The 115,343-nt window shown below is 64.5% G+C and carries 75 protein-coding genes and 1 pseudogene (2 of these 76 running past the window's edge); 38 read left to right on the forward strand and 38 right to left on the reverse strand.

What is annotated here, in order from left to right:
- The 4 genes from FIV42_RS07740 to gshB form a co-directional block, all read left to right on the forward strand.
- On the forward strand, positions 1–155 hold the 3' end of the coding sequence (locus FIV42_RS07740) for an ABC transporter permease (protein ID WP_141197118.1). The gene continues 556 nt to the left of window position 1, outside the view; the window shows 155 of its 711 coding nt (coding positions 557–711); the start codon falls outside the window, past its left edge; the stop codon is at positions 153–155.
- 1 nt (position 156) lies between these two features.
- Entirely contained in the window at positions 157–1,884 is a 1,728-nt protein-coding gene (locus FIV42_RS07745; RefSeq protein ID WP_141197119.1) for a GldG family protein, read from the forward strand.
- Positions 1,885–2,261: 377 nt separating this feature from the next.
- Positions 2,262–2,828, forward strand: coding sequence for a hypothetical protein (locus FIV42_RS07750; protein ID WP_141197120.1), 567 nt, complete (start codon positions 2,262–2,264; stop codon positions 2,826–2,828).
- Positions 2,829–3,048: 220 nt separating this feature from the next.
- Positions 3,049–3,990, forward strand: coding sequence for a glutathione synthase (gene gshB / locus FIV42_RS07755; RefSeq protein ID WP_168210490.1), 942 nt, complete (start codon positions 3,049–3,051; stop codon positions 3,988–3,990).
- A 245-nt stretch (positions 3,991–4,235) separates the two neighbouring features.
- Here the strand turns inward: gshB and FIV42_RS07760 are convergent, their stop codons facing one another.
- Positions 4,236–5,306, reverse strand: coding sequence for a phosphatase domain-containing protein (locus FIV42_RS07760; RefSeq protein WP_141197122.1), 1,071 nt, complete (start codon positions 5,304–5,306; stop codon positions 4,236–4,238).
- A 314-nt stretch (positions 5,307–5,620) separates the two neighbouring features.
- On the opposite strand from FIV42_RS07760, the gene FIV42_RS07765 reads away from it, so the two are divergent.
- Positions 5,621–7,651, forward strand: coding sequence for a PAS domain-containing sensor histidine kinase (locus FIV42_RS07765; RefSeq protein WP_141197123.1), 2,031 nt, complete (start codon positions 5,621–5,623; stop codon positions 7,649–7,651).
- Here the strand turns inward: FIV42_RS07765 and plsX are convergent.
- A complete protein-coding gene (plsX, locus tag FIV42_RS07770; RefSeq protein WP_141197124.1) occupies positions 7,620–8,696 on the reverse strand; it encodes a phosphate acyltransferase PlsX in 1,077 nt (358 codons plus the stop codon). The genes FIV42_RS07765 and plsX overlap by 32 nt on opposite strands.
- 98 nt (positions 8,697–8,794) lie before the next feature.
- Here plsX and FIV42_RS07775 point away from each other — a divergent pair, with 98 nt between their 5' ends.
- Together FIV42_RS07775 and FIV42_RS07780 are read left to right on the forward strand one after the other, a co-directional pair.
- Positions 8,795–10,327: a M57 family metalloprotease gene (locus FIV42_RS07775; protein WP_141197125.1), complete on the forward strand. Its 1,533-nt coding sequence runs from the start codon at positions 8,795–8,797 to the stop codon at positions 10,325–10,327.
- A gap of 326 nt (positions 10,328–10,653) precedes the next feature.
- Positions 10,654–12,885, forward strand: coding sequence for a sulfatase-like hydrolase/transferase (locus tag FIV42_RS07780; protein WP_141197126.1), 2,232 nt, complete (start codon positions 10,654–10,656; stop codon positions 12,883–12,885).
- A 91-nt stretch (positions 12,886–12,976) separates the two neighbouring features.
- Here FIV42_RS07780 and FIV42_RS07785 read toward each other — a convergent pair whose 3' ends face one another.
- Positions 12,977–14,995 (reverse strand): hypothetical protein, encoded by a 2,019-nt coding sequence (locus tag FIV42_RS07785; RefSeq protein WP_141197127.1) that lies wholly within the window; start codon positions 14,993–14,995, stop codon positions 12,977–12,979.
- Between the two features lie 345 nt (positions 14,996–15,340).
- On the opposite strand from FIV42_RS07785, the gene FIV42_RS07790 reads away from it, so the two are divergent.
- Positions 15,341–15,649: a DUF4286 family protein gene (locus FIV42_RS07790; RefSeq protein WP_141197128.1), complete on the forward strand. Its 309-nt coding sequence runs from the start codon at positions 15,341–15,343 to the stop codon at positions 15,647–15,649.
- A gap of 140 nt (positions 15,650–15,789) precedes the next feature.
- Here the strand turns inward: FIV42_RS07790 and FIV42_RS07795 are convergent, their stop codons facing one another.
- Positions 15,790–17,541: a vWA domain-containing protein gene (locus tag FIV42_RS07795; protein WP_222615410.1), complete on the reverse strand. Its 1,752-nt coding sequence runs from the start codon at positions 17,539–17,541 to the stop codon at positions 15,790–15,792.
- A gap of 176 nt (positions 17,542–17,717) precedes the next feature.
- On the opposite strand from FIV42_RS07795, the gene FIV42_RS07800 reads away from it, so the two are divergent.
- Genes FIV42_RS07800 through purN form a run of 3 tightly spaced genes read left to right on the forward strand, consistent with a single transcriptional unit; the run spans position 17,718 to position 19,823 of the window.
- Positions 17,718–18,392, forward strand: coding sequence for an ABC transporter ATP-binding protein (locus tag FIV42_RS07800; protein WP_141197129.1), 675 nt, complete (start codon positions 17,718–17,720; stop codon positions 18,390–18,392).
- Positions 18,389–19,186, forward strand: a complete 798-nt coding sequence (locus FIV42_RS07805; RefSeq protein WP_141197130.1) for an ABC transporter permease — start codon at positions 18,389–18,391, stop codon at positions 19,184–19,186. The genes FIV42_RS07800 and FIV42_RS07805 overlap by 4 nt, the downstream gene beginning before the upstream one ends.
- Positions 19,179–19,823, forward strand: coding sequence for a phosphoribosylglycinamide formyltransferase (gene purN / locus FIV42_RS07810; RefSeq protein ID WP_141197131.1), 645 nt, complete (start codon positions 19,179–19,181; stop codon positions 19,821–19,823). The genes FIV42_RS07805 and purN overlap by 8 nt, the downstream gene beginning before the upstream one ends.
- A gap of 1,076 nt (positions 19,824–20,899) precedes the next feature.
- Here the strand turns inward: purN and FIV42_RS07815 are convergent.
- Positions 20,900–21,487 (reverse strand): hypothetical protein, encoded by a 588-nt coding sequence (locus FIV42_RS07815; RefSeq protein ID WP_141197132.1) that lies wholly within the window; start codon positions 21,485–21,487, stop codon positions 20,900–20,902.
- 419 nt (positions 21,488–21,906) lie between these two features.
- Between FIV42_RS07815 and FIV42_RS07820 the strand changes: the two genes are divergently transcribed.
- From FIV42_RS07820 to FIV42_RS07835, 4 genes are all read left to right on the forward strand, one after another.
- Positions 21,907–27,423, forward strand: a complete 5,517-nt coding sequence (locus FIV42_RS07820; RefSeq protein ID WP_141197133.1) for an AAA family ATPase — start codon at positions 21,907–21,909, stop codon at positions 27,421–27,423.
- Between the two features lie 239 nt (positions 27,424–27,662).
- Positions 27,663–28,682, forward strand: coding sequence for a thiamine pyrophosphate-dependent dehydrogenase E1 component subunit alpha (locus tag FIV42_RS07825; protein WP_141197134.1), 1,020 nt, complete (start codon positions 27,663–27,665; stop codon positions 28,680–28,682).
- Positions 28,679–29,701 (forward strand): alpha-ketoacid dehydrogenase subunit beta, encoded by a 1,023-nt coding sequence (locus FIV42_RS07830; protein WP_141197135.1) that lies wholly within the window; start codon positions 28,679–28,681, stop codon positions 29,699–29,701. Before FIV42_RS07825 ends, FIV42_RS07830 begins: the two co-directional genes overlap by 4 nt.
- Positions 29,702–29,745: 44 nt before the next feature.
- On the forward strand, positions 29,746–35,286 hold the full coding sequence (locus FIV42_RS07835) for a protein kinase domain-containing protein (protein ID WP_141197136.1): 5,541 nt from the start codon (positions 29,746–29,748) through the stop codon (positions 35,284–35,286).
- A gap of 402 nt (positions 35,287–35,688) precedes the next feature.
- On the opposite strand, the gene FIV42_RS07840 is transcribed toward FIV42_RS07835, so the two are convergent.
- Both FIV42_RS07840 and metH read right to left on the reverse strand, forming a co-directional pair.
- On the reverse strand, positions 35,689–36,015 hold the full coding sequence (locus tag FIV42_RS07840; protein WP_141197137.1) for a type II toxin-antitoxin system RelE/ParE family toxin: 327 nt from the start codon (positions 36,013–36,015) through the stop codon (positions 35,689–35,691).
- A gap of 587 nt (positions 36,016–36,602) precedes the next feature.
- A complete protein-coding gene (metH, locus tag FIV42_RS07845; protein WP_141197138.1) occupies positions 36,603–40,289 on the reverse strand; it encodes a methionine synthase in 3,687 nt (1,228 codons plus the stop codon).
- A 282-nt stretch (positions 40,290–40,571) separates the two neighbouring features.
- Here metH and FIV42_RS07850 point away from each other — a divergent pair, with 282 nt between their 5' ends.
- The 3 genes from FIV42_RS07850 (at position 40,572) to FIV42_RS07860 (ending at position 43,453) form a co-directional block, all read left to right on the forward strand.
- Positions 40,572–40,802 carry a hypothetical protein gene (locus FIV42_RS07850; RefSeq protein ID WP_141197139.1) on the forward strand — a complete coding sequence of 77 codons (231 nt, stop codon included), beginning with the start codon at positions 40,572–40,574 and terminating at the stop codon, positions 40,800–40,802.
- A gap of 86 nt (positions 40,803–40,888) precedes the next feature.
- Positions 40,889–42,079, forward strand: a complete 1,191-nt coding sequence (locus FIV42_RS07855) for a YfaP family protein (protein ID WP_141197140.1) — start codon at positions 40,889–40,891, stop codon at positions 42,077–42,079.
- Between the two features lie 129 nt (positions 42,080–42,208).
- Positions 42,209–43,453 (forward strand): PKD domain-containing protein, encoded by a 1,245-nt coding sequence (locus FIV42_RS07860; protein WP_141197141.1) that lies wholly within the window; start codon positions 42,209–42,211, stop codon positions 43,451–43,453.
- Between the two features lie 57 nt (positions 43,454–43,510).
- Here FIV42_RS07860 and FIV42_RS07865 read toward each other — a convergent pair whose 3' ends face one another.
- Positions 43,511–43,795: a NifU family protein gene (locus tag FIV42_RS07865; RefSeq protein WP_141197142.1), complete on the reverse strand. Its 285-nt coding sequence runs from the start codon at positions 43,793–43,795 to the stop codon at positions 43,511–43,513.
- 177 nt (positions 43,796–43,972) lie between these two features.
- Between FIV42_RS07865 and FIV42_RS07870 the strand changes: the two genes are divergently transcribed.
- A complete protein-coding gene (locus tag FIV42_RS07870; protein WP_141197143.1) occupies positions 43,973–44,251 on the forward strand; it encodes a hypothetical protein in 279 nt (92 codons plus the stop codon).
- 177 nt (positions 44,252–44,428) lie between these two features.
- On the opposite strand, the gene FIV42_RS07875 is transcribed toward FIV42_RS07870, so the two are convergent.
- Positions 44,429–47,122, reverse strand: coding sequence for a M1 family metallopeptidase (locus FIV42_RS07875; protein ID WP_168210491.1), 2,694 nt, complete (start codon positions 47,120–47,122; stop codon positions 44,429–44,431).
- A 267-nt stretch (positions 47,123–47,389) separates the two neighbouring features.
- Here FIV42_RS07875 and dusA point away from each other — a divergent pair, with 267 nt between their 5' ends.
- A complete protein-coding gene (gene dusA / locus FIV42_RS07880) occupies positions 47,390–48,406 on the forward strand; it encodes a tRNA dihydrouridine(20/20a) synthase DusA (RefSeq protein WP_141197145.1) in 1,017 nt (338 codons plus the stop codon).
- Entirely contained in the window at positions 48,403–48,885 is a 483-nt protein-coding gene (locus tag FIV42_RS07885; protein WP_141197146.1) for a hypothetical protein, read from the forward strand. Before dusA ends, FIV42_RS07885 begins: the two co-directional genes overlap by 4 nt.
- Positions 48,886–48,974: 89 nt before the next feature.
- Here FIV42_RS07885 and pckA read toward each other — a convergent pair whose 3' ends face one another.
- The 3 genes from pckA to FIV42_RS07900 all read right to left on the reverse strand — a co-directional run bounded on the left by pckA (position 48,975) and on the right by FIV42_RS07900 (position 54,048).
- Positions 48,975–50,570 (reverse strand): phosphoenolpyruvate carboxykinase (ATP), encoded by a 1,596-nt coding sequence (pckA, locus tag FIV42_RS07890; protein ID WP_141197147.1) that lies wholly within the window; start codon positions 50,568–50,570, stop codon positions 48,975–48,977.
- Between the two features lie 359 nt (positions 50,571–50,929).
- On the reverse strand, positions 50,930–52,312 hold the full coding sequence (locus FIV42_RS07895; protein ID WP_141197148.1) for a sigma-54-dependent transcriptional regulator: 1,383 nt from the start codon (positions 52,310–52,312) through the stop codon (positions 50,930–50,932).
- A gap of 209 nt (positions 52,313–52,521) precedes the next feature.
- Complete coding sequence (locus FIV42_RS07900) at positions 52,522–54,048, reverse strand: sensor histidine kinase (protein WP_141197149.1); 1,527 nt, start codon at positions 54,046–54,048, stop codon at positions 52,522–52,524.
- A gap of 142 nt (positions 54,049–54,190) precedes the next feature.
- Here FIV42_RS07900 and FIV42_RS07905 point away from each other — a divergent pair, with 142 nt between their 5' ends.
- Entirely contained in the window at positions 54,191–57,010 is a 2,820-nt protein-coding gene (locus FIV42_RS07905) for an FHA domain-containing protein (protein ID WP_141197150.1), read from the forward strand.
- A 154-nt stretch (positions 57,011–57,164) separates the two neighbouring features.
- On the opposite strand, the gene FIV42_RS07910 is transcribed toward FIV42_RS07905, so the two are convergent.
- Positions 57,165–57,632 carry a response regulator transcription factor gene (locus tag FIV42_RS07910; RefSeq protein ID WP_141197151.1) on the reverse strand — a complete coding sequence of 156 codons (468 nt, stop codon included), beginning with the start codon at positions 57,630–57,632 and terminating at the stop codon, positions 57,165–57,167.
- Between the two features lie 175 nt (positions 57,633–57,807).
- On the opposite strand from FIV42_RS07910, the gene FIV42_RS07915 reads away from it, so the two are divergent.
- A complete protein-coding gene (locus tag FIV42_RS07915) occupies positions 57,808–58,677 on the forward strand; it encodes a lamin tail domain-containing protein (protein WP_141197152.1) in 870 nt (289 codons plus the stop codon).
- 227 nt (positions 58,678–58,904) lie between these two features.
- Here FIV42_RS07915 and FIV42_RS07925 read toward each other — a convergent pair whose 3' ends face one another.
- On the reverse strand, positions 58,905–59,510 hold the full coding sequence (locus tag FIV42_RS07925) for an alpha-isopropylmalate synthase regulatory domain-containing protein (protein WP_141197153.1): 606 nt from the start codon (positions 59,508–59,510) through the stop codon (positions 58,905–58,907).
- Positions 59,511–59,777: 267 nt separating this feature from the next.
- On the opposite strand from FIV42_RS07925, the gene FIV42_RS07930 reads away from it, so the two are divergent.
- Complete coding sequence (locus FIV42_RS07930; RefSeq protein WP_168210492.1) at positions 59,778–60,761, forward strand: type II secretion system F family protein; 984 nt, start codon at positions 59,778–59,780, stop codon at positions 60,759–60,761.
- An 88-nt stretch (positions 60,762–60,849) separates the two neighbouring features.
- On the opposite strand, the gene FIV42_RS07935 is transcribed toward FIV42_RS07930, so the two are convergent.
- The 6 genes from FIV42_RS07935 to FIV42_RS07960 form a co-directional block, all read right to left on the reverse strand.
- Complete coding sequence (locus FIV42_RS07935; RefSeq protein ID WP_141197155.1) at positions 60,850–62,196, reverse strand: NAD(P)-dependent oxidoreductase; 1,347 nt, start codon at positions 62,194–62,196, stop codon at positions 60,850–60,852.
- Between the two features lie 294 nt (positions 62,197–62,490).
- On the reverse strand, positions 62,491–64,188 hold the full coding sequence (locus FIV42_RS07940) for an acyl-CoA mutase large subunit family protein (RefSeq protein WP_141197156.1): 1,698 nt from the start codon (positions 64,186–64,188) through the stop codon (positions 62,491–62,493).
- A 103-nt stretch (positions 64,189–64,291) separates the two neighbouring features.
- Positions 64,292–64,813, reverse strand: coding sequence for an acetyl-CoA carboxylase biotin carboxyl carrier protein subunit (locus FIV42_RS07945; protein WP_141197157.1), 522 nt, complete (start codon positions 64,811–64,813; stop codon positions 64,292–64,294).
- Between the two features lie 3 nt (positions 64,814–64,816).
- Positions 64,817–66,337 carry an acetyl-CoA carboxylase biotin carboxylase subunit gene (accC, locus tag FIV42_RS07950; RefSeq protein ID WP_141197158.1) on the reverse strand — a complete coding sequence of 507 codons (1,521 nt, stop codon included), beginning with the start codon at positions 66,335–66,337 and terminating at the stop codon, positions 64,817–64,819.
- Positions 66,338–66,506: 169 nt separating this feature from the next.
- Complete coding sequence (locus tag FIV42_RS07955; protein WP_141197159.1) at positions 66,507–66,836, reverse strand: hypothetical protein; 330 nt, start codon at positions 66,834–66,836, stop codon at positions 66,507–66,509.
- Between the two features lie 161 nt (positions 66,837–66,997).
- Entirely contained in the window at positions 66,998–67,636 is a 639-nt protein-coding gene (locus FIV42_RS07960) for a DedA family protein (RefSeq protein ID WP_141197160.1), read from the reverse strand.
- Between the two features lie 271 nt (positions 67,637–67,907).
- Here FIV42_RS07960 and FIV42_RS07965 point away from each other — a divergent pair, with 271 nt between their 5' ends.
- Positions 67,908–69,245 carry an iron-containing alcohol dehydrogenase gene (locus tag FIV42_RS07965; RefSeq protein WP_141197161.1) on the forward strand — a complete coding sequence of 446 codons (1,338 nt, stop codon included), beginning with the start codon at positions 67,908–67,910 and terminating at the stop codon, positions 69,243–69,245.
- Between the two features lie 68 nt (positions 69,246–69,313).
- Here FIV42_RS07965 and FIV42_RS07970 read toward each other — a convergent pair whose 3' ends face one another.
- From FIV42_RS07970 to FIV42_RS31405, 10 genes and pseudogenes are all read right to left on the reverse strand, one after another.
- Positions 69,314–70,264, reverse strand: a complete 951-nt coding sequence (locus tag FIV42_RS07970; RefSeq protein WP_141197162.1) for a zinc ribbon domain-containing protein — start codon at positions 70,262–70,264, stop codon at positions 69,314–69,316.
- Positions 70,265–70,340: 76 nt separating this feature from the next.
- Complete coding sequence (locus FIV42_RS07975) at positions 70,341–72,692, reverse strand: N-acetylmuramoyl-L-alanine amidase (RefSeq protein WP_168210493.1); 2,352 nt, start codon at positions 72,690–72,692, stop codon at positions 70,341–70,343.
- A gap of 516 nt (positions 72,693–73,208) precedes the next feature.
- Positions 73,209–73,631, reverse strand: coding sequence for a cytidine deaminase (locus tag FIV42_RS07980; protein WP_141197164.1), 423 nt, complete (start codon positions 73,629–73,631; stop codon positions 73,209–73,211).
- A 159-nt stretch (positions 73,632–73,790) separates the two neighbouring features.
- Positions 73,791–74,615 (reverse strand): purine-nucleoside phosphorylase, encoded by an 825-nt coding sequence (locus FIV42_RS07985; RefSeq protein ID WP_141197165.1) that lies wholly within the window; start codon positions 74,613–74,615, stop codon positions 73,791–73,793.
- A gap of 337 nt (positions 74,616–74,952) precedes the next feature.
- Positions 74,953–76,752: a NupC/NupG family nucleoside CNT transporter gene (locus FIV42_RS07990; protein WP_222615412.1), complete on the reverse strand. Its 1,800-nt coding sequence runs from the start codon at positions 76,750–76,752 to the stop codon at positions 74,953–74,955.
- A 280-nt stretch (positions 76,753–77,032) separates the two neighbouring features.
- Positions 77,033–78,817: an FG-GAP repeat domain-containing protein gene (locus FIV42_RS30885; protein ID WP_246099084.1), complete on the reverse strand. Its 1,785-nt coding sequence runs from the start codon at positions 78,815–78,817 to the stop codon at positions 77,033–77,035.
- A 437-nt stretch (positions 78,818–79,254) separates the two neighbouring features.
- Positions 79,255–79,422: pseudogene (locus FIV42_RS31115) on the reverse strand (thrombospondin type 3 repeat-containing protein); the annotation flags it as partial.
- Positions 79,400–79,501 carry a thrombospondin type 3 repeat-containing protein gene (locus tag FIV42_RS30675; protein ID WP_222615414.1) on the reverse strand — a complete coding sequence of 34 codons (102 nt, stop codon included), beginning with the start codon at positions 79,499–79,501 and terminating at the stop codon, positions 79,400–79,402. The gene FIV42_RS30675 and the pseudogene FIV42_RS31115, both read right to left, overlap by 23 nt.
- Positions 79,498–79,839, reverse strand: a complete 342-nt coding sequence (locus FIV42_RS31400) for a thrombospondin type 3 repeat-containing protein (RefSeq protein WP_390619652.1) — start codon at positions 79,837–79,839, stop codon at positions 79,498–79,500. The genes FIV42_RS30675 and FIV42_RS31400 overlap by 4 nt, the downstream gene beginning before the upstream one ends.
- Positions 79,769–79,963, reverse strand: a complete 195-nt coding sequence (locus FIV42_RS31405; RefSeq protein WP_222615415.1) for a thrombospondin type 3 repeat-containing protein — start codon at positions 79,961–79,963, stop codon at positions 79,769–79,771. The genes FIV42_RS31400 and FIV42_RS31405 overlap by 71 nt, the downstream gene beginning before the upstream one ends.
- Before the next feature lie 972 nt (positions 79,964–80,935).
- On the opposite strand from FIV42_RS31405, the gene FIV42_RS31130 reads away from it, so the two are divergent.
- Positions 80,936–82,384 carry a hypothetical protein gene (locus FIV42_RS31130; protein WP_141197166.1) on the forward strand — a complete coding sequence of 483 codons (1,449 nt, stop codon included), beginning with the start codon at positions 80,936–80,938 and terminating at the stop codon, positions 82,382–82,384.
- A gap of 484 nt (positions 82,385–82,868) precedes the next feature.
- Here the strand turns inward: FIV42_RS31130 and FIV42_RS08015 are convergent, their stop codons facing one another.
- A complete protein-coding gene (locus tag FIV42_RS08015; protein ID WP_141197167.1) occupies positions 82,869–84,173 on the reverse strand; it encodes a hypothetical protein in 1,305 nt (434 codons plus the stop codon).
- Positions 84,170–85,012, reverse strand: a complete 843-nt coding sequence (locus tag FIV42_RS08020) for a fatty acid desaturase (protein WP_141197168.1) — start codon at positions 85,010–85,012, stop codon at positions 84,170–84,172. Before FIV42_RS08020 ends, FIV42_RS08015 begins: the two co-directional genes overlap by 4 nt.
- Positions 85,013–85,245: 233 nt before the next feature.
- On the opposite strand from FIV42_RS08020, the gene FIV42_RS08025 reads away from it, so the two are divergent.
- Positions 85,246–87,348 carry a D-alanine--D-alanine ligase family protein gene (locus FIV42_RS08025; RefSeq protein ID WP_141197169.1) on the forward strand — a complete coding sequence of 701 codons (2,103 nt, stop codon included), beginning with the start codon at positions 85,246–85,248 and terminating at the stop codon, positions 87,346–87,348.
- Positions 87,315–88,439: a DmpA family aminopeptidase gene (locus tag FIV42_RS08030; RefSeq protein ID WP_141197170.1), complete on the forward strand. Its 1,125-nt coding sequence runs from the start codon at positions 87,315–87,317 to the stop codon at positions 88,437–88,439. Before FIV42_RS08025 ends, FIV42_RS08030 begins: the two co-directional genes overlap by 34 nt.
- Here the strand turns inward: FIV42_RS08030 and FIV42_RS08035 are convergent.
- Together FIV42_RS08035 and FIV42_RS08040 are read right to left on the reverse strand one after the other, a co-directional pair.
- Positions 88,436–89,791, reverse strand: a complete 1,356-nt coding sequence (locus FIV42_RS08035) for a hypothetical protein (protein ID WP_141197171.1) — start codon at positions 89,789–89,791, stop codon at positions 88,436–88,438. The two genes, FIV42_RS08030 and FIV42_RS08035, sit on opposite strands and share 4 nt — an antisense overlap.
- Complete coding sequence (locus tag FIV42_RS08040) at positions 89,788–90,528, reverse strand: hypothetical protein (RefSeq protein ID WP_141197172.1); 741 nt, start codon at positions 90,526–90,528, stop codon at positions 89,788–89,790. Before FIV42_RS08040 ends, FIV42_RS08035 begins: the two co-directional genes overlap by 4 nt.
- Positions 90,529–90,881: 353 nt before the next feature.
- Here FIV42_RS08040 and FIV42_RS08045 point away from each other — a divergent pair, with 353 nt between their 5' ends.
- The 7 genes from FIV42_RS08045 to FIV42_RS08075 are packed head-to-tail and all read left to right on the forward strand — an operon-like array spanning position 90,882 to position 101,223.
- Complete coding sequence (locus FIV42_RS08045) at positions 90,882–91,784, forward strand: TadE/TadG family type IV pilus assembly protein (protein WP_141197173.1); 903 nt, start codon at positions 90,882–90,884, stop codon at positions 91,782–91,784.
- Positions 91,785–91,807: 23 nt separating this feature from the next.
- On the forward strand, positions 91,808–93,565 hold the full coding sequence (locus FIV42_RS08050; RefSeq protein WP_141197174.1) for a TadE/TadG family type IV pilus assembly protein: 1,758 nt from the start codon (positions 91,808–91,810) through the stop codon (positions 93,563–93,565).
- Complete coding sequence (locus FIV42_RS08055) at positions 93,562–94,554, forward strand: hypothetical protein (protein ID WP_141197175.1); 993 nt, start codon at positions 93,562–93,564, stop codon at positions 94,552–94,554. Before FIV42_RS08050 ends, FIV42_RS08055 begins: the two co-directional genes overlap by 4 nt.
- 4 nt (positions 94,555–94,558) lie before the next feature.
- Entirely contained in the window at positions 94,559–95,590 is a 1,032-nt protein-coding gene (locus FIV42_RS08060; protein ID WP_141197176.1) for a hypothetical protein, read from the forward strand.
- A 1-nt stretch (position 95,591) separates the two neighbouring features.
- Complete coding sequence (locus FIV42_RS08065; RefSeq protein WP_146983768.1) at positions 95,592–98,177, forward strand: hypothetical protein; 2,586 nt, start codon at positions 95,592–95,594, stop codon at positions 98,175–98,177.
- A gap of 15 nt (positions 98,178–98,192) precedes the next feature.
- Entirely contained in the window at positions 98,193–100,361 is a 2,169-nt protein-coding gene (locus FIV42_RS08070; RefSeq protein ID WP_141197178.1) for a hypothetical protein, read from the forward strand.
- Positions 100,362–100,416: 55 nt separating this feature from the next.
- Positions 100,417–101,223, forward strand: a complete 807-nt coding sequence (locus FIV42_RS08075) for a hypothetical protein (RefSeq protein WP_141197179.1) — start codon at positions 100,417–100,419, stop codon at positions 101,221–101,223.
- 93 nt (positions 101,224–101,316) lie between these two features.
- Here FIV42_RS08075 and FIV42_RS08080 read toward each other — a convergent pair whose 3' ends face one another.
- Genes FIV42_RS08080 through acnA form a run of 4 tightly spaced genes read right to left on the reverse strand, consistent with a single transcriptional unit; the run spans position 101,317 to position 108,033 of the window.
- The gene (locus FIV42_RS08080; protein WP_141197180.1) at positions 101,317–103,575 is read right to left on the reverse strand and encodes a hypothetical protein; all 2,259 of its coding nucleotides are present in this window, start codon (positions 103,573–103,575) and stop codon (positions 101,317–101,319) included.
- A 36-nt stretch (positions 103,576–103,611) separates the two neighbouring features.
- On the reverse strand, positions 103,612–104,097 hold the full coding sequence (locus tag FIV42_RS08085) for a hypothetical protein (RefSeq protein ID WP_141197181.1): 486 nt from the start codon (positions 104,095–104,097) through the stop codon (positions 103,612–103,614).
- Between the two features lie 53 nt (positions 104,098–104,150).
- Complete coding sequence (locus tag FIV42_RS08090; protein WP_141197182.1) at positions 104,151–105,293, reverse strand: glycosyltransferase family 87 protein; 1,143 nt, start codon at positions 105,291–105,293, stop codon at positions 104,151–104,153.
- Positions 105,283–108,033 (reverse strand): aconitate hydratase AcnA, encoded by a 2,751-nt coding sequence (acnA, locus tag FIV42_RS08095; protein ID WP_141197183.1) that lies wholly within the window; start codon positions 108,031–108,033, stop codon positions 105,283–105,285. Before acnA ends, FIV42_RS08090 begins: the two co-directional genes overlap by 11 nt.
- Positions 108,034–108,442: 409 nt before the next feature.
- Between acnA and FIV42_RS08100 the strand changes: the two genes are divergently transcribed.
- The 3 genes from FIV42_RS08100 to FIV42_RS08110 form a co-directional block, all read left to right on the forward strand.
- Positions 108,443–109,201, forward strand: a complete 759-nt coding sequence (locus FIV42_RS08100; RefSeq protein ID WP_141197184.1) for a nucleotidyltransferase domain-containing protein — start codon at positions 108,443–108,445, stop codon at positions 109,199–109,201.
- A 94-nt stretch (positions 109,202–109,295) separates the two neighbouring features.
- Positions 109,296–110,180, forward strand: coding sequence for a LysR family transcriptional regulator (locus tag FIV42_RS08105; protein WP_168210494.1), 885 nt, complete (start codon positions 109,296–109,298; stop codon positions 110,178–110,180).
- Between the two features lie 406 nt (positions 110,181–110,586).
- A protein-coding gene (locus tag FIV42_RS08110) for an OmpA family protein (protein ID WP_141197186.1) crosses the window boundary here: on the forward strand, positions 110,587–115,343 show its 5' portion. 511 nt of this gene lie beyond the right edge of the window; only the first 4,757 of its 5,268 coding nucleotides appear in the window; its start codon is at positions 110,587–110,589; its stop codon lies off the right edge, out of view.

Genomic DNA, 115,343 nt, shown 5'->3' on the forward strand with positions numbered 1-115,343 from the left:
CGACCGCTCAGGTCGTCGAGTACCTGTCGACGAGCTATCACTTCGAGAATATGGCCCGCGGGGTCATCGATAGCAGGGACGTGGTCTATTACCTGTCGCTCATCGGGGTGTGCTTGGTGGTCGCGCAGACGTCGATTGCGGCGAGGAGGTGGTAATATGTCGAACGAAACCGACACACAGAAAGTCAGCAAGACGCGAAAGCTCGTCAGCGGCGCCAACGCCATCGTGATCATCGTGGCGACGGTGGGGATTGCGATCGCGCTCAACGCCATCTCGAGCCAGGTCTTCTCGCGCGTCGACCTGACCGAGAACAAGATCTACACGCTCAGCGAGGCGAGCGAGCGGGCCGTCGACGGGCTCGACGAGCCGGTGCACGTCAAGGCGTTCATCTCGCCGGACCTGCCCCCGCCGATGCACAACCTGTCGCAGACGGTGGCCGACACCCTCGACGAGTACGCCGCCGCCAGCGGGGACAAGCTCACCTTTGAAATCATCTCGCCGGAGGACGGCGAAGAGATCGAGGAGGACGCCAAGGGCTTTGGTTGCGAGAAGGTCGCCATCGGCCAGCAGTCCGAAGACGAAGTGTCGCTGCGCGCGGTCTACAAGTGCGTGGCGTTCACCCAGGGCGAAAATCTGGAGGTCGTCGATGACCTGCAGGCCGCCCCCGGAGCGTCCCTGGCCAACTACGAGTACGAGTTCACCAAGGCGCTGCTCAACCTGCAGGAGACCGAGCCGCGCAAGCTCGCCTTCGTGTCGGGCTTCGGCGGCCCGGCCCAGAGCCCGCAGTTCTTGCAGTCGGTCCAGCCGGTCTTCGAGCAGCTGTACGGCGACCTCGTCGAGGTCACCACCGTCGACCTGGCGGGCGAGGCGCCCGAGGTGGGCGAGGATGTCTCCGCCCTGCTCATCCTCAACGCCGAGCAGCCCTTCTCGGACGCGGCGATCTTCGCGCTCGACCAGTACGTCCAGCGCGGCGGAAGCGTGGGCTGGTTCCAGTCGGCAACCGGCCCGGACGCCCAGGCCCAGCAACAACTCATGCGCCAGATGCAAGCCGGCCAGCTTCGCGGCCGCAACCTGCCCGACGTGCGCGCGCCGCTCGAGCCGGGCCTGAGCGAGGTCTTCAAGGAGTACGGCCTCGAGCTTCGCGCCGACCTGGTCGTCGACCCCGAAAACGGCGTCACCGCCCTGGCCGCCACCCGCCAGGGCCTGGCCCAGATCACCCAGCCGGGCGCGTTCATGACCCCGGAGCTCGACCGTACGCTACCGTTCATGCGCGACTTCAGCGCCCTGGCGATGCCCGTCCCCTCGACGATCGTGGTGCAACCGTGGGTCGAAGAAGACGACGACGTCGAAGCCCACCGCGTCATCCAGACCGCCGACACGGCCCTGCGCCGCCCCACCCCGCCGCGCACGTTCAGCTACGAGACGCTGAGCGAACAAGCCGCCGACGAAGAACAGGGCCAATGGACCCTCGCCGCCACGCTGCAGGGCGAGATGCGAAGCTACTACGACAGCAACCCGCTCCCCGAAGGCCGCACCGAAGCCGACCTCGCCGCGGACAAGAAACCCGCACGCCTGCTCGTCGTCGGCAGCGGCGACTTCTTCCGCCCGGTCCCCTCGGTCGGCTACGACCAGCAACTGGCCAGCCTGGGCGGCCAATTCTTCGTCAACAGCGTCGAGTGGCTCATCCAGGACACCGCCCTGACCCAGATCCGCACCAAGGCGATGCCGCGGCTTCTGGGAGAGGTCCCCGAAGAGACCAAACACTCGCTGCAATTCGTCAACATCGCAGCCGTCCCGGCGGTCTTCGCCCTCATCGGCGTGTTCATGATGTCGAGGAGGCGACGCCGGCGTGAGTCGCTCGATCGAACCCAAGGGAGGGATTAACCACGGGGCACACAGGGGGCACGGAGAACTGCTTTTCTTTTTCCTCTCCCCGTGTCTCCGTGCTCTCCGTGGTGAAAACCAACGTTCAATTCACCACGGGGCACACAGGGCGCACGGAGAACTGCTTTTCTTTTTCCTCTCCCCGTGTCCCCGTGCTCTCCGTGGTGAAAACCAACGTTCAATTCACCACGGGGCACACAGGGGGCACGGAGAACTGCTTTTCTTTTTCCTCTCCCCGTGTCCCCGTGCTCTCCGTGGTGAAAACCAACGTTCAATTCACCACGGGGCACACAGGGGGCACGGAGAACTGCTTTTCTTTTTCCTCTCCCCGTGTCCCCGTGCTCTCCGTGGTGAAAACCAAGAGAAGGAGACCAACCATGCAAAAGAGCACATGGATCGCCGTCATCGCTCTTGCCGTACTCGCCGGCGTCTTCTTTGTGATACGCGACGAGCCGAGCAAGACCGTCGAGACGCCCACGAGGATCGAGGCGGTCGAGAAGATGAGTCGGGTCGAGATCATCCAGCCGAAGGCCGCCGGCGGCGAGTTGATCGTGTTCGAGCGAGGAGAGGCGGGCTGGCGGATGACGCGGCCGGTCGAGGGCGCATTGACCAGCTCGGCGCAGAACAAGCTCGAGGGTCTGTTCGCCAAAGAAATTCGAACCGATGACTTGCGCTTGAGCGTCAAAAAAGCCAAAGAATATGGCCTCGACGAGGCGTCGGCGGTCAAGGTGGCCGCTTACTCGGCGGGCTCGGATACGGCGGCCCTGGAACTCGAGGTCGGCCGCGAAATCCGCGTCGAGCAGACCGGCGTCAGGCGCACCTATATTCGCAAACCGGGCAAAGACCGCATCTACCGCGCCCAAGTCGCCCTCGGCGACTTCGTGCGCAACGCCCCCGACAAGTTTCGCCCAAAGGCCAAAGAGGCGGAACAGGACGTAGAGTAAGGCAAAGCTTCTTGGCGCCCCCCATCCGTCTCGCGCTAAACTGCGCGCGAGCCACCTTCCCCGAGGGGAAGGGATGCCGTTGCGAAAAGCTACGTGGTTCAGGCGCGCGAAGGCAGCCCTTACCCCGGGGGAAGGTGCCCGGAGCGGAGCGGAGGGCGGATGGGGGGCGTCGAGAAGCAACCACGCTGCTAAGAGAAATCCAAAGACACGAGAACGTGCAATGCAAATCGGCTTCGTCATGGACCCCATCGCGTCGGTGAACATCAACGCCGACACCACCTTCGCCTTCATGCTCGCCGCCCAAGAGCGCGGCCACGAGGTGTACTTCTTGAAGATGGAGGACCTCGCCGCCGAGGGTGACGAAGCCTGGGGCATCATGCAGCACTGCCAGGTGCGCCGGGTGGCCGGAGACCACTACGAGCTCGACTCGCCGCAGTACGAGCCGCTGCACGCCCTCGACGCGATCTTCATGCGCAAGGACCCGCCCTTCGACGTGCCCTACCTGCACGCCGCGCACATGCTCGAGTTGGCCGAGGAGAAGGGCTGCTTCGTCATCAACAAGCCCAACGGCCTGCGCGCGGCCAACGAGAAGCTGTACGCGCTGCACTTCGCCGAGCTCATCCCCGACACCGTCGTCACCCGCAGCGCCGAGCGCATCCACGGCTTCCTCGACGACCACGAGGGCCGCTGCATCATCAAGCCCATCGACGGCCACGGCGGCGAGGGCATCTTCGTGCTCGAGCGCGACGACAAAAACCTCAACGCCCTCATCGAGGTCGCGACCGACCACGAGCGCAAAAAGATCATCTGCCAGAGCTATATCCCCGAGATCCGCGAGGGCGACAAACGCATCCTCATGCTCGACGGCGAACCCCTGGGCGGCATCCTGCGCGTGCCCGCCGAGACCGAGCACCGCGGCAACATCCACGTGGGCGGCACGGTCAAGAAGGTCGAGCTGACCGAGCGCGACCGTGAGATCTGCGAGAAGGTCGGCGAGCGCCTGCGCCAGGACGGCATCTGGTTCGCCGGCATCGACGTCATCGGGGAGTTTTTGACCGAGGTCAATGTGACGAGCCCGACTGGCATTCAAGAGATGAGCCGGCTGAACGGGGTCGACGGGGCTGGGGATGTGATTGGGTTTATCGAGGGGCGGGTGGCGTAGGTTTTGGGTTGTTGGGGCTGCCCCTCCGGCGGCTCTCGCTTCGCTCCGCCGCCACCTCCCCCGCGCTGAACACGCCGGGGAGGAGCGCCTCGCCCTTTTGTTATGCAATAGCCTCGCGTCGGAAATCCACCACTACTCGATCACGAAGGGGCTTCTCCCCGCGGCCTTCGCCGGGGGGAGGTGCCGAGCACCAGCCGCCAAAGGCGGCGGCGTGTGAGGCGGAGGGGCCCCCGAAAACCCAAACACTACGAAAAGAGTCCCTTCTTAGGCTGCACCGACTCGCGCATCTTCCGATCCGCCCGCAACACCTCGATATAATCCACCGGACCCTCCCACTCTCGCGTGACGTTCTGCACGCGCGGGCTCAGCGCCCTCACACGAGTAATCAGACGCTCTAAGAAGCCGGGCGGCAAGGCCTTTTGGTGCTCGGCGTGCTCCCACTCGTCGGCGAGGCGGTCGAGGACGCTCATGTCGACGTGGCGGCGGCGGGCGAGGTCTTGGAGGCTGTTGGCGAGTTCGACCAGGCCGTAGTCGTCGCGCTCGATCATCTCGGAGGCGACGCGGATGAGGCCGTCGGCGGCGATGACCTCGTCGGCATACAAAACAAGCGCGGCCTGGAAGTAGTTGATGATCGGGATGAGGCGGGGGCCGAAGACCCAGAAGCGCCCCGGCGCCGAGCGGCGGTCGAGGTGGATGAAGATGCGCTGGACGTTGTCGTGAACGCGCGTGTTGGCGAAGTGGCTCAGGATCGACTCGGCGGTGACGTCGTAGACCTCGGCCTCGTCCAAGATGGCGACGAGTTGCTCCTCGTCGACGGTGCCGGCGGCCAGGTCGGCGTACAGCGAGTAGATGAAGGCGTCCTGCTCGGCGTCGTCGCCGAACAGCGTCTCCGGGGCGATCTGGCTCATCGCGCGCAGCCGGAGCAGCGAGTCGAGCTTGTAGCCGACCTGCCCGCGCACGGCGCGGAAGCGTCCGGTCAGGATATTCTTGAGGGTGGGCTTGAGGATGAACGCATCGGGGCGGATGCCGTCGAGTTCGAATTTGCGCTCGAGGGTGTTGCGCATCTGCGAGGGGCTGCCCGAGATGAAGGTGACCAGCGCGCGGGTCTGCTCCTTCTCGCGGGTCAGCTCGCGCAACAGCGCCACCGCCCCAGGCACGTTAACCTTCTCCTCGGGCTTTTGCAGCGCGGTGCGAATCAGGTCGCGCACCGTGTCGAACTCGGTGCGCAGGTAGGTCTTGTCGAGATCCCACCGAAAGATGTGCCGAACGGGTAGCTCGTCGACTTCGACGTCCTGGATGTGCTTACCGTCAGTCACGTCCGTATGCCTGGCCTGGCTGTCAGAATGGGACTCTGCGCGATCACGCAGCAAAGATCGGCACGCGCGGATTGGCGGACCAGCTCGTTGCGGTCGTCTTGGGCCGCGCGCGGATTGCCCGATGGGCGCAATCTATCACCGGGCACTAACAGGGTCAAAGAGGTCGCGTCGAGTCTGCCGCCATCGGGCGGGTCGACGCCGGTTGACTCGCGCTGCGCGTGCGTCGATTGGAATCTCGGGGTTTCCACCTAGTTTTATGGGGGAGTTCGCTGTAGTCGCCGCACACCCACGTCAGCCCCACCCCCTTCGAGTCTATGACACAGCGTCGCGAGACCGAGCCACACATCGTAGCGCGCAAGACGCGTTGGCTGCTCGATGCCGCGCCCACGATCGCCGGAGGACTCATCTTGGCCGTCGCCATCGTGGTGCTGGTCGTCGGCTGGATCTTCGGAGTGCCCGCAGCTCAACGCATCGCCCCCGGCCTGGCAAGTATGAAGGCCAACACGGCAGTCGGCTTCATTCTGTTGTCGGGGGCCCTGCTCACCCTCGTGCACTGGAAGGGAAACGCCGGCCGATGGGTGACACGGCTGGCCGCGCTGGCGGCGGTGGTGCTCGGGGCTGCGACGCTGAGCCAGGACCTGTGGGGCATCAACCTGGGCATCGACACCCTCATCGCCGAAGACCCCCACTCGGTGTTGACGTGGCATCCCGGCCGCATGTCGCCGGGCACGGCCATCGGCTTCATGTTGACCGGCGTGGCGCTCACCGCATACGCCTCGCCGTGGCGCCGTGCCCGCAGGCTCGCCGACGGGTTGACCTTCTGGGTGGGCGTCATCGGTCTGTTGGCGATCATCGGCTATGTATACAACCTGGAGCGCCTCTATGAGGTGGCACCGTTCAATTCGATGGCGGTGCATACGGCGGTCAGCTTCTGCGTGCTGGCGTGCGGACTGGTCAGCTTCGACTGGCGCGAAGGCCCCGCCGAAGTCTTGGCGCGCGACAGCGTCGAAGGTGCCCTCTCCAGACGCCTGGTGCCCACCGGCCTGCTGGTGCCGGCTGTGCTCGGCGTAGTGTTCCTGCTCGGAGAAAACACAGGTCTGTACGGCCCCCACTTCTCCTTGGCGCTGCTGGCGTTGAGCACCGGGATCATCTTCGTTGTGCTCGTCTGGCGCACCGGGGTGGTCATCGAGTCGATCGACGAGCGGCGCCGCGTCAGCGAGCACCGCTTTCGCGAGTTGGCCGACGCGATGCCTCAAATCGTCTGGTCGGCAGGGTCCGACGGCCAGCCTGACTACGTCAACCAGCGCTGGCGTGAAGTGATGAAGCCCCACAACGGCGATGCTCTGGCTCAATGGCGACAAATGCTCCACCCCTGCGACCGAGACGAGTGGAGCGAACGCTGGCAAGCCTCGATCGCGTCGGGCGAGCCTTTCGAGATGGAGTATCGGGTCCGGGTCGCGCCGGATACATGGCAGTGGCACCTGGGGCGAGCCGTGCGCGTCGAGCCCCGAGACGACGAGCCGCGCTGGTACGCCACGAGCACCGACATCGACCACCAAAAGCGCGTCCAAGAGCACCTCGACGAGGCGTCCCGTCAAAAGGACGACTTCATGGCCATTCTGGGCCACGAGCTGCGCAATCCCATCGCCTCGATCATGAGCAGCGTCGAGTTTCTCCTGGCCCACGAGTCGGCGGCGAGCCAACAGAGGTTCCTCGAGATCATCGAGCGGCAAACCGGCCACATGGCCGGACTGATCGAGGACCTGGTCGACCTGGCCAGTATCAGTCGAGGGGAGTATCCGCTGCGCCCGGTGCAGCTCGACGTGGCCGACTTGGTCGAGCAAGTCGTCGAGGATGTGGCCGCGCAGGCCGACGACCACGACCACGAGCTGGTCGTCGAGGTCGACCGACCCACGCCCCTGGTCGCCGACCCGCTTCGCCTGCAGCAAGTCGTGCGCAACCTGGTCGACAACGCCATCAAATACTCACCTGACGGCAGCCGCATCGAGGTGTCGGTGGAGAATGCAGACGAGGACGGAGAAGTCGTCCTGCGGGTGGCCGACAACGGCCAAGGCATCGAGCCGCAAGCGCTCCCGTTTATCTTCGACCTGTTCATGCAGACGGAGCGCAGCCTCGATCGGCCCGGCGGGGGTCTGGGTGTGGGGTTGGCGCTGGTCAAACGCCTGGCCGAGATGCACGGAGGTTGCGTCGAGGCGCATAGCGAAGGCGTGGGCGAGGGAGCCGAGTTCGTCATACGCCTGCCGAAAGGACGCCTGACGCCCCAGGAGCAAGTGGCAGCGCACTCCGCCGAAGCTACTCCTTCTCGGCCAGCGCCCGGGCGATGACGCGCGGAAGCTCGGCGCGCACATTCTTGATGGCCAGCTTGATGGCGTTTTCGATCGCGCGGCTCTCCGAGTGGGGGTGCGCCACGATCATGACCCGGTCGATCCCCAACAGCGGCGCGCCGCCGTACTCCTCGAAGTCGGTCAACTGCTTGATGCGGTTGAGCCCGCCCGAGAGCAGCTTGAGGCCGAGCTTCCAGGCCATCTTCTCGCGGTAGGCCGAGCGCGCCAACTCGAAGGCTGCCTCGCTGACGCCCTCCAAGATCTTGATGGTCACGTCGCCCACAAAGCCCTCGCATACTATCACGTCGACCAAGCCACGGGGGATGTCGTGGCCCTCGATATTGCCGTAGAAGTGGACCCGCTCGTCATCTCGCAGCTTTTCATAGGCCTCGCGCACCGACTCGGTGCCCAAGGTGTTCTCGCGCGAGTTCGACAACAGGGCCACCCGCGGCCGCTCGTTGGCGCTGACAATCTGGGCGTAGGCCGAGCCCATCAGCGCGAACGTCACCAGGTCGCGCGCATCGGCACGCAACGAGGCGCCCACGTCCAGAAGCAGGCTGAACGGGTCTTGCTTCTCGCCGCGCTCACGCGGCGTCGGGTAGACCGAGGCCAGCGCGGCACGATGGACCCCGGGCAGCCGCTGGAAGGTGTGCACGGCGGTGAGCACCGCGGCGCCCGGATTGCCCGCGGTGACCACCGCGTCGGCCAACCCGTCGGCGCATAGCCGGCACGCCTCGGCGATCGACGAGTCGGGCTTGTCGGCCGTGGCCGTCTTGGCCGGCTCGCCCATGCCGATGGAGGTGGGCGCATGACATATATGGATGCGCTCGGGGTTGTGGCTCGTGCTCAGCAAGATCTCGGTGAGCTCGGCTTCGTCGCCGACCAGCGAAAAATACACCGGCCGAGCGGGCGGCTCGTACTTGCTCAACCGCGCCACGGCGCTGACCACTTCCCCGGGGGAGTGGTAGCCGCCCATGGCGTCGACGGCGATCGTAATGGGCGCGTCCGAGCTGTGCGCGGGCTTTCGGTCGTCAGAATGGGCCATAGTGCGCGCAATCTATCACTGGGTCTCCAGAGGGTCAAAGTCGGCCGAGCAGCTCCACGTTTTGCCTGGACGACCGTCCGTAGTAAGATAGCCGGGCCATGCGCCCTTCCCTACACATCTTGTCATTCGCCCTGTTCGTCGCCGCTTGCCTGATAGGTTGCAGCGACGAAGACGACGCGCCCGCGCCCACGATCAAAGGGCGCACCGAGGTGCCCGAAGGCGCCGACGGCAAGCCGTGCATCACCGACGACGACTGCAACAGCGAGTCGTGCTTGATGCAGTCGCACGGGTTTCCCGACGGCCACTGCACCACCTTCAACTGCGATCGCCTCGACTGCAGCGGCGAAGCGTCGGTATGCGCCGCCCTGTGGGACGGCACGCCCGCGTGTTTGCTCCCGTGTGAGGCCGACGAAGAGTGTCGCGACGGCTACACCTGCCAGTCAGTCTCCGGCCAAGCCGAGTCGACCTGCCTGCCGGCGGGCGGCGGAATCGATCCGGCCGAGGCCTTCGAGCCGACGCGCGATCTGCTGGCGTTCGACTGCGCGCCCACCGAGATTGGCCAGGACGATATCTACGGCCCAACATATACCTTCACCTTCGACCTCGGCGCCGAGGCCCAAAGCTTTTTGATGGTCCCCATGGTCGCCGAGGGCGTCGTAGTGCCGCTGTCGATGCAGACACCGAGCACGTCGGTCGACCTGCAGACCGATTACCGCCACCACAACGCACGCCTGGGCGAGCTCGACTTCATCCCCGATTTGGCCGAGACGGGCACCTTCGGCCAAGTCGGCCTCGACTGGCCCATCTTGGTGCCGTATGCCCCCCAATACGCCGATTATGTCGAAGCCGGGGGCACCTACGAGCTGACCGTGGCGGCCGACACAGCCACGCCTTGTCTGTATGTCGTCGAGGGGAAGACGGGCACCACCATCGATCTGAATATCTACTTGGTCGGCGCCGGCGGGCGCACCGCCGAGGACGCCAAGGACGATCCCGATCTGGCCGCGGTCTTCGCCCGCGTCGACGAGATCTATGCCCAGGCGGGCATCGAGTTGGGCGAGGTGCGCTTCTTCGACGTGCCCGCTCACGTGCGCGAGACCTTCCGGGTGCTGCGCTCGCAGGTCGACGTCTACAAGCTCACGGCTTACGGTGAGCCGCCCGACGAGACGCTCGACGGCCACCTGTCGGTCGATCTCTTCCTGGTCGACGACATGCAATTCCACGGCGCGAACGTGCTGGGCATCTCCGCCGGCGTCCCCGGCGCGGCGGGCCTGCACGGCAACCCGCGCAACGGACTGGTCTTCCAGACGGTCGATCTCGGCGCCGACAACGACCACGTCGCCCACATCCTCGCCCACGAGGTGGGCCACTACGTCGGGCTTCGCCACACCACCGAGGTCTACAAGGGCACGAACACCGACGCCGAGCGCCAGATCGACCGCATGATGGGCGTGGTCGACCCGATCGAGGACACGGCGATCTGCGAAGAGATCCAGCAAACGGGCTTCGATTGCCCCGACGCCGATAATTTGATGTTCCCGGCCGCCCCACCCGCGCATCTAAGTATCGACCCGCGCCTGACCCCCGGCCAAAAGGCGGTTTTTCAAGCCAGCCCCTTGGTCAAACGGTGAGCTCTGCGCGTTGTTACCCCGAAACGACAAAAAGTTGCCAAAAAAGTGCCAAACGACTTGACAGCCACGCCAGAGCGACTAAACTTGGACGTGGTTCTCGGAGGACGGTCGACATGCAATCCCCCCAGGCCGTTAGCCAGGTACATGTCCTATGGCTACGCGTTACGTCCTCTGAGAACCATTTTCTTTTTTCAGCGCCCCGTTGAGGGCGCTTTTTTGTTTCTTGCCATCGCGCTCCCAACTTCAACACATCAACGAATAGAATTTCTGCGCCCCATCTGATACTCAAGTAGGTCGGTAAAACTCCAACGCTTTCTCGACCGACCATGAATCATATCCTGACCGGAGTTCGCGCCGGTGTTATCTCCGCCCTGGCGCTGACCCTGTGGAGCTTCTTGGCCACCAGCGCTGCGATGGGTGACGCCAGCGAAGCGACCGGCTTCTACTATATTCTGACTGCGTTCGGGCTGCTCGGGCTGCCCCAGGTGATCTTCGGGGCCGTCTTGGGCGTGCTCGCCGCCGGATGGGCGGCGTTCTTGGGCGAGGACTTCCGCGCCCGGCTCGACAAACCGGCCGTCGATCACCGCACCGCTGCCAGCCTGTTGACCGGCCCGATCTTGGCCGGCTTGGTCGGCGCGGGCGTCGGCGCGCTGCACTTTGCAGTGACCGGCAACTTCGTACGCAAGATCTTCCAGACGCTCGGCCTCGGCCTGGGCGGCGCGGTGATCGCCGCCGGCGCGCTTCTGGCCGCCCCGCTCTTCTTTGGCGGCGCGCTGGGAGTGGTCCGCAAGCTCTTTCCGGCGCGTGACGCCGAAAAGTCGGTGCCCCGGGCGACGATGACCGTCGTGGGCGTCTACGCCATCGGCCTCATCGGCGGGCTCATCTTCGGCTATCAGTACGCCGCGGGCCTGCAGGTGTGGAGCGCGACGCTTCTGCGCATGGGCTTCGCGGCGATGCTGCTCACGCCGATCTTGATGGGCGCAATGCTCAAGTTCGACGTCGATCGCATCGCCTGGCGCATCGGCGTGCCGGTGGCCGGCGCGGTCGCCGCGGTGGTCTGCTTCTTCGGCGCCTTCGGTTGGTCGAGTTCGACCCCCGAGATGCGCCAGGCGACCACGCGCCACTCGGCGCTGCTGTCGACCACCGCCAAGGCGCTCGAGCCGCTGGCCGATCGCGACGGCGACGGCTTCGCCAGTGGACTCGGCGGCATCGACTGCGACGACTCCAACAAGAACGTCTACCCGGGCGCCAAGGACGTGCCCAATAACGGCATTGACGAGGATTGTTCGGGCGCCGACGCCGAGCCGCCCAGCGGCAACGACCACCCGTCGCGCAAGATCATCGGCCTGGCCCTCCAGGCGGCCGAAAACGCCGCCAAGAACGAGGCCGAGAATATCCCCGAGCCGCCCAAAAACCTGGTCTTCATCCTGGTCGACACCCTTCGCCAGGACCACATGGGTTACGCGGGCTACGAGCGCGACACCACCCCCAACATCGACAAGATCGTCGACGAGTCGGTGGCCTTTATGGACGCCTACGCCCCCAGCCCGCACACCCCGCGCAGCATCCCGCCGCTCTTCTTCAGCCGCTACCCCAGCCGCATGACCTGGCGCGGGGCGAGCTGGAACTACCCGGAGATCTTGCCCGAAAACCTGAGCATGTTCGAGGTGCTCGACGAGCAGGGCTACTTCGGCATCGGCATGACCAGCCACTTCTACTTCGAGGCCGACCAGGGCATCCGCCAGGGCTTCGACGAGTGGGACAACTCCGGCTCGGGCACCATCGCCGAGTCCAACGACGACATCGCCGCGCCGCGCATCTGGAAGAAGACCGAGCCCACCATCGAGCGGCTCGCCAAGCAATGGAAAGAGAACGAGGAGCCATTCACCCTCTTCGTGCACCTCTTCGAGCCGCACGCGCGCTGGATCCACCACGACGAGTATAGCTTCGGCAAGGGCGGCAAGACCGCGCGCGAGCGCCACATCAACAACTACGACTCCGAGATCGCCTACGTCGACGCCTACGTCGGCCGAATCGTCGACAAGCTCAAAGAACAAGGCCTATACGACGACTCGGTGCTCGTCATCACCTCCGACCACGGCGAGGGCTTCAACGAGCACGGCTACTTCTTCCACGGCCAGACGCTCTACAACGAGATCATCAACGTACCGCTCATCATCCGCGTGCCCGGCTGGCACAACCGCAAGGTCGAAGGCCCCGTCAGCCTCGTCGACGTCGCCCCCACGCTGCTCGAGCTCTTCGGCGTCACCATCCCCCAGGAGTTCCAGGGCGTCAGCCTCGTCGAGACGATGCTCGGCCGCTCGGGCGTGCCCGACCGACCGGTCTTCGCCGAACTGCTCCCCTACACGAGCTGGAAAGAAAAACACCAGGCCATCATCCACGGCGACGAGAAGTTCATCTACGTCGTCACCAACGGCATCGAAGAGTACTACGACCTGGCCGAAGACCCCGGCGAGCAGAAGAACCTTCGCCAGGAACGAAAGGAGCGCGCCGACAAGCTCAAAAAGCGACTCCAAGAGTTCATGCAGGGCAACTGACAGCAAGAATCACCACGGGGAACACGGGGACACGGGGAAAGGCCTAAAAAGTCTTTTCTCCGTGTCCCCGTGCTCCCCGTGGTGAACTCCCCTACTGCACAGCGTCCGCATTCGCATTCACATCCGCCACGATCGACAACTGGTCGCCCTGCTCCCCGTGGATTTCGGCCTCGGGGTTGTCGATGGTCAGCCACTCGAGCTCGGCCGCGGCGGTCAGCTCCATCTTGTCGCCGAGCATCTCGCTGGTGAGCTCGATGAGGTTGGCGAACAGGTCTTCGACCTTCTTGTCGTCCAGGTCGATCTCGTGCTCCTGGTCGATGTCGGCGCGCGCCTCGGCGTCCAGGCTCAAGGCGAGCTTGCCGTCGCGCGCCTCGAATTGAGCGGTGATGTCGACGAAGAGCGCCACGGTCACGATTTCGATGGGCTCGCCCTCGGTCGGCAGCAAGCGCAGGTCGACGAGCAGCTCGCCCAGCTCGATGCCGATGTCGCTGCCTTCGGCATCGGTCGAGCCGAGCGAGGCGACCGGCGGCAGTTGCGGGCGAAGCTTCAGCCCGGCCGGCGTCGTCTGCTCGTCGAGCGAGCCGATGCGGTCGTCGAGCAAGATCGCCAGCGCCGAGGCCGTCAGCTCGACGGGCAGGTCGTAGCCGGCAAAGTCCGCACCGGCCAGCTCGAGCGTCAACAGCCCGCTTCGCCAGGCGCCGTGCAGGATGCGGTTGATGGCGCTGCGGTGGGTCGTAAACAGGATATCTCCCTCCACCTTGGGCGCCGAGCGCGCCCCCAGCGGCAGGTTCAGCGCGCCGGGCGCCTCGGGCACCTCCTCGTAGCGATCCGAGACGATGGCGATGGAGGCGTTCAGGTAAATCCCCTCCGAGTTCGTGCGCACCGCGCGGATATACAGCTGGAACTCGAGCGTGCGCCCCAGAAGCTCGACTTTGCGCCGCAGCACGCCCGGGTCGTACAGCTGGTCGAAGATCTGGTCGCTCAACAGATCCGAGAACGCCGCCTTCGCCGCGTTGACCGCGATGGTGCGCAGCGTGTCGCGCTCGCTCTCGGAGAGGTCCTGCTCGGAGAAGCCGTCGAAGGTAAAGTGCAGATTCTCTTCGGCCAGGTCGAGCTCCGACTGGCCGAACGACACGTCCAGGCCGCCCGCCTCGCTCGCCTTCAGCACGACCTCCGTGGTGATCGTCGTCTCGTCGATGGTGATGGTGATCGGGTAGTCGTCGCTGCCGATGGTCGCCGTGCCCGCGAGCTGGAAGTTGGTGACGAGCACCTCGATGCCGACGTAGCCGTCGGGGTAATTCGAATCGGGCGAGTTCGGCGTGAGCGTGGCGTCGAGCGCGTCGAAGTCGACCGAGTCGACCGAGATCGTGCCGTTGTCCGACAAGCTCGACTGCACGAACCCGGTGACCCGCTCGGGGGTGAGCAGGCCCTCGATGACCTCGGTCGCCGTCTCCAGCGCCGCGGGGCTGAGCAGAATCTCGGCGGCCGAGTCGATCTCGGAGGTCGGGTCGGCCAGCGGCCCGTAAATCGCCCCGCGAAGCGTCGTCGCCTCGTTGCCCGCCATGTCGACGGCCCGAAGCTCAAACTCGTTGTACCCCTCGTCGAGGCTCGCCACGTGCGAGAAGTCCCCCGCCTCGTCATAGCTCACCGCCGCCCCGTCGAGCGCCAGCACCTTCAAGCCGGTCCCCTCGTCGGTCGCCACGCCCTCGAACACCACCTCGCCGGCCTGCGCCCCGTCGACGAACACCCCGCGCGCCGGCGAATCGAGCACGATCACCGGCGCAATCGTATCGACCGTAAAGTCGACGCTCTCCTGGGCGTCCCGCGCCGTCACCGTCACCGTCTGCGGCCCCTCCTCGAAGTTCACGTTGGCCTCGAACTCCCCGGCGACCACCTCGGCCTTCGTCCCGTTGACCATCACCTCGTCGACGTTCTCGGCGGTGCCGCTCACGCGCACCCTCGACTTGTTCACGTAGCCGCCCTGCTCCGGGTAGCTGATCGTGAGCACGGCCGGCTCGAGGTTCTCGTCGGGATCGTCGGCGCAGGCTGTTGTGACGAGCGAGAAAGCGAGGAGGGTGAGGACGGCGAGGGATAGACGGTGTACAGACATTGCAGACTTCGGGGCGTTGGTATGGTTCAAATCGGCTGCGTAAATTGATATCGGTTTGGAGGGTGGGGATCAATGAGGCGTGGCGATTTTGGGGCTCCTTGCTTTGCGGCGCGCCCCCTACGACTCGTGCGGTTCCGACTCTGAAACTCCATGCTTTACGGCGCCCCCCATCCGACTCGAGCTCAACAGCGCTCGAGCCACCTTCCCCCGGGGGAAGGGTTGCCTTAGCGCGCCTGTACCACGTAGCTTTTCGCAGGGTCATCCCTTCCCCTCGGGGAAGGTGCCCGTAGCAAAGCGAAGGGCGGATGGGGGGCCCCGGAACCCGAACCTGACGAAAAAGAACGAATGCTCTACACCGTCTACATCAAAATCGACACCGCTCGCTGCAACGACTGGGAAACGTGGATGCAAGAAGTCCACATCCCCGACGTCCTCGACACCGGCTGCTTCGCCCACGCCACCCTCGCGCGCAACCCCGACGCGGACACCGACACCCGCCGGGCCTACCGCGTCGTCTACCGCGCACTGTCCGACGAGGCGTTCGACACCTACCAAAAAGAACACGCCCCGCAGCTCCAAAAGGAGCATACGGAGCGTTATGAAGGGGCGTTCGAGGCGTGGCGGGATGTGTTACCGGTCATCGACGGCTACTAGGACGGACAAACTACAATTTGTGGGTCGCGCTGGCATCCGTGGTCGGTTCTCGACGGTCCATCCACCGACCACTTGTGATAACACGACCCTCAAATCGTTGTTTGTCCGCTCCCATAGCGCCCTCGCACCGAACTAAGCTGTCAGCCGTTCGACAGCTTCTTCGCCTTCTTCACCAGTTGCAGAAACTCCTGGCGGTCCTGCTGCCCGGCGACCGTCGCGCCCTGCGCGATCTCTTCGATGAGGTCGTAGCTCAGGTTCTTGGCGTAGGGGCTCTCGCGCAGAATCTCGGCGAACCCGGCCACGGCGGTGGCGAATTGGAAGTCCTTGCTCGCCTCTCGGATCGAGCTCTTCAGGTCGCCGCGGGTCAGCAGGAAGGCCTGCTCGCTCGCCTTGGCGCCGTCGGGCTTTTTGGCGCGGATGCGCACGGTGCCCAGCTTGTTGCTCTCTTTGGCGCCCTTGTCGGTCAGCACCAGCTCGTACAGCGCGGTGACGGTGTGCCCGGCGCCGATCTCGCCGGCGTCGACCTTGTCGTTGCGGAAGTCCTTGTCGGCGATGTCGCGGTTCTCGTAGCCGATCAAGCGGTACGACTCGACCGCCTCTTCGTCGAACTCGACCTGAATCTTCACATCCTTGGCGATGACCTGCAGCGTGCCGTCGAGCTGCTCGCCGAAGACCTTCCAGGCCTCCTTTTCGGCGTCGATATAGTAGTAGTTGCCGTTTCCGTTGTTGGCCAACTGCTCCATCATCGTGTCTTTGTAGTTGCCCATGCCGAAGCCGATGGTCGACAGCGTGACGCCTTCGTCGACGAAGTGCTTGATGCGCTTCAAGATCTGCTGGTGCGAGGCGGGGCCGACGTTGGCGTCGCCGTCGCTCAACACGATGACGCGATTGACGTGGTCACGCTCGTGGTTCTGCAGCGCCAGCTTGTAGGCCAGCTCCAGCCCCGAGTTCATCGCCGTCGAGCCGCCCGACCTCAGGCTCTTGATGGCCGTCAGGATCCGCCCTTTGTTCTCGATGCCCGTCGGGTCCAAGATCTTGGCGACGCGGCCGGCGTAGGTGGCCAGGGCCACCGTATCGCCCTCCTGCAGGTTATTGGTCAGAATCTCGAGCGACTTCTGGGCCAGCCCCAGCTTGTCGGGGCTCGACATCGAGCCGGAGACGTCGACCAAGAAGGTCAGGTGCACCGGCTTGCGCGTCGAGCGGGTCACCCGCTTGCCCTGCACGCCCACCCGCAAGATCTTGCGGCGCTCGGCCTCGTCTTCGGCCACGAACGGGCTCGGCGCGGCCTCCATGAACACGCCGAAGGCGCCCGAGTCGGGGTCGGGATAGCTGTAGCGGAAGTAGTTGACGAACTCCTCGACGCGCACCGCCGACGACGGGGGCATCTGCCCGTAGTTGAGCTTGCGCCGCGCGATGGTGTAGGCGCCGGTGTCGACGTCGATGGCAAACGTCGACAGGGCGTCCTCGGCCGTCTGGGTCATCTGGTTGACGCCGTAGTTGGCGTAGTCCTCGGTATTCGCCTGCTGCTCGCGCCGGGGCGTCGCATGCCCCTGCACGTCCAAGCCTCCCCGCAGCGAATCTTGCGCCACCGCGCCCATCGTCGGCTTGGCCTCGGCCTTCTTGACGCGACGCATGCGAGTCGCGCGCTTGGCCTGCTGCTGGCGCGGCGCCTGCGGCATCGGCTCGGCCGCCGTGGCCTCCTCGGCCGGCGCCGCCTCCGGCGCGGGAGCGTAGTCGTCGGCCGACTCCGCCTCCCCGCCGAAGGTCACCTCCGAATGGACGGCCTCGTCGGCCTCGGCGAATTTCTCCGATTGCTCGTGGCTGCACCCTGCGGCCATGGCCATCGCCAACACGAGCATTGCACTCTTGGTCTGGATCGTTTGAAACTTCATGGCGTCGGCTCCTCTGCGTTTTGCCTGTCTTGCTGAGAACGTGTGAGTCTTGAGATCGTCTGCGTCGTTCGAATGTTGTCCGCGATGGCCATCGCTCTTGTCGTTACATCTGGTACACACGCAGCAGCGGCGAAACCGATCTAAAGTTTTTTGAATTTTTTTGGTGAGTCGCCCCCATGCCCCTCTTGAGCGCCCAAAACATCGCCTGGAGCCCGCCCGACAGCGACGCCCTGCTCTTCGCCGACGTCGACTTCGACGTCGACGCCGGCGAGCGCGTCGTCCTCGAGGGCCCGTCGGGCTCGGGCAAGTCGACGCTGCTCCGATGCCTGGTCGGCCTCGAACCCAGGCGCTCGGGCACCGTGCGTTGGCGCGGCGAGCCCGTCGACGCCGAATCCATGCGCCGCTTTCGCAACCGCGCGACCTACGTGCAGCAGCGCCCCAGCGCCATCAGCGAGACGGTCGGCGAGAACCTGGCGTTCGCCCGCGAGATGGCTCGCCAATTCGCCGGCGACCGAGCGCTCGACGAAGACGGCCAACATGACCTGCTCGAGCGCCTGGGCCTGGGCCACATCGGCATGTCGCGACGCTTCGACGACCTGTCGGTCGGCGAGCAGCAGCGCGTCTGCCTGGTGCGCGCGCTCACCGGCCAACCCGACATGCTCCTGCTCGACGAGCCCACCTCGGCGCTCGACCCCGAGCGCGTCGAGCAGATCGAAGACCTCCTTATCGCCTACGTCGACGACGCCCCCGACCGCCGCGCCTTCGTGTGGGTGAGCCACCAGCCCGACCAGATCGAGCGCATCTCGACGCGCGTGCTCGACGTGTCCCAGTGGACGCAGGAGCGCCGATGAACGACCTCGTCGTCCTCACCCCGTGGGACCTGGCGCTGGCGGCGCTCTTGCTCATCATCCCCGCCGCCATCAGCATCGCGCTCAAGCTCGGCCTCGAAAAGCGCCTCGGGATTGCCTCGGTGCGCACCGTCGTCCAACTGGCGTTTATCGGGGTCGTGCTCGAGTGGGTCTTCGAGCTGAACCGCTGGTACTACGTCGTCCCCGTGCTGCTGGTGATGCTGCTCGTCGCCGCCCGCGCCGCCATCCAACGCTCCGAGCGACGCTTCCCCGGCGCCTACCTCGCCGCCTTCGGCTCGCTGGTGCTCGCAAGCTCGGTGACCGCGTTTAGCGTCACCGAGGTCGTCATCGGCGTCGAGCCGTGGTACGCCCCGCGCTACGTCATCCCGCTCATCGGCATGCTCCTGGGCAACGGGCTCAACGGCATCAGCCTCGGCCTCGACCGGCTGCTGAACGACCTCGTCCAGAAACGCCGCGCCGTCGAGGCCCGGCTGGCCCTGGGCGCCTCGAGCTGGCAGGCCATCCAGCCGTGGATGCGCGACGCGGTGCGCAGCGGCATGGTCCCCATCATCAACTCGATGATGATCGTGGGCCTCGTCAGCCTGCCCGGCATGATGACCGGCCAGATCTTGGCCGGCGCCGCGCCCATCAACGCGGTTGCCTATCAGATCCTGATCATGTTTATGATTGCCGCGGCCACCGCCCTCGGCGTAATCATGCTGTGTCTGCTCTGCTACAAAGTCCTCGCCCATCCGGAGCATCGCATCCGGTGGGAGCGAATCGTGTCGAATGATTAGCAAAGAGAAAGCCGTGCTAAGAAATCCAACCTTCGACAACCTCCCGACCATCCAGGGCCCCACACCCCGCCTGGGCGTATTGGCCAGCGGTAGCGGCACGAACTTCGACGCCATCGCCCACGCAATCGAAGAAGGCGTGCTCGACGCCGACATCGCCTGCTTGGTGTGCAACTGCCCGGGCGCCGGCGCCTTCGACGTCGCCGAGCGTCACGGCATCGACGCCGAGCTGGTCGACCACCGCGAGTTCAGCTCGCGCAAGAGCTTCGACGAGCGCGTCCTCGAGGTGCTGCGCGCCCACGACGTCGAGTGGGTGATCATGGCCGGCTGGATGCGCCTGGTCACCAAGGGCTTCATCGAGGCCTACGCCGAGAAGATCCTCAATATCCACCCCAGCCTGCTGCCAAGCTTCAAGGGCATCCGCGCCGTCGAGCAGGCCCTCGAGGCGGGCGTCAAGATCACCGGCGTGACCGTCCACCACGTCGTCCCCGAGGTCGACAGCGGCCCCATCGTCGCCCAGGCCGCCGTCCCCATCCTCCCCGACGACACCGCCGACTCGCTACACGCCCGCATCCAGGAACAAGAGCACTTCATCTACCCACGCGCGATTGCGTTGGCGATTGCGGAGGAGCGGGCATAGAGAGAGGCATTGCAGCTCCGCGGCGATGCCCCGGCCGGCCAGCCTGGAGGGGACTCCACCGTCTCCCGGTCCGACCCGAGGCCGGAAAAATTCGACCTAAGCCCCTCCCTTTCCGGCCTCGGGTCGCGCCTCCTCCCAAAAAGTTCCAGATCTTACGGCCCCGGTTGCCGCGGCGACTCACCAAGGTCGCTCCACGCGCGGCCCTCGGTGCCGCGGCGTCGCGAAAAATTGCAGAAACCGCGACCCGAGGTCATGTAAGCGTCACAAAAAATTGCTCGAAGGCGTGACCCGAGACCGCGATTCTTGGCGCCGAGCCGCGTCGCACGCGACCCCGGGTCAAAAATTTTCGCGTCCCGCATCTCACGATCCCGACCCTGGGCCGCATTTTTCGCGACCTCACCCGCTCACCGCGACACCCCAGCCCACAATTTTTGCAATTTTTCGCCGCGCCGCGGCACCCGAGGCCACACTTTTTGCGACCTCTGCCGCTCCGATCATGACCCTTGCCCGTCGCCACGGCCTTCTGGCGGGGGTTGGGCCCCGAAAGACACAAAATGCACGATTCGCAAGGACATCCCTTCCCCCACGGGGAAGATCCCCAGGGTGTCGGCCTTGCAGGGCCCACACGTCCGCTATTGACGTGGAACTAGCATTGAAGGGCGGACGATTCGCTCCGTTTGCGCGAGGCGGTGGTCTTGCAGATTAGCCACGTGGCTATGGCCCTTCCGCATCGTCTCGCGCAAACGCCTCGAGCAGTTGTCCGACTGACTTCGAACAGCTCGAGACGTCATCCCCTGCCAGACCGACAACCTCGAACCCCTTGCGGGTGATACGGAACTTTTAGCTGCGGGCGAAGGAGGCGACCGAAGGGAGGCGACTGTTGCCCGTAGCGGTGGTCGATCATGAAACCGACCGCAACACGCAAGCAGGGGCGAGGACGCCCCAGGGCGGGCGGGGACGCCCGCGCCCCGGCGGCGGTCGATCATGAAACCGACCGCAACACGCAAGCAGGGCCGAGGACGCCCCAGGGCGGGCGGGGACGCCCGCGCCCCGGCGGGCGTCGATCTGCGGCGACCTCAGGCGTCGTCGGCAACGCAGACGCCTCCATTTTCGCCGACATCGAGGTCGCACGTTTCAGAATCCACGCATTCGGCGTCGCTCTCGCAGGCGAACCCGCACTCGCCGGTATCCATGTTGCACCGCTCGTCGGCGGCGCAGTCGAAGTTGGCGATGCAGGTGGGCTCGTCGGGCTGCTCCTGGTAGTCCAGCTCGAAGTCATGGGAGCAGAGGGGACCGGAAGCGCAGGAGACGTCGATCGTGACGGAGGCGTCTTCCAGTCCGGCCGCCGTAGCTTGGGCGGTCGTCGTGTAAGTGGCCACGCATCCGTCGGAGAGGTCTCTCTGGGTCGTCGTCTCGAGCGGGCCGCACGCCTCGCCTTCCTCGATGGTCATATCTGTGATGCCGTCCAAGACTTCCTCGAGCGTCTCTTCGCTACAGTCTCCAGACTGGCCCGTATTGCGTACCGCGTACTCTCCGGCGGGCACTTCGCAGGTCGAGGCGCCCTCGCTGTTGTTGTCGTCTTGGGACCACTCGCCACAACCTGCCAGCAGGAGCGTGAGTGTGGTGAAGCTGATGGCGACGATGGTCATCATTCGATGCGTCATTAATGTCCCCCTGGTTGGGTTGTGGGTGGTGGCGCCTGCGGCGCGGTCGTGAGTCGTGTGCGACCGTAGCGAGATGCGAGGTGCGGTTCAAATCTGTGGGGCCTGCTGCAAGGCGTACATCTCGAGTCCTTTCCTCCTAAAGTTGCGTTTTTTCCTCGAACGCGTGACACTGCCCGCGCCGCATCACAACTCGTCGCATCTAAGAGATGGATTCAATACTGTTTTGAGGCACTGACAAAATGAAATTGTCGAGGCCAAGGCGAAAAGCGCAGGCGATGCCGGAGGCTATCGTCGAGCATTTTCAACGTAGGCATCGGCGATTTCACGAAGTCAGGGACCAAATAAGGTATTGAAACCAGCTCTAAGTAGTGTTCACGCGGGCGGTGTTTCCGTTCGCGCATAGTTATTCGGGGTGTCGAATGACGGGGCAGATTCGCGACTACGACCTTCTCGCCAAGCTCTACGGCAGCGCGCGGACGGTCGTCTACAGGGCTCGCAAGGTCGACGGGGGGCCAACATATATTCTCAAGGTGCTGAGCGAGAGCCACCCGACGCCGCGTGCGTTGGTGCGCTACCGCCACGAGTTCGACATCACCCGTGCGCTCGACGGTGATGGGATCATCGAGGTGTATGGGCTCGAGAAGCACCTTCGCGGGTTGGTGATGGTGCTCGAGGATATCGGCGGGGAGTCGCTGGCGCAGACGTTGCGGCGGCGGCAATTCGAGCTCGAGGAGTTCTTGGAGGTGGCGATTGCGGTGACCGAGGCGCTCGGGCAGGTCCACGCGCAGGGGGTCATCCACAAGGATATCAACCCGGCCAATATCGTCTGGAACGAGACGACCGGGCAGGTCAAGCTCATCGACTTTGGCATCGCCACGTCGCTGGCGCGCGAGTGGCCCAGCGGGGACGACCCGAACGAGTCGCACGGCACGCTCGCCTACATGTCGCCCGAGCAGACCGGGCGCACCAGCCGGCCGCTCGACTACCGTACTGATTTCTACTCGCTGGGGGCGACGTTCTACGAGATGCTCACCGGCCAGCGGCCGTGTGACGGCGAGGACGAGCTGGCGGTGTTTCACTGCCACCTGGCGCAGGTGCCGCGGCCGCCGCACGAGCTTCGCCTGGCGGTGCCCAGGGCGGTGTCCGACATCGTGCTCCGCCTGCTCGCCAAGCCCGCCGAGGAGCGCTACCAGAGCGCGCACGGGCTGCGCTGCGACCTGCAGCGTTGCCTCGACGCGCTGCGGGCGCGCGGGGCGGTCGAGCCGTTCGAGCTCGGCGAGCACGACGTGCGGGCGACTCTGCAGGTGTCGCAGAAGCTGTACGGGCGCAGCGGCGAGCTGGCTCGGCTGCTCGAGGCGCTCGAGGATGCGGCCGCTGGGGCGCGCAAGCTCGTGTTGCTCACCGGCCCCGGCGGGGTGGGCAAGTCGGCGCTGGTGCGCGAGACGCAGACCGCCATGCTCGGCCGGCGCGTGCGGCTGGCGGCGAGCAAATTCGACCAGAACAAGCGTGACGTGCCGCACTCGGGGTGTGCCCAGGCGCTCGAGGCGCTCATCTCGCAGATTCTGGGGTTGCCGGCCGACGAGGTCGAACGCTGGCGCGCGCGGGCTGAAGAGGCGCTCGAGAGCAACGGGGCGCTGCTCGCCGAGATCGCCCCCGACATCGAGGCGCTGCTCGGGCCGCAACCCGAGCTCCCGCCGATGACGCCCGAGGAGGCGCGCCACCGGCTCGGCCGGGCGGTGAGCCGGTTTCTGGCGCTCTTCGCCGAGCCGGAGCGCCCGCTCACCCTCTTCTTCGACGACCTTCAGTGGGCCGACGCCGCCTCGCTCGAGCTCATCGCCACGCTGCTCGGCCACGACGAGCTCGACCATCTGCTCATCATCGGGGCGTATCGCGCCGCCGAGATCGCCCCGACCCATCCGCTGCAGGCGACCTTGTTGCAGCTCGAGGAGCGCACCGTCGAGGTCGAGTCGATCCCGGTCGAGCCGCTCAGTTGCGAGCACGTGCAAGCCCTGGTCGCCGACACCCTGCAGGCCGAGCCGGCCGCGGTCGACACGCTCGCCCGGCTCATCCACGAGAAGACCTCCGGCAACCCCTACTTCGTCAATCGGTTCATCGAGGACCTGTACGCGCGCGACCTGCTCTGGTTCGACGCACGAGCCGGCAAGTGGTGCTGGAGCGACGAGGCGATCGAGCAGGCCGCGCTGACCGACAACGTCGTCGAGCTGCTCATCGAGCGGCTGCGCACGCTGCCCGAGCCGACGTGCGAGGCGCTCCAGATGGCCGCCCTGCTCGGTCGCCAGTTCCACCTCGGCGAACTCGCCGACGCCTGCGACAGCTCCGATGAGGCGCTCTACAAGGACCTGCTTCCCGCCGTGGAGAGCGGCATCGTACGGACGAACTCACGCCCCGAACTCAGCGACGTGAGCGATGACGAGGCCCCGCTGGTCGTCCGCCGGCTCGGCTTTCCGCACGACCGCGTCCAGGAGGCCGCCGCGCAACTGCTCTCCGCGGAGGACCGGCCGCAGGCGGAGTTGAAGGTGGGGCGGATTCTGCACGAGCGTATGCGCCAGGAAGAGGGAGAGGCGCTGCTCTTCGACGTGGTGGGCCACCTCGACGCGGCTCGCCAGATCATCGACGAGGAGACCGAGCGGCTCGACTTGGCTCGGCTGAACGTGCGGGCGGCGCGTCGGGCGATGGGCTCGCTGGCCTTCACGGCGGCGAGTCACTACCTGGAGGCGGCACACGAGCTACTGCCCGACGCCATCTGGCAGGTCGACGCTCCCCTGGCGATGGACGTGCTGAGGCTTCGCGGCGAGACGGAGAGCCAGCTCGGCCACTTCGAGCTGGCCGAGGAGCTGCTCGAGCGCGCCCTCGAGCACACCGACGATCCGGTCGAGCGCGCCAAGCTTCACACCTTGCTGGTGCGCCAATACGCCAACCGCGCCCAACTGGCGGAGGCGCTCGACACCGTCGTCGAGTGCTTGACGGAATTGGGGGTCGACTTTCCGGTCGACGAGCTCGACATCGCGATGGGCGACCAGTTCTCGCGGGTCCAGGCCCGGCTGGGCGGCGAGTCGATCGCCACGCTCACCGAGCGGCCGCACATCGACCACCCCGCCTACGAGGCGGCGCTGCATATCCTGGGGGCGTTCCACCCGGCGGCGGGCATCCTCGACCAGCGCTTGCTCCTGCTCGACGGGCTCAAGGCGATCGAGCTGAGCCTCGAGATCGGCGTGCGCCCCGAGACCGTGCTCGGCCTGGCGGTCTACGGGCTGGTCTTGGTGCGCTACGGACGCTTCGAGGAAGCCTACCAGGCCGGAGCGCTCTCCCTGGAGCTGGCCGCGCGCTTCGACGAGGAGTTCCTGGCCGCCCACGCGGGCATGCTGCAGGGGGGGATGGTCGCCCATTGGGCCCGTCCCCTCGACGAGTCCATCGCGGTGCTCGTGCGCGCCCAGCGGGACGGGTTGCGCTCGGGCAACCTTCAATTTGCCGGATTCGCCGCCGTCCATCGCGTCTACCAGCAGTTCTGCCGAGGCAAGAACCTCGTCGACCTCGCCGAACAGATCGAAAGCGCGCTCGAGCTCGCCGAGCGCACCAACAACACCATCGCCCTCGACCAGGTCACGACCACTCGTCGGCTGACGCGGCACCTGCGTGGGGAGACCGACGATGACGACTTCGTCGAGGGTCGCACCGACGAGTGGGCCGCCGACCTGCTCGAGCGCTACCGCTCCCGCGACAACGACGCCGTGGTGACGAGCATGGCGGGCGCGCGCGGCATCTTGCATCTGCACTACGGCCGGCCTCACAAGGCCCTCGATGACCTCGAACGAGTCCAGAGCAATCTGACGGCGCTGCTCGACACCATCGACGTGAGCCGCGACACGTTTTATGTGGCGATGGCCCACGCGGCGTGTGCGCAAGGGGCGTCGGCTGGTCAAGGACAGAAAGACAAGCGTCAGGAGCACCTGGAGAGTCTCGTCGAGCTGCGCGAGCGCATCGCGTTTTGGTGCGAGGCGTGTCGCGAGAATTTCGAACACCAGCTCGAGCTGGTCGACGCCGAGATCGCCTGGCTGCACGGCGAATTATTCGACGCGCTCGATCACTTCGACCACGCCGTGGAGTTGGCGCGCCAGCGCGGGTTCACCGAGATGGAGGCGCTCGCCTACGAGCGCGCCGCCGAGCTGTGGCTGTCGCGCGACAAGGCGCGCTTTGCGCGCACCTACATCAAAGAGGCGATCTACGCGTACCGGCTGTGGGGCGCGACGCGCAAAGTCGAGTGGCTCGAGGCGCGCCACGCCGAGCTGTTGGCGTCAGTCGAGGCCGACTTGGCCGATTCACCGAGCGGGTCGGGCGGCGCCGAGCTCGACATCACCAGCGTATTTCGCGCCTCCGAGTCGATCGCGCGGCGCATCGAGGTCGACGAGCTGTTGACGACCTTGATGCAGGTGACCGCCGCCAACGCCGGCGCCCAGCGCGGGGCGTTCTTCTTGGTGGAGCCCCGAGGCGTGTTGCTGGCCGTCGAGGGCGAGGCGGGCGCCAAGCCCCGGCTGGTCGCCCCGCCCCAGAAGCTCGGCCACTGGAAGGGCGGCGCCCGCTCGGTGGTGCGCTACGTCGCGCGCACCGGCGAGCCGGTCGTCCTGGCGCGGGCGACCGACGACGAGCGCTTTCAAAACGACCGCTACGTGCGCGAGCACCAGCTGCGCTCGGTGCTGTGCATGCCCGTCGAGGAGGCAGGCGAGCTTCGCGGCGTGCTCTACCTGGAGAATAACCTGAGCGACGCTGCCTTCACCGAAAACCGGCTGCGCGTGCTCAATATCCTGGCCGGCCACATCGCCGTGTCGCTGAGCAAGGCGCAGCTCTACGAGACGGTGCACGAGGAGAAGGAGCGATTCCGCCAGCTCGCCGAGAATATCCACGAGGTGTTGTGGCTGATGGACTGGCCGTCGCGACAAATCGTGTACGTCAGCCCCGCCTACTCGCATACCTGGGGCCGCCCCTTGCCCAACCTTCCCATCGGGCTCGACCGGTGGGTCGAGGCGGTGGTGCCCGACGACCGCGACCACGTCCGCGACGCGCTCGACCACAAGCTCGACGTGGGCGACTACGACATCATCTACGAGATCGAGCGGCCCTCGGGCGCGCGGCGCTGGATTCGCGAGCGTGGCTTTCCCATCCGGCGCGAGGATGGCCAGACCATCCGCATCGCCGGCATCGCCGAGGACATCACCCGCCAGCACGAAGTCGAGAAGATGAAAGACGAGTTCATCTCGATCGTCAGCCACGAGCTGCGCACGCCGCTGACGCCCATCAAGGGGATCTTCGAGATCTTGGGGCGCGACGAGAAGTTTGCCGGCGACGTGGCCACCGAGCGCATGATCGAGCTGGGCCTGCGCAACAGCAACCGGTTGCTCAAGCTCATCGACGACCTGCTCGACATCCAGAAGCTGTCGCTGTCGACCATCCACTTCGACAACGAGCTCGTCGACGTGGCCGCGGTGGTCTCCGAGGCGCTGCAGATCAACGAGCCTCTGGGCGACTCCAAGAATATCGACTTCGTGCTCGACGTCGACGAGCCCCACCTGGAGGTCCACGCCGACCGCGAGCGGCTCATGCAGGTGTTCACCAACCTGCTGTCGAACGCGGTCAAGTTCTCCGAGCCCTCCCAACGCGTCGAGATGCACATCGCGCGGGTCGACGACCACGCCCGGGTCAGCGTGACCGACCATGGCACGGGCATCCCCGAGGAGGCCCAGGAGCGCGTCTTCCAGAAATTCGTGCAGGCCGACTCGTCGATGACTCGCAAGCACGGCGGCACCGGGTTGGGCCTGGCGATCTCGCAGGCGATCGTCGAGCGGTTGGGCGGGCGCATCTACTTCGAGAGCGAGGTCGACGAGGGGACCACGTTCTTCGTGGAATTGCCGCTAGTGGGGTGACACCGAGATTCGATTCACCTTCGCCGGTCTAGCACCACCAGCTTCGGCGCTCACTCCTCGACGATGCGCTGCATCGCCTGCGGGGTTCGCATCCGAATCTGGCGGCGCTATCCTCGCCGACAAGTTGAATCTCACTTCGGTGTCACCCCACTGGCGTAGATCCCCCATGTTGCTTTAATCATACACCCTCGCACCTAGCTTCGATCGGGGACAACCAACCTCCAACGGTGAGCTCGGCCATGGAGACCATCGACCTGTATCGGCAGTTGTCGCGAGCCCGTGCCTTCGAGCTCGCCCTCGCCTCATTGTGGCAAGCAGGACTTATCTCGGGGGAGATGCACCTGGGCACCGGTGAGGAGGCCGTCGACGTAGGCGTGGCGGCGCATCTGGAGCCGGGGGCCGACGCGGTGGCGCTCGACCATCGGCCCACGCCGGTGCTCGTGGCGTTGGGGGCCGACCTTCGCAAGATCTTACTCGAAGTGATGGGCCACAAAGAGGGGCTGGGCGGCGGACAAGGCGGCCACATGCACCTGTTCGACCGCGAGCGCATGGCCGCGAGTTCCGGCATCGTGGGGGCGGCGGGGCCGGCGGCGTGCGGATTTGCGCTGGCGGCGCGCCAACTCCGACCGGGGCGCGTGGCGGTGGGCTTCTTCGGCGAGGGCGCGGCCAACCAGGGGATGCTGCTCGAGTCGCTCAATCTGGCGGCGGCCTGGTCGTTGCCGGTGGTGTTCGTGTGCAAGGACAACGAGTGGTCGATCACCACGCGCACTCAGCGAGTCACCGGGGGCAACCTGGCCGAGCGAGCCGCCGGGTTCGGGATGCGCAGCTACAAGGTCGACGGGCTCGACGTCGAGGCGATGCACGAGGCGGCCGGCGACGCGGTCGCCCACGCTCGCAAGGGGCGCGGGCCGTCGTTCGTGCTGGCGCGCTGCTCGCGGCTCGACGGCCACTTTTTGGGCGACTCTCTGGTTCGCACGGCCGCGCATCCCATCAGCGAGGGCAAGGAGCAGGTCGCCAAGATCGCCTCGGGCATGCTGTCGCGCGGCGGCGCGCTGGGCGATCGCGTGGGCGGAGTGCTGCGCTTGCTCGACAGCATGCGCCGGCTTCGGCGCCAGAAGCGCGATACGGCCAACGACCCGCTGGTGCGCGCGCGCCGCAAGCTCGCGCTGCGTCGCGAGGAGGTCGCCGCCATCGACGCCGAGGCGCACGACGAGATCGAAGGGGCGGTCGAGGCCGCGCTCGGGGAGGTCCAACGATGAGTATTGTCACCCAAGAGTTGACTTACGACGAAGCGATCGACGCCGCCATCGACGGCGCAATGGCCAGAGACGAGCGCGTGGTGGTCATGGGCGAAGACATCCACACGCTGCGCTCGGGGCTGTACGCGCGCTACGGCGAGGGGCGGGTGATGCCCACGCCCATCAGCGAGGCGGCGTTCGTGGGCGCGGGCGTCGCCGCGGCCATGGCGGGCCTGCGCCCCATCGTGGAGTTGATGATGGCCGACTTCGCCGGGGTCGCCATGGACGCCATCTTGAACCATATGGCCAAGGTCGAGACGTTCTCGGGCGGCGCCTGGCGCTGCCCGATGGTGCTGCGCATGGGCACCGGCGGGGGCTACGGCGACGCCGGCCAGCACCAACAGGCGCTGTGGGGCATGCTCGGAGGCATCCCGGGCCTCGACGTGGTCGTGCCGTCGACGCCGGCCGACGCCTTCGGGCTGATGCGCACCGCCATCTTGCAGCCCACCCCGGTCGTCTTCATGGAGCACAAATTGCTGTCGGCCAGTTGGCTCGAGTTTCTGGGCCGCGGCGGGCGACAGACCGTCTCGTTCGACGTGCCCACCGCCGGCGCGCGCGGCGAGGTCGACGTCGAGGCCGACCCGACGCCCATCGGCGAGGCGGCCGTGCGCCGGCGCGGCGACGACCTGACGATGGTTTCGCTGGGCGTGGGCGTGCACCGCGCCATCGAGGCGAGCGAGCGCCTCGCCGATGACGGGGTCTCGTGCGAGGTCATCGACCTGCGCAGCGTGCGCCCGCTCGACCGCCCCACGGTAGCCGAGTCGGTCCAAAAGACCGGCCGGCTCCTCGTCGTCGACGAGGATTACGAGCAGTTCGGCCTCTCCGGCGAACTCGCCGCGCTGGTGCTCGAGGCGGGGCTTACGCCCCGTTATGCCCGCGTGTGCGTGCGCCAGACGCTCCCGTTTTCCGCCGAGCTCGAGCGCCAGGCGCTCCCTAACGTCACCCGCATTATCGAGGTCGGTACGCAGTTGATGCATTGAACCCCGCGCGCCAACAAGCGCGACTCTCACAAGCAAGAGGACCCATGCCCGTTCCGCCGCCAGGCTATCGCGTCGTCGAGACTCTCTATGAGAGCCCGCGCACGATCGTACACCGTGCCCGGCGCGAGGCGGACGACCAGCTCGTGATCCTCAAGCAGCTCAAGATCACCCACCCCTCCCCACACGACCTGGTGAGGTTTCGCACCGAGTACGAGATTGCGCACAAGCTTCAGGGGCCTCATCTGGTGCATGTCGACGAGATGATCAAGCACATGCACCGGCTGGTGTTGGTCGAAGAAGACTTCGGCGGGCGCCCTCTCTTGGAGTTCATCCCCGAAGATGGGATGTCGATCGACGAGTTTCTCGACACCGCCATCAAGACCACTCGCGCCCTGGGAGATCTGCACTCTCAGGGGGTCATCCACAGGGACCTGACTCCGAAAAATGTCTTGCTCAACCCCGCGACGGGAGAGCTCAAGCTGGTCGACTTCGGCCTGTCGACGCCGCTCTTTTTGGGCGAAGTCGACAAGCGGCATGCCCACGAAACCGAAGGCACCCTGCCGTACATGTCGCCCGAGCAGACCGGGCGGACCAACCGCCAGATCGACTACCGCACCGACTTCTACTCGTTGGGCACGGTGTTCTACCAAATGGCCACCGGCGCTCTGCCCTTCGAAGGGGCCGATGATCCCGCCGAGTGGTTCCACTGCCATCTGGCGCGCGATCCCATCGCCGTGCGCCAGCGGCGCGCCGAGATCGCGCCGGTGCTCTCCGACATCATCATGCGTCTGATGGCCAAGGCGCCCGAGGAGCGCTACCAGAGCGCCCACGGGCTGCTTATCGACCTCGAGCGCTGCCAAGAGCAGTGGCGCTCACAGGGTAGCATCGAGGCGTTCGAGCTCGGCGAGAGGGACGTGCGCGCCATCTTGCATGTCTCGCAGAAGTTGTACGGGCGCGACGATGAGGTTCGTCGGTTGATGGAGAGCTTCGAGCAGGTCTCTCGCGGCAGCAGGAAGTTGGTGTTGGTAAGCGGGCCGACCGGGATCGGCAAAACCGCGCTGACCGCCAAGCTGCAACAGTCAATCAACGCCAAGAGCTGCTGGTTCGGCTGCGGCAAATTCGGCGCGGGCCAGCAGCCGATGCCCTACGGCGCAGTGTCGGAGGCGCTGCGCAGCCTCATCTCGCAACTATTCGGGTTCTCTTCGACGACCCTGGCCAAGTGGCGCAAGCGCATCGGCCAGGCGCTAGGGGACGACGCCGCGCTGCTCTCGACGTTGATCCCCGAGCTGACCACCCTGCTCGGCCCCCTCGAAGGGAGCGATGAGTTACAGCCGACCGAGGCCCGACATCGATTCGGGCGCGCGTTGCTGCGCTTCGTGAGCGTCTTCTGTCAGCCGGAGCGCCCCCTCATCTTGCAGCTCTCCGACCTGCAGCGCGCCGACGAGGCGTCGCTGGCGCTGCTCGAAACGCTCGTGAGCGCACCGGAGTTGGAGAGCCTGCTGGTCGTGGGCACCTACCGCGATGACGAGGTCGACGCCGATCACGCGTTGCGTCGCACCATCGAAGCGCTCGAGCATGCCGGCCAAGAGGTCGAGCACATCGCATTGCCGCCGCTGAGCTGCGAGCAAGTCAAGCAACTGGTCGCCGATACCCTGCGCCCCCCGGAGAAGCGCCTCGACGACTTGGCCGCGCTGGTGCACGCCAAGACCTCGGGCAACCCATACTTTATCAACCGCTTTTTGGAGAATTTGAATCGCGAGTCATTGCTCTGGTTCGACCCGGAGGACGGTCGGTGGTGCTGGAATCAGGAGCGCATCGAAGAAGCCGACATCACCGAAAACGTCATCGACCTGCTGCTCGTGCGCCTCGAGGAGTTGCCCGAGCAGACTCGCACCACCTTGACCTTCGCTGCGCTGATGGGCTCGACCTTCGAGCTGGAGTTACTCGCACGGGTGCGCGGAGCCAGCCTGCCCGAGGTCTACCGGCAATTGGAGCCCGCCCTCAACGAGGGAATCCTAAAGCCGAGCACCGGCGCCAAGCTGTACGACCCCAAAGAGGTCGACTCGCCGGTGATCATCGAGGAGTTCAGCTTCACCCACGACCGGCTCCAAGAAGCCGCGGCGCAGTTGGCGACTCGTGGCGAGCATCACGAGGCGCAACTCCTCGAGACGCACAAGGAGCTCGGGCGCACCCTGCAGAGCAAGCTGCACGAGGATTCCAAGCCGCAGTTGATCTTCGAGACCGTCGGTCACCTGAACCTGGCAAGTGAGTTGCTCGAAGACCCCTTCGAGGCGCTCGAGGTCGAGCGGCTCAACCTGCGCGCCGGGCATCTGGCGCTCGAGTCGATGGCGTTTGTCGCCGCTCGCGGCTACCTGCGACAGGCCGACGAGTTGATGGACCGCTGCCGCTTCGACGGCAAGAGCAAATGGGAAACACAGTTCGAGTTGGCCTGGAAAGTCGCGTTGGCTCGGTCGCAGGCCGAGGCCCTCGCCGGCAACTTGGAGGCAGCAGAGACCATCTGTATCGACACCCTCGATAAGGTCGAGGACCCGGTTCGACGCGCCACACTCTGCGCGATTCTGGTGCGCATCCGCGCGCTGGCCGGCCGCCTTGGCCAAGCAGTGCAAGCCGCCCGGGAGGGCCTTGCCCCCCTGGGCATAGAGCTTCCGCGCGAAGGTCTGGACGAGCTCCTCGATGCCAAACTCGACGAGGTCGACACGGCGATGGCCCAGCTCGAGTTGGACGACCTGCCCAACTTACCTCGCGTAGACGACCCGCGAGCCGACGCCGCGTTAAAGCTATTGGTGGCCGTCGAGCCGGCCGCCGGTTTGCTCGATTTCCGCCTCGTGCAAATCGTCGGCCTGGAGTCGACCAAGCTGACGCTGGCCCACGGGATGCGCACCGAGTCCCTGTCGGGCCTCTCGCATTATGGAGTCACCCTCAGCCTGCGCGGACGCGCCCAAGAGGGCTATCGAGTCGGCCAGCTCGCGCTGCACGCTGCGCGTGAGTCGCAAAACGACTCGGTCTTTTGCCACGTCGCCTTCATCAATGCCGCCATGCTCATGCACTGGTCGCGCCCGTTGCGTGACTGCGTCGAGCTGTTGGCCGAAGGGCACGAGGCCGGCATGCGCGCGGGGAATGTCCCCTTCGCCGGCTGGTGCAAGTCATGCGAGTTGATGTACTCGGCGATGGCCGGCGAGGAATTGCACGAGGTGTTCGAGCACGCCGAAGCGGCCCGCAAGTTGGGCAACAAGTACGCTCACGGCCCCATGACCGCGCAAGCCGAGGCGTACGTGGCGCTGGCGCGAAACCTGCTCGGCCATACCACCGACGAGAAGAGCTTCGCCAGCTACGAATTTGCCGACGCCGACGCGCTGCTCGAACACTGCCGAAGCTATGGCTTGGACGCGGTCTGCGCCACGTTTCAAGTCGCGCGCGCTCAAGTCGCCTACATCTACGGCGATGCCGAGCTGACCGTGCAATTACTCGAAGAGATGGAGGAGAATATTGGCGCGATGGTGGGCACCTTCGACACCGGGCGCTGGTCGTTTTATATGGCGCTCGGCTTGGCCGACCGGTGTCATCAGCTCGACGCTGGCGCGCGCAAGCCCCTGCGCCGGCGTCTCGACTCACTGCAAGACAGCCTGTCCAAGCTCGGCGAGCAGTGCCCGCCCAACTATCTGCACAAGCGCATGCTCGTCGACGCCGAGGTCGCCTGGCTCGACGACCGCTTCCGCGACGCCATCTCGCTGTTCGATCGCGCCATCGAAGAGGCCACGATGCAGGGCTTTACGCACCTGGAAGCGCTGGCCAACGAGCGCGCCGGCGAATTCTGGCTGGCCTATGACAAGCCCGATTTTGCGGCGAGTTACCTTTGGCGCGCCGAGCGCGTCTACCGCGCCTGGGGAGCCAATCGAAAGGTCGCCGCACTCCGCAGCGAGTATCGCGACTTGATCGAGCGCGGGCGGACCACAGGGGCCCGAAACCCCAGCAAGCACCAAGCTCCCATCGATCTGACGAGCGTCTTCAAGGCGGTCGAGTCGATCGCGGCCAAGCTCGACCTCAACGAACTGCTCTCCACGCTGATGCGAGTGGTCCTCGAGAACGCCGGCGCTCAACACGGCACGTTCTTCGCGGTGGAAGGTCATTCCATTCACGCGGTGGTCGAGGGTCGCATCAACAGCGAGCCGACCCAGCCGGCGACGCGCCTCGAGCTGGACGAGTGGGTCGGCGGCGCGCGCTCGGTGGTGCGCTACGTGCAGCGCACCGACGAGCTGGTCGTGCTCGGCCGAGCCTCCAGTGACCCACGCTTTGCCGACGACCCCTACCTCGACAGCCATGCCGTGCGCTCCATTTTGTGCATGCCCGTCGAGGAGAGCGGCGAAGTCATCGGCATCTTGTACGTCGAGAACAACCTGCACGACTACGCCTTCACCAAAGAGAATACCCGCGTGCTCAAGATTTTGGCCGGGCATATCGCCGTGTCTCTGAACAAGGCCAAGCTCTACGACGAGCTCAAGGAGAAAGAGGAGCGGTTTCGCCAGCTCGCCGAGAATATCGAGGAGGTCTTCTGGCTGATGGACTGGCCGTCTCGCGAGATCGTCTACGTCAGCCCGGCCTACGAGAAGATCTGGAATCGGCGGGTGCCCTCCGATCCGGTGCCGCTGGGCGACTGGCTCGAGCCGGTGGTCGAGCGCCATCGCCATGTAGTGGCAACCTGTCTGGCCGAGAAGGCTCCGCAGGGGGGCTACGACGTCTCTTACCAGATCGAGCGGCCCTCCGGAGAGCTTCGCTGGGTGCACGACCGCGGCTTCCCGATCCGCGACCGACACGGCAAGACCTACCGCATCGCCGGGGTGGCGGTCGACATCACCCGCCAGCACGAAATCAAGAAGATGAAGGACGAGTTCATCTCGATCGTCAGCCACGAGCTGCGCACGCCCCTGACGCCGATCACCGGCATCTTCCGGCTGCTCGCCGAGAATTCGGACGAGGAGTTGTCGGAGCGCTCGCGCCAGATGGTCGACCTGGGCCTGCGCAACGCACGCCGGCTGCTGCGCATCATCGACGACCTGCTCGACATGCAGAAGCTGTCGCTCGAGAAGGTCGACTTCGACGAGGAAATCTTGGACCTGTACGAGGTGGTCTCGGAGGCCGTCGAGATCAACGCCGCGCTGGGCGAGCCACGCGGTGTGCGCGTCGAGCTCGACGCCCCCGACGAGCCGCTATGCGTGCAGGCCGACCGCGGCCGACTGCTGCAGGTCTTCACCAACCTGCTGTCCAACGCCATCAAGTTCACCGACGAGGGCACCTCGGTCGACGTGGCGGTGCGCCGCATCAACCAACGCGGCCAAGTCAGCGTGCGCGACCACGGCCCTGGCATCCCGCCCGAAGCCCGCGCCAACATCTTCGAGAAGTTCACCCAGGCCGACTCCTCGATGACCCGCAAGCACGGCGGCACCGGCCTGGGCCTGACGATCGCCAAGTCGATCGTCGGCCGACTCGACGGACGTATCAACTTCGACAGCGAAGTAGGCGAAGGGACGACGTTTTACGTGGAGTTTCCGTTGGTGGAGGGGGCGTGATTTGGGTGCGTGGGCTTTCCTGTCCTCGCTTCCTTCTTCGGTGCGGGGGCTTCTAGCCCTCGTTTCCTCCTTCGGTGCGTGGGCTTCTAGCCCTCGTTTCCTTCTTCGGTGCGTGGGCACAAAGCCACAGAACTTATGTCTTTGTACTCAGGCGACCGAATGACTGGCGAGGGCAAGATGCCCACGCACCGTTTTTCGCGAGGGCAAGATGCCCACGCACCGATTTTCGCGAGGGCAAGATGCCCACGCACCGATGGACTGGCGAGGGCAAGATGCCCACGCACCGTTTTTCGCGAGGGCAAGATGCCCACGCACCGATGGACTGGCGAGGGCAAGATGCCCACGCACCGTTTTTCGCGAGGGCAAGATGCCCACGCACCGATGGATTGGCGGGAGCGTCGTTCAGTCGTCGTCAACCAGCGACCAAACGGCAGTGTTCTCGAAAAGCTGGGAGCCGTGCACCACTCCAAGAACATCGATACGAGAAGGGGATTCGACGGAGTCTAGCTGGTAAACGATACGGTAGGAGCCGACGAACACCTCACGGATCTCGGGGGTGTTCAGTTCGGGAACGGCACGGCCTGACTTTGGAAACGACGGGATTTCTCCGACCTTCGTGATGATACGCCCCTCCATCACGCGGGCCGTTCTTTTATCGGCCTCTTCGGCGAGATAGCGACTGATTGAGTCTAACGTCGCTATCGCCGTCGCGGTCCAGTTCAGATTCACTCAAAGCCCCGTTGCTTCTTCAACTCTTCATGGGACATCGTCCGTCCCGCCTCGATATCCTCTCGGGCACTGTCAACCACCGCCCGAATATAACGGGTGCGTAGCTCCTCACGGAACTGTCTCTCGATTTCCTCGAAGCTAGCGTCGTCGGGCAGACCTCGAACGAATTCGAGAACGCGCTGCTTCGGAGTCACTTGTTCTGGTGGGTTGTCAGGCGTGTGTGTCATCTGATCTAGGCTCGCTTCGAAGAAACACCTTGCGCGGTTCACTAAGAATATAACTCCTCGACAAGGCGCAAACAATCCCGGGCGGGGCGGTGTCGGACACCGTGTTCGTGACGAGGGCAAGATGCCCACGCACCGATTTTTGCGAGGGCAAGATGCCCACGCACCGATTTTTGCGAGGGCAAGATGCCCACGCACCGTTTTTCGCGAGGGAAAGATGCCCACGCACCGGTTTTTCGCGAGGGCAAGATGCCCACGCACCGATGGATTGGTGAGGGCAAGATGCCCACGCACCGATGGATTGGTGAGGGCAAGATGCCCACGCACCGATGGGTTGGTGAGGGCAAGATGTCCACGCACCGATTACTCGGGCTCGTAGCCGAGATTCGGCGCGAGCCACCGCTCGGCCTCTTCGACCGACATTCCTTTGCGCGCGGCGTAGTCCTCGACCTGGTCCTTCTTGAGGAGCCCGACGTTGAAGTAGCGCGCGTCGGGGTGCGAGATGTACCAGCCCGAGACCGACCCACCCGGGTGCATCGCGTAGCTGTCAGTGAGGTCGATGCCTGCGCGCTCGTCGACGTCGAGTAGCTCCCACAGCTTGCCCTTTTCGGTGTGGTCGGGGCAGGCGGGGTAGCCCGGCGCAGGGCGGATGCCGCGGTACTCTTCGGCGATGAGCTCTTCGTTCGAGAGCTCCTCGTCTTTGCCGTAGCCGAGCTCCTCGCGGACCTTTTCGTGCAGGTATTCGGCGAAGGCCTCGGCGAGTCGATCGGACAAGACTTTGGCCATGATCTTTTTGTAGTCGTCGTGCTCGGCGTCGAAGCGGGCGACGAGCTCGTCGATGCCCAAGCCCCCGGTCACGGCGAACGCGCCCACGTAGTCGTCGAGGCCCGAGTCGACCGGGGCGACGAAATCGGACAGGCACATATTCTTTTGCTTCTCGCCGCGCGGCTTTCGCTGCTGGCGAAGCATGCACAGCCGCTCGAGCACGTCGGTGCGCGACTCGTCGGTGTACAGCAGGATGTCGTCGCCGTCGGCGTTGGCCGGGAAGATGCCGTAGACACCGTTGGCCTGCAGCCACTCATTCTCGATGATGTCGGCGAGCATGCGCTGGGCGTTCTCGAAGAGCTCCTTGGCGGCCTCTCCGTAGTCGTCGTGCTCGAAGATCTGCGGGTACGGGTAGCGGAGCTCCCAGGAGAAGAAGAACGGGGTCCAGTCGATGTAGTCGGCGAGTGTTTCGAGCGACATCTTCTCGACGGTGCGCACGCCGGTGAACGCGGGCGTGGCGATGTCCTCCTCGCGCCAGTCGACCTCGAAGCGGTTCTGGCGGGCCTCGTCGAGTGAGACGAGGTTGCGCCCGCCCTTGCCTGTGTGCAGCGCGCGGTCGCGCTCCTGGAAGGACTGGTTCTCTTGGATGAACTCGTCGCGCTTGGCCGGGTTGAGCAGCGAGCCGACCACGTTGGTCACCCGCGAGGCGTCCTGGACGTGGACGACGGGGTGGTCGTAGACCGGCGCGATCTTGACCGCGGTGTGTCGGCGGCTGGTGGTCGCGCCGCCGATGAGCAACGGCACGTCCATCTCGAGGCGCTGCATCTCCTTGGCGACGTGGACCATCTCGTCGAGCGAGGGGGTGATGAGCCCGCTCAGGCCCACAAAGTCGGCGCCTTCGTCCTGGGCGGCCTGCAAGATCTTGTCGGCGGCGACCATCACGCCCAGATCGACCACGCGGTAGTTGTTACAGCCGAGGACGACCCCGACGATATTCTTGCCGATATCGTGCACGTCGCCTTTGACCGTGGCGAGCAGCACGGTGCCCGCCTCGCGGGTCTCGCCCTGCTCGTCTTCCATGTACGGAAGGAGCACGGCGACGGCCTTCTTCATGGCGCGGGCGCTCTTGACGACCTGGGGCAAGAACATCTTGCCGGCGCCGAACAGGTCGCCGACGACGTTCATGCCGGCCATCAGCGGCCCCTCGATGATGTCGAGCGGCTCGTCGTACTGCTGGCGAGCCTCTTCGACGTCCTCTTCGATGAACTTGTCGACGCCGTGCACGAGCGCGTGGCGAAGCCGCTCTTCGACGCTGCCCTCGCGCCACTCGAGCACCTGGGTGCGGTCGGTGGTCTGGCCCTTGAACTTCTCGGAGTACTCGACGAGGCGGTCGGTGGCGTCGGGGCGGCGGTTGAAGAGGACGTCCTCGACGCGCTCCAACAGCTCGGGCTCGACGTCGTCGTAGACGGTGAGCTGGCCGGCGTTGACGATGCCGCTGTCCAGTCCGGCGTCGATGGCGTGGTACAAAAATGCGGCGTGAATCGCCTCGCGCACCACGTTGTTGCCGCGAAACGAGAACGACACGTTGCTCACCCCGCCGGTGGTCTTGGTCTCGGGGAAGAGCTCTTTGATGCGGCGCACCGCCTCGATGAAGTTGACGCCGTACTCGTTGTGCTCGTCCATGCCGGTGGCGACCGTCAGGATATTCGGGTCGAAGAGGATGTCGTGGCCGTCGAAGCCGCACTCTTCGGTGAGGATGCGGTAGGCGCGCTTGGCGATGTCGACGCGGCGCTCGACGTTGGTGGCCTGGCCCTCCTCGTCGAAGCCCATGACCACGACCGCCGCGCCGAATTGGCGCACTCTGCGGGCTTGCTCTTTGAAGGCCTCTTCGCCCTCTTTGAGGCTCAGCGAGTTGACGATCGCCTTGCCCTGCACGCACTTGAGCCCCTGCTCGAGCACCGAGAACTTCGAGCTGTCGATCATGATGGGCACGCGGGCGATGTCGGGCTCGGTGGCGATGATGTTGAGGAAGGTCTCCATCGCCTCCTCGGAGTCGAGCAGGCCCTCGTCCATGTTGATGTCGATGACGTTGGCGCCGCCCTCGACCTGCCCGCGGGCGACGGCGACGGCCTCCTCGAACTCCCCGTTCTTGATGAGCCGGCGAAACCGGCGCGAGCCGGCGACGTTGGTGCGCTCGCCGATCATCACGAAGTTGGCGTCGGGGCGCACGATCAGCGGCTCCAAGCCGGCGTAGTGGGTGTACGGAATCGGCTCGGGGACCTCGCGCGGGGCGTAGTCGGGCGCGGCTTCGGCGAAGGCGGCGATGTGGTCGGGGGTGGTGCCGCAGCAGCCGCCGACGACGTTGATCCAGCCCTCGGCCATGTACTCACGCAGGACCTCGGCCATCTCGGCCGGGCTCTCGTCGTACTCGCCGAATTCGTTGGGCAAGCCGGCGTTGGGGTAGCAGGAGGTGTAGGTCGAGGCGATGTCGCTCAACGCCTCCATGTGCGGGCGCATCTCCTTGGGGCCGAGCGCGCAGTTGATGCCCACCAGCAAGGGGTTGGCGTGCTCGATGGAGATCCAGAACGCCTCGATGGTCTGCCCGGAGAGCGTGCGCCCGCTCTGGTCCGTGATCGTCACCGAGATGATCAGCGGGAGCTCGACGCCCTTCTCGGCGAAGACCTTCTGGATGGCGGTGACCGCCGCCTTGGCGTTGAGGGTGTCGAAGATCGTCTCGATGAGCAGCAGGTCGACGCCGCCGTCGATGAGCCCGCGCACCTGCTCGACGTAGGCGTCCTCGAGCTCGTCGAACGAAATCGCCCGGTAGGTCGGGTCGGTCACGTCGGGCGACAGGCTCAGAGTCTTGTTCGTCGGGCCCATGGAGCCGGCGACAAAGCGCGGCTTGTCGGGCGTCTGCTCGCTGACCTTGTCGGCCGCGCGCCGGGCGACCTTGGCCGCCTCGACGTTCATCTCGTAGACGAGGTCCTCGACGTCGTAGTCGGCCATCGAGACGCGCTGGGCGCTGAAGGTGTTCGTCTCGATGATGTCCGCGCCCGCCTCCAGGTACTGGGTGTGAATCTCCTCGATGATGTCGGGCTGGGTGAGCACGAGCAGGTCGTTGTTGCCCTGCAGCTCACACGAATGCTCGGCAAAGCGCTCGCCGCGAAAATCCTCCTCGGTCAACTCGTGGCGCTGGATCATGGTGCCCATCGCGCCGTCGAGCACGAGGATACGTTGTTGCAGGAGCTCTTCGAGTTTGTGGGTATTGTCGCGGGTGGTGCTCATGGCCTCGGTCCTTGGGCGCGTGGCGGTTGGGTCTCAACGACGGCTAGAGAATATGGTGGATTCCCCCATGGGAGTCCAGCCCAAGCCATAGGAGGCAGGGCTTCTAGCCCTGGCAGCGAGGGCGAACGCTTGTGCGCCCAGCGCTGGAAGCGCTGCCTGCAAACGATGGCGCTGGCCTCATTCCTGCACTCGCTGCGAGTTTTTTTACCAATCGGTCGACCGCGTCCGTACAACTCTATGCCTGGGGGTTTGCAACGACCGTCCTCCGAAGGACTCTTTCTGATGATGCAGAATACGACGCTCCGACTGCTGCCTATTTGTCTGCTGGCCGCCGCGCTGCTCGGCGGCTGCATCGATTTCAACCAACACGACGACTGCACGTCCGACGACGATTGTCGATTCGGACGCGTCTGCAGCGAGATCACCGGCGCGTGCGTCGACACCGCGTCGACGAGCGATACAGTCGACTCGCCCGACGCCTCTTGCTCGGTCCGGGTTTCGTTGCAGATTTGAAACAAGCGCCGCATGCAGGTACAACGGTGGAAGTCCTTTGTGATGCTTCCACCCGCTTTATTCGCTCATAAGTTTGGGGGCCTGCCATGACGTCGTGTCGTCTCATCTTTCCGCTCTTCGCCTCGTTGACACTGCTCGCTCTGTCCGGCTGCGTCGACCTCGGCGAGGTCACCTGCGAGAGTGACAATGACTGCCGATTCGGCCGCGTCTGCTCGACGGCCGGCCAGTGCACGTGGACAGCTCCGCCGACCCAAACTCCCATCGAAGAAGACGCCGGACCTGTTGATGCCGGCCCCCATGACGCCGGTCCCGGTCCCGATACGACTCCGATCGAGCCCCCGGACGCCGTCTCCGACGTGTCCACGCCTCCGGACACCACGCCAACCCCCGACACGACGCCTGGCCCTGACACCACGCCGCAGCCGGACGTGGGCAACGAGCCGGATACGTCGCTCCCCGACACGTCCGTCCCGGACGCCGCGACGCCTAATTGCCCGACGGCCGTAGCGCGCGCCCGAGGCGAGCACGAGTCGGACTGGCAGATCACCGGGCTCGCAGTAGCGCCCCTCGAAACAGTCTCGCTCGACGCGACCAGCAGCAGCGGAGACATCACTCGGTACGAATGGACACTCGTATCGCGCCCCAGCGGCTCGACGACGCGGTTGGTGCCGAGCAACACCGTCGAGCAACCGACCCTCTTCCTCGACCTGGCGGGCTGGTATGAACTCGAGCTGCGCGTGATCTATGACGACGGCGACGTCGTGTGTGACGCGCGCGACGAGATTCGCATCCGCGCCATACCGAATGAAGACGTACACATCGAGCTGACCTGGGACACCCCGGCCGATGCCGACCAGACTGACGGCAGCGGCACCGACTTCGACCTGCACTACCTGCACCCCAACGGGCAGTGGAACAACTACCCGTGGGATATCTTCTGGGAGAACCCCAGAGGCGATTGGGGCGTGCAAGGCGACTCGTGGGACGATCCGAGCCTCGATCTCGACGACACCAATGGCGCCGGGCCCGAGAATATCACCCACTCCGGGCTCGAGAACCTCACCTACAATATCGGCGCTTATTACTACGCCTCCGGGACGTTGGGCGCCTCGTACGCCACGCTGCGCGTCTACATCGACGGCCTGCTGGCGTTCGAATTCGCCGACAAGTACTTGGACCACGACGAACTCTTCTGGCACGTCGCGCAGTTGACGTGGCCTTCGGGGCAGATAATGGCGGTCGACCAGGTGTATGACGGGTTTCCGACGGCGCCGTAAGGAGTCGAACGGCACCGATTGCGAGGGCAAGATGCATTCGGTCCGAGGAAAATTTTTACCAATCGGTCGACCTCGTCCGTACAACCCATTGTCTGGGGAAATTGCAACGACCGTCTTCCAAATCTACCTATGTCGACACGCCCGATACTCGCCGCGCTGTTCGCCGTTTTCGCCGCGACGTCTCTTTCGTCGACCGGGTGCATCGACCTCGGCGAGGTCGACTGCACCTCCGACGAGCAGTGTCGGTACGACCGGGTCTGCTCGCCGCAGGGATATTGCGTCTCGCCCAATCCGACTGGGCCTAGTCCCATCGAGCCGGGCCCCGATACCGGGCCCGACGTGCCCGAGCCGGAGCCCGCGCCGCGCATCGCGGCGAATCCGGCGCGGCTCGTCTTCGAGCGTATCGGCAACTCCGATCCCACCTGGCGGCGAGGGTGGCGTGAGACCGTCATTCGAAACGCAGGCACCCTTCCCTTGCGCATCGACGCCGTGAGCCTCACCGGCGACGAAGCGTTCGAGCTGGGAACGCCACCCGACGCGGGCTGGCCCGATGAACTCGCCCCCGGCGAGTCGTTCGAGGTGCGCGTGTGGTACGGAACTCAGTCGAGCGCGCCGATGAGCGCCGAACTCGTGGTCGAATCGAACGACCCGCGTGGCCCCTTTACCGTGCCGGTCTCTGCCGACCAGAACCCGCCGTGCATCGAGGTCGAGCCGGAGCGCAACATGGTGTTTCGCCCGCAGGCGCCCGGCGAGCGCATCGTCAAAGAGATCGTCATCACCAACTGCGCGACGCGGTCGAACCTCGCGCTCCGGGCCGTGCGCCTGGAGATCGACTCGGGCGGCGGCTTCTACCTGCCCGAGGATGCACTGCCGGAGCGACTACCCGAGCTCTCCGCGCTCGTCGACCCCGGCGAGTCGGTCGTCATCCCCATCGTCTATACAGGGCGCTCCTTCGAGTGGAACGAAGGCGAGGTCGTCATCGAGACGAACGTGCCCGACAAGCCAGTGATTCGCATCGGACTGTTGCGCGAGACCGACGCCAACGACTGCCCGGTCGCCCGCGCAGGCGCACGGCGAGAAGGCTCGGACGTCACGGTCCCGTTCGTGCGTAGCTTGCGCGCGCAGACCGGCGAGACGGTCGAGTTGAGCGGCCTGGACAGCGTCGACCCGGATGGAGACGTGGAGCGGTACTCGTGGGAGATCGTCGCGCGGCCGGAGGGATCAGAGTCGGCGTTGATGCCCAACACGTTCTCATCGACGGTGAATCTACCGTTGGACGTGCCCGGTCAGTACTTGGTGGAGTTGGATGTCTGGGATGATCAGGGAGAGGCGAGCTGTGGCGGGGTGTCGAGGGTGACGGTGGTGGCGGAGTAGGTGAGCCGGGGCGGCGTAGGCCGCCCCTGGCGGTGTCACCCACCTGCGATACGTCGATCAACCAAACGGGCTGGCTGCCGAGTCGGTGTAATACGGGTTATCGCCCGAGCTGTGGTCGGTCACGTCGATGATCTCGTTGATGTCGTCGCCGAAATGCTCGCGCAAGATGCGCTCGATGCCCTGCTTGAGGGTGGCGGTCGACGCGGCGCAGCCTTGGCAGCCGCCGCTCATCTGGATGTACAGATTCTTCTCGAAATAATCGACCATCGCGATCTCGCCGCCGTGCCCGGCGACCATCGGATTGATCTCGTCGTTGATAACTTTCTGGATTTGGCGGCGCATCTATTTACCTCTTCGTGTTTGTTGGCCGGTACTTTGTGTCTGCCTAACGATTGGCGCTGATTGACCATTCCACAACTAAAACCAAACGCACCACTATTGCAACATCGGCCGAGATCCTGTTCACTACAGACCTAAGTAAGTGAACACTAAACAAGCACCCTGCTCGGCCGGATATTCATGCGCGCAACCACTCGACTCACCCAGCGTCTCTTCGCCTGCGCAGTCGCCCTCGCCTTTCTCGCTCCAGCCTGCTCGTCGTCTCCGGGAGACGACGGCGAAGGCCTCGACGAGGGCGTGACCTACCACAAGGACATCAAGCCGGTGCTCGACAAGCGCTGCGGCGAGTGCCACGTGCCCGGCGGCGCCGGCCCGTACGCGCTCGAGGCGTGCCTGCGCCCGCAGGTCGAGGGCGGGTATTGCAATTCGTATCTGACGGATTGCAACGTGCAGTTTTGAGATAGCTATTTGGGCGGACAAACTACGATTTTGGGGTTGCTCCAATCACCCGAGACGATGATTTGAACGTCTATTTGGGCAGACAAACTACGATTTTGGGGTTGCTCCAATCACCCGAGACGATGATTTGAACGACCCTAAAATTGTAGTTTGTCTGCATCAATAGCCGCCCGAAAATCAAATATCCTCCAAAAACGCCCGCGCATCCTCGGCCATATACTCCCGATACCGCACACAGCGGTCGATACTCTCGAGGGCCTGGCCCAGGTTGCGCTCCATGCCCTTGACCTTGCGCTCCTCTTTGCTGAAGAACGCCTCGACCTGGTCTTTGCGCGCCTTGGAGCAGAACGCCGAGCCGACCCAGGGGAGCGAGGTCGCGCTCTTGGCGCCGACCTTCTCGACGAGCGCGTCGTAGTTTTGCTCGAGCCACGACCAGGCGACCTCGCGGGTTTCGGGCTCGCCGAGCGTCGGTCCCATGAGCGTCCACGCATCCTGGGAGCGAATGGCGTCGGTGAGCAGCAGCTCGAGGGACTGTTTGACGAGTTCCGGGCTGCGGAAGCTCCCGAGCGCGCCGATGGTCGCCACGCGGGCCGACGGAGTCGGCGCCTTGGTGATGGCGGCGCGTAGTTTCTTCCAGAGCGCCTCGTCGCCGCTCCAGGCAGCGATACGAAGGGCGAGCTTGGCCTGCGGAATCGAGACGCTCGTCGGATCTTGGAGGTACTCTTTGGCCACGCCCTTCGCCTGCTCGATGACCTTTGTGTCGTTGGCCAAGTCCGCCGCCGCACGAATCACCTTCGGGCGCAACAAGCCGTCTTCGGCGGGCTCGCCGTCTTTGGGCGCGAACCCGAGGCGATTGACGTGCGGGTCGATGATCTTTTTGGCCCATGCGGTGAATTGGGCGCGGTTGGTCTCGTCGACGGCGTGTTCGTCGATGCCATACAGCGCGTCGATGACCTGCCCGACGATGACGCGGTGGTCTTCACGGGCCATATGCTCGACGAGCTTCAAGTAGTCGCCGTAGGCCAAACCGTGCGCTTCGACCAGGGCCTTGGCGTGCGGCAAGAGCGCGACCTTCTCGGGCATGCTCAACGCGTCGCGGTAGTCTTTGGCGAGCGCCACGAAGTGGTCGCCCGGGAGCTTCCAGTGGTAGTAGCCGGCCTCGTCGGCGTTTGGGTGGATCCACGCCGGGCAGGTATCGCCGGCGAGGGTCAGCGTCTTCTTAGGCGCGTCGAGCACCTCGCAGGTGCGCACGACCTTGCCGTCCGCCTCGTACTTGATGCACATCGGGATATGCCACGGCTCGCCGTGGTCGGCGGTGCTGCCGGCGGGCAGGTAGCGCGACTGCTCGAGCTGCACGGTCGTCTTGCCCGCCTCGCACTTGTAGTCGAGCTCGACGAGCGGCGTGCCCGGTTGATCCAAAAACTGGCGAATGGTCTGCTCGACGGGCTTGCCGGAGACCTCCTGCCAGGCGCTCAGAAGCTCTTTGGTAGTGCCGTTTCCATGCGCGTTGGCCTCCAGATGCGCGCGGACGCCGTCACGAAAATCTTCCTCGCCCAGCCAAGACTCGAACATCTGCAAGACGGCGCGTCCCTTGGTGTAGGTGATGCCGTCGAAGGCGTTCATCACGTCGCCGCCGTCGCGAATCGGCTGGCGAATGGCGCGGGCATGCGCGAGGGCGTCGGCGCTCATGACCCGCAACGAGCCTTTGACCGCGTCGATGCGCGGTTCGAGCTCGGGCGCGACCTCGGCGAGGGTGCGCGTGGCCATCCAGGTGGCGAACGCCTCGTTGAGCCAGATGTCGTTCCACCAGGCGGGGGTGACGTAGTTGCCGAACCACATATGCGCGAACTCGTGCGCCATGACGCTCTGCAGCGCGTACTTGTCGCCCGGGGTGGCGTTGTCCGGGTCGACCAGCAGCAGGCGCTCTCGGAAGGTCACCAAGCCGACGTTTTCCATCGCGCCGGCCCAGAAGTTGGGCACGGCGACCATGTCGATCTTGGCGTAGGGAAGCTCCATGCCGAAGTAGTCGGTCTGCGCCTTCAACAGAGCGGGCGCGACGTCGAGCGCGTACTTGGCGAGCTTGGACTTGCCTTTGGTGGTGATGACCCGAAGCGGCACGCCCGGAATGGCGTCTTTGGGGGCCTCGAGGACCTCGAGGGGGCCTGCGGCGAACGCGACCAGGTAGGTCGGCAGCGGCTCGGTCGACGCGTAATCGTAGACGACCCGGTCGCCCTCTTCGGTTACGCTCGAGGTCGGCGTGTTGGCGAAGGCTTTTTGGCCGTCGGGCACCGTGATGCGCACGTCGAACGGTGTCTTGAAGCGCGGCTCGTCGAAGGACGGAAACGCCTCGCGCGCCGACAGCGGCTGGAATTGGGTAAACGCATACCAGTCGTCGCCGTCTTTGACGCGGTAGAGCCCGTGGGGCTTCTCGTCGAGCGGAGCGGTGTACTCGAAGACCAGCGCTGTCTTCGCCTGCAGCTTCGACGGCCCGATGGGCTCGTCGAGAGCGACGGTCACCCCGCCGTTTTTGCCCTCGACGACCTTCGCTTCGTATTTCGCCTTGCCCACGTTGACCCACACGCGCTCGATGTCGAGGTCTTTGGCGTGCAGATCGATCCGGTCAGTCGCCTCGGCCAACTCGACGGTGATCGAGGCGGTGCCCGAGAAGGTCTCCTCGGCCGGGTCGAGCTCGAGGCTGAGCCGGTAGTGCGTCGGCACGGCCGTGTCGGAAAGGCGCTCGTCGCCGTCGAAGGGTTCGATTTGAGCAGCGGCCATCTTGGTGTCGACGGCCTTTTCGCCCGTTTCAGGGGGCGTGGCGCAACCGGTCGTGATCAAGGTGGCGCTGCACAGGATCAATGCAATACGTTTCATGAAAGCCAATGGGCTCGAGTGAGCGAAATTTTTGCAGTTCGTTGGCTGTATACCGTTGCGTGCCGGAATTGGAAACTGGCAACTGGGGGCGAAAAATCCGAGGAGCGTGCGCCTTGCAGGAGAGCAGCGCCATCTATTAAAGGCTAAGTTCATTAGAGAGTTGCGAATCGGCAAGGCTTACAGCAACGCGACTCCCCCATGGCCCAGCCCCTCATAGCGAGCGCTGCGCATCGGCAAGGCAGACCCTTTCGTAAGTTCGTAACAACCATGACCGACGTAACCGACACCAATCCCTTGAGCGTCGCCCCGATGATGCGGCGCACCGACCGCCATTTTCGCTATATGCTGCGCCTGTTCACCAAGCGCACGCTGCTCTACAGCGAGATGGTCCACACCCGGGAAGTCCTCGACTCGGACCGCGACCGCGCGCTGGGCTACTCCGAGCCGGAGAAGCCGCTGTCGCTGCAGCTTGGCGGCGACGACCCGATGCAGATGGCCGAGTGCGCACGCATCGCCGAGGCGGTGGGCTACGACGAGGTCAACATCAACGTGGGCTGCCCCTCGAGCCGGGTGCAGTCGGGCAATTTCGGGGTCTGCTTGATGGGCCAGCCCGATGTGGTCGCCGCGTGCGTCGAGGCGATGCGCGAGGCAGTCGATATCCCGGTGACCGTCAAGCACCGCATCGGCTTCGACCACCAGGACAGCTACGAGGATATGGCCCACTTCGTACGCGTGGTGCGCGATGCGGGCTGCACGCGGTTTACGGTGCACGCCCGAAAGGCTTGGCTCAAAGGCCTGAGCCCCAAGGAGAACCGCAACGTGCCCCCGCTTCGCTACGAAGAGGTCTACCGCCTCAAAGAAGAGTTTCCGGAGCTGTTCGTCGAGATCAACGGCGGCATCAAGACCTTCGACGAGGTCGAAGAGCACCTCGAGAAGGTCGACGCGGTGATGATCGGGCGCGCGGCCTACGACACACCATATATCTTCGCCGAGGCCGACAAGCGCATCTACGGCGACGACTTCGAGCCGCCCACGCGCCACGAGGTCGTCGAGGCGATGTTGCCGTACGTCGAGGAGCGTTTGACCGAAGGCGACAAGCTCTCGTACATCGGCACGCACATGATGAACTTGTTCGCCTACCAGCCCGGCGCCAGCCGCTGGCGCCGCCACCTGAGCGAGCATATGCACCACGACGAGGCGGGACCGGAGGTGCTCGAGCAGGCGTTGGCGTTGGTGCCGCGGGGCGGGCGTTGCTCACCTGAAACACGCTCAGAGAAACCATGATGGACATCAAAGATACACTGAAACGACCGGCGGTCATGTGGACCGCGCTGGCGCTGATCCTCATCATCGGCGCGCTGATGGTGCCCATCGAGTGGGTACGCTCGGTCGGTGACTTCTTGGGTGAGGAGGAGCAGGCCACCGACGTCTTCTCCGACTCGGTCGCCGGTGTCGACAAGGCACTGGCAGCCGGCGCGTCGGTCGAGATGAGCGACGCACGCCTCGCCGAGATGCGCCCCCACCTGCAGGTGCGCCGCCTGGCCACCACCGGCCCGATGACCCACGAAGACGTCGTCGAGGCCACTGAGATGATGCGCGATTTCAACGCCCAGATCGCCTCTCAAGAACTCGAAGGCTCCAAAGAAGCGCTGCGAAACGAGCGCAACCGCCGCCTCGCCGAAGCCTTCCCCCGCCTCGATGCCGCCAAGATCGGCCCCACCCTTGCCGAATTGAACTCGCAGCTGGAAACAGCAAAAGATTAGTCACCACAGAGGGCACAGGGCCCACGGGGAAAGACTAGAACGCCCTTCTCCGTGAGCCCCGTGTGCTCCGTGGTGATACCTGTCGTTCCTTAGTTGGGAATCGACGGACCAGCTTGGATGATCTCGTCGGAGGCGTAGTCACTATATTCGGCGAAGTTGTCCTGGAACAGGTGGACAAGCTTCTTGGCCGTCTTGTGGTAGTCCTTCTCGCTGGGCCAGGTCTTCTGCGGCACGAGCACCTCGTTAGGCACGTTCGGGCAGCTTGTGGGCACATCGAGGCCGAAGTACGGGTCGGTCATCGTCTCGACGTCCGACAGCTCGCCGCTGTGGATGGCGTCGATGATCGAGCGAGTGTGCGGCAGGTCGATGCGGTGGCCGGTGCCGTAGGCGCCGCCGGTCCAACCGGTGCTCACCAGCCAGGCGTTCGAGCCGTGCTCGCGCATCTTCTGAGCCAGAAGCTCGGCGTACTTGGTGGGCGGCCAGACCAAGAAGGCGGCGCCGAAGCAGGCCGAGAAGGTCGCCTGCGGCTCGTCGATGCCCACCTCGGTGCCCGCGACCTTGGCGGTGTAGCCACTGATGAAGTGGTACATCGCCTGCTCGGGGGTCAGCTTGGCGACCGGCGGCAAGATGCCGAAGGCGTCGCAGGTCAGGAAGATGATGTTGTCCGGGTGACCCGTCACGCACGGGATCTTGGCGTTGCGCACCTTGTAAATCGGGTACGAGGTACGCGTGTTCTTGGTGATCGAGTCGTCGGTGAAGTCGACCTCGCGGGTCTCCTGGTCGTAGACGACGTTCTCGAGGACCGACTCGAAGCCGATCGTCTCGTAGATGAGCGGCTCGGCCTCGGCCGACAGGTCGATCGTCTTGGCGTAGCAGCCGCCTTCGATGTTGAACACGCCGTTTTCGGTCCAGCAGTGCTCGTCATCGCCGATGAGCAGACGGTTGGGGTCGCTCGACAAGGTGGTCTTGCCGGTGCCCGACAGGCCGAAGAAGAGCGACACGTCGTTGTTGTCGGGACCTTCGTTGCACGAGCAGTGCATCGACAGCACGTCCTGCTTGGGCATCAGGTAGTGCATCAGGGTGAAGATGCCTTTCTTCATCTCACCGGCATACTGGGTGCCCAGAATGACCATCTCGCCGGCCTCGATGTTCAGGTCGATGCTGGCGTCCGAGGTCATCCCCTCGGTGTGCGGGTTGGCCGGGAACTTGCCGGCGTTCATGATGGTGAAGTCAGGCTCGCCGAAGCCGGCGAGTTCCTCCTTGGTGGGCCGACGCAGCATGTTGCGCATGAACAGTGCGTGGTAGGCACGCGCGCAGATGATGCGAACCTTGAGCGAGTACTCCTCGTCCCATCCGGCGTAGCCGTCGAATACGAAGAGCTGGTCTTGGGTGTTCAGGTAATCAATCGCGCGCTGACGGTTGATCTCCCAGACCTCGGGCGACAGCGGGCGGTTGATATCGCCCCACCAGATGTCGTCCTGGCTCTCCGGGTTTTTGATCAGGCGCTTGTCGGTGGGTGTGCGACCGGTCTTCTCTCCCGAGTAGGCCATCAAAGCGCCGTGCTCGGAGATGGCCGTGCCCTTCTCGTTCTTGAGCGCCTCCTCGTACAGCCTCGCGGGAGGGGCGTTGCGCACAATATTTTTGACGTGGATGCCGTGTTTCTCTTCTAACCTGAGGTCGCTCATCGTTGCCTTTTCCTTGTTCAAGTTTGCGGCGGCTCGTGCTCGGAAGCTATAACCCCGAGTTGCCCTCGGTCAAGATTAGGGCCATGGCTCCCATCCCGTTTGTCTCGATCCACTAACAGGTGCAAGATGGGGTTGCAAGCCGGGGATAAGAATCAATAATTTGGGTTGGGTTGAGAACAATTCGACGGCCCTGCAGGACCGCGGCGCCTGCTACATAAGCAATTAAGGACATGAGGGCTGCGCATCGGAAATACGACTCAAATCGCCCCCCTCAATCCGAGACACGTCTCAAATCGCAACCCCTATGTCCTTAATTGTTTATGTAGAAGGCTTCACTGCAATCGAGACCTTTCAGCCTCCTAATCCTGATCAATGCCGTACTTCTCCAGCTTGTAGTACAGCGCGCTCGTCTTGATGCCCAACAGCCGGGCCGTCTCGGTCTTGACCCCCTCGGCTTTATCGTAAGCACGAAGGATCAACTGCTTCTCCAAATCCTCCAAAATCTCCGGCAGACTGCGCTCTCCCTGGGGGATCTCGAGCATGTTCTGATTCTTGCGTCCGATGATCGCCGGCGGCAGGTCCGCCAGGCGAATCTTGTCGCCCTCGGCGAAGACGAGCGCATGCTCGATGACGTTTTCGAGCTCGCGCACGTTGCCTGGCCACTTGTACGAGCGCAGCGCGCCCATGGCGTCGGGGGCGAGGCCGTCGACTTGGCTGCGGGTGCGCGAGGCGAGCTTGTCGATGAAGTGGCCGACCAACAGGTCGATGTCGCTGGGGCGCTCGCGAAGCGCCGGCAGGGTGATCGGGATGATGTGCAGCCGGTAGAAGAGGTCCTCGCGAAAGTTACCCTCCTCGACCTGCTCTTTGATGTCTTTGTTGGTCGCCGTGATCACGCGCACGTCGACCTCGATGGTCTCCTCGCCACCGACGCGCTCGAAGGAGCGCTCCTGGAGCACGCGAAGGAGCTTGAGCTGGATGGACGGGCTGATGTCGCCGATTTCGTCCAGAAAGATGGTGCCGCCGTCGGCCAACTCGAAGCGCCCCAGCCGACGCTTGTGCGCGCCGGTGAACGCGCCCTTCTCGTGACCGAACAGTTCCGATTCCAACAGCGTCTCGGCCAGCGCCGAGCAGTTGACTCGGATGAACGGGCCGTCTTTGCGCGTCGACGCCTCGTGGATGGCGCGCGCCACCAACTCCTTGCCGGTGCCCGACTCCCCGTAGATATAGACGGTGCTGTCGGTCGGGGCGACCTTCTCGACCATCTTGAAGACCTCGCGCATCGCCTCGGAATCACCGACGATGTCGAAATCGTCGAGGTGGCCGGCGTCGCGGCGCAGCATCTCGTTTTCGCTGCTGAGCCGCTCGGTCTCCTTGCGCGAAGCCTGCACCTCGAGCGCCTTTTTGATCTTGGTGCGCAGCAGGTCGGGCGGAAACGGCTTGGGGATGAAGTCGAAGGCGCCGTGCTTCATCGCCTCGACCGCCTTCTCGATGCTGCCAAAGGCGGTCACGATCATGACCAGCGTCTCCGAATCTTTGGAGAGCACCGTCTCGAGCACCTCCATGCCGCCGACCTCGTCCATCTTCAGGTCGGTGATGACCAGGTCGGGCTTTCGCTGGTCGAAGGCCTCTAGGCCCAACCGGCCGTTAGCCGCCGCGGTCGCCTCGAAGCCCATGCGCTCGACCACTTGCGTGATCCCTTCGCGCAGGGTGTCGTTGTCTTCGATGATGAGTATATGTGGCATTGTATACCTTCAATTTGGCTAAGCTCAGCTTTTCGGCGCCCCCCATCCGCTTCGCGCTGTACTACGCGCTCGGCACCTTCCCCGGGGGGAAGGGTTGCCTCCGCCATAAAGCTACCAATGTGGTTCTCGCAAGGACATCCCTTCCCCCCGGGGAAGGTGCCCGTAGCGCAGCGAAGGGCGGATGGGGGTCCTCGGAAACCTGTACCGCCTCACCCCAACCACCCTTCCGGAATCTGTTGCTCCACCGGCTTCACGTCCGGGTCGAACGGTATCACAATCCGCACCACCGTCCCGACGCCGACCTCGCTGTCGATCTCCATGCGCCCACCATGCTGGCTGACGATCTGTTTGGTCAACGCCAATCCCAGCCCACTGCCCTTCTCTTTGGTGGTAAAGAAGGGTGTAAGTATCTCTTCGACCTTCTCGGCGGGGATGCCCGGCCCGTCGTCGCGCACGGCGATCTCGCGGGTGTCGTCGCCACGCGCGCTCACCGCCAAGGTGATCGTGCCGCTGCCGTCGCACGCCTGATACGCGTTCCGGATCAAGTTGATGACCGCGCGTCGGAGCCTCTCGCGGTCCGCGCTCAGTTCCAACTCGTCGTCCACCTCGACGGACAGCGCGCAGCCGGCCTCGTCGACCTCGCCGGCCAAAAGCCCGCAGACCTCGTCGGCGAATTCGCCGGCCGGGAACCGCTCGAGTTCGAGCGGCACGTTGCGGGCGAAATCGAGGAAGTCTTTGACCACCTTTTCCAGATAGGTCAGCTCGCGGCGAATCTTGTCGAGTTTGTCGAGCTTCTGGCGGGTTTCTTCGGTGTCGGGCTCCTCTTCGAGGTCCTCGCGCAACAGCCCACAGAAGAGCTCCATGCCGCCCAGCGGATTTCGCACCTCGTGAGCGATGCCGGAGAGCATCATCTGCATCTGGCGGTCGCGGCTGAGGATATTCTTGCGCATCTCTTCGAAGGAGGAGGCCAAAAAGGCGATTTCGTCGCCCTCCTCGGCCGCCTCGCCCGGGCTCGTATCGTCGCCGCCGTCGGCCACCGGCGCCTCGAAGTCGCCCTCGCCGAGCCGACGCGCGGCGTCGACGAGCCGGTTGACCGGCTTGACCAGGGCGCGTGAGAAGAGCGTGCCCGCCACGACCACCAGCAAGAGCCCGACGCCGCCGAGCACGGTGAGCATACTGGCGAAGTTGCGCAACAACTCGAAGTATTGGGCGCTCCCCTCGACCCCGATGGCCGCGATGACTTGGCCGTCTTGGGTGATCGGCGCATACCCGGTCTTGTAGAAGGTGCCCTGTTCATCTCGAAACAACACACTCGTGGTGGGCTTGCCGGTGTCGAAGGTGCGCCCCACCTCGACCCGATCGGCTTCGACCTCGTAGAGTTGCTGGCCGAAGCTGACGCCCTGGCGCGTGTCGACCAGGCTTTTCATGTCGCGGTCGAATAAGAAGACCCGGCGCACCTCGGTCTGCTCGCGGGTTTGGCGCAGCTTGTCGCGCAGGCGCTCGAGCACGCGTTTTTTGCTCGGCTCGAGCCTGGCGATCTGGGCCGCCTCGATGCTCTCGGACATGTCGGCCGACAAGGTCTGCCCCACGGCGACCAGACGCTTACCCAGCTCGTCCTCGAGGCCCTGGCGCGCAGCGAAGTACGCCAGAAACCCGTAGACGAGCACAATGAGCAGCGTGGGGACCAAAAAGACCCCGATCAACTTGTTGCGAAGCGACGTACGAAACACGTTCATCGAACCCACGAAGCTGCGAGCAGTGGACGATCGCGTCCTAAACTAGCAGTCCCGTCTTCAAATTGACACTCTTGCGTATTGCTTGCCCGCTGCACTAAACTCTTAGTTAACAGTCTTTCCGCATCAGAAGCGACGTTACCGAATGGCCTCGTCGGAAGAAAATCCGGCCTCTGCTGCGCCCGAGAGCAAAAACGGAACGGGCACCAGTGAGAAGTCTGAATCATCTGAGAAGCCCAAGAAGAAGACCCTGATCGGCCTCGGCAAGCTCCGGGAATCGCTCAAAAAGTCTTCTTCGGGCAATAAGAGCACCTCTCTGCGCATTCCCAAACCCTCCTCGCGCAAGAAAAAGAAGACCCAGCTCGGGCTTCCCAGCCCCAAAAAGCTGGGCGAGCAAAATGACGACGACGCGGAGGCGAGCGAGGAGTCCACAGAAGACGAGGCGACCACCGATCGAGTCGAAGACGTTCCCGAAGAGACCTTCGACGACGCCGAGCCCGACACCGATCGCATCGATGGCGCCGTCTACGATGACGAAGGGCCGAATACCGACCAGATGAGCGCCGACGAGCTCGCCAAGAGTCTGCCGGGGCTTGCGGTTCCGGGGGCAGTCTCGAAGGCCAAGGCGACCGGCGCCGATCACGACGGTGCTCCTGCCGACAGCTCGCTTATCGAAGACGTCGAGCTCGAAGAGCCTGTCGACGCGCCCATGGAAGCCGAAGCGACCATGCTCACCGACAGCCCCTTCGAGGCGGCGTCGGGTTTCGGAGCCGAGCCCGCCGAGTCGAGCACCGACGCCGACGACATGAGCGCCGACGAGGACTTCGGCGCCGAGGCGACCATGATCACCGATTCGCCGCTCGACGATGACGCGGTCGACGAGGACGATTTCGGCGTCGAGGCGACGATGGTGACCGACTCGCCGCTCGATGACCCGGCGGCCGATGCGGAGTTCGACGGCGGCGAAAAGACGATGGTCTCTGCCCCGCTGAGCGAGACCGACCCGTCGCACGAGAGGCCCAAGCCGCACGTGCGCCCCAGACGCCAGACCAACCCGAACCCGCCGACGCCCGAGCAGCAGGCCAGAAGTGGCCAGTACGCGATTCCGGCGGTCGATCGCTCGGGCGATATCCCGCGTGACGCCCACCAAGACGCCTACCAAGACGCCCAGCAAGAAGCGACGCTCGACGCCGACGTCTCCGACGACGACTTTAGCGCCGTCAAAACCGAGGTCTTCGACAGTCCCTACGAGAACGAAGCGCTCGTCGCACGCCTGTCGGTGCTCAGCGGGCCGGCCGCCGGCCAGGAGTTTTTGCTCAATAAGCAGCGAAACACGATCGGACGCGGCAAGAACAACACCATCATGATCGCCGACCTGGCGATGAGCCGCCAGCACTTCGAGATCTTGGAGGACAGCGACCAGAGCTACCTTCTGGTCGACCTGCAATCGGCCAACGGCAGTCGGCTCAACAGCACGCGCATCGAAGAGGCCGAACTCTTCCACGGCGACCGCATCGAGGCCGGCAAGACCGAGTTCCAGTTCGTCATTCCGGGAGACCGCGCTCAGCCGCGCTCACGAAACCGCCACCTCATTCCCAAACGTGAGGTGAGCACACCCGGCGGCCAAAACCACACCATGGTTCGCCAGATGGGCGCCGAGGCGACCGGCGATGACACCACCGACAAGATTTTGACCTACGTCATCATCGGCGCCGGCGTGTTGAGCCTCTTTCTGATCGGCGCAGCGGGCTTTTTGTTCCTCAACGATCCCGGCGCGAACAAAGAGGTCGCCGCCCAGGCCGAGCCGGCCGAAGATCCCGAGGCGCAAAAGCTCTATCTGGAGGGGGTCGAAAGGGTCAAAGATCGCGACTGGGACGCCGCGCGCGCGACGTTCGAGAAGGTCGGCGCGCTCGACCCCGAGTTTCCGGGGGTAGTCGCCCAGCTCGAGCGGGTCAGCCGCGAGAAGAAAGCCCAGCGCCACCTCGAGCAGGCGCGCACGCTGCTCGGCGAGGACAAAGACGACGAGGCCACCGAGGCGGCGTCGCAGATCTCGAATGACAGCGTCTATTTCGAAGACGCCCAGGCGCTGATCCGTAAGACGCGCCAGCGCCGCGTGGCCGCCCTGTACCAGAAGGCTCAAGAGGCGGTGACCGCCGAAAAGCCCGAAGAGGCCCAGGAACATCTGGCGGCCATCCTCGAAGAAGTCCCCAACCACAAAGGGGCGCTCGAGCTCCAAAAGACCCTCGAAGAGGGCGACACGCCCGAAGAAGAAGAGGAAGCCGAGGAGAGCTCGTCTTCGAGTCGACGCTCGGCCAGCGCCTCGCGGCGCTCGAACGACGACTGGCTCAGCGGCAGCGGCTCGAGCAGCTCACGCTCGAATTCGGGGTCGAGCACGCGCATCAACTTCACCAAGGGCTTCTCGCTGTACAAGTCGGGCAAGTTCGGCCAGGCCGTCTCCTACTTCAAAAAGGCCGCCTCCGGCTCGGGCGGCGCCCTGGCCCGCCGAGCGAATACGACCGCCAAGAATATCGAGCGCTTCGAGAGCACCTACAAGCGCGCCGAGCGCGCCTATGACGCCGGCGCGTGGAAGACCGCCATCGACAGCCTCGAAGACGCCAAGCGCGCCGACCGCAAAGTCGCGCGCACCGGCTACTTCAAGTCCGAGATCAACGCCAAGCTCGCCAATGCCCACGGCAAGATCGGCTTGAGTGAGTTCGCCAAGGGCAACTACGCCAGCGCCAACCGCCACTACACCAAAGGAAAGCGCTACAGCGGGTCGAACTCGACGGTCAACAGCCTGCGCCGCAAGCTGTCGACCAAAGCGCGAAGCCTCTACATTCAGGCCGCCAACAAAAGAAAGACCGACCCTGCAAAGGCCGGTCAACTCTGCCGCCAAATCATGTCGATGGTGCCTTCGAATCACTCGATGCACCAAAAGGCAAAGAAGATGCTCTCGGAGCTCTAACAGCAGCAAAGGAGCGAAAAAGCAAAAGAGCAAAAAAGCGAGAGAGCGAAGAAGCAAAAAAGCAAAAGACAAAAAAGCAAAGGCGACCAACTCGGCCGCCTTTGCTTTTCGCTTTTTTGCTCTTTTACTCTTTTACTCTTTTGCTCTTTTGCTCTCACTGCTCTGCGCGCTCGGAGAGCACTTTACGCACCTTGAACTCGAGTTCGTCGAAGTCGAACGGCTTGTCGATATAGTCGTCGGCGCCGAACAGCGGCGAGGTCAGCTCGTTGTTGGTCGGGCCGATGGCGGTCAGCATCACGATGCCCACGCTGCTGAAGGCGTCGTCGCGCTCGCGCACGTACTTGCAGATCTCCCAGCCGCTCAGCTCGGGCATCATCACGTCGAGGATGACCAGGTTGGGTCGATGCACGATGATGCTCTCGAGGGTCTCGGCGCCATCGGCGCTCTCGATGAGGTCGCAGTCCATCGACTCGAAGTGGGCGCGCAAGATCTTGCGAATCTCGGCGTCGTCGTCGGCCAGAAGAATCAGCGGACGCTCGCGCTCTTCGGGTTCACCGTACTGCGAAGTGGTGTTCTCGAGCGTCTCGTTCAGGTCGAGGTCAGTCTCTTTTTGGTCTGCCATTTTTGGTCCCGGAGAAGAAGTTGGGCGCGAAGATTTATACCCAGAGATTAGGCGCGCGAAAGAAGAAGTGTCAAGCTGACGGAGCCGATTGACGGCCCCAAAATACTGTGAAAATTGACTGCCCGCCGTGGGTTGTCTACCCTCGACTCCAACTTTGCACGCGAGTCTCGTCTAGATGTCCAACGTCGTACCAACTCTGGCCGTGCTGCTACTCGGTCTCGTCGCCTCCGGCTGCAACCTGGCAGTCGACGTCGACGAGTATCCGTATCGGGGGCGTGGAGACGCGTTTTTGGTGGAGGATACGACCGACACCACCGACATCACCGACACGTCCGTGCAGGACGGCGGCGACACCAGTGACACCGCCGACACGATCGACCCGCAGGACATCACCGACGAAAAGCCGCCCAGCGGCAAGCCCTTCCTGATCTTTACGGAGTTGATGCCCGACAGCTCGATGCCGCCGGACGAGTCGACCGAGTACGGCGAGTTCATCGAGGTGAAGAATATCGGCACGGCGCCGGCCGATCCCCGCCGCATTATCATCCAGCTAGGCGGATCGGAGCGGCGCATCCAAGTCGACCCCTTCCCCTCGGACGACGCCGAGCGCGAGGTCTTCGACAATCTGCAGTGGATCGAGCCGGGAGAGTACTTCGTCTTCGTGCGCGAGGACCGCGACTACTACAAGCTGACCGCCGAGTTAGAGGCAGGGACTTTCTACGAGTACGGCCGCTGGTTCGACGCCGTGCCGCTGTCGAACTCGTCGCGGCGTTTGCAGCTCTCCTACAAAGCCGCCGAGTTCCACCTGGTCGAGCACGACGCCATCGAGTGGGCCGGCGGCCGGCTGATCGACCCGACGGGCGAATCGATCGAGACGCTCGGCAGCCAAGAGGATGTCGCCTGGGGCCTCCATCGCGACTTCGAAGACGCCCAGGAGAACAACGACCCGACCAACTGGTGCTTCCACGTCACGCCCTTGACCGACAGCCCGGTGATGGCCTCACCGGGCCGTCCGACGCCGACCGACTGCGTCGGGGAAGAGTGAACGAGGAAAAGAGCAAAAGAGTAAAAGAGTAAAAGAGTAAAAGAGTAAAAGAGTAAAAGAGTAAAAGAGTAAAAGAGTAAAAGAGTAAAAGAGTAAAAGAGTAAAAGAGTAAAAGAGTAAAAGAGTAAAAGAGTAAAAGAGTAAAAGAGTAAAAAAGCGAGAGAGCAAAAGGGCTCACTTCGAGGCCGTTGCTCTTTCGCTCTTTTACTTTTCACTCCTTTGCTGCTCTATCGCATTTCCTTACGAATCTGCTCGACCACCTCACTATACGAGGTGTTCTGGACCACTTTGCTCATCAGGTCGGTGTACTTCTCGACCAGGTCGGTGCGGCCCTCGGAGCGGTAGTGCTCGAGGATCTCGTGCAGCTTGACGTAGGTACGCTCGCTGTTGACGAAGTACTCGGCGGCCTGAATGGTCGCCTCGATACCGGCGCGGCTGACCGACGGCGCCTTGGCCTCGAACTGGAACTCCTTGTTCTCGCTGTTCAGGATCCCCACGGTCGCCACCGCTTCGGCCTGCGTGGCCACGTCGGGGCTGTCGTCGCTCGAGATGAGGCCCTCGATGGAGAACTCCGAGAAGCGAATCGACTCGAGGGACGGATAGTCGTCGGCCATGCGTTTTTTGAGGCCGTCGAACAGCGCGTCGATCACACCGACGCCGCCGCCGGTGACTTCGAATTTGTCATCTTGCTGATCGCTCAAGCGGCAGCTGATGTCGACGCTCCCCTTGTCCAGGTCTTCGTTGAGCGTATAGCTGTGAACCTGCAGATGGAGGTAGTCCTCCTGGAGGATTTCCTTCATCAATCCGATCATTTTTCGTTGCTTTTCGTACATGGTGCTTTCCCCTGTAGTACTGAAACCGAGACCCCGAGCGCGTCGCCACCCCGCCACACGCCAAGATTCGGTAGATTGAGCTGACGTAACTTCCGAATTACTCTACACTGTAAATGTAATACATTTACGCGTGAAATCGATGTCAAACGCTGACGGATAAGCTTCATGGCCCGCGGACACCGCTCTCAACACGATGCACCTGAATTGAGCGCATCGCAAGACCCGCACGCGAAAGAACGGGCTGTGGTTCGCGAAGGTTCGACCTTCATGACCGATCCGCAGGCCGAGCAGTTCTGCCAGACCTTTGCCGACGGGCTGGAGAGCGGCATCGGGTATGCGCGTATTCTCGATATTCTGGCGCGCCAAGATTTCGACAAGAAAACCATCGGCCGCCTGCGCGAGGCCCTGTTGGAGCGTGGCGACCTGCTCGGCGAAGCGTTGGCGCGCTACGGTCTGCTCGACCCCAACGCGCGCAAGCTGATTCTAGTCGCCGAAGAGCAAGGTGTCCTGCCCGAATCCTTCGCCCAGCTCGGCCGTATCTACGGCAAGCGCTACGCGCGCAAAAAAGCTTTCGCCGCCTCGCTCATCGAGCCGTTGATCCTCATCGCGCTCGGCCTGATCGTGTTTCGCAACATCATCGGCGGCAATATCGTCAAGCTGGCCTTCTCGCGCGACACCAACGAGCGCATCATCGACATCTTGATCATGTCGGGCATCGAATCGGCGATGTTCGCGCTGGCCTGCTTCGTGGTGTTCTTTTTGTGGCTCAACCTGCCCGTCGACTTTGCCCCGCGCGACCTGTTCAGCCGAATTTGGATGCGCATGCCGGTGGTCAGCGACCCGGGACGCCACTACTCGGTGGCGCTCTTCTGCCGCTACTTGCAGCAATCGATCGACAGCGGCATGACGGTCTATCAAGGCATCGAGCTCGCCGCCGAAGCGTCGAACCACCCAGGCATTCTCGACCACTATCAAAAAGCTCAAAAGCGCATCGAGGATGGCTACTCACTGGCCGAAGCGCTGAACACGATCCGCACGCTGCCGGTCGAGGTGCTCGAAAACGTCGACATCGGCGAGGAGTCGGGTCGACTCGACGAGCGGCTGACCTTTCTGGCCCAACGCTACGAGGACAAGGCCAACGAGAGCTTCAAAAACCGCATGTCGGCCTATACCTGGATATTGCGCTACGGGATCATCGTGCTGGTGATCTCGATGGTGCTCATGTCGATCTCCGAGCTCGACTTCCTCTGATTCCTCGAAACAACCAGACATTCGCCAACAAAAAGGCCGTCGCTCCCGTCATCGGAGCGACGGCCTTTTTGCCGTCTTCATCGCGGTGTTACTCCGCGCAAGCTCCTTCCCCGACATCGATCATGCGGATGGCCCTGATCGCCGAATCGTCGCCGGTGATCTCGCGCGCCGCTTTGACCAGTTGGGCGAGCTGCTCTCGGCTCAACGGCCGGTCGACGGCGTTGACGTCGTAGGCGAAGCCATAGCGCGCAAAGTCGCGGTGGCTCGACTGCATATTCGACAGGCCGGCCTCGTAGATGCAGTCGTCGACGGCCTTTTTGGTGCCGCGAACGTCGCTGTGCACGACCGTCAAGATGATGTCCGGATCCTCGGCCTCCACGCCGATGACGTGGCCGGGGGAGAATACCGTGTCGCGCACCGTGCCGTAGCAGTCGAACAACTGCGTGGTCGTCGCCTTGTGCTTGGCGATGCGCGGCTGGGCTTCCTGAGTCGCTGCGCCGATATGCGGCGTGTTGAAGATACGCTCGACCTCGGCATACGGGTTGTGCCAGGGGTCCTGCTTGTTGCCCGGCTCTTCGGGAAACACGTCGACCATCGCGTGGCGGATCTTCTCCTCGTTGACCGCACGGATCAGGTCGTCGGGCTCGTACAAAAAGCCGCGCGCGGCGTTCAAGAAGATGCGCGGGCTGTTCTCGCCGCGGTTGGCCCCCAACTGCGAGAAGTGCTCCTCGTAGTTGAGCATATTCTCGTTGGAGTGGCCGCGCGGATCCTCGGCCGACACGTGCACCGTGACAAAATCACCCTCGCGAAAGGCTTGCGTCATCGTGTCGCACGCCGTCCATCCCAAGGTGGTGCCCACCTCGCGGGCGACCTCGCTGGCGTCATAAAAGTAGACGTCCATGTCGAACGCCTCGGCCATCTTGGCGACCTGCTTGCCAATATTGCCCAAGCCGATGATCGACAGCGACTTGCCGCGAAGCTCGTAGCGGTTCTTGTTGTCCTTGGTCCACTCGTGGCGGTTGCTCTTGTGGACCGAGTCGTAGATGCGCCGCGCCACGGTGATGAGCTCACCGAAGATCATCTCGACGACCGACCAGCCGTTGCTGATGGGGTCGTTCATGACCATGACGCCCTCGCGAGCACACGCCTCTTTGTCGACCGAGTCGTCGCCGATGCAGCAGAGCATGATCGCGGCGAGGTTCTCGGACGCCTGCAGAACCCGCTCGTTAACGATAAAACGGCTGCGCTTGTAGAGCAGGTCGTGCTGACCCTCCTTGAGGATCTCGACGACCTCGTCCTCATCCTGAGTCTCCCGGCGGTCCGGCTCGATGCCCTGCGCGCGCAGGTAATCGTCGAGCGAGGGGTCCGGGTGCTCGAGGATGAGTGCCTTTTTGAACTTGCTGTTGAGGTAACGAACTCCGTCGATTTTTGGCATGTCGTACTACCTGTTTGGGTGTGCGTAGACTTCTACTTCGGTTGCAGCGACTGCGCTTTTAGCCAGTGGCTGCTTGTCTGTTCCTGGTCTTTCGTTCTTGGTTCTTGTCGCTGCTCGCGAGTTCGTAGCCAATCGGGCTCTTATGATTCGCGAGAGCTGTTCAGGTTTCAAATTGGAACGTCTGGCGCCAAACGCCGTTGCGTTCGTGGTCGGCTGCTCCGTCACCAAGAACCAAGAGCCAAGAACCAAGAACAATTCCCGTCGAACGACTCAGCGCCGTAAATCGACACCGCCTCAGAGCACCACGCGCTCGACGTACTCGCCAAAGACTTCGCGCAACGTGTCGGAGATCTCGCCGAGGGTGACCTTCTTCTTCACCGCGTTCAGGATATGCGGCATCAGGTTGTCGGAGCCCTCGGCCGCCTTTTTGAGCGCGGCGCGCGCCTTGTCGACGTCGTCTTGGGCGCGCGAGGCCTTGAACTCGCGCAGTCGCTCGACCTGGCTGCGCTCGACCTTTTCGTCGACGCGCAACAAATCCTCGGGCGGCTGGTGGCCGGTCTGGAACTCGTTGACCCCGACTATGATGTCCTCGCCGCGCTCCTGGCGAAGCTGGGCCTGGTAGGCGGCCTCTTGAATCTCGGACTGCTGGAAGCCCTTCTCGATGCCAGCGACCGCGCCGCCCAGGTCGTCGATGCGCTCGATATACGCGCGCGCCTCCTCCTCGATGCGGTCGGTCAGGCTCTCGACGGCGTAGCTGCCGGCGAGCGGGTCGATGAAGTCGGCCACGCCCGATTCGTGGGCGATGACCTGCTGGGTGCGCAGTGCCAGGCGCACGGCGTCCTCGTTGGGCAGGCTCAGCGCCTCGTCCCACGAGTTGGTGTGCAGCGACTGGGTGCCGCCCAAGACCGAGGCGAGCGCCTGCAAGGCCACGCGCACCACGTTGACCTTGGGCTGCTGGGCAGTGAGCGTCGAGCCGGCGGTCTGGCTGTGGAAGCGAAGCCGCATGGAGCGCTCTTTCTTGGCGCCAAAGCGCTCTTTGACAATGCGCGCCCACAGCCGCCGCGCGGCGCGGAACTTGGCGACTTCCTCGAGGAAATTGTTGTGGACGTTGAAGAAGAACGACAGCCGGCCGGCGAAGTTGTCGATATCGAGCCCGCTCTCGAGCGCACTCTCGACGTAGGCGATGCCGTTGGCCAGCGTGAAGCCGACCTCCTGAGCGGCGGTGCTGCCCGCCTCACGGATGTGGTAGCCCGAGATGCTGATGGTGTTCCAGCGGGGCACCTCGTCCTTACAGAACCCGAAGATGTCGGTGATGATGCGCATCGAGGCGCGCGGCGGATAGATGTAGGTGCCGCGAGCGATATACTCTTTGAGCAGGTCGTTCTGGATGGTGCCGCGAAGCTTGCTCGCGTCGACACCCTGCTGCTCGCCGACCGCGATATACAGCGACAACAAGATCGCCGCGGTCGAGTTGATCGTCATCGACGTGGAGACCTTGTCGAGCGGAATCTCGTCGAACAGCGTCTCCATGTCGGCGATGGAGTCGATCGCCACACCCACCTTGCCGACCTCGCCCTGGGCGCGCGGCGAGTCGGAGTCGAAGCCCATCTGAGTGGGCAGGTCGAAGGCCACCGAAAGCCCCGTGGTGCCCTGGTCGAGCAGGTACTTGTAGCGCTGATTCGACTCGGCGGCGGTGCCGAAGCCTGCGTACTGGCGCATCGTCCACAGCCGGCCGCGATACATCGTCGGCTGGATGCCGCGCGTAAACGGGTACTGGCCGGGAAAGCCCAGGTCGTCGAGGTAGTCGAGTTCGGCGGTGTCCTGCGGGCCGTACAACAGGTCGACGGGCGCGCCGTCGGACAGGTTGAACTCGTCGCGGCGCACGCCGTACTTGTCGAGGATGGGCTGGAGGGTCTTTTGCTCCCACTCCGCCTTTGCTTGCTCGATTTCTTCGAGCAGGGCTTGCTGTTGCTTCGGGTTTTCGTCAGTCATTGCCGTGTCGCCTTTCGTTTTTTGTCGGCTCTGCCGATTCGCGACACCCCCGGGGCGGCCTACGCCGCCCGCGCGGAGGCGCCCCCGGGGGTGCTCAACCTAGCTATGCCTGCTCAATACTCACCAACACATCCCCAATCTCCACAGCATCCCCTTCACTGACGTGAATCGTCGAGACGCTGCCGGTGATGTGCGCTTTGAGGTCGTTCTCCATCTTCATCGCCTCGACGATGATGACGCATTGGCCCTCTTCGACGTCGTCGCCCTCGGCGCACTGCAGCGCCACGACCTTGCCGGCCATGGGGCTGACCAGATCGGGGCCGCCGGCGCCGCGCGCGCCCACGCCGGCCACGCGCATGCGCTTTTGGCGCTCGTTGAGCACGTTGACGTGGTGGGTCTCGTTGCGCAGCTGCACGGTGTGCTCGCTCTCTTTGGCGCGCACGTCGACGTCGTAGGAGGCGCCGTCGATGAGCATCTGCAGCCGGCCGTTCTCGGGGGCGTAGGCGTCGATGACGACTTCTTGTCCTTCGGGGGTGACCACTTTGTAGCGGCCGTCTTCGAGGGTCTCGACCTCGAAACAGCGTGCCTCTTCGTCGTCACCGTTGGTGATAAAATATGCAGACATGACTCAGTACCTCCTCAAAGCGCGAAATCGCCCAAGTTGCTTCCAACCGCTGCCGGCCTTCTGGGTGGCCTTGGCGCCCTCGGCGCCGCCGCCGGCCTCGGCGATGGCTTCGTCGCGTCGGTGCGCGGCGAGCACCGCGGCCAGCTCGGCCACCTCGGTGTGGGCGGGCGCGGGCTTCTGGCGGTCCTTCATCATGCGCGGGACGAACTCGGTGTCGTAAGCGCCCTCGACGAAGTCGGGATGCCCGAGCACTTCTTGGTGGAAGGCGATATTGGTGATGATGCCGCTGACGGTGTATTCGGAGAGCGCGCGGCGCATGCGCCCGAGGGCGTGCTCGCGGTCCTCGCCCCACACGACCAACTTCGAGATCATCGGGTCGTAGTGCACCGGCACGGTCGCGCCCGAGTAGACCCCGCTATCCTCGCGCACGCCGGGACCGTCCGGGCCGCTCAGGTAGCTGATGGGACCGGGCGCGGGCATGAAGTTGTTCTCGGGATCTTCGGCGTAGATGCGGCACTCGATGGCGTGGCCGCTGCTCTTGAGGTCTTCCTGAGTGAACGGAAGCTCTTCGCCGTCGGCGATGCGCACCTGCCAGCGCACGAGGTCCATGCCCGTGATCATCTCGGTGATCGGGTGCTCGACCTGCAGACGGGTGTTCATCTCGAGGAAGTAGAAGTTCTGCTCGTGGTCGAGCAAGAACTCGACGGTGCCCGCGCCGATATAATCGACGGCCTGGGCGGCCTTGACGGCGACCTCGCCCATCGCTTTTCGCGTGGCCTCCTCGAGGACCGGGCAGGGAGTCTCTTCGATGATCTTTTGGTGGCGACGCTGCACCGAGCAGTCACGCTCGAACAGGTGCACGCAGTTGCCGTGACCGTCGGCGAGCACCTGGATTTCGACGTGCTTCGGGTTGACGACGTACTTCTCGACGAAGACGTCGCCGTTGCCAAAGGCGCTCAGGGCCTCGCGGCGAGCGCCCTCGAAGGAGGCGATGAAGTCCTCGGCGCGGTCGACGCGGCGCATGCCTTTGCCGCCGCCGCCGGCCGACGCTTTGACCAGCACCGGAAAGCCCATCTCCTTGGCGATCTCGAGCGCCTCTTCGGCGTCCTCGATGGCGTCTTCGGTGCCGGGGACCAGCGGCACGCCCGCCTTCTCCATGAGCGTGCGCGCGCGGGTCTTCTCGCCCATCGCCTCGATGGCGTAGGGCTTGGGCCCGATAAAGACAACGCCGGCTTCGTCGCAGGCGCGAGCGAAGTCGGCGTTCTCACTCAGGAACCCGTAACCGGGATGGATGGCCTGAGCGCCGCTCTTCTCGACGACTTCCAGGATCTTGTCGATGCGCAGGTAGCTCTCGTTGCTCGAGGCAGGACCGACGCAATAGGCCTCGTCGGCCAAGCGCACGTGCAACGCCTCGCGGTCGGCCTCCGAGAAGACCGCCACCGACGCGATGCCCATCTCCCGTAAGGAGCGGATCACGCGCACGGCGATCTCTCCCCGATTGGCGACCAGTACTTTTTCGAACATGATGGACTCCATAAAAATTACGGTTCTTTCGGCGGCGACGTTATCAGACCGTGTTGGGAGCGACAAGGTGGATGGAGAGGGCAAAAAAAAGCCGGACGCACCGCTGGAGGGGCGCGTCCGGCACAACCTAACGACGAGTTTTCACCCGGCGAGTCAGTCGTTTTGACGTTCAGTCATTCTGCTCTTGAAGCTTGTGGATGATCATCCGTTTGGCTTCGCTGTCGACGTGGTCGCCGTCGAAGACTCCTTCGAGCTTCTCGGTCGCCGCGAATTTGGTGACCAGGAACTTCTCGAGGTTCGCCAGCTTGGCCAGCGCTTCTTCGTTGGCGCCGAGTCCAAATTTCAGCTCGTGATCGCCATCCTCGGCCAGCCCGTGACGCATGCGCACGACCTTCTCTTCCTCGGGGGTGAGCACGTCCAGGTCTTCATCGCCCCGGCGCGACTCGCGAGTGACGGTCGTGGTGCCGGTGCTGCGCAGGTTCTTCTTCTCGTCAGTCAATGTAATTCCTCCACGGTGTCAGCGCCGCTTCCCTAGCAGCGCGACCTCCAGATCATTTAGACATTCAACTCGGCGCAACCAGGGTTGCAAACGAACTCAGCTAAAACATTTATATGACGAGTCCTCGAGCCCTGCAAATTTTTTGGGTGAGATTTATTGAATCACCCGTCGGCTCTCAGATGCCTTACCAATTTGATACCAAACCACAGCAAAATCGCAACGCCGAGGCCAACATAGACCAAATGGGTATATCGCTGGACCCAATTGGCGAGCTCTTCGATATTGTAGCCTACTAAGTAGCCGAGCGCCAAAAGCGCGGCGTTCCAGAGGGCAGCGCTGAGCGCGGCGAAGAGGAGCACCTTCCAGAGCACCAGCCGGGCGAGGCCCGCCGCCAAGAAGAAGACCGCCCGGAACGCCGGCACGAAGCGGTTGATGGCGATATAGACGCTGCCGTGCTTCTCGAATTGGTGGATCAGCTTGTCGACCTTGGGCCGAATCTTCTCGCGATCGAGCAGGCGGTGAATCCAGGTGTTCTTCTCCTGGTTGCGCGCCACCCAGTTGCCGGCCCACCAATCGATGGCCGCGCCAATGAGGCTTCCCAGCGTCACCGCGCCGAAGACCGCCCACCACGGCCAGCCGGCCGTTGGAATGAGCACCGCGCCCGCCACCGTGACCGTGTCGCCGGGGAACGGCGGGACGATATATTCGATCATCGCGCTCAGCATCAGCAGCAACAGCCCCCACCAAATGGCCTGGCCGGACAGGTAGTCAAAGATGGTTTGGAGGTCGTACAGCTCCATCGGGCGGGGTCCTCGAAGATTCGTTCACAGTATGGCCGCTACTAATCTACTCAAAAGCGTCGGGTTAGCAAAAGCGGGGTTGAGTGGTGGAGTGGTTGAGTGGTTAAGTGATTGAGTGGTTTCTTGTTCGAGCGCATAGCCCCATGCCAACCCAGACGAAGCGCCCGCGTTGACGATCACTCCGGATCCAGCGATAACGGGCAATCAAGGAACCACTTAACCTCTCAACCTCTTCTTAACCACTTAACCTCTCAACCTCTCAGCCGTGCCCATGGACATCGTAAATAAGTACCTGACTCAATACGCCGACCAACTCGACACCAAAGCGTGCCTGATCGCGCGCAACGCCATCGCCGACAGCTACGAGCTTCTGTCCGAGCACCTCGCCGACGGGCTGTGGCTGGTCGCCGCCGACGAGAATACCTGGGAAGCCGCCGGTGAGCAGACCGCGGCGATGCTCGACGCAGCCGGCCAGAAGTGGGAGCGCTTCGAGGTGCCGATGCCCGACGAGGGCGACCCGATCTGCGACGACACGCTCATCGACTCGTACCGTGAGGCGCTGCGCGAGACCGGCGCGGTCTCGGGGCTGGCTGTTGGGGCGGGCACGATCAACGACGTGGTCAAGATGGGCTGCCACCTCGAGGACCAGCCCATGGCGGTCATCGGCACCGCCCCGAGCATGAACGGGTACAACTCGGCGATCGCCGCGGTGCTCTCCGACGGGGTCAAGACGACCGGGCCGTGCACCGCGCCGCTGGTGGTCATCGCCGACCTCGACGTGATGGCCGAGGCGCCCTACCGCATGATCGTCAGCGGGCTGGGCGACCTGATGAGCAAGCCGGTGTCCAACTCCGACTGGCGCCTGTCGGCGCGCCTCAAAGGCACCCACCACTCGCCCGAGGCGATGGAGATCATCGAGCACGGCGCGCGCGCCCTCGAGGGCGTGGCCGAGAAGCTCCCCGAGCGCGACCGTGACGCCACCAAGGGCCTGGTCGAGTCGCTGATGCTCTCGGGCATCGCCATGAGCGTGGCGGGCTCGTCGAGCCCGGCGTCGGGCGGCGAGCACCTGATCAGCCACTTCATCGACATGACGGCGTACGCCTTCGACCAGCCCCACGACCTGCACGGCTGCCAGGTCGGCGTGGGCACGCTGACGACCGCCCTGCTCTACGAGAAGCTCCAGGCGCTCGACCCGGCGACGATCGACATCGACGCGCGCGTCGAGGCGCTCCCGGCGTGGGACGATTACGAGGCGCAGCTTCGCGAGCGATTCGGCAAGCTATTCGACGCGGTCGTCAAGCACGCCAAGCCGGGCTATCCGAGCCCCGACGAGCTGCGCGCGCGGCTCACCCAGTTGGTCGACGAGTGGGAGATGGTGTTGGACGAGGTGCGCTCGACGCTTCGCAGCGAACAGTCGCTCGAAGACGAGCTTCGCGCCGCCGAGGCGCCGGTGCGCTTCGCCGCGCTCGACGTCGACAAAGACCGCGCCCGCCGAGCGATCGCGCATTCGAAGGATATCCGCAATCGCTACACGATTTTGCACTTGGCGTGGGAGTTGGGCGTGCTCGACGAGTGGGCCGACGAGGCGATCGAGCATCTTTACGAGTAAGGCGCTTCGCGTTCGGTGGCAGGGCATCTTGCCCTGCCACCGAGACTTCGCGCCTCGAGCGCTTCCGCTCAGAAGAAGTTGGTGTAGACGTAGTAGCCGGCGCCGAGCACGCACGCGCCGCCGAAGATCATGGCGACGAGCACGAGGCCGATGATCAGGCCCTTTTTGCTCTTCTTCTCGGGGGCGGGAGGGCCGCCCGTGCCGACTTTGTGGACGCGCATGTCGCCCTGCTGATCGGCCGGACTCGGCCCACCCGGGGGCGGAGTGGTCGTCGCCGGACTGACGGCCTGCTGGGGTTGTTGCGGCTGCTGAGCCTGTTGCGCCTCCTCGGCTTCCTGGGCGCCCGGGCCGAACGGGCCCGACTGGTCGCCGGCCTGCGAGACCTGCGACGGCCCGGGGCCTGCCGGCTCGCCAAACGAGGGCGGCGATGACTGCGAAGGTTGCGCCGGCGGCACCGAATCGAGGTCGTCCTCGGACGGTGCGCTCATGCTGATCGTCGAGGCGGTTCCCGCCTCGTCGCCGGTGGCCTCGTCGGTCTCCAAACGCTGCTGGTCGGCGAAACGCTCTTCGATATCGTGCGGCTGGGTGTCGGCCTCCGACGACTCCGAGATGCCCGAGGGCGGCTCGGCGTCGGACAGGTCGATGCGCTCGGTCTTCGCCCAGGCGGCCTCGTCGGCTTGTGCGTCTTGTTCGGGCTGCTCGTTCGCCTTCTGACCCGGCTTCGGGATCTTGAAGCCCGATCCACCGCTCGACTTGCCGGCGTCGGTCGACTTGCCGGCGCTCTTCTGGCCCGGCTTCGGGATCTTGAGCCCGCCTCCTGCCTTCTTTTGCTCGCCGTCGCCCTGCTCGTCCTTGGCCTTTTTGGCCTCCTCGACAGCTTTTTTGAGTTCGTCACCACCGAGGGCGGCCATGCCAAACATGGTCTTCTTTTTGCTCTTTTCCTCGAGCTGATGGCCGCAATAGCCGCAGTGGGCAGCATCGTCAGCAATCTGCTTGTCGCAATTCGGGCAGTTGATCATTCGGCGTCTCCGAAACAGACCGGGAACTGATAGTGTAACGCGGTCCAAATTACGCAACGAAATCCGGTCACGTCAACTACACGGCGTCGCGACGGCGAGTAAAACCGAGGAATGCCGCCAAAATCACCCAGGCTGCGCCCACCGGCACGTTGCCCGATCCGGTCGCCGAGCACCCGTCGTTGACCGTCAGATTCTCGTTGTCTTCGTCGGTCAGCGGGTCGCCACCGGCGTCGTTGTCCGTTCCGCCGGCGTCAGGGTCACCGTTGCCGCCGCCGTCGGTCTGCAACGCCACCGGCGCTGCGTCGACGAAATCGACACCCGGCGCCGAGGTCGTCTGCGCGACCGAGCTCTGGAAGAAGATCGAGTCGACGTCGTACCACCCGCTGGCCTCGGCGCCCGGGGCTTCGCCGTCGAGCAGGTCGATCCGCAGTTGGGTAACCGCGCCGCTCCATTCGGTGTGCTCGCCCAGCGGGATCACCAGGTCGTGGTACTCGCCGTCGCCGGCCGCCTCGAAGCGCACCGCGCGCTCCTCGGAGAACGACTCGCCCTCGCGCGCCCAGAACACCGCCTTGGTGTGGACGCCGTCGTGCGAGCGCACTCGCAAGACGAGCTGGTCGAACTCCTCGGCGGGCACGTTGGTCCAGCCCGGCGAAATGATGCGGGCATCCTCGCCGGAGATCTTCTGGGAGAGCAGGCCGTAGTTGGTGTTCACCTTGAGCTGCTCGAAGTGCTCGGCCGGCTTGCCGGTCCATCCCTCGAGGTTGCCCTCGTCGGAGGTGTCGTCGAAGAGCCAGGCGTTGGGGTCGAGCACGTCCATCTGGGCGTGGGCGCGCGCCTCGTGGCCCAACTCGTTGGTCTCGACGCCGTCGTCCCAGCTGTCGCGGTCGCCGAAGATCGTCCCCGTGGGGCTCTCGGCGTGCTGGATCCAACCGCGCACGTCCGGGTGCTCGATGGCGCCCACGCTGTAGCGATTCGCCTTCATGTCGATGAGTACGCGCTTGGTCTCGCCGGGCGAAAACGCGTGCATGTCGAGCTTACCTTCGGCGCCCAGCGCGTCTTTGGCGGGGTTATCCTCGTCCGAGTCCGCCGAGTTGATCGTCCAACTCGACTGGTCGTAGGAGGGGTGGTCCGAGTAAATCGCGTAGTTGGTCGCCTCCAGGTACGGCTCCTCGACCAGATACCCCGCCCAGACGTTTCGGATGACCTCGTCGGACTTGTTGGTGATGAGGATTTCGGCCTGGAAGGTGTCGCCGGGCAAGGCGTCGGCGAGGCTGGCGCTGGCGCCCTGGTCGTAGAAGTTGTCGGTGCCCAGCCAGTTGACCTTCACCGACACGTCGTAGTCGGCCGGCGTGCCGCCGTTCTCTGCGCGGCTCACCAGCGTGCCGAGCTCGGCGAGCAGGTTGTCGCCCGGGCAGCTCGTCGACTGGCCGGCGTGCTCCCGGTGGCCCTTGATGCTCGTGCGGTTGAACGGGATGCCGTAGGTGCGCCCCACCCAACCCACGATCTGCGCCGCGGCGTTGATCTGAGCGTCGCTGGGCGTCTGCGAGGTGAAGTCGCCGATAAAGCAGGTGCCGATATTGCCCGAGTTCTGCCCGCCGACGTGCGCGCCGGTGCGGTCTTCACGCGAGCGCCCCTGATAGACCTTGCCCGCCTGGCTGACCACGAAGTGATAGCCGATATCGCACCAGCCGTTGCTGTCGATATGGTAGGCCTGAATGCCGCGCATCGTGGCGTGGATATCGCCGTCGGTGCGCGGCGAATAGGTGTGGTGGATCGCCTGGCGATACGGGTCGTGCGACGAGCCGCAGACCTTGCTCGGGTTGCGCGCACCCCACTGAGACCGGGTGACGACGTAGCTCGGGATCGCCTTTTGCTGCACGGTGACATAGTCGCCGTTTTGGACACGCTCGGAAGGCTGCTCGACCGGAAGATCGCGCGCCAAGACGCCGGGACGGGCGGCGATCTCCTCGTAGAACTCGACCTGCAGCCAGTCCAAGCCTGCCGCCCGACGAATCTCGAGCTCGCCGGCCTCTTCGTCGAGCAGCACGCGGCCCACGTGGATGCCGTCTTCGTACCAGGTCACTTCAATCGGCGCCCACGCGCTCCACTGCCCGTCGGTCAGGCGCACCCGATACTCGAACGCCTGTTTGGTATCGGCATTGGTGTCGGCCATGCTGGGGTCGGCCGTATAGAAAAAGCCGACCTGCCGGAAGGGCTCGTCGCGCTCGTAGCGCGCCGTGCCCCCATCGAAAGCCCCCGCGATCTTCTGCGGGGTGTTCAGCAACACGAGGTTGGGGTGCATGTGATCGAGATGCGCGCTCTCCGCCTCGACGAGCGCATGCTCGGCCGGCTGAGGCTCACTCGACTTGCTGCATCCCGCCAACGCTACGACGACCAGACCGACGATCCACCACCGAAGTGTGCGCATTTTCAATAGCTCCCGTTGTTTGAATGTTGCATACACCATACTACATGGAGGTACACAATGAAATTGGGGTTTGGGGGTTTGGGGGTTTAGGAGTTTGGGTTGGGGTCTTGGGTGGGGGCTCCAGAGATTGCTCGCCGCGCTCCAGAGATTGCTCGCCGACGCTCCAGAGATTGCTCGCCGCGCTCCAGAGATTGCTCGCCCGCCTCCAGAGATTGCTCGCCGACGCTCCAGAGATTGCTCGCCGCGCTCCAGAGATTGCTCGCCCGCCTCCAGAGATTGCTCGCCGACGCTCCAGAGACGTGTCGCCGTGCTCCAGAGATTGCTCACCGCGCTCCAGAGATGCTCCGCCGCGCTCCAGAGATGCTCCGCCGCGCTCCAGAGACGTCTCGCCGCGCTCCAGAGACGTCTCGCCGGGCTCCAGAGATGCTCCGCCGCGCTCCAGACGCAACTCGCAGCCCCTATGTCCTTAATTGCTTATGTAGAAGGCGCCCGGCACCTGCAAGGCCCACTCAAACGCTAACTCGGCAAGTCCCGCGGCCCGAACCGATGGGGCAACAGCTCGTCGAGGGTAGTAAACTCGCGGTCGCCCTCGGGGTTGCTCATCAGGATGGGCAGGTCGTCGGCGAATTCGGCGAGGACCTGCCTGCAGATGCCGCAGGGGGCGGCGGGGGCTTCGAGGTTGGTCACCACGGCGAGCGCCACGGGGCGGCGCTCGCCGTGCGCGACGGCGTTGCCGATGGCGGTGCGCTCGGCGCAGACGGTCGCGCCGTTGCTGGCGTTCTCGACGTTGCAGCCGGCGTAGACCTCGCCCGAATCCATCAGAAACGCCGCGCCGACCGGAAACTTCGAGTACGGGGCGTAGGCGTTCTTTTGGGCCGCCAAGGCAGCCTCATAGAGGCGTTGCCATTGTTCGTCGGTGATGTCGGTCGCGTTTGTCATGGTTGATAGCCTTGCAAGAGTTGGAGGTGCTATTTAGGCGGACAAACTACAATTTTGGGGTCGTCTTTTTGGAACGTGGTCGATATTCGAAGGTCCAAAAACCGACCACCGTCGATACCTCGACCCTCAAATTGTAGTTTGTCTGCCCTAATAGCCTTCTCAAAGCATCTCGACCGTCTTGCAGACCAGGGCCGAAAACTTCTCACGCACCATCGCGGCGACCTCTTTGACCTCTTCGTGGTCGAGCTTCTCGGTGCCCAGACCGGCGGCGAGGTTGGTGATGCAGCTGATGCCGCCCACGTTCATGCCCATGTGGTTGGCCACGATGACCTCGGGCACGGTCGACATGCCCACGGCGTCGCCGCCCAGGGTGTGGATCATGCGGATTTCGGCCGGGGTCTCGTAGCTGGGGCCGGCCATGCCGGCGTAGACGCCCTGCTTGAGCTCGTAGCCGAGATCGTTGGCCGCCGAGAGGATCGTCTCGCGGATCTGGGGGTTGTAGGCGTAGCTCATGTCCGGAAAGCGCGGCCCGAAGCGGTCTTCGTTGGCCCCGCGCAGCGGGTTGACGCCGGTCAGGTTGATGTGGTCGGTGATCACCATCAGGTCGCCGGGCACATAGTCGGGGTTCGCCCCGCCCGCCGAGTTGGTCACCAACAGGTTGTCGATGCCCATCAGGCCGAACACGCGCACCGGGAAGGTCAGCTCGGTGAGCGACCAACCCTCGTAGTAGTGCACGCGCCCCTGCATGGCGAGCACGGGCTTGCCGGCGAGCTTGCCGTAGACCAGCCGCCCCTCGTGGCCCTCGACGGCCGACTCGGCAAAGCCGGGAACGTCGCTGTACTCGAGGGCGACGGCGTCGTCGAAGTCGTCACACAGGCCGCCCAGACCGCTGCCCAAGATCAGGGCGATCTCGGGGGTCTCGGGGATGCGCTCTTGGATCCACTGGGCGCTGGCTTTGGCTTGGTCGTAGAGTTCGGTAGTCATAGTTTCTTCACTTTATGAAAGTTTGGGTTTTCGATTTATTGCGTTTTGGCGATCTCTTGCTTGCTGGCGGGGCCCCTCCGGCGGCTCAGCTACGACGTTCGATTTGGAATCCCTTGCTTGCTGGCAGGGCCCCTCCGTCGGCTCAGCTACGCTTCGCCGACACCTCCCCTGGACCTGAAAAGCGGCCCGGGGAGGGGGATTGCGCGTCTGAACCACTCTTCTTTCCTGCAATCCCCTTCCCCAGCGCGCTTTCTGCGCTAGGGGAAGTGCCGAGCGCTGTTTGCGAGGCGAAGGGGCCCCTGCATAAAGCAAGGGATTCCATCACTCCATCACTCGATCACACCAACACCCCAGCCACCGTCGCCGTCATAAACGCCGCCAGCGTCCCGCCGATCATCGCGCGCAGCGCGATCTGGGCCAGGTCCTTCTTACGCCCCGGCGCGATCCCGCCGATGCCGCCGAGCTGGATGCCGATGGAACCGAAGTTCGCAAATCCGCACAGGGCGTAGGTGGCGATAATGACCGAGCGGCCGCTGAGCTGGACGTTGGGGTCGGCGAGCATGCCCGACAGACTTCCGTAGGCGACGAGCTCGTTGACGACCATCTTCTCGCCGAGGAGCTGTGCGATCAAAAAGCAGTCTTCGGTGGGGACGCCCATGATCCAGGCGAAGGGCCAGAACAGGTAGCCGAAGATCGTTTTGAGCTGGATCATCGGCAGCGTGCTCACCTCGGGGGCTCCCTGCGTGGCCGACATCGTCTCGATGCAGCCGAGCACGGCATCGTCTTTGATGCCTTCGAGGGCGCAGCCGGCGGGCACGCTCATGCCGTTGGCCTGGTAGTAGGCGACGAGGTCTTCGAGCCCGCCCTTGTTCCACAGCAAGCTCGGCAGGCTGAGCAAGTAGTCAATCAGCGCGATGAGCGCCAAGAAGGCCAGGAGCATGGCGCCGACGTTGAGGGCGAGTTTGAGGCCCTCGGCGGCGCCGCGGCTGGCGGCGTCGAGCAGGTTGGCGTCGACCTTCTCGTCGTGCATCTCGAGGTTGCCGCTCGTCTCGGGCTGGCCCACCTCGGGGTACATGATCTTGGCGACCACGAGCGCGGCCGGCGCGCTCATGACGCTGGCGGCCATCAGGTGGCCGGCGATGTCGGGGAAGGTCGACTGAAGCATGCCCACATAGATGGCCATGACGCCGCCGGCGACCGTGGCGAAGCCGCCGGTCATCACGACCATGAGCTCCGAACGGGTCATCTTGTCGACGTACGGCTTGACCACCAGCGGGGCCTCGGTCTGGCCCACAAAGATGTTGGCGGTGGCCGACAGGGTCTCGGCGCCGGAGGTGTTCATCACCTTCTGCATGGCCTTGGCCATCCAGTAGACGATCTTTTGCATGACGCCCAGGTGGTACAGGATCGTCATCAGCGAGCTAAAGAAGATGATCGTGGGCAGCACGGCGAACGCGAAGTTGATGAGCGCCGGCTCCCAGTTGCCGGTCACGAAGCTCTCGAAGATGAACTCCGAGCCGTGGTTGGTGAACTCGAGGAGTTTGGCGACCGCGGTCGTCGCCCCCTGGAAGACCATCTCGCCGCCGGGCATCTTCAGGATAAGCAGCGCGAAGGCGAGCTGCAGGCCCACGCCCCAGCCCACCAACTTCCAGTCGATGCGCCTGCGGTTGGTCGACAGCAAAAAGGCCACGCCCAGGAGCGCCACGATGCCAAAGAGGCTGACCGCGCGGTTCAAAAACCCGGTGTCGCTGCTGCCCTCGAGGGCGGCCTTGCGCTTGGCGGCGGCGGTCGCCTCGGTCATCGAGGTGGCGCGTTCGCTGATCTGCGCGCCCACGCCGCTGGCGACGTTGGAGGTCTCGCGGGCGACGAGCTCCATCGCCAAACGCTCGGTCTCGTCGGCCTGCGCCGCACGCGCACGCTGCTCCTCGGCGGTCTGCTGGGTCGCCGTGGTCGCGTTCTCGACGACCTGGCCGGCCACCTGCTGCGCCGGACGCGCGCCCTCGTCTTGCTGGGCCGCGCTCTCACCGGTCATGCCGATGATGGTGCCGGTGACGATGAGGAAGCCGCAAAACAAAAAGGTCAGCCAAGCCAACGCCTTGAAGAGACGCTTGGAGAGATGCCTAATCCGCTGATTCATGTGTGATTCTCCAACATGCTGTGGAACGTCAGCATGTTGTAGCTTTTGGCGGGGATTGTGACAAGGAGGGAGGTTATCGCGGCGGCTAAGGTGACGGCCTTGCAGAGTTCGAAACGCCCACTATTGAGGTAGAGATAATATTTAAGGGCGGACGATTCGTGACTCCACTGCGACCCAAACGCTTCTGGACGCAGCCACGCCGCGAATCATCCGCCCTTAAATGCTAATTCCACCTCAATAGCGGGCGCTGCGCATCTGCAACGCCCCCACACCTCGAACATCAGTTCGAGCAACTCCGGTCGGTCACGACCGCGAGCGTGTTATTCGACTCGTCACACTCGTTCTCGGTGCTGGTGCCGGTGCCGTTGGCGTCGTCGACCACCGCCTCGATGTCCCAGACGCCGGCGCCGGGCAGGTTGACCTGCACGTCGACGCGCTCGGACTCACCCGGCTCCAAGGGGAGCTGGGTGCGCGCTTCAACCAAGAAGGTGCGGTTGCCGTTGGAGTCGACGGCGTAGAAGCTGACCGGCAGACCCGAGCCCACGCGGACTGCGCCGGCGTTGGTCACCCAGACCTGCAGGCTGAGAGAGCAGGCTTCGCCGGCGACCTGCGGATCTTCGCCGATCACGTCGGGGGCGGCCTGCGGGTCGATGGTGGTCAGCTCGTTGAGGCGGTAGGTGTTCGACACGTACCAGTTGTCGAGCTCCTGGTCGGGGATGGCCCCGTCCTCGTCGACGTTGGTGATGTGGTAGGTGTGCTGGTTCCAGATACGGCGCGTGGCCACCCAGTTGTCGGCGGCGTCGCCGAAGACCTTGATGCCGGCGGTGTTCTGACCCAGGCAGGCGAGCTTGTCGCCGCACTCGAAGTTGTTCGAGCCGACCAAGATCTCGGCGTTGCCGTCGTTGTCGACGTCGGCGATGACCGGGTTCTCGAAGGCGGTGAACGAGGAGTTGGGCTGCTTGAACAGCTCTTGGCCGGTGGCGCCGTCGAAGACCCACAGGTACTGCTCGCCGTTGTAGACGACCTCGGCGCTGCCGTCGCCCTGGAAGTCGAACAGGCTCGAGCCGGTCATGCTGCTCGACTCGTCGAGGGTGGGCATCGCCCACATCTTGGTCGCCGCGAAGCTGGGCACCGGCGGGTTGGTGCTGCTGAAGGTGCTCGCGTCGACGTCGATGGCCACGTACTGGTTGCTGCTGGCGATGCCGATCTCGAGGTCGGGGTTGCTGTCGGTGCCGTCACCGTCGAAGTCGGCGATGGTGGGCGGGCCGAGTCGGCCGCCGTACGAGGCGCCGCTGTAGCCCTCGACGCTCACCGGGCCCCAGACCACTTCGCCGGTCAGGCCGTCCTGGATGCGCACGGTGCCGTTGGCGGCCACGACCACCTCGGGGTTGTAGTCACCGTCGAAGTCGGCCAGCGCCGGGAAGCCGTCGGGAAGCGTCGGGTCGGCCTCCCAGAAGACTTGGCCGTCGTGAGTGTAGGCGGTGGTGCCGGTGACGACCTCCATGGTGTAGAGGTTCGTCGACGAGTCGCGCACCGCGTCGAGGTCGGCCACCGCGCTGAGCGTGCCGCCGTAGGTCGCGGGGGTGCCGTTGGCCCAGTTGATGCCCTGGCCGGGGTAGCCGGTCAGCCCACCGATGCTGGTGCCGTCGTACAGAAGGTCGCCGTTGGCGTCGAAGACCATCGCGCCGGCGACGATCTCGGGAGTGCCCAGGCCGTCGATATTGGCGATGGAGGGGCCGCCCCACCAGAAGGTGAACTGGTGCGGGATCTCCACGCCGCTCGAGTCGGTGGCGCTGGTGGTCCACAGCGGGGTGCCGTCGTTGTCGATGGCGACGAGGCCGCCGGTGGCGTTCTGGTCGTGCCACAGGCCGGCGATGATCTCGACTTGGCCGTCGTTGTCGATATCACCCACGGCCACGCTGCCGGCCGGGGCCACACCGAGCTTCTCGAGGTCGGGCGAGCCGCCGGCGGTGTAGGTCGACGAGATGCTCGACAGCGCGTTGAGCTCGTTGAAGCCCACGCTCCACAGCAGGCCCGAGCCATCGCCCGAGGCCGCGCGCAGCACGCCGTAGCGAAGCTGGTCCCAGCTTCCCTGGTTATTGTTGGTCGCAAAGGTCGTGTAGATGATGTCGGGATGTCGCTCGTGTCGACGACGCCGTCACCGTTGTCGTCGTTGAGGTTGGCGACCACCGGGGTCATCATCACCTGGTCGCGATCCGAGTAGGGATCGGTGCTGCCGATCGCCAAGCTCCACTCCAGGTTGGGGTTGAACGGGCCGGAAGGCGGCGCGTAGACGCACGCGTTGTTGGTCGGGCCGCCCTCACGGCGAGTGGTGTCCGGGTCACAAAGGTCGCCGGTGCCGTCCTGGTCGATGTCGCCCTGGTCGGGGTTTTCGACACGCGGGCAGTTGTCGTCGCAGCCGGTCGTCTCGCCGTCTTCGCAGGGGTTGTCGTCGCCCGAGCCGCTCGAGTCGCCGTCGTCGAGGATGCCGTCGCCGTCGACGTCGTCGTCACAGGCGTCGCCCAGCCCGTCGCCGTCCAGATCGTTCTGGTTCGGGTTGGCCACGTTCGGGCAGTTGTCGGTGTCGTCGGTGTGGCCGTCGCCGTCGTCGTCGTCGCAGACGTCGCCTCGGCCGTCACCGTCGGCGTCAGCTGGTCGGGGGTTGGGCAACGCCCGGGCAGTTGTCGCTGCCGTCGAGGATCGTGTCGCCGTCGTCGTCGTCGTCGCAGGCGTCGCCCCTGGCCGTCACCGTCGGTGTCGATACTGGCCCGGGTTGTTGGTGTCGGGGCAGTTGTCCGAGTCGTCGGCCACGCCGTCGCCGTCGCGGTCGATGTCCGGATCGCAGGCATCACCGATGCCGTCGGCGTCGGCGTCTTCCTGGTTCGGGTTGTACTGGTCGGGGCAATTGTCGGCATCGTCGTCGACGCCGTCGCCGTCCGAATCACCGCCGTTGTTGTTATTGTTGGCGTTGTTGTCGGTGTCGTCGCACGCGTCGCCCAGCCCGTCACCGTCGGAGTCAGCCCTGGTCGGGGTTGGCCACGTCCGGGCAATTGTCGACCGGGTCGAGCGCGCCGTCGCCGTCGGTATCGGCGGCGCACGCCCCGTCGACGCAGGTCATGCCGTCGGCGCAATCCGCGCTCGTCTCGCACGCCTCGCCCAGGCCGGCACCGTCTCCACGAGTGGTGTCGTCGCCACAGGCGGCGGCCGTCATTCCAAAGGCCCCCAGAGGACCACCATCACTGCCAATTTGAGCCGTTTCATCTCGATACTCGCTGCCTCGATTTAGTCAGTTACTTCAGAAAGATCCCGTCTCTTCGCGAAAAGTTCAAGAAGCTTTCTGAATTGTGGTTCATGCATTTGTAGCTTTGTTTAGTGAAAGGTGCAGGGGAATGCAAGCCGCTGTGCGCACATGTGCGACAATGTGGGCCAGGTACGGTTACGGTTACGGTTACGGTTACGGTCACGGCCACGGCCACGGCCACGACCACGACCACGACCACGACCACGACCACGACCACGACCACGACCGGCTCCATGCCCGCAACCACCCCCGGCAAATTTGACCTGTCTTGCTGTCCCTCGTACCATGAGCGCAATTGAGCACTCGAGCTTGCGTCAACTCACGGATGGGGTCGACGGGGCTCCGACACGACATTCAGACTCGACACCGACATGAACAAACGCTGCTTGGCACTGACTTTGATCTTCTTGCTGGCATCTTTGTCCGGCTGCATCGCCAAAGACTTTTCGGGTGAGGGTAGCGGCCTCGACGGCGACGCCGGAGACGTGACGGAAGACGCGTCGACGGAGGATGTCGCCGACGCAGGCGACGCCGACGGGCGCAAGACGCCGCCGAGGATGTCGAGGAGGACACCGGGCCGACCGGTTGCCAGACAGACGACGACTGCGCAGATCCGGCCAACGCCACCGGCACGTGTGACACGAACACCGGCGAGTGCTCTTACGCCTGCGATCAAGGCTTTGATAATTGCGACGACGACGCTTCCAACGGCTGTGAGGCCGAACTGGCCACCGACTCGACCAATTGCGGCACATGCGGCGTCGTCTGTGAAGCATCCGACCTCGGCTACGAGCTCGCCTGCGCAGACGCCCAGTGCCAGCCCACCGAAACCTGCGCCGAGGGCATGGCCGACGCTGACGGCGATGCCGCCAACGGCTGCGAGTGCACATCGAGGACGGCCCCGACCTGCCCGATCGCTTCGGCAAAGACCAGAATTGCGACGGCATCGACGGCGACGCGAGCATCTCGGTGTTCGTCTCCGAAGACGGCGACGACGGCAATGACGGACTGACCATGCAGACCCCGGTGCGAAGCATCGACAAGGGGCTCGAGATCGCCTCGACCACCGACGGTCGCGACCACGTGCTCGTCACCGCGGGGGCGTATAACGAAGTGGTCACGCTGGAGAATGGCGTCAGCATCTTTGGCGGCTATCAGAAGGGGACCTGGGCGCGCACCCCGAACGCCCGCGGCGAGACACGCATCGCCCCGGGCTCGGACGACTACACCGACCCCAACGAGATGAACTACCGCGCGGTGATCGCCGACGGCATCAGCGAAGTGACCGTGCTCGACGGGGTGACCGTCGAGGGCTACGACGCCGACGGCAACGGCAACCCCGGCGCGTCGACTTACGCAGTGTGGGTCAAAGACTCCGAGCGCCTCGCGCTGCGCTTTGCGACCATCCGAGCCGGCAACGCCGCCGATGGCGTCCATGGCGCAAGCGGCGTCGAAGGCGCCGATCGAACGTGTTCGGCCAGTGGAGGAACGGGAGGTCAGCAGAATACCGACTCACTTAGCTGCCCCAACCCGGGTTTGGCCGAATCCGGTACAGATGGGTCCGCCGGCTCCTCACCGGCCAATGGCGGTGGCGGTGGTCAAGGTGGAACGCATTACTGCGTCAATGATTTGACGGGCTGCAACGCAGGCGATGGCGCCACCGGCGTCGATGGGCAACGCGGCGCCGACGGAACTCTGGGAACGTTCGGCTCCTCGTGGGGCGAGATCAACGGGGCGTATTGGCAACAGACGCAGCGCAACGAGCCTACGGACGGGGAAAATGGAACCGGAGGCGGCGGCGGGGGCGCCGGTGGTGATTGCGCCTACCTGGGCGGAACGGCGAGAGGCGGCGCCGGCGGCAACGGCGGCAACGGCGGCTGTGGAGGCCAAGCTGGCCAGAACGGACAAGCTGGAGGCGCTTCGTTTGGCGTGTTCGTCACCGACTCCACCATCACGCTACGCGACGTCACCGTGGACCTGGGCGCCGGCGGCGCTGGCGGCCGAGGTGGCGACGGCGGCGCGGGAGCACCGGAAGACAACTCCACGAGAACAACCGGTGAGAACTCCCTCGACGCCGGAATGGGAGGCAACGGCGGACGTGGCGGCGCAGGCGGCGACGGCGGCGCGGGCGCCGGCGGCTGCGGCGGCCCCGCCATCGGGGTGGCCTTCCTCAACAGCACCGTCAACGGATTGACCAACGACACCACCATCGACGAGTCCACCGGCCAAGCCGGCCAGGGCGGCCAGGGCGGCCAGACTGCCAACGGCACACAGGCGCCCGGCGACTGTGACGGCAGCGTCGACGACACCAAGGATTACGCCACGCTCTGAGCCACCTCGCTCGACGCCCTGCCCCTCGCGCGCCCTGCTCACTTGCAGGGCGCGCTTTTTTACGCCCTCGAGCGACATGCACGAGCGTCGGCACACTTCCTCCACAGAGGCGGTTGCACTCCATTTCATAACCGAATATTTTCCGGGTACTTCTTCTATTTTGGGGGGAGGCCCTGCGCAACCGACACAGGAGCCGCCCTGATGTCCCCTATGGTACAATGGCACACGGACCACCGTCGCCGACAACACCGATGATGACTGGGTCGGCAGACACTTGCTCGCGTCCAACATCTCGGCGAGGACCTGCCAAACCGGCACGCCGACGAACCGTATCACCCACACGCCCATCGGCTGGTACATGCAGCCGTACACGGAGCAGTTGGTGCGGCTAGCGACGCCTCGAACTCGATAGCTGAAGAGAGCGGGGTTTGCGCCCCGCTCTCTTTCTTCTTGTCTTCTACTCTTTTCTTCGACTGAGCACGGTTCACAGCCCACCCATGGGCGAAACCATCCCATCGCCCTTCCAGGTCGACTCGGGCTCGTTGTTCTCGTCGATGGGTCGGCCGTGCTTGAAGCCGTAGAGGCGGGCGCCGAAGTTGTCGCCGGCAAGTTCGAGTTCGTCGCGTTGCACGCCGGGGACGACGCGCGCTTCGGAGACGGCGGCGGTGACGATGAGGCTGGTGACTGACACGGCGCTGTCGACGGTGGCGTCACCCAAGGACTTACAGAGGGACTCGCGGGGGGTGTAGGCCTGTGAGCGCCGGTAGGCGTAGCGCTCCAGGCAGGTCTTCGTCCAACTCGGGGCGCTGTACATGCCAGCCCAGGGTGGGTCGGTGGGCGCGCAGCTCTGCGACTCGACCAACGGCTCGAAGCTCGCGGGGACCTTCTGGCGCGAACTCTCGAAGAAGTGCAGCCGGCAGCCGACGTCGATGACCCAGTCTTGCACGTCGAACTGCAGGTCGCCAAAGCGCTTTTCGCCGCCTTCAACCGGCGCGTTGGGCGTGTCGGCCTCTCGAGCGCTCCGCCGCCGGTCGAGGGCGACCTTGGCGGTGGGCACGCTCGGAAAGCTCGCGCCGACAAGCGCGCGATAGTCGTCGCTCGCCTCGCGAAGCGGCACTCGATCGGGCCGGTCGAGCAGCGCGACGAAGGCGTCTTTGCCGCCGAGCTGGCCGATACAGCATTGACGCACCTCGGCGGAGTCGGCGGCCACCGCGCACGTCAACAACCGGTAGTCGGTGTCGAGCTTGGCGTACTCGAGGGCGCGGCGGGCGTTGTCGGCCGTCTCGCAGGCGTTGCTGGTCCCCTCGAACAGGTCAGTCATCCAGCGCTGGCCCAGGGTCGAGGCGACGACCTCGTGGTGTGGCACCAGGTCGACCTCGCGGCGATAAAAAGGATTGTGCAGGTCGTCTTCGGTGGGAGTCTCATCGTTCGCCGCCTTCTCCGCGCGCCGCCTCTCGACGGTGGCGGTGGCCTGCTCGAGGCATGAAAACGCCACCTGCGGTCGCAGATACAGCGTGCGAATGAGCCCCGAGGGGACCAAGCCTTGGCCGTCGGTCAGGATGACCGCGCAGGCCTCGGCGGCGATCTCGTCGTTCGGGTCTTCGAGAGCGGCGGCCAACCGGCCGGTGCGCTCTTCGTCAAAGAGGCCGAACAAACCGGCGCGCACGAAGTCGAGGGTCCACAGGCTCGCCAAAAGCGTGGCGGCGACGAGAAAGACCAGTTGCCACACAGCGGTGTCGTCGAACATACGGTCGACGACCTCGGACATGTCGAGGCGCGGTCGGCTCACTTCGCCTCCTTTGTGGCCGAGCCTTTGGGGTTCGCCGTGAGTTCGTGCGTCTTGTCGGCGTCGGCGGCGATATCGAGCTCGTGGGTCTTGTCGACTTCGGTCGCTTCATCTTCCGGTCCGCCGGCGCCCAACTCGTGGGTCCTGTCGGCCTCCATCGTGTCGCCCTGCCCGGTTTCGACCTGCCCGGTTTCGCCCTGCCCGGTTTCGCCCTGCCTGGTTTCGACCTCGGCTGGTCGACGCCGCGTCATCGCCCGCAGGGCGTACTCGCGCTCGTTGATCGTCATCGTGCTCTCGGCGAACGACGGGATCACGATCTCGTTGTCGGTGATATCGGCCTCGGTTTCCGGGCGCAGGTCGACGATATGAGTCGCCAACGGGTCGGTCTCCTCGTCGACCTCGGCGAAGACCGTGGCGACCTCGGCGCCGTCAAATTGGCCGCTGCCCGAGGGGAGTTCGAGTTTGCCGGCTGCCTCCGCCTGCTCGGCCTGCCTGGCCTGCTCGGCCTTCTCGCGCCGTCGCCGGCCACGGATATGCGGCGGGACCCAGTCGGTGGTCGAGACCATCCCCTTGGCGCCCTCGCGGTCGTAGCGAATCGGGCCCGAGGCGTTGGCCGTCGGCTCGGCTTGCAGCTGTGGCTCGTCGATCTCGGGGGCGTAGTGATCGCGCAGCGCCATCCCAAAACGATAGCCCACGAACAGCACGAGCACGCCCACCATCCACAACATCGGCAAAAAGGGCGTCGCCCAGGTCTCCATCATATGCACGAAGACCGCGGCGGTGCCGATGAGCAGCCAGATCCACTCGATGGCCAACATCGCCTTTTTGCTTCTCGAGAACATAGGCGTCGGGGAGTGCATGAGGCGGCTCTGCGCGACGAAATGATTGAGACACAGCCACAGGATACGTCGCGTGCAACCGAGCGGCAACCTCGGCGGCCAAAAGTTGATCACCGCCAAAATTCGGCCTCTCGAGGGATGTCCGAGCTGCAGCCGTGTCTACTTTCGTGCGTGAACCATTTCGCCATCATCCATGGCGGGTGCGGCCACCTTTCCGGCATCCCTCGAGGCCCTCTGTGAGAATCGCGTTTACGCACAACCTGCAGAAGAAGAACACGCTCGACCAGGCGGAGTTTGACACCGCCGCCACCGTCGAGGCCATCAGCGCCGCGCTCGAGCGACTCGGACACGAGGTCGTGCCCGTCGAGGTCAGTCGGCGGCTGCCCGAACTCGTGTCCTGCCTCGAGCGCATCCAACCCGACTTGGTCTTCAACACCGCCGAGGGATTTTCGGGGCGCACCCGTGAAGCGCTCTACCCGATGATCTTCGAGCAACTGGAGTTGCCCTTTACCGGCTCGGACGGCTTTGTCTGCACGACGACGCTCGACAAGCGGCTGACCAAGCTGCTGGTCGCCTCGCGCGGGGTGCCCACCCCCAAGTCGTTGCTCGTCGAAGACGCGCGCACGTCAGTGCCGACCGACTTTCGCTTCCCGGTGATCATCAAGCCGAACTTCGAAGGAAGTTCCAAGGGGATCATACCCGACTCGGTGGTTCACGGCCCCGACCGGCTCGCCCAACGCGTCGCCGAGACGCTCGTGCAGTATCCCGACGGCGTGCTCGTCGAGGAGTTCATCGTGGGCACCGACGTCGTGGTGCCCTTCTTGGAGGGAGTTTCGCCGCGCACTGGCGGCGTCTTGCCGCCGGCGCAGTACCGTGTCTGCCGGCCAAACACGTCGCCCAGCGGCTTCGAGGTCTACGATTACGAGCTCAAGCACGACCAGAGCAATGCGGTCACCGTCGAGGTGCCCGCCAAGCTCCCCTCGCCCGTCATCGACCGGCTGACCGACTACGCTCGCCGCGCCGTCGAGGTGCTCGGGGTGCGTGATCTGGGCCGACTCGACTTTCGCGTCACCCCGGACGACGAGGTCTTCTTTCTGGAGATGAACGCGCTTCCGAGCCTCGAGCCCGAGGCGAGCATCTACGCCTCGGCTAGCCTCGTCGGCTTGCGCGATATCGACGCGGTGCTCGCCGCGGTGGTGCGCAGCGCGTGCGCACGCCAAGGACTCGACTCCGGGGCGCGTCCACCCGCTCTGCGCCGCCACCGCTCGCCGCGTCGCCACGACGCCACGCGCGTGGGCCTGATCTACAACCTCAAGCGCACCAGCCTCGACGCCGACGGCCACAACGACGCCGAGGCCGAGTTCGACAGCGCCCATACGATCGCAGCGCTCATCGAAGCCATCGGCTCCTGGGGGCACGAGGTCGTGCCTCTCGAGGCGACGCCCGCGCTGCCCGCCGAACTCGCCGAGGCCGACATCGACGTGGCATTCAACATCGCCGAGGGCTACGGCGGGCGGAGTCGCGAGTCGGCCGTGCCCGCTCTGCTCGACCTGCACGGCATCCCCTACACGGGCTCGGACGCCACGGCCATGGCGCTGACCCTCGACAAAGCCGTCGCCAAGCGCCTGGTCAGCCAGGCCGGCATCGCCACGCCCGGCTTTGTGGTGCTCAGGCGTGTCGACGAGATGAACCTGGGCCCGCTCGACTTTCCTGTAATCGTCAAGCCGGTCGCCGAGGGCACCTCCAAGGGCATCGGTCAGGCGAGTGTGTGTACCACCCCACGGCAAGTGCGCGAGCGCGCCGCCGAGATCATTGAACGCTACCCGGACGGGGCGCTGGTCGAAGAGTATCTTAGCGGGCGAGAGTTCACCGTCGGAGTGCTCGAAGACGAGCACCTGCAGGCGCTTCCGCCGATGGAAGTACGATTTCACGACGCGGACGGCTTCCACGTCTACAGCTACGCCCACAAGATCGACGCCGACGGCTCGGTCAGCTTCGAAGTGCCCGCCCAGGTCGAGCCGGCGCTCGCCGCATGGCTCGAGCGCACAGCCAAGGCGGCCTTCGAGGTGCTCGGCTGCCGCGACTTTGCTCGCATCGACCTGCGACTCGATGACAGCGGCGAGCCGCACTTCATCGAATGCAACCCGCTTCCCGGGCTCGCCCCCGGCTGGTCCGATCTGTGTGTCATCGCCCAGGCCGCGGGTCTGTCGTACCGCGAGCTCATCCAGAAGATTCTCGCCCCGGCCATGCGACGCCTCGACAAAGAGCGCATGGCGCAGCCCCAACCGCTGCCCGGCCAGACGTCATGGAAGACGGAAGCTCGAAACGCCGCCGACTGAGAGACCTCGGGATCACCATCGGGGACTTCCAGACCGGCCCGCTCAACGCCATCACCGACGTCGAAGGGGTCGCCGTCGGCCACAAAACCCTCATCGAGGGCGACCCCGAGGACGTCGCCACCGGCGTGGTGCGCACGGGCGTGACCGCCATTCTCCCCCAACAAGGCGACCTGTTCATGAACCGGGTCGTCGGGGGCGCCTTTGTGCTCAACGGCGCCGGGGAGTTGTCGGGCCTTGTCCAGGTGCTCGAGTGGGGGCTGATCGAGACGCCGATCTTGCTGACCAACACCTTGTCGGTCGGGATTGTCGCCCAGGGCGCCATTCAATACCTGCTCGAGCGCTTTCCCGACATCCGCAACGAACACGACGTGCTCATCCCGCTCGTCGGTGAGTGCGACGACTCGTTCCTCAACGACATCGCCGGCCCGCACGTCCAGATCGAGCACGTCTACGAGGCGCTCGATAACGCCAGCGCCGGCCCTGTCGAAGAAGGCGGCGTCGGCGCCGGCACCGGGATGGTTTCCTTCGATTTGAAAGGAGGCATCGGCACGTCGTCTCGGTGTGTCCCCGAAGGCGGCGACACGTACACCCTCGGGGTGCTTGTGCTCAATAATTTCGGGCGCATCCGCGATCTGCGCGTCGACGGGGTCCCCGTCGGACGAGAGCTCGAGCCATGGCTCGAAGGTCTGGCCAAGCGCGTCAGCCTACACGGAAGCATCATCAGCGTACTCGCCACCGACGCGCCGCTGAGCACCCACCAGTTGACCCGTTTGTGCAAACGCGTGGCGCTGGGACTCGGGCGCACCGGCTCGTACGCCGCCCACGGCTCGGGCGAGATCATCCTCGCCTTTTCGACTGCCAACCGCGTGCCGCGCTCCTCCGAGCCGCGTCTGCTCCACTTCTCGCAACTGTCCAATCAGTGGATGGACCCCTTGTATCAGGCGGCGATCGAGTGCACCGAAGAGGCGGTGCTCAACTCGCTTTGCATGGCCGAGGAGATGGTCGGCGTCGACCACCACCTGGTGCGCGCCCTCCCCGCCCGACGTGTGGTCGAAATCTTCGAGAAGTACCGCGGTGAGGCGACGCACTAACGACGGAAGAGCTGGCGGGCCATCGAGCCGAGGATCTGGCGGCTCGCAGTGGAAGCGCGCGAGCTGACGTTTCGTGACCGACGCTGACGCGACGTCACGTACGGTGCGGTGGGCCCATCCGAGAAGAAATAGCCCCCCCCGAAGAGGCCCTGATCCTCGTAAGCGCTCGCCTCTTGCTCGGCGCGGCTCAACGCCGTGTCCGTGCCCACCATCGACACGCCGATCGCTTCATCAATCGAGGCGTATTTGAGCGAGTCGCACAGCGCTTCGCGTGGTTTCATGTTCTGCTCGGTGCGCCGCTGGGTGTACATCCCCGAGCACACCATGGACCAGTTTTGCGCGTTGTAATATCCCTGCCAAGGAGGCGTATCCGGTGAGCACCCAGGCGACTCGATGATCGGCAGGAAAGCACTGACCACCTGCATGCGGGCAGGCTCCTCGAAGTGGAACCGACAGCCGAGATTGAAGACCCAATCCTGCTTTTTGGCGGCCAACGCCTCGTCACTCTTCTCGGCGTCCTTGGTCTGCTTGTCGGCCTGCTGCTTGTCAGCCTTCTGGTCGTCGGCCTTCTGCTTAGCGTCGGTTTCTTCTTCGTCCTCGGCCTGTGCTTGCGCCTCCCCCTCTTCTTTCGCCGCGACCGGCTCGGAGGGAAACGCAGCGCGGACCAATTCGTCGTAATGCTCGTCGATGCGCATCAGCGAGACACGATCGGGCTGCTCGAGTAGCTTTGTGAAGGCGTCTTCGCCGCCCATCTCGTCGATACAACATTGCCGCGCCTCCGGGGTCGAGGCGCTCACCGCGCAGCGAAGCAACGGATATGCAGGCTCGGCCTCGGCAAACTCGAGCGCCTTTCTGGCTGCGCTCGCCGTCTCGCACGAATTCGCGCGCCCCTCATGCAAATCGACCATCCACTGGCGTCCCAACCTCAAAGCGGCCAATTGCGCACGCGAGACTGGCGAAAACTCGGCGCGTGAACTGCCGGAGGCCTCCTCTTCTTTGTCTTCATCTTTGCCGCTGGTCATCTTGCTGCGCACACCTTCGAGGCATGCGAGTGCGACCGGAGGGCGCTTGTAGAGGGTGCGGTACGCTTCGACCTGCTTCCAGCTCCATTGGCTGGTCAGCGTGATCTCGCAGGCGCGCGCGGCCACGGCCTCGTCGGGGTCCTCCAGAGCGGCATTCAAGTTGAGGATCTGGTGGGGGCCGACCTTGTCGATGACCCACAGGCGTGTCTGCGGCATGCGCCACACCCCTGCAAAAACGGTGGCCGCCACCACGATCACCACCGGTATCACCCGACTGATGATCAGCGCTGACGGCTGCGAGGGCTGCTCTTGCGACTCCGGAGCGCTCACGAGTCCTCCAACTTGATGGAGTCGAAGTCAAAGTCGAGATCGGCCAAAACCTCGGTCATCGCCTCACTCTCGTCCTCGTGTCCATCGTCTTCGACCGCCGCGACCTCCACCGCCGGCAATGCCTCGGTCCTGGCCTCGCTGGCCTCCTCGACCGCCGCGACTTCCACCGCCGGCAATGCCTCGGTCTTGGCCTCCTCGGCCTCCTCTTGCTCGGAGATTTCGCGCGCGCCGGCGGCCAGCTCGGCGGTCGAATACATCGAGCTCTCGGCGAAGAGAGGCACCGAGGGCAGCTGGCTGGTGGTGTTGTCGCGCTCCGTTTCGGGGCGGAGCTCGTCGAGGGACAAGAACTCGGTGGCGGCTTCGGACGGCGCGCCCAATGCCAGCGCAGGCGTCTCCACCGATGAAGAAGACGGTTCCGCCTGAGGTTGCGCAGCCTGCTGGGGCTGGGGCTGGGGCTGCTGAGGCTGGGGTTGTGCAGCTTGCCGGGGCGGTTCGGGCTGTTGAGTCTGCTCGGCCGGCGGCGCCTCCTGATCGTCTGCGCGGGTACGCAGCATCGCGCGAAGATCGCGCACCGCAGCGAAGACGGCGTAGATCAGAAAAATCCCGGCGACGCCACCCATGACCATCAGCGGCAGCTCTGGCGACGGCCAACGGTCGGCGAGCAACACGGCGCCCACTGCCACCGTCATGCACACCACCACCAACTCGATGACCAATGTGGAGTTTGCTTCACCCACAGCGTCTCATACCTTCGTGCGATCTCTCGTTCCGATAGCCCCGAGGATACGTGGCGTCGTCACAATGAGCAACCGCAAGTTGTTCGGGGCGCCCATTTTTAACCGATTGGTCATTTTTTGCCCGATTCGGCCCCGACCGATTGAAAAAGTGGTGGTGACCGGCTAAACTGGGCGCATTAGATTCGCCCCAATTGAGATTTATCGGAGCAGTGGCCCGGAGCCCTGCTTTTTGACGAGCGACTACCATGGCCGCCAGCTCGCACTCCCCCAGCTCGATCTCGCAGAGAGACCGAAGGTCGCGCCTGATCGCATGGGCGAGCACGTGTGCCGCACACGGGTTCGCGATTGTGATGGTGAGCGCCCTTTTGCTGTGGGTCTTCGTCGAGCCGACCACTAAGGCGGTGCTCGCCGAGGTGATTGAAGAGCCGGCCTTTCGCAACTTTATGGCGCCCGAGCTGCTGTTGCACGTCGGACTTTCGACGTGTCTGTGGTTCTTCGTCTACCTGATGGGCGCGTATATCTGGCAGGCCCGCGAGCCGGCCACGGTGAAGCTGGCGAGCAGCCAGCGCGGCACAGTGATGACCGAGACGCTCATCGCACTGCCGGTGTTGCTGATGCTCATCTTCGGCATCGCGCAACTGACCGTGAACAATATCGCCGGGATCTTCACCAACCTGGCGACGATTCAAGCGGCCCGAGCCGCCTGGTTGTGGGAGCGCGAGCCGTGCAACAGCATCGAGTGCAATCCGGGTGAACGTGCGCGCATCCAAGCCGCCGCCATTCTCACCCCGGTCGCCCCCGGCGCGCAGCGTGTCGGGGGCGGCGCGCTATCGCTGGCCGCCCAGCAGATGCGCGCGACGCTCGCCGGTGCGCAGCACCCGAGGCTGACCGAGGACAGCGGACTTCTGGGCTTCCAGATGGTCGACGCGGTCAACTTGAGCAGGCGCAAGAGCGCCAACTTTGCACGCGCCGTCGACAACCAATCGTACAGCGTGCGCACCATCCGCAAGTTTACCTTCGCCTATCACGCCACGATCGTGGAGGTGTCCAACCCGAGCGCCGAAGAGGTGCGCGTGGAGTTGACCTACCGCCACTACAACGCCTTTCCCTTCGTCGGCCGCCTCTTTGGCGACGTCGCCGAGGTGGCCGGACGGATGGGACACTACGCCAATATCGAGCGTTCTTTCGAGATGAAGCGACTGCCGCGGCCCAACCGCGAGGCGGTCGTCGCCCCCGATCACCCGAAACTTTACTGAGTGCCGCACCGCGAGCCGCTTTCATGAGACGACTTGGCGACATCTTGGAACGCTTCGAGCGCGATGAGAGCGGAGCGATCATGATCTTGGCCCTGGTCGCCTTCATGATCCTGATTTTGCTGGCGATGACGCTCTACGACGCCGGACTGGCGGCCAAAGACAAGGCCGAGGTGCAGGCTTCGGCGGACACCGCCGCGTACAGCCAGGCGGCGGTCAAAGCACGCTCGATGAACATGATGGCTTATTCGAATATCTCCAAACGCTCGATTTGGGGGATTCATAGCCTGTATCCGAGTTATCTGAAGACGATGCACAACTGGATCGTCACCAAGATCAACTCGACGTGTGAGCCGTGCGACGAGCCCGAATCGAGCACCTGCAAAAAGTGTCGCGCCGCCAAGCGTGAGCGCGCCCGCTGGATCGGGGCGACCTGTGAAGCCGGCGAAGACCTGTGCGAGATCGACAGTGACTTTTTGCTGCTGTCCGGGCGCAGCTACAGCAACAAAGTCACCTGGGCCAGCGACGACCAGATGCGCATCGAGGATGTCGACACCGACTGGGCCAACCCAGCTTATGTCGACGCGTTCAACTTCGGCGCCAAGACCGGCCCGCCGCCCAGCCTCTTCGAGTCGTATATCGCCGAGGACGTGCGCGCCATCGACAACTACCAGCGCTACATCTTCGCGCTGACCCCCTGGTGGGGCTGGTCGGAGCACCTGGTCAAGGCGGTGCGAAACGGCGCGACGATGTCGAGCAGTTGGCCCGCCCCGGTGGGCGCGTTTCCGATGAGCTTGGGCTCGATGGCCAACAACCTGATCCAGCAGTTCCGCGGGTTGTTCGGCGGCGGCGCGGTGAGCTCGCCAAATTACACCCTGCACGCCGATTCCCTGCCGGTGTATCCGGGCCACGTGGGCACGATGAAGGGCGTGCTGACTGACGCGCTCAACGACAGCAGCGTGCGCGGCTGCCTTGTGGCCATGCTCCAGGGCGGAACCTGCACCGACCATATCGATCCCTTCTTGCTCGAGCATATCGCCAACGTGCTCGTCTTTTGGATGCGCTCCGAGGGCGTGCTCGGCGGGGACTACGAGCATCTCGACAATATCGAGGGCTACGCCACCACCCTCGGACTGCACTACCGCGCCGCTTTCCAAGACTTCATCGATGTAGGGCTTCCGTACACACAGAACTCCTTCGAGAATATTTTGGGCGAGGACCGCGTCATCGGTGAGCCTTGGCTGCTGCGCCCCGCCGAGACCGAGGCCGAGTGGCAATTGAGCACGTCGAATATCGTGCTCACCTACCAGTCGCGCATGGGGACCTACGACAAAGATCGCGCCCGACAAAAGTACGGCATCATCGGTGAAGACCACCGCGGGAGCGGCCTGGGGAACTTGGCCAAGCGCGCCCGCCTCTACAGCACGCCCGACGTGCCCGTGGTCATCGGCACCGACATGCTCAGCCAGGAGTTGACCTACAACGCCTCCGGTTATTGGGCGACGGCACGCAGCGAGATCTTCTTCAGCCACGGCGACACCCCCGACCTCTGGCATCCGTCGTGGTCGTCGCGGCTGCGACCGCTGGCCATCACCGACGAGTTTGCAGAGGCCGGCTATTCGATGAACTACGTCTACCACGACGCGGTCACCGGCTTTGCGCTGGCGGCCGTGCTCGGGGTGACCGAGCTGTCGGACGTCTTCACCGCCTTGTCCGACCTGGCCTACATGGAAAAGGCGACCCTCTCGATGGGCAAATCGACCATTCAGGGGGTGTCCAAATGAGCCCCTTCGTTTGCTTGATTCGTTGGGCGCGCCTGAATCTGGCCCGCTTCCACGCCGACCGCTTCGGCACCACGCTGACCGAGTTGCTGATCACCTTGCCGGTCTTCATCCTCATCTTCGGGGGCGTCTACCGGCTCGGCCAGATCCACTCGAAGGCGATCGTCACCGAAGGCGTGGCCTACAAGAACACTTTCAACAAAGCCCTGGACGTTCAGGGACTCGACGTGGGCGACGGGCTCACCGGGCTGCTCCAAGGCTCGAGCTCGGCGGTACATATGGCGCCGCCGGTCGCCGCCGCCGACGCGATCGTCCAACTCGAGACCTACCAGCCGCGCCAAAAGAACACGTTGACCCGCGGGGCGATCAAACTGGCCGAGCACACCACCTATAGCTTCGACGGCCTGGTTCTCAGCGGCCACTTCGGCGAGTCGTACTCGCGGGTGCGTCCGCTGCAGATGTTCGACGTCGGCTTTTTGGGGCTCAGCGACGAAGCGCCCACGGCCAACCCCGAGGACCTGCTCGGCGGGTCGTACCTGTCGCGCGACCTGCTCTATGATGGCCCCAACGTCGACTTCCAGGGCGGAGGTTTTAATACCTCGAACCCGTTTCAGTCGATCTATGGCATGCTCAACGGCATGATCTCGATGAGCGGTGCCCGCGGCGCGCTGGCCGCCAACATGCGCTACGGCACGGTCACCGGCGTGGACACCGACCAGCTCGACATGGGCTATCGGGTCATCGACTTCGAGAGTTACTACAACGTCTCGGTGCCCACGTACCTGGGAAGCGAGCCCTGGTTCGACCAGATGCGCGCCATGGTCATCACCCGCTTCACGATGGCCAACCCCGACTACGCTCTCTACAACAAGCCGTTCGGGTTCAAAGGCGCCCCCGATCTGCAACTGGGCAACGGGCCCCTCGATGTGCCCGAGAAGGACGAAATCCGGCTGACATCGCCGGTAAATTACAACGCTGATACGCTGCAATGACTGGATGAAATTGGTGAATTTCGACGCCCGCCACATAGCGCTCAACCTGCTCAAGATCTCCGCCGCGGTGGCGGTCATCTTCGCCGTCGGCACGGCGGTCGTCATATGGGGGCCGACCGGCGAAGTGCGCGAGGGCCAGGCCGATATCATCGACCTCGACCTTGGCTTTGGGCCCACTTCGGCCAACAAGCGCTTCGGCAAAGCCCTCGAGCGGCTCGGCCACGACGAGCCGCAGGCGTTCGACCTCAACGGCAACACCGTCTACTTCTCGGTCAACTACCTCGACAAGCGCCCCCGCGAAGCGATGCTGCGCTACCAGGAGGAGTTCGCGCTCCAAGAGGTCAACGACCGGGCCTACTACGAGGTCAACGAGGACAACTGGGAAGACCGCATGTTCACCGGCTTGTCGGGCGGAGTCGCCCCGCAAGTGGTCACCGACGACTACATCACCATGGGCGGGATGACCATGCGCGGCCACGCCGACGACCCGCTGGAGGTGATTCGCCAGTACCGCCCCGACCTCGACGAGTCGGAGCTGTTTCGCGGCCACCGCTGGGTCGAGATGTTCTGGGAGCCGTCCATGGCGCGCACCACCGTGCTCGCCTCGTGGAGCGACGACGAGTTCGACTACGCCAAAATGGTGCCAGGCCAGGCCAAAGAGAACCTGAGCGTCGACCCGCTGGTGCCCTCGTGTCCCGGTTGCACGCGCGTCAATCGCTTCCGCGATCTCGACCGCGAGCGTGTGCACGAGTCGAATATTTTTGTGACAAGCGTCGGCCCCCGTCAGCTCCAGCAATTCTATTATCAGGCGATGAAGGCCCGCGGCTGGACCCGCCGCAAGAGCAACGCCCCGCTGGGTCAAGTCCAGCAAGAGGTCTCGTTTCAGGGTGATGAGACTAAGGTGCTCTCGTTCTACCGGCCCGAGGCCGGCGATGACCGTATTTTGACCTTATTGATTTATCCGATCGGACAAGGCCAAACCGCCGTGCATACGTCACTGTCGCGAAGTGCGCACTTGGCTAATGAAAGTGAGTGAGATGATGACTCGAAAATGGCTGCGCCCCAGGAAGACGGACTCGTTGCGCCACGTTTCGCGTGCCGCCAGCTTCTTGCTGTTGCTGGTGATTTCGCTGACCCTCGGCGCTTGTGGAGTGTCCGACGAACCGGACCAAGCGCCCGACGAGGAGTCGGTGCTCTCCCCGGAGAATATCCCCACGCCAGAGCCGGGGCCACGCCAGTTCCCCGCGCCCCAGGGCCGGTTTTTCGACCACGATCAAATCGTGGCGGTCAACCCCGACCCGTCGATGCGCAAGGACATGCGCCTGACCGACAACTTCTACTGGCTGGCCGACGAGCACGCCGAGGCGATCGTCGAGTACAGCCTCGAGCGGCTGGTCTTTCCGCTGGAGGGCCACCGCGAGTTGCTCGGCTACAAACCGGGCCACATCATCGCCAACAAATTTGCGATGGTGCGCCACTACATCAACGAGATTCGCGTCGAGGGCGACCGGATCATCTTCGAGACGCGGCCGGCTAAGATCGGCGAGTTCGTCAAACACGGTAACTTCTTCCTGCATATCAAGCCGGGCGCCGAGGTGCCCCTGGGCCTCGACGCACTCGACCCGTATCTGTACGACACCCCGCAGGCGCTGATGCAGGACGTGCGCGAGCACATGAACTCGCGGCTCATCCGCGAGCAAATCGCCGGGCTGAACCCCGAGCAGCTGCGCATGGCCACCCGCAGCCTGAATAATATCGAGACGCGCCAGCAGCCGTTGCAGTGCAGCTACCCCGACGCCGGCGGCTCGGAGGTCTACAACTGCGACACCTATATCCGCGACAACCCCGAGGAGTTCCGCGCCCAAAACGGCAACCACAACGATTGCGTCGCGGCGGGCAACTGGAAGTACGAGGCCTCGTGCAAAGCCGATATCGAGGACAACGCCGACGAGTATATCCCCGACAACGACGCTCAGGAGCCGCACCAAAAGTGCATCCAGGCGGGCAACACCAAGACCAACAGCAACGGCGACCCCATCTGCGTATGCACGGGATTGTCGGTGGCCGACTGCATCGAGCAGCAATGCGACAAGTTGTGCGAGTGCACCAACCTGCCCGACGGCAACACCCTCGACCACTGCATCCACCACGTGTGCAAAGACGAGTGCAACCTGAGCACCGAGACGGTCGGCCAGGACCAGGGCGACGCGGCCAGCGGCAGCTTCGGCGGCAGCCTGTCGTTCTGCCTGAACACCGACACCAACCCCAACGACAGCGAGCGTTGCCCGGGTGACATCGCCATCAAGCAGGAAAAGGGCTACCAGCTCGGCCCGAACGTGCTCAACCTGACCATCAAGCCCATCTTCATGGCCACCGTGGGCGTCAAAGCGAGCTTCGACTTCGACATCGACTGCTGCGTCGACATCGAGGCGGTCGCCAAAATCGGCCTGTACGGCGGGGTGGGCTACGGGGTCAACGTGGCGCTGAACATCGCCAACTCGGCGGTCAACGCCAGCGACACGATGATTCGGTACTGGAGTGACGAATTCGGCTCGCCCATCGCCACCATCCAGGTGTGGATCCTGCAGCTGCAGCTCGACCCCTACATTCGCCTCGGGTTCAACGCCGAGGCGGGCCTGGGAGGTCAAATCGCCTACGAGTACTACGACGAGCACTGGTTCTACGGGTGTGTGTGGTTCGGCACCGACAACGGCGCCGAGTTCAAGGTCGGCGGCGAGGAGTCGGGCTCCACGATCACCTACTGTGACTTACCCAACTACTCACGCGACGCGCAGTTCAACGGCTTTATCGAAGACGGATTCAACGCCGAGGTCGGCGTGGGCGCCTCGGTCGCCCTGGGGATCGAACTCAACCTGTACGGACGCCACCGAACCGGCGTTTGGTTCGAGCCGGTCAGGGTGTTGGCCGACCTGAACGCGTCGTTCCGAGCGCCTCGATGCACCTGGGACTACTTCATCCGCTTCGGCGCCCTCTTCGGCCTGGGCGTCGACCTGGGCATCATCAGCTTCAACCACGAGTGGACGTGGACCTGGGACTTCTTGCCCATCATCGCCGGAGAGGGACTCTTTACCGGCGGCATCTGGGAGGACATCTTCGGCTGCGGCCTCTACGACACCGCCGAACCCTACGGGGGTGATGCCATCGAGTGTGCCACCGGACCGGAGGGCGACGCCCAATGCACCACCGACCTGGGCACCGAGGCGCGCTGCTTCGTGCGCGAATGTGTCGAGCACGACAACGTGCGTGTCTCGATGGGCTGGTTCACCCCGGGCGCCGACCTCGACCTGTACGTGCGCGACCCGGCCAACAACCAGTACAGCCAATCGACCTCGTACCCGGGCAACTTCACCCGCCACGACTGCGCGGGCACCTGCGGTGAGGAATCGCCCTCGTCGCGGTACATCGAAAACGCGGTCTTCCCCCAATCGCTCGAAGGTGAGTACGAGATCTGGGTGAGCCTCAACCCCAATTCGACGACCGACCAACCGGTGCCGTACACCATCGAAGTCGAGAGCGCGGACACCCGCCAGGTCTTCTCGGGCACGCTGTACCCGCAGCAGAACGATGCGACCCCGGCCGTCTTCACGCTGGCAGTGGACTGATAAGGAAGCCGACCCATGAAAAATACAATGTATCATGTGGCCAGACGTGGATCGTGCTCCCTGCTGGTGGCGCTCGGCGCAGCGCTGCTCCTGGGCGGCTGCGGTGAAGCGGCGTCTCCGTCGGCACCGCCGGCCGTCGACGCGACCCGCGCGCTCGTCACACCGCCTGTCTCCGACGACCTCGAGTTGGCCGAGCGGGTCTTCTGGCTCGACACGGAGCGCGTCGCCCACCTGGAGATTCGCGACGACTCCCTCGTCTTCGGCGCTCCCATCCCCTCCGATGTGCTCGAGTTGCAGGCCGGCGACGTGCTCATCAGCGACGTGGGCGACGGCTTCTGGCGTGCCATCGAGCGCGTCGAGCACCTCGAAGATCGCTTGGTGCTGCACACCCGTGAGGCTGCGCTGGGCGAAGTGGTCGAGAACGGCACCATCGACATCCGCGTGCGCAGCGGCCACCTCTACCAAAACGACCGCATCGTGCGCCGCTGCTATCAACTGGCGGTCGACAACCGCGGCGTGTGCATTCCCGACGGAAGCAGGCCCATCCGGCTCGACACCGAAGAGAAGCTAGGCAGCCTCGATCTGTCGGCCGACCTCGGCGCGGTCTCGCAGGCCGATGTCTCCAACGCCAACCTGACCGTCGACGCCACCGCCGGCGGCATCAGCTTCGAGCCGGCGATCCGGCTGCGCCTGGTGCTCTTCGGCGGCCAGATCATCAGCGAGGAGTTCCAAGTCTCCGGCTGGGCCGACGTCGACGTCGACTGGACCGTCGAGACCCAGGGGCCCACGAGCCTGCGCGAGGCGCGCTCCCTTCCGGTGGTCAACGAAACCCTGTCGTTCGACGTGATGGGCAAGACCTACCGCATGAACCCGGACCTGCGCCTGCTCTACGACGTCACCGCCACCGGTCAGGGAAGCGTCGACGTCGGCCTCGACGGCGACGGCTACGTCTTCGCCGGCTACAAGTGCTCGGTGGGCAATCGCTGCTCGGCCCTCGAGCCCAGCGACGCCCACGACATGTTCGACGGCATCGAAGAACACCAACTCAACAGCGGCACGCCCAATATCAGCTTCCGCACCGCCCTCTTGGCCGGCGTCAAGCTCGTCGAAGGCGGCGTCGACAAGGCGCGCGCCACGCCTCTGAAGCTCCTGTACGAGACCCACGCCAACGTCTCGCCGCCGTTTTGCCCCTACGAGGCCACCAGCTCGGTCGAAGGCACCACCCTGCGCGAGGGTGAGCGCTACCGAAGCTACTTTCGCGACTACCTCGCCGTCGACCAACTCTTCACCGGCGAGAACGGCTGCGGGGTGACCGACGATGTGGTCGGCGAAGACGAATCCCCCTGCATCAGCGACGCCGACTGCCCCGATGGGCGCATGTGCCTTGTGGGCAAGAACCGCTGCGTGGAGGAGACGCCTTTCTCGGTCACCCTCAAGTGGTCTCAAGCCGTCGACCTCGACCTGCGCGTCGAGACGCCGTCGGGCGAAGAGCTCAGCGCCTCCACGCCGGTGATCTCGGAGGGCAAATTGACCCACACCTCCGGCGGCGGCGAAGACTGCGACAGCTGTATCGGCCAGTGCGCCGGCGGCATCGCCGTCGACTGTCCCAACGAAACGCCCTCGGGCGGGAGCTGCCCCGAACCGTGTGAATACCAGACCGAGACCAACGGCACGTGCGAAGGTGGAACCTACACCTCCTCGTGCATCGGTCTGGACGAGAACTCGTGCGCCTTGATCGACAGCTGCTTTCTCTTCTCGCACTTCGGCCTAAAGACGTGCCTGGGCGTCTACCAAGCTCAGTGCAGTGCCCTGCAAGAACAGACCTGTAATGATAATTCGTCGTGCAACTGGAACACCACGACCACCGAATGGTGTGACGGGAGCACCGTCGACTGCTCGACGCTCGACCAGATCAGCTGCGGCCGGAACACCAACTGCCACTGGGAGTTGGGCACTGGCGGTGGCGGCGAATTGCCGCCGTTCATCGAGCACGCGGCGATCAGTCGGGTGACTGCCGGCGACAAATTCCGCGTCTGGGTGGTCAACGCCAGCGGTACCGACGACGAGACGGCCTCCTACGAGTTGCTGTTCCGCACCGACACCGGCGAGAGCTTCGAGATGCGCGGAGAGTTCGAGCCGGCCCAGAGTTCGCAAAGTGTCTTCTTCGATTACGTGTACCAATGAGAACCGCGCGCCCGATGAACCAACCTCCATTTTTGGATAGTCGAGTCTGTCAGTGATGTACCGCACCAAACTCCATTCAGCGCACTTCAAGTGGCTCTGCATCGCGGGCGTTGTGCTCGCCTGCGGCTGCTCGCAGTCCAACGATAAGTTCAAGAACGCCAAGGAACCGAGCACGGCCGACGCCGGCACCGACGGCACGTCCAGCGCCGACGGCGACCAGATCATCGATCCCACGCTCGCCAGCACCCAGGAAGAGCTCATCGAAGCGGAGTGCTCGCTGCTCTACCGTTGCTGCTCGCCCACCGAGCTCGACGAGCGCTTCGGCATCGACGGCGACGAGGCCGAATGCACCGACTTCCAGTCGGCCGTGCCCACCAGCATTCACCTGGCCAACCTGACGACCTCCATCGAGCAAGGCCGCATCACCTTCGACGCCGGCATGGCCCAGCTTTGCGCCGAGTCCTACCTGGCCCAGGATTGCAGCGAGTGGACGATGCTCAGCCCCGCGCGCACCCGCCTGCCCGGCTGCATCGAGATGATCATCCCCGAGGTCGAGGAGGGAGGACGCTGCAAGCAGAACTACGAGTGCACCACCGAGGTCTGCAAGTACGAGCAACCCGGCGACGAGTTCGGCACCTGCGTGACCCGCGCCGCCGAGAACGAGCCTTGCTTCGACGCCCAGTGCGCCACCGGACTGTACTGCGACGTCTTCGACGACAAGTGCATCCCCCAAAAGCAAGACGGCCAAGCCTGCCTCGACGACGAAGAGTGCCTGTCGGGCGCGTGTTCGAGCGACGCCAACGGCGACCGATTCTGCTCGCCGCCGGCGCCGCTGTGCGTGTCGGGCCTCGACGAAGAGTAGGCGTCGACGAGCATTCCAGCATCCTCCACGTAAAAACGCCCCGAGCAGTCCAACTGCTCGGGGCGTTTTTGTATCTGCGCTTCCAGACGGAACTCAGAAGTCGCCGGGGTCGATATCGAAGGAGACGCCCTGGTTGTTGAGGTAGTCGGTCATCGAACCGACCTTCTTGCCGCGGCTGCCCGCGGCATCCGTCACATAGACATCGAAATCACCGCTCGGACGGCACATGATCGTGTCGCCGTCCTCGTTTCGACTGCCCTGGCTCAACGGGAAGCCCTGGCGAAAGATCTCGACCTTGTCGCCGGGCCTGATCGGCTCTGCGAATTCGATGACCACGTCCTCGCCGGGCCGGAAGGTCCCGACCTTGTCGGGCCAATCTCCGTAGTTGCACACGTCGAAATCGGTGGCGGTGTTGACCGAGCCAAGCGGGAAGGTCGACGGGCCGCTGATGATGCTCGTCGGCCGGATCACCTGGTCGTCACCACGCAGAATGTAGATCGTGTCGATCTCGATGCCGTCCGGGTCGACGCGCTGGCCGCTGTAGATCGTGCCGCCGGGGTCGCCCGTGCCGCGCAGGCGGATGTAGCGGGCCGACAGGTTGTTGCAGAAGTTCTCGCCCTTCCAGTCGAGACAGGCATAGTCGCGCATGTCGAGCCCGAAATAGTTGCCGAAGACGGTGCTGTCGTCGGGCTTGGCACAGGTGTCGAGGAGGTTCCACGACCGGTCCCAGTTGAACAAACCGATGCCTGCAAAGACCTTGAAGCCGAGTGTCGCGCCGATCTTGGCGAAGGGTTGGCAAACCGTCTGCGGGGTGCCGTTGAGGTTTTCGGCCCCGAACGAGACACCGACTTCGGGTTTGGCGCCGATTTTGAGCTCGATGCCGGCCACGGCGGCGAAGGCGACCTTCAGCCCCACGCCGATATCGGTGGCCACCGAGACCTTGGCGCCGGTCAAGTCGACCTGCGGTGAGGGGAGCGAGGTGCTGTTTTCGTCGCCGTGGGTCACCTCGTAGAACCTCGCCGGGTTGTCCTCGTCGTGCTCGAAGCCAAAGCCGAAGTCGAAGCCGAACCGCGGTCCGTTGGGCGCATTCCTCCAGTGCAGCTCGCCGCTGGTCTCGAATTGGAAGCTCGGCTTGAAGTTGACGGTGAACTGGGCGGTAAAGCCGGTGGGTCCCAGCGGGAAGGGGACCGATTGGAAGAGGACGTACTCCTTTTCGACGTTCATCGCCTGGAACGCCTTGAGGGTGAAGTCCTTGAGCTCCATGCTCGCGCCGCCGGCGATCTCGATTTTGGCGTAGGCGACCTCGCCCTGACAGTCAGCCTTGAGCTCGGAGACGCGGGCGGCGTCGAGCTCGTCGTCGTAGTGGTCGCAGTAGTTGGCTACGCGCTCGAGGTCGTCGCTCCAGTTGCGCACGATGCATTTGCAGATGTCATCGTCGGCGTCGTACTCGAGCTGGAACAAGCTCATGTCGGTGATGTCGATGATCGCCAACAACTTGTAGATGTTGTAGTTGATTCGCGGCTTGAACTCCATCGACACGCCCCACTGCACGTCGCCCGTCAGGGGCTTTTGACGCACATTCTGGCCCGGCTCGAAGCGGTCGTTGGCGCAGATGTCATTGTTGTCGTTGTAATCCGACGGGCACTCCAACCTCGCCCCGGCGCACGCCTCGAACCCGCTGCCGGACGCCTTGGCGCAGAAGCCGTACTTGCGCGTGTCGGTGCCGATCTGGTGGTGGATGTCCTCTTCGGAGGCGTAGAACTCCTGGCGTTGCGTGCGGTAGTCGCCCTCCTCTTCGTCCGCGGAGAACTCCCCGGTCCACTGGATGCCACGCGTCTCGGAGTCGATCTCGATGTGGCTCTTGAGGTAGACGGCCGGGAGACGGGCGTCTTTGGTGTAGAAGGTGACCTGCGAGTCGGTCGTCTCCACCTCGAGCACACGCCGCGCCACCGCCAAATTGGCGTCGTCGAGCGGCGCCCAGATGATGTCGCCGACCTGCCATTCGACCATGTACTCGTAGCCGTCGAGCGGCCAACTGAGCCGATCGGACTCGATGGCCGCGTCGAGCATCACGTCCTTGTCGACCCGATGAGCCCACGGGGCGATGATTTCGGTCTGGCTGTCGTACCACTCTTGGTCGGACATCGGGTCGGCCGCGGCTGCGTCAGCTCCCGCGTTGCCTGCGTCCAACTGGGTGGGCGCGGGCTCGCTCGACTCGTCCGAGAAGATGCGAAAGACTTGCGAGTCGCCGCATGCGCTCAACATGAAGGCAGCCAAACAACAGACCAATAATCTCGAGCCCAGGCGCCCTGCCGACGACGCCGTGCCCACGCTTGTCACGTTCTTAGCCACTTTCGGCTCCTTGAAGTCATCCAGCTGCAATCATCATTAGTTGCCAGCGTCTTCGCGCGATTTGGCATAAATCTCACCCAGCGTGGCGTCGCGGGTGTAAAAAATGATCTCGGTCTCTTTCTGCTCGATCTCCAAGATCACGCGGGCCATGGCATAAGAAGCGTGTGAGACCGGGGCCCAGATGATGTCCCGAACTTCCCACTCGGTCATATAGTCGTACTCCGGAAGCGGCCAGCTGACCCGGTCGGGCTCGATCGTCGCATCCTTGGCCGTCTCCAGATCGATCTCGTGGACCCACGGGGCGACCACTTCGTCCTGGGCGTCGTACCAGTCATCATCGCTGATGGTGTCGGCAGCGTCGGCGTCGCCGGCGTCTCCCGGCTCGAGCGTGGCGTCAGCGGTACGACCGGCGTCGGTAAAATGGCGCGTAAGCTGCGGCTCGCCACAGCCGGCGAGTACCAATACGAGCGCCACCAACCCAATCATCGTGCTTCCGCCGCTTCTGTCCTGCTGGACCGTCACGCTGCTCCTCATATGTCGATGAATCGAATGACCTTAGGATAGTCGGACGGAGGCTATTTTTCAACATGACTCGGCAATGTTGTCTTCGGCCTCATTCCGCCCTTGCGCGTGAGTTCGACGCCCGTTGCGATGGCCACGACCACACTCCAAACGAACAGCAGGACGAGGTGCGCGAAGTCGAGGTGGAAGGCGCGCATCATCCAAGGCAGCGGCCCGAAGGCAACCAGCCCAACGAGCAGTGCCTTGCGCCAGCCCCAGCGCGTCCACAAAAAGCCGAGCGCCGGCAAGACGAACACGTACGAGTAGGTGCCCAGCCGCGGCCAGGCGAAGAGCGAGACGCACGCCCACAACCAGAGCATGTCGTCTTGGCGGCCGCGCCGGCGAACCAACCAGGCGCCCGCGCCGAGCCAGGTCAGCGCAGCCACGGGGAGCAACCCGGGCGCGAGGCTGAGCAGGTCGGCCGAGCGGTAGTGCTCGCGCACTGCCGCGACGCGCGCCAGCCACGCGTCGACGAGCACCTCGCCGTGCCAGTCGACGAAGCTCAACCCGGCGACGACGCTCGCTCCGGCCAACAGGCCCGCGGCGAGCTTGTAGCGCCCGCGCACCAACAAGACGAGCCCGGTCGGAAGCCCCCACATCGGCTTGAACGCCAGCACCACGCCCAGCCCCACGGCGGCGAGCGGGTGCCACCACTCGGGCTCGTCGTACGCCATCCACATGCAGGCGGCGAACGCTCCGAACATGTAGGTGGTCATATTGCCGGCCATGAAGTCGACGAGCACGGGCTGGTAGAAAAAGGCGAGCAGCACCAGCCACGCGGTGGGCAGCGCCAGGTCGAGAGCTCGGCGCACCCAACGCAACGCGAAGACGAGCGCGGCGGTGCGCACCACGACGTCGGCGGCCGAAATCAGGCGGGAGGAGAGGAGGGAAAACGGCTCGATGAGCGGCAACGTGCCGGGCGGATAGACGTAGACGAAGCCGTCATAATGGGCCGACTCGAAGAGCGCCGGCCCGTATGGGTTCTCGCCGCGCGCAAACACGTCCGCCGCGGCAATATACGCGCTCAGATCGGCGGGCACCGAGCCGGTAATCCAGCGGCGCATCGCCTCGGCGCATACCAAGAACGCGACGAGCCCCCAGACAAAGGGGGCCCGTCGCGCAGCATCGGTTGCTGTGTCGGTTACATTAGGCTTCATTACCCATACGGCGAAGGACCATGTGCAGGATACCACCGTTTCGGTAGTAATCCAGCTCCGCCGGGGTGTCGATGCGGCAGTCGACCGAGAACTCCTTCTTGTCGCCGGTCTCCGGGTCGGTGGCGGTGACCCAGACTTCCGACATCGGCTCGAGATTGTCGTCGACGTCGATGTCGTAGATCTCGTGGCCGGTCAGACCCAGCGACTCGTGGGTGTCTCCGTCCTGGAACTGCAGCGGAAGCACGCCCATGCCGATGAGGTTCGAGCGGTGGATACGCTCGTACGACTTGGCGATGACCGCCTTGACGCCCTGAAGGAAGGTGCCCTTGGCCGCCCAGTCGCGGCTCGAGCCCATGCCGTAGTTGATGCCGCCCAGAACCACCGTCGGGATGCGATGCTGCATGTACTTCACAGCCGCGTCGTAGATGAAGCACTGCTCACCGTTGCTCGGCGAGTAGTCCGACGTGTAGTTGAGCTTGGGCGGATTCTCGGCCTCTTCGTCGGGGCCGAGGTAGGTGGTGTAGCCACCCTCGGTGCCCGGCGCGAGCTGGTTCTTCAGCCGCACGTTGCCGAAGGTGCCGCGGGTCATGACCTGGTCGTTACCGCGACGCGAGCCGTACGAGTTGAACATCTTCGGCTCGACCCCCTTGCCGATCAGGTAGCGGCCGGCCGGGCTGTCGGTCGGGATGACGCCGGCCGGGCTGATGTGGTCGGTGGTGGTGTTGTCGCCGACTTTGGCCAGGCAGCGAGCGCCTTTGACCGGCTCGATCTCGGGCACGTCGAGGCCCATGTCCACAAAGAACGGCGGCTCTTGAATGTAGGTCGACTCGTCGCTCCAGGCGAAGGTCTGGCCGGTGGGGGCGTCGAGCTTCTGCCACTCCTCGGGACCTTCGTAGACCTCGGCGTACTTCTCGGTGAAGTCGTCGCGGCTGACGAACTGGTTGATCGCCTCGCGCACTTCTTCGTTCGACGGCCAGATATCCTTCAAGAAGACGTCGTTGCCGTCTTGGTCTTGGCCGATCGGGTCGTTGTACATGTCGATGTCGGTCGTACCGGCGATCGCGTACGCCACGACGAGCGGCGGCGAAGCCAGGTAGTTGCCCTTGGTATAGGGGCTGACGCGACCCTCGAAGTTGCGGTTACCCGACAGGACCGAGCAGGCGACGAGATCTTCGTCGATGATCGCCTTTTCGATGGGCTCCGGAAGCGGACCGGAGTTACCGATGCAGGTCGTGCAGCCGTAGCCGACGGTGAAGAAGCCGACGTCCTCGAGGTCTTTGGTCAGGTCGGCGTCGTCGAGGTACTTGGTGACCACGCGCGAGCCGGGAGCGAGCGACGTCTTGACCCAGGGCTTGGCCTTGAGGCCCAGCGCCTTGGCTTTGCGCGCCACCAGACCGGCGGCCATCATCACGGCCGGGTTCGAGGTGTTGGTGCACGAGGTGATCGCGGCGATGACGATGTCGCCGTCGGTCAAGTCGAACGTGTTGCCGCGGAACTCGACGTCCTTGGCGGTCGTCTTCTCGGGCTTGTTGAACGTCTTCTCGCAGTGCATGCGGAAGTCGCCCTGCATCTCGCTCATGATGACGCGCTCGTGCGGGTTCTTCGGACCCGCCAGGCTCGGCTCGACGTCGCCCAGGTCGAGCTTGAGGCTCGAGCTGTACTCGATGTCGTAGTTGTCGTCGCGCCAGAAGCCGTTCTCTTTGGTGTACTTCTCGACCAGGTCGATCTGGTCTTCGTCGCGACCGGTCAGGTGCAGGTAGTCGAGGGTCTTCTGGTCGATCGGGAAGTAGCCCATCGTCGCGCCGTACTCGGGCGCCATGTTGGCGATGGTCGCACGGTCGGCCAGCGTCAGGCTGGCGAGACCCGGGCCGTGGAATTCGACGAACTTGCCCACGACGCCGTGCTTTCTGAGCATCTGGGTGACCGTCAGGACCAGGTCGGTCGCGGTCGTGCCCTCTTTGAGCTCACCGGTGAGCTCGAAGCCGACGACTTCGGGGATCAGCATGAAGATCGGCTGGCCGAGCATGCACGCCTCGGCTTCGATGCCGCCGACGCCCCAGCCGGTCACACCCAGGCCGTTGATCATCGTGGTGTGCGAGTCGGTACCCACCAACGAATCGGGGAACGCGACCTGCTCGCCGTCGCGCTCTTCGGTGAGCACGCCCTTGGCTAGGTACTCCAGGTTGACCTGGTGGACGATGCCGGTCTCGGGCGGCACGACCGAGAAGTTCGAGAACGCCTGCTTGCCCCACTTGAGGAATTCGTAACGCTCTTGGTTGCGCTTGAACTCCATCTCGCTGTTGATCTTGATGGCTTGCGGCTTGCCGAACTCGTCGACCTGCACCGAGTGGTCGATGACCAAGTCGACGCGGCTCAGGGGGTTGACGTTGGAGGTGTCCTTGCCCCAGCGGTCCATCGCGCTACGGCAGGCAGCCAGGTCGACCACCGCCGGCACACCGGTAAAGTCCTGCAGGACCACGCGGCCGGGGCTGAACGGCACCTCTTGCTCGCCGACGTCCTTGGCGTTGTAGCCCGCCAGCGCTTTGACGTGCTCCTCGGTGACCGTGTGGCCGTCGAGGTTGCGCAGGCACGACTCCAACAACACCTTGATGGAGTACGGAAGCTTGTCGATCTCGCCAAGGCCAGCCTCTTCGAGCGCTTTGAGGCTATACGCCACATACTCGCCCTTGTCGGACTGGAACTTCTTCTTGGCGTTCCACTGATTCTTCGAATCGGTCATGATCTCCTCGTTGGTAACGGCCAGGTTGTGAAAGCTACTTCTTGAATCGGGAGGAACTATAGGGACCGAACGGGCATAATGTAAATTGATTGATTTTATTTTGGTGATAAATATCCATTATGAAGGCGTAGCTTTGTGAGGCCCCCATCCGTCTGGCGCTGTACTTCGCGCCAGACACCTTCCCCCAGGGGAAGGGATGACCCTGCGGAAAGCAACGTGGTTCAGACGCGCTAAGGCAGCCCTTCCCCCCGGGGAAGGTGCCCGTAGCGAAGCGAAGGGCGGATGGGGGGCCTCAAAAAGCAAGGAGTTGCCACGTCCCACCCCCAACTCGTGACATACTGTGACTCCAAAAACTCAACGCCCGGGCGCAGACTCTACAAGTCAACACACGTCGCCCCCGGAGTCCCCAATGCCAGTCACCCGTCACGAAATCCTAGCCCTCCTCAAAACCGTTCTAGAACCCCAAGATGGCGTCTGCGCTATGTGGCGAGGCGGCTCGGCCGCCCGCGGCGAATCCGACGAGTGGTCGGATATCGACGCGGTGGTCGTCTGCGAGGAGGAGAACGTCGACGCGGTGTTCGACACCGTCGAAGCCGCGCTCCCCAGGCTCTCGCCCATCGACCTCGTCTGGAAAGTGCCCGAGCCGACCTGGCACGGTCACGCCCAGCGCTTCTATCGACTGGTCGACGCCCCCGACCACCTGCTGATCGACCTGGTGGTCATGATACGTGGCTCCCACGAGCGGTTTCTGGTGCCAGAGCGCCACGGTTTGGCCGTGCCGGTCTTCGACAAAGTCGGCCTGATCAAACCGGCGGAGTTCGACGCCCAAGCGTTCCGCGCCAAGATGCGCGCCGACCTGGCCGACACGAAGGTGCGCTTCGAAATTTTGCAGTGCATGGTCGACAAGGAGATCCAGCGCGGCCGACCGCTCGACGCGCTCAACTTCTATTTTGGCCTGACGCTCACGCCGCTCATCAAAGTGCTCGGCATGCGCTATCGTCGCTCGCGCTACGACTTCGGACGGCGCTACACGCGCGAAGATTTCCCGACCGACGTCGCCGACAAGGTCGAGGCGCTCCACTTCGTGCGCGACCTCGACGACCTCGAGACCAAGCACGACCGCGCCCAACAACTGTTCTGGCAAACCGTCCAAATACTAGAAGACTAGCGCCCCGCAAGGACATCCCTTCCCCTGGGGGAAGGTGCCTCGCGCGCCTTACAGCGCGAGGCGGATGGGGGGCCTCAGCAAGCAAGGAGCCCCAATGGACCTCAACCAACTCCGAGCCTTCCTCGCCGTCGCCCGCGAGGGCCACATGACCCGTGCGGCGCGCCAACTGCACCTGACCCAACCCGCCGTCAGCGCGCAGATTTCGAAGCTCGAAGAAGAAGTCGGCCACCGGCTCTTCGACCGCACTCCCACCGGCATGGTGCTCACCGAGGCCGGCGGGCTGTTCCGCGAGTACGTCGAGGAGTCGCTGCTCCATCTCGAAAACGGCCGCCTCGCCCTCGACCAACTCGCCGGCCTCGAAAAGGGCTCGTTGAGTGTGGGCGGCGGCGCGACCGCGACCACTTATCTGCTCCCGCCCATTTTGGGACGCTTTCACGCCGAGCACCCCGGCATTCGCTTCTTCGTGCGTGAGCAGTCGAGCCAGCAGTCGGTCGAAGACGTCTTGGCCGGGGATCTCGACCTGGGGATCGTCACTCTGCCCATCAAGCTCCCATCGGGCTCGTCGGCGGCCTCGTCCAAGCTCGAGGTCGAACCGTGGGAGGAAGACGAGCTTCGCCTGATCGTACCGCCCGCCCACGAGGCCAACGCCCGCGACTCCTTCGAGTGGTCCGACTTGGCTGGCATGCCGCTGGTACTCTTCGAAGCTGGCTCGGCGGTGCGCGACATCATCGACCGACGCATCTCAGATGCCCAAATCGACGTCGACATCGTCATGGAGCTTCGCTCGATCGAGTCGATCAAGCAGATGGTCGCCCAGGGCATCGGCTCGGGCTTCGTCAGCCAATTCGCGCTCGGCGAACAACAAGAGGGGCTTCGGTGCGTCGAGAACCCCATCTCGCGCGAACTCGCCGTAATTTACGCCAGCGACCGCACTCAGAGCCCGGCGGCCAAGGCATTCTTGGAAATGATGCGCGCCTGAGTCGTATTCAACGCCGCTGCAAACTGGTGGGCTACTAGAGCGTATGCTGCAGAGTCCTCACGCCCGCCCGGCCTCCGCACTCCCTCTTTCTCGGTCGAGCCGGCCTGTCGCCCAGCCGCTGTTTCACAGCATATGGACCGTAAACAGTGGGATCTCCGAGAAAATCAGGGCAGAAACAGCTTCGACAAAGGTACGTAGTAAATTTGTTTAATATATTTTTTTCAACTAGCATCTGTGCGTTACCACCTGTATTCAGACGAGTCCTTCAAGGCTCATACGCAAAACAGCTCGAGTTGTTGTAAATAGATAAAGATTTAGGAGAAAGGCAGTGGTTTACTCCAGATTTGGGCGGCGGCACGCTTCGGCAAGTCGCGCTCTCGTTGTCAGTAGTATCGCATGCGCAGGTTTGTTACTGGGCTCATCGACCGCCGATGCACAGACCTTCCCCCCCGACAGTGACTGGGTCGAGGTCACGCAGAACGGCTCGCCGATCAACGAACCGATCGGCGATGCGAACGGCGAGCGTGACATCGTCAGCGATGCGAACAACCCGCCGGCGTACATCTACGCCGACGCGACGCACTACTATTTCCGGCTGCGCCTCGACGAGTCGCCGTTGACCAACTCGGGTACCTACCGGCCCTTCGGCTGGGCGGTCGAGTTCGACACCGACGGCAACCTCGACAACTACGAGTACTTGGCGATGCTCGACGGCATCGCCAACCCCGACGAGGTCAACCTCTGGAAGAACACCGTCCAGAGCAAGATCGGAGATCCGAGCGACTCGGCCGAAGTGCTCCTGGCCACCTACTCGATCACCACGCACGCCCGTGCGGTGCAGGCGAGTTCGAGTATTAACGGCACGCCCGACTGGTTCGCCGACTGGGCGATCAACAAGGCCGACCTTGCCGCCGAGGGGATCACCGACAGCACACAGCTGACGCTCATCTTCGGCAGCTCGAACAACGCACAATCGATCGCCGCCGACCTGATGGCCCCCAGCGGGGTGACCACGCTCAGCGGCGCGGCCAGCGACCCGGTGACCTGTGACGCCAACGGCTGCAGCACCGCCTGCATCGACAACGACGGTGACGGGCTGACCGATTGCGAGGAGGCTGGGCTGGGCACCAGCGACAGCGCGGTCGACACCGACGGCGACGGCATCGATGACTGGCTGGAGACCGACGGCGGCAGCGCCATCGACACCGACAGCGACGGCACCATCGACGCCCTCGACTCCGACTCGGACGACGACGGGCTGGCCGACTCGACCGAAGGCGCCACCGACACCGACGGCGATACCATCGGCGACTGGCGCGACACCGACGACGACGGCGACGGCATCCCGACCGCTGACGAAGTCACCGACTCGACCGCGCTGGGCGACAACGACGTCGACACCACCGGCGGAAGCAACTGGCTCGACACCGACGCCGACGGCGACGGCACCGACGACGGCACCGAAGGCCGCGGCGACGTCGACGGCGACGGCATCCCGAACTATCTCGACGCCGATGACACCGACGGTCCCGACGCCGATGCCGACGGCGACGGGCTGCTCAACTCGACCGAATCCAACTTGGGCACCGACCCGTACAACACCGACACCGACGGCGATGGCATCGACGATTTCGTCGAGACCGACGGCGGCAACCCCACCGACACCGACAGCGACGGCACCATCGACGCGCTGGACACCGACTCGGACGACGACGGGCTGACCGATTCGGCCGAAGGCACGAGCGACACCGACGGTGATACCATCGGCGACTGGCGAGACACCGACGACGACGGCGACGGCATCCCGACCGCCGACGAAGTCACCGACTCGACCGCGCTGGGCGACAACAACGTCGACACCACCGGCGGCGACAACTGGCTCGACACCGACGCCGACGGCGACGGCACCGACGACGGCACCGAAGGCCGCGGCGACGTCGACGGCGACGGCATCCCGAACTACCTCGACGCCGACGACACCGACGGTCCCCTGGCCGATCCGGACGGCGACGGCCTGACCAACGCCGAGGAGACGACCGCGGGCACCGACCCGAATAACCCGGACACCGACGGCGACGGACTCACCGACGGCGACGAGGTCAACAACCACAGCACCGACCCGAACGACACCGACACCGACGGCGACGGCCTGTCCGACGGCGACGAAGTCAACACTCACGGCACCGACCCGACCCTGACCGACACCGACAACGGCGGCGTCCCCGACGGCACCGAGGTCAACTCGGGCACCGATCCGCTCGACGGCAGCGACGACTCCACGCTCGTCGACTCCGACGGCGACGGCCTGACCGACGCCCAGGAGACGACGCTGGGTACCGATCCCAACAACGCCGATTCGGACGGCGACGGCATCGACGACTTCGTCGAGACCGACGGCGGCTCGGCCACCGACACCGACAACGACGGCACCATCGACGCCCTCGACGATGACTCGGACGGCGACGGCGTGCTCGACATCGACGAGATGTACGACACCGCCGACGAGGACATCGACGGCGACGGCACGCCCAACTGGCGCGACACCGACGATGACGACGACGGTATTTTGACCGCCGACGAACTCGACGACTCGACCACCCTGGGCGACCAGGACGTCGACGGCGACGGCTACGAGAACTACTTCGACACCGACGCCGACGGCGACGGCGCCGACGATACCACCGAAGGCCGCGGCGACGTCGACGGCGACGGCGCTCCGAACTACCTCGACGCCGACGACACCGACGGCCCCCTGGCCGACCCGGACGGCGACGGCCTGACCAACGAGGAAGAGACGACCGCGGGCACCGACCCGAACGTCTCGGACTCGGACGGCGACGGCTTGAGCGACGGCGAGGAAGTCAACGACCACAACACCGACCCGACGAACGCCGACAGCGACGGCGACGGCCTCAATGACGGCGAGGAAGTCAACGACCACGGCACTGACCCGAACGACGGCGACACCGACGACGGCGGCTTGTCCGACGGCGCCGAGGTCTCCAACGGAGGCGACCCGCTCGATCCCGAGGACGACAACGACGGCGTCGACAGCGACGGCGACGGCCTGACCGACGACGAAGAGGTCAACCTGGGCACCGACCCGAACGCCGGCGACACCGACGGTGACGGCATTCTGGACGGCAGCGAGCTCGACCTGGGTACCGACCCGACCCTCGAAGACACCGACGGCGACGGCGTGCTCGACGGCGACGAAGCCGACCTGGGCACCGACCCGACGATCGCCGACACCGACGGCGACGGCATCATCGACGGCGACGAGCGCGATCTGGGCACCGACCCGACCGTGTCGGACTCCGATGGTGACGGCATCGACGACAGCGTCGAGACCGACGGCGGCAACGCCGTCGACACCGACGGCGACGGCACCATCGACGCCCTCGACCTCGACAGCGACGGCGACACCATCCTCGACTCCGACGAGACGAGCGACGACGCCGACGGCGACGGCACCGGCAACTGGCGCGACCTCGACAGCGACGACGACGGCCTGAGCGACAGCGACGAGGCCGGCGACGACGACACCGAGACCGAGCCGGTCGACACCGACGAAGACGGCACCCCCGACTTCCTCGACACCGACTCGGACGACGACGGCGTGCTCGACATCGACGAGGGCACCGCCGACGACGACCTCGACGATATCCCCAACTACCTGGACCCGTCGGATGACTCCGACGACGTCTACTACAAGGTCGCCGGCGGCTGCTCGAACTCCGGCAATGGCGCCCCGGCGCCGACCGGTCTGATGGTCGTGCTCGCCCTGGGCGCAGGCCTGCTGTGGCGGCGCCGCCGCCAGGCCGCCCTCTTCGCCGCCACGCTCGTCGTGGCCGGCGGCGTGGGCTTGGCCGCCCAGCCCGTACACGCCCAGGAGTTCTCGACCTCCTTCCAGGCCGAGCACTTCGAGCCGATGTACTCCCAGCACACCAACACGCTGAACATCGCCCGCTCCGACGTGCTCCCCCACCTGGTCCCCTCGGCGAGCCTCTTTTTGCACTTCGCCGACGACCCGTTCACCCTCCACGAGGTGCGAAACGGCGAGGAGTCGCTGGCCAGCCGCGTCATCGACAGCCAGCTCAAGGCCGAGCTCGGCCTAGGGCTAGGCTTGTTCGACCGCGCCGAGATCGGCGTGGTGCTGCCCGTGGCCCTCTATCAGGGCAGCGACGGCGCCGCGCAACTCGACGGTCCGGCCGCCGTCGACAACTTCGGCCTGGCCGACCTGCGCGTCATCCCGAAGGTGCGCGTGCTCGACCCGGAGAGCTTCGCCGGCGTGGGCCTGTCGTTCATCGCGCCGCTGTATCTCCCGGTGGGAAACGACTCGGCTTTTTTGTCTGATGGCGCCGTGCGCTTCGAGCCGCGGCTGGCCTTCGACTACCGCGTCGACGGCGGCCTGATGGTCGTGGCCAACGCCGCCTACCAGATGCGCCCCGAGCGCGTGGCCGCCAACCACGTCTCCGAAGACGAGCTCCGCTGGGGCTTTGGCTTCGAGGCGCCCATCCGCGAAGAGTGGCTCACCGCCGTGGGCAGCGTCTTCGGCAGCTACACCCTGGCCGACGGCCGCAACCCCCAGGACCTGCAGGCGACCGCCGACAACGTCACCGGCCGCCCCCTCGAGCTTCTGGCCGGCCTCAAGGCCAACCTCGCCCACCTGGGCCTGCCCGAGGGCATGAGCGCCCAACTCGGCGGCGGCCCCGGCCTGAGCAGCGGCGTGGGCGCGCCCGACTTTCGCCTCTTCGCCTCGCTCGACTACGCGATGATGCCCAAGCCCGAGCCGGCAGGCCCCATCGACAGCGACAACGACGGGCTGGTCGACGCCGACGACCAGTGCCCCCAGCAGGCTGAAGACATCGACAACTTCGAAGACGGCGACGGCTGCCCTGATCTCGACAACGACAAGGACGGCATCGCCGACGTCGACGACGAGTGTGTCGACACCGCCGAAGACAAAGACGGCTTCGAGGACAAAAACGGCTGCCCCGATCTCGACAACGACGAAGACGGCATCGCCGACACCGAGGACAAATGTCCCGACACCGCCGGCCTGGCCGAAAAAGAGGGCTGCCCCGACAACGACCCCGACCGTGACGGCATCGCCAGCGCAGACGACCTGTGCCCCGAGATGCCCGAGGACAAAGACGGCTT

It is taken from the genome of Persicimonas caeni (assembly GCF_006517175.1).
Lineage (GTDB): Bacteria > Myxococcota_A > Bradymonadia > Bradymonadales > Bradymonadaceae > Persicimonas > Persicimonas caeni.

Bases quoted from the DNA above. Each gene is read 5' to 3' on its own strand.
- FIV42_RS07745 (WP_141197119.1), top strand. From the start codon at position 157: ATGTCGAACGAAACCGACACACAGAAAGTCAGCAAGACGCGAAAGCTC.
- FIV42_RS07750 (WP_141197120.1), top strand. From the start codon at position 2,262: ATGCAAAAGAGCACATGGATCGCCGTCATCGCTCTTGCCGTACTCGCC.
- gshB (WP_168210490.1), top strand. From the start codon at position 3,049: ATGCAAATCGGCTTCGTCATGGACCCCATCGCGTCGGTGAACATCAAC.
- FIV42_RS07765 (WP_141197123.1), top strand. From the start codon at position 5,621: ATGACACAGCGTCGCGAGACCGAGCCACACATCGTAGCGCGCAAGACG.
- plsX (WP_141197124.1), bottom strand. From the start codon at position 8,696: ATGGCCCATTCTGACGACCGAAAGCCCGCGCACAGCTCGGACGCGCCC.
- FIV42_RS07775 (WP_141197125.1), top strand. From the start codon at position 8,795: ATGCGCCCTTCCCTACACATCTTGTCATTCGCCCTGTTCGTCGCCGCT.
- FIV42_RS07780 (WP_141197126.1), top strand. From the start codon at position 10,654: ATGAATCATATCCTGACCGGAGTTCGCGCCGGTGTTATCTCCGCCCTG.
- FIV42_RS07785 (WP_141197127.1), bottom strand. From the start codon at position 14,995: ATGTCTGTACACCGTCTATCCCTCGCCGTCCTCACCCTCCTCGCTTTC.
- FIV42_RS07790 (WP_141197128.1), top strand. From the start codon at position 15,341: ATGCTCTACACCGTCTACATCAAAATCGACACCGCTCGCTGCAACGAC.
- FIV42_RS07795 (WP_222615410.1), bottom strand. From the start codon at position 17,541: ATGAAGTTTCAAACGATCCAGACCAAGAGTGCAATGCTCGTGTTGGCG.
- FIV42_RS07800 (WP_141197129.1), top strand. From the start codon at position 17,718: ATGCCCCTCTTGAGCGCCCAAAACATCGCCTGGAGCCCGCCCGACAGC.
- FIV42_RS07805 (WP_141197130.1), top strand. From the start codon at position 18,389: ATGAACGACCTCGTCGTCCTCACCCCGTGGGACCTGGCGCTGGCGGCG.
- purN (WP_141197131.1), top strand. From the start codon at position 19,179: ATGATTAGCAAAGAGAAAGCCGTGCTAAGAAATCCAACCTTCGACAAC.
- FIV42_RS07815 (WP_141197132.1), bottom strand. From the start codon at position 21,487: ATGACGCATCGAATGATGACCATCGTCGCCATCAGCTTCACCACACTC.
- FIV42_RS07820 (WP_141197133.1), top strand. From the start codon at position 21,907: ATGACGGGGCAGATTCGCGACTACGACCTTCTCGCCAAGCTCTACGGC.
- FIV42_RS07825 (WP_141197134.1), top strand. From the start codon at position 27,663: ATGGAGACCATCGACCTGTATCGGCAGTTGTCGCGAGCCCGTGCCTTC.
- FIV42_RS07830 (WP_141197135.1), top strand. From the start codon at position 28,679: ATGAGTATTGTCACCCAAGAGTTGACTTACGACGAAGCGATCGACGCC.
- FIV42_RS07835 (WP_141197136.1), top strand. From the start codon at position 29,746: ATGCCCGTTCCGCCGCCAGGCTATCGCGTCGTCGAGACTCTCTATGAG.
- metH (WP_141197138.1), bottom strand. From the start codon at position 40,289: ATGAGCACCACCCGCGACAATACCCACAAACTCGAAGAGCTCCTGCAA.
- FIV42_RS07850 (WP_141197139.1), top strand. From the start codon at position 40,572: ATGATGCAGAATACGACGCTCCGACTGCTGCCTATTTGTCTGCTGGCC.
- FIV42_RS07855 (WP_141197140.1), top strand. From the start codon at position 40,889: ATGACGTCGTGTCGTCTCATCTTTCCGCTCTTCGCCTCGTTGACACTG.
- FIV42_RS07860 (WP_141197141.1), top strand. From the start codon at position 42,209: ATGTCGACACGCCCGATACTCGCCGCGCTGTTCGCCGTTTTCGCCGCG.
- FIV42_RS07865 (WP_141197142.1), bottom strand. From the start codon at position 43,795: ATGCGCCGCCAAATCCAGAAAGTTATCAACGACGAGATCAATCCGATG.
- FIV42_RS07870 (WP_141197143.1), top strand. From the start codon at position 43,973: ATGCGCGCAACCACTCGACTCACCCAGCGTCTCTTCGCCTGCGCAGTC.
- FIV42_RS07875 (WP_168210491.1), bottom strand. From the start codon at position 47,122: ATGAAACGTATTGCATTGATCCTGTGCAGCGCCACCTTGATCACGACC.
- dusA (WP_141197145.1), top strand. From the start codon at position 47,390: ATGACCGACGTAACCGACACCAATCCCTTGAGCGTCGCCCCGATGATG.
- FIV42_RS07885 (WP_141197146.1), top strand. From the start codon at position 48,403: ATGATGGACATCAAAGATACACTGAAACGACCGGCGGTCATGTGGACC.
- pckA (WP_141197147.1), bottom strand. From the start codon at position 50,570: ATGAGCGACCTCAGGTTAGAAGAGAAACACGGCATCCACGTCAAAAAT.
- FIV42_RS07895 (WP_141197148.1), bottom strand. From the start codon at position 52,312: ATGCCACATATACTCATCATCGAAGACAACGACACCCTGCGCGAAGGG.
- FIV42_RS07900 (WP_141197149.1), bottom strand. From the start codon at position 54,048: ATGAACGTGTTTCGTACGTCGCTTCGCAACAAGTTGATCGGGGTCTTT.
- FIV42_RS07905 (WP_141197150.1), top strand. From the start codon at position 54,191: ATGGCCTCGTCGGAAGAAAATCCGGCCTCTGCTGCGCCCGAGAGCAAA.
- FIV42_RS07910 (WP_141197151.1), bottom strand. From the start codon at position 57,632: ATGGCAGACCAAAAAGAGACTGACCTCGACCTGAACGAGACGCTCGAG.
- FIV42_RS07915 (WP_141197152.1), top strand. From the start codon at position 57,808: ATGTCCAACGTCGTACCAACTCTGGCCGTGCTGCTACTCGGTCTCGTC.
- FIV42_RS07925 (WP_141197153.1), bottom strand. From the start codon at position 59,510: ATGTACGAAAAGCAACGAAAAATGATCGGATTGATGAAGGAAATCCTC.
- FIV42_RS07930 (WP_168210492.1), top strand. From the start codon at position 59,778: ATGACCGATCCGCAGGCCGAGCAGTTCTGCCAGACCTTTGCCGACGGG.
- FIV42_RS07935 (WP_141197155.1), bottom strand. From the start codon at position 62,196: ATGCCAAAAATCGACGGAGTTCGTTACCTCAACAGCAAGTTCAAAAAG.
- FIV42_RS07940 (WP_141197156.1), bottom strand. From the start codon at position 64,188: ATGACTGACGAAAACCCGAAGCAACAGCAAGCCCTGCTCGAAGAAATC.
- FIV42_RS07945 (WP_141197157.1), bottom strand. From the start codon at position 64,813: ATGTCTGCATATTTTATCACCAACGGTGACGACGAAGAGGCACGCTGT.
- accC (WP_141197158.1), bottom strand. From the start codon at position 66,337: ATGTTCGAAAAAGTACTGGTCGCCAATCGGGGAGAGATCGCCGTGCGC.
- FIV42_RS07960 (WP_141197160.1), bottom strand. From the start codon at position 67,636: ATGGAGCTGTACGACCTCCAAACCATCTTTGACTACCTGTCCGGCCAG.
- FIV42_RS07965 (WP_141197161.1), top strand. From the start codon at position 67,908: ATGGACATCGTAAATAAGTACCTGACTCAATACGCCGACCAACTCGAC.
- FIV42_RS07970 (WP_141197162.1), bottom strand. From the start codon at position 70,264: ATGATCAACTGCCCGAATTGCGACAAGCAGATTGCTGACGATGCTGCC.
- FIV42_RS07975 (WP_168210493.1), bottom strand. From the start codon at position 72,692: ATGCGCACACTTCGGTGGTGGATCGTCGGTCTGGTCGTCGTAGCGTTG.
- FIV42_RS07980 (WP_141197164.1), bottom strand. From the start codon at position 73,631: ATGACAAACGCGACCGACATCACCGACGAACAATGGCAACGCCTCTAT.
- FIV42_RS07985 (WP_141197165.1), bottom strand. From the start codon at position 74,615: ATGACTACCGAACTCTACGACCAAGCCAAAGCCAGCGCCCAGTGGATC.
- FIV42_RS07990 (WP_222615412.1), bottom strand. From the start codon at position 76,752: ATGAATCAGCGGATTAGGCATCTCTCCAAGCGTCTCTTCAAGGCGTTG.
- FIV42_RS31405 (WP_222615415.1), bottom strand. From the start codon at position 79,963: ATGACGGCCGCCGCCTGTGGCGACGACACCACTCGTGGAGACGGTGCC.
- FIV42_RS08020 (WP_141197168.1), bottom strand. From the start codon at position 85,012: ATGTTCTCGAGAAGCAAAAAGGCGATGTTGGCCATCGAGTGGATCTGG.
- FIV42_RS08030 (WP_141197170.1), top strand. From the start codon at position 87,315: ATGGAAGACGGAAGCTCGAAACGCCGCCGACTGAGAGACCTCGGGATC.
- FIV42_RS08050 (WP_141197174.1), top strand. From the start codon at position 91,808: ATGAGACGACTTGGCGACATCTTGGAACGCTTCGAGCGCGATGAGAGC.
- FIV42_RS08055 (WP_141197175.1), top strand. From the start codon at position 93,562: ATGAGCCCCTTCGTTTGCTTGATTCGTTGGGCGCGCCTGAATCTGGCC.
- FIV42_RS08060 (WP_141197176.1), top strand. From the start codon at position 94,559: ATGAAATTGGTGAATTTCGACGCCCGCCACATAGCGCTCAACCTGCTC.
- FIV42_RS08065 (WP_146983768.1), top strand. From the start codon at position 95,592: ATGATGACTCGAAAATGGCTGCGCCCCAGGAAGACGGACTCGTTGCGC.
- FIV42_RS08070 (WP_141197178.1), top strand. From the start codon at position 98,193: ATGAAAAATACAATGTATCATGTGGCCAGACGTGGATCGTGCTCCCTG.
- FIV42_RS08075 (WP_141197179.1), top strand. From the start codon at position 100,417: ATGTACCGCACCAAACTCCATTCAGCGCACTTCAAGTGGCTCTGCATC.
- FIV42_RS08090 (WP_141197182.1), bottom strand. From the start codon at position 105,293: ATGAAGCCTAATGTAACCGACACAGCAACCGATGCTGCGCGACGGGCC.
- acnA (WP_141197183.1), bottom strand. From the start codon at position 108,033: ATGACCGATTCGAAGAATCAGTGGAACGCCAAGAAGAAGTTCCAGTCC.
- FIV42_RS08100 (WP_141197184.1), top strand. From the start codon at position 108,443: ATGCCAGTCACCCGTCACGAAATCCTAGCCCTCCTCAAAACCGTTCTA.
- FIV42_RS08105 (WP_168210494.1), top strand. From the start codon at position 109,296: ATGGACCTCAACCAACTCCGAGCCTTCCTCGCCGTCGCCCGCGAGGGC.